This window comes from Methylocapsa palsarum (genome assembly GCF_900114285.1).
GTDB classification, from domain to species: domain Bacteria; phylum Pseudomonadota; class Alphaproteobacteria; order Rhizobiales; family Beijerinckiaceae; genus Methylocapsa; species Methylocapsa palsarum.
Genome location: NZ_FOSN01000003.1, coordinates 1 through 115343 on the forward strand (window position 1 = coordinate 1; position 115343 = coordinate 115343).

The following is a 115343-nucleotide window of genomic DNA, read 5'->3' on the forward strand; positions in this document are numbered from 1 at the left end:
CGAATATCTTTCACAAGCTGTTCTGCCGGGGCTTTCGCCGGCACGGATTTCTGTCTCATCTGCGCTCCTGAATGGGCTAAGATGAACCAGAAATCTCCCTTCAGAAAATACCCCGATTTGTCTCATGGGCGCTGACGCCGGACAGTTACAAGCCACCTGGGATGCGGGATCGCATGGTCACGCTATTCCTTGGCCTCTTTGAGGCGGCGGGTATAGCGCCCGAACGAAAGAGGAGGGCTTCGCCAAAAGCCGTAAATGGAGGTATTCCCCGCGCCGCAAGACAACCGCGTTCGGCGCTGCCAGCGCCGCCGCCGCAGCCCGTATCGTCGCCGAATCCACCACCACCTCGGCATGACCACCGCGTAACCGGGTTGCATCCGGCAATTGCAGGACTTCTTTCAAGTTTACCGCCGGCCGGCGAAGCCTGGGGCCAAAACGAGCGCGAAAGGTTTTTGCATACGTTCGAGGCGGTCATTGACTTCTGCTACCCGGTTATGCCCGGGAAAATGCAGAATACCGTAACGCAGCATGAGGATGAAGATGACGACAGATGAGAAGCGCCCTCGTCAAGCCACCGGCGCCTCGGGGGATACTAACGAAGAAGGCCGACCCTGTTAGCGCAGAGCCGGCCTTCGTGGTGGCAACGCAACCGGACGGGTGAACCGACAGATTCGAAACGCAAACACACCGCTAGAATCCCACGTTCCCCGTCCACCCGCAACTCCTTTCTGGAGGTCGGTGAATCATGGCTAATCGCGCATGTCACCGGGTCCGCGCTTATGTGCGGACTCGGTTCGGGCGCCTTGAGCATGTCTGCGCGCATTCGCGCTGCTGCGGCTAAGGCTTCTTCCCTGACGGACGCTTAGGGCGTTCCTGCCGCTGGACGAGAACATCGCCCAGCGGTTTTTCTCCGGCAATTAGGTAAAGTTGCCGAACACACGGCCCAACACAGACAAAGACCAACGCCAAGAACGAGGGCGACGGCCAGACCTCGGCGCGGCCGTCCTCGCGCGCGAGGGCGAGGCTTGGCACTAGGGGTGGTGTGTGGTAAAGACGCAACAGATGTGCGAAATGTCACACATACTAGATGTTGTCGCTACCGGACCCCCCCGTTCCCCCAATCCGGTCAATGAGCGATTCATAGCGGTCGCGTTCCTTTTCCACACGCGGCGCAAGCGCTTTGGCCCTGAGGTCATCGAGTTCATACGCCGCCAGCCTGATGCGTAAATCGGCGTACCATACGGCGCGGGTGCGGCTGTAGGACCAGCCAAGCCGGCGGCGCGCCCGCACGATCGCCGCCTTCACCGAATCGCCGGGAGGGCAGGGCTCCGCGACGGCGCGCACGAGCGCGGAGGCTTCTTCGATTGCATTCAACTTTCTGACTTCGGACGACGGGTTATCGTTCATTTACGACGGCCTTCGTGGTGATCTCGCCTTGACGCGATCAGCAGCGGGGCGAATGAGATTTCGCTCATCTCAATTGACGGAGGAGGATGCATGAGAGCGGGACCAGGGTGCGGCGCTTCCCTGCCGGTAATGGCCGCCCATGAACCTCACCGGTCCGCAAACCGGTTTCGGACGAGGGCCGAACGCGATGACAGCCGCGAGAGAAAAGGCGAACAACTCGCCGGAAATCGCGATCAGAAATTGAACCATGTCACTATTCCAAACAGGAGAAGACCAATGGCGGAGTGGGAGATCGTGTTGAACTTGGTTGGCGACTTGATAGAGGCGCTGGCGGTCAAGGGCGTTGTGAGCGAGGACATCGCGGCGATTTTGCAAGGCAGCGTCGCCGCCGCCGATCTCGACAACCGCTCCGACTTGCTCGACGAACTGGCCTGCATCCGGCACGTCACGATCAATTCCCTCCGCGAAAAGTCTGTTGCCGCTCCGGCCTTAATTTGATAGTAGCGAATATCGCTACAATTGACAATCCGGCTGTAGCGATTTTAGCTACGATTTTTGCGGATGGGTTACGAATAGGTTAATTGAAATCGCATGACTCCAGATTGGGTGGCGCAAGCGCTGGCTTACGCTGGCATGACGCAAGCGGAACTGGCCCGCAGGCTCACGGCCGAGGTCGGTCAGTCGATCGACCGCGCCGCGGTCAACAAGATGACGACCGGCGCCCGCAAGGTGTCGGGCGTGGAGCTTGCCGCGATTTCGCGCGTCACCGGCTATGCGGTGCCGGACGAATGGTTCCAGAAGGACGTTGATTTCGCCGGCGAGGCGGTCGACGCCATTTCGGTGCCGGTCTTGTCCTGGGTCGCCGCGTCGAGTTTCGATTCGGAAGCCGGGTTCGAGGCGCAGGACGCCGAGGAGTTCATCGCGCTGTCGGGGCTGAAGCCCGGCGTTTACGTCGGGCTGCGGGTCCGCGGCGACAGTATGGACCGCATCGCTCCACCAGGCTCCCTGATCGTGTTCAATCGAACCGACCGGGTCCTTGTCGACCGCGCCTTCTATGTCTTCCGGGATGAAGAATATGGCGCGACTTTCAAGCGCTACGCCACGAAGCCGCCCAGACTTGAGCCTTATTCGACCAACGATACACACTTGCCGATTTTTCCGGTCGGCCCGCCGAAAGTGGTCGGCCGCGTTCACCGGATCATCATCGAGGTCTGAGACGGAGCCTGTGTCGACCGTATCGCCTGTCGCGCGCTTCAGGCGGCGCCTTTGCGGGCTTCGAGATTTCGCACCGACACTCTGGCCGCCGCGCCTGCGAAATGATCCCTCTTCCGGCGCTGGAGGAGATCGGTCGGAACCTTCGGCTGGTTGCGCGCGTCTATTTGCAGCGTCTGTCGTCGGGAGTTCCCTTGCAGGCGCGCAACGGCGCATGCCAGAAAAGAGCCTTCCATGAGCGCAGATTCTCCGAGCGGTCCCGACTTCAGCCTCGGGATTGAGGCCAATGCCGTCGCCGACGGCGGCATGATTCTCGGCCGCGTTGGCGATGATCCCGTGCTGCTTGCGCGGCGCGGCGACGAAGTGTTCGCGATCGGGGCCGTCTGCTCGCATTACAGCGGGCCGCTGGCCGAAGGTCTGCTGGTCGGGGAGACTGTTCGTTGCCCGTGGCATCACGCCTGCTTCAGCCTGCGCACCGGCGAGGCGCTCCGCGCGCCGGCGCTCAGTCCGGTTTCGTGCTGGCGCGTCGAGAGGCGCGACGGGAAACTGTTCGTTGGCGAGAAGCTCGAAAGGCCGACGCGCCCGCCCGCCCGGCTTGCGCCCGGGGGGCCGGAAAGGGTTGTGATCATTGGAGGCGGAGCGGCTGGAAACAGCGCCGCCGAAACGCTGCGCAAGGAAGGTTTTTCCGGCGCCATCACGATGTTCAGCGCAGACGATTCGCTTCCCTACGATCGGCCAAATCTTTCCAAGGGTTTCTTGTCAGGCGCCGCGCCGCAGGAGTGGATCCCGCTCCGCTCGCGAGAATTTTACGAAGCTCAGGGGATCGACATCAAGCTTGATGCGCGCGTCGTCGCCCTTGACGCCGCAGCGCGTCTGGTGTCGCTCGCCGACGGCGGCCGGCATCCGTATGACGCGCTCCTCCTCGCCACCGGAGCCGAACCGGTCCGGCTCGATATTCCAGGCGCCGATCTCCCTCATGTGCGCACTCTTCGCACGTTCGCCGACAGTCAAGCCCTTGTAGCGGACGCCCTTGTCGCCCAAACGCTTGGCTCCGGAACGCCGGCGCCGAAGCGGGCTGTCGTGATCGGCGCGAGCTTTATCGGCCTTGAGGCGGCGGCGGCGCTCCGGGCCCGCAATGTGGAGGTTCATGTGGTCGGGCGCGAGGCCGTTCCGATGGAGCGTATTCTGGGCGCCGAGGCGGGCGCATTCATCCGCAAACTCCACGAAGAGCACGGGGTGAAATTTCATCTCGGCGACTCGCCTGCCTCGATCGATCAGCAAGGGGTGCTGCTGCAAAGCGGCGAACGCATCGGCGCCGATTTCGTCCTTGCGGGAATAGGGGTCCGACCCTGCGTCGCTTTGGCCAAGAAAGCCGGCCTCACCATCGACCGTGGAATTGTGGTGGACGAGTATCTTGAAACTAGCGCGCCCGGCGTGTTCGCCGCCGGGGACATTGCGCGTTGGCCGGATCGTCTCAGCGGTTCATCCATCCGCGTCGAACATTGGGTCGTTGCGGAACGGCAGGGCCAGACGGCCGCCCGGAATATTCTCGGGCTTCATGAAAAATTTGACGCCGTCCCCTTCTTCTGGACCGAGCAATACGACCTCGCCATCGCGTATGTGGGACATGCCGAGCGCTGGGACGAAATCGAGATCAAGGGCGCGGTCGAAGCGCGCGATTGCGAGATCGTCTATCGGCTGGAGGGGCGAAAACTTGCGGTGGCGACGATCTTCCGCGATGTAGACAGTTTACGCGCGGAACTGGAATTCGAAGAGTTGATCGCTTCGACCGTGACTCGCGCGAAGACCTGACTGCTGTAGGCGCGCAAGAGTCCCGTACGCGCCATGTAGGCGACTGGGTTTGAACCTCAGGGCCGGGTATTTGGCCGGAGCGAAACATTCGCTCCGGCCTTGTTTCAGTGGCGCCAGAAGAGCAGCAGTAGAAGGATGATGGGCAAAGGCACCCCGATCAGCCAGAGCAAAGCTCCTCGTCCAAGTCCCATGGTGAACTCCTTTCCGGGTCACGTTCGCTGCGTGGTGCGCACACAACCGGCGAATTCGGCGAGGGTTCCAACACTTTGGGTCAAGGGGCTGCGGAGGCGATGGCGAAAGCCGGCTTGGTTCGCGACAAACAGCGCCTGTTCCAAGTGCGAAACCGCTCGCGCCGGGAAGCGCGATGCGGGAGTCTGCGCAATGGACAAGACCACCATGGCGCCGGAACGTTTCGCCGCGTTTTTTGCCGGCATGCGCCGAATGGAGCGCTCGGACAGCGCATCTTGGCGCAGGCCCGCTGGAACAGAGGTGGCGGCTCTGTTCATTCCATTTTGAATGCCTCCGAGCGGCCGCTGGCTTCACGGCGCTCTCGGGCGACCTACAGATTGTAGAGGCGATGTGTAGCGCGGGTCAGCCTTCGGCTTCCGCCGCGATCTCGACGGGCTCCACGATGGGCTCCGGGACAGGCTCCGCGACAGGTTTGGCGGCGAGCGCTTCCGTCGGCCTCTCTTTGCGCTTCTCGCCAGCAGTCTCCGCCGTCTTTTCGACCGCCTTTAAAGTCGGTCTGGCCTTTGGCGCGTTGACGGAAATGTTGACGCACATCGGCGTCGGGATTTCGACCTCGACTTCGAGCGTCGAAACGGCGTTGCCGCGTTCCATCTTGATCTTGATGCTATCGGATTCCACAGGGAAATGCTTGGCGATGACGGCCATGATTTCTTCTTGAAGAATGGCGATGAGATCAGATTTTCCGGTGACGGCCCGCTCATGCTGGAGCAGAATCTGCAGGCGCTCCCTGGCGACGGGCGCGGACCCGGTTCTTCTGAAGAAACTGATCAGGTTCATGCGGCCCTCCTGCCGAAGATCTTGCCAAACAGGCTTTTTCTGTCGTTCGGAATGATCATCTCCAGGGCTTCGCCGTTCAGGCGCCGTGCGGCGTCGAAATAGGCTCGTGCCGGCGCGCTGAGGGCGTTGTTCAGCGTGACCGGGGAGCCGACGTTCGAGGCGCGGAGCACCTCGTCGCTCTCGGGGATGATGCCGAGCAGGGGAATCGAGAGAATCTCCAGAACGTCGTCGACCTTCAGCATTTCGCCCCGTTCGGCCCGCCCTGCGTCGTAGCGCGTCAGCAGCAGGTGCTTTTCGAGCTGCTCGCCGCGTTCGGCGAGTTCGGTCTTCGAATCGAGCAGACCGATGATGCGGTCCGAATCGCGGACGGAGGAGACCTCAGGATTGGTGACCACGATGGCGACGTCGGCGTGGCGCATCGCGAGCGTCGCTCCCCGTTCGATGCCGGCCGGGCTGTCGCAGATGATCCAGTCGAACTTGTCTCTCAGGTCGGCGATGACGCTCGCGACGCCTTCGTCGGTCAAGGCGTCCTTGTCGCGGGTCTGCGAGGCGGGGAGGAGCGAAAGGGTCGGGACGCGCTTGTCGCGGATGAGAGCCTGCGCCAGCTTGGCGTCGCCCTGAACGACATTGATCAGATCGTAGACGACACGGCGCTCGGCGCCCATGACGAGGTCGAGATTGCGCAGCCCGACGTCGAAATCGATCAGGACGACCTTCTTCCCGTTCTGCGCCAGTGCGGCGCCGAGGGCTGCGGTGGACGTTGTCTTGCCGACGCCGCCCTTGCCGGACGTGACGACCAAAACTTTGGCCATGTTCCTATCTCCCGTTAATCCTGAGCAGTCATCAGCAGTGAATCGCTATCCAGCCAGACCTGAACGCCCTTGCCGCGCAGGTGCGGCTCCATGTCGTCGGCGGTCATGTAGAGGCCGTTGATGGCGAGCAGTTCGGCTTCGAGCTTGCGGCAGAAGATCCTGGCGCTCGGATCGCTGGCGCCGGCGATGGCGCGGCCGCGGAGCGTACCGTAGATGTGAATGGAGCCGCCGGCGACGACTTCCGCGCCCGAGGCGACCGAGCCGATGATGATCACGTCGCCGTCAAGATGCTCGATATATTGGCCGGAGCGGACCGGGCTGTCGATCAGGAGCGAATTGAGGCGCTCGCGGGGGGCGGGCGGAGCTGCGTCTTTATCGCGGGAATCGTCCGAACCCTCGATGACGTCGGCGAGCGCGTTCGCAATTACGCTCGCCTGCCGGCCTCCGCTCGAGAGGAGCGGCGGCATGCCGGGCTCGCTCCATTCAGGATCGGCGCCTTCGAGGCCGAGGACCTGAATGTTGCGGGCGAGAAGATCTTTCGTCAATTCGGCGACTTCGGCCCGGTCGAGCGATCGCGCGGTGAGGTCCAGCACGATGGGACGGCCGGCGAAAAATCCCGGCGAACGTTCGAGCCATGCGTCGAGGTCCGTCAGCCAATCCGCGACTGGCGTTTCGGGGGCGAGGGTCATCGCATGATAGGAGCGGCTGTGAAACCGGATGGACGGGCGGGGGCGGGCTTCGACTGTCACGAGGGCGCCTCAAGATTCTGGTTCGCCCATTTACGCAGCGTATGGTTAACGGCTGGTTAAGCATCGTTAAGGAAACGGACTTTTTCGCCCGGCGTCCGGGACAGGCCATTTTCTCATGCTGCCAAAAAAGAAGCGGGCCCTGAATGACAGGACCCGCGTTCCGGGACGACAAAGATGAAGAGCCTCGCCTCAGCTCCAGGGGGTCACCGGCGGGACGGCGCACGGGCCTTCGACCTCGACCGTCCCGAAGTCGGCGGGACCGGCGATTTCCAGATATTCCATGTCCTTCGAATAATCGAACAGATAATGGGTGATGCCGGGCCGCTGATGGACGCAGTCGCCCGCCTCGACGAGGGTCAGCTTGTCCTCGTACATGAATTTCGCCCAGCCCTTGAGCATGATGACGATATGGAAGTCGGCGATATGCCTATGCCAGCCGGTGCCGGTTTCCGGAGGCCGGGACGCTCGCACCACCTGCGCGATCACCTTGCCGCCCGTGGCTTTCGCGATCCCAAGATCGCGATAGGCGAAAAAATCGCGCAGGCCCTCATTGACGAACGACGTGTCGCCCTCTTTGACATGCGAGAAATCCGTGGCGGTGGTTTTTTCCAGATCTGCTGCTTCCATCGTCTTCATCCTTAACAATCAGGTCGGTTAATACTGGTGGCGCGGGCGCCGGAGAGCGGCCCTGTCGGTCAGACTGGCGGCCGATCTCAGGGGCTGATCAGGAGTTATTGGGGCCGCGCCCCGGGGATCGATTGAGCCAGGAACGGCCCAAGTCGAATCAGACGTCAGGCTGCTCAAAATTCAACCTCAAGCTCCTCCATGTCCTCGGGTTCGAGCCGCGCCGCGCCGATCCATTCGATCATTTCGGGCATACCCATGATCCTGTCGCAATAGGCCGAGCAGACCCTGTCCAGTTCGACATGGTAGGTGCGGAAACGGGTGACGACCGGCGCATACATCGCATCGGCCATCGAGCGCTCGCCCAGGAGAAACGGGCCGCCGTAATCGTCAAGGCAGCTTCGCCAGATCGAAGTGATGTGATCGATATCGGCTTGCGCCCGCGCCCACACCTTGAATTTGGGAAAATCGCCCTTGAGGTTCATGGGCAGCGCGGAGCGCATCGGTCCGAAGCCTGAATGCATTTCCCCGCAGATCGAGCGGCAGCGGGTGCGTTTTTTGAGATCCTTCGGCAGCAAAGCGGCTTCGGGTCTGATTTCATTCAGATATTCGCCGATCGCCAGCGTGTCCCACACGCTGACGCCATTATGATTGAGGCAAGGCACCAGAAAAGACGAAGACAGCAGAAGGAGTTCGGCCCGCATCGCTGGATCGTCCGGAGGTATGACCTTTTCCGAAAACGGCAAACCCGAGAATTTCGTCATCAGCCAGCCGCGAAGCGACCATGAGGAATAGTTCTTGCTGCTGATCGTGAGCGTGGCGTCGTCCAATGAAACTCCTCCAACAATCCGGGTCCCGCATGCGAAACGAACAATGATCGCGCAGCTAACGGGCTAATACGAGCATTTTGCGTGCCGTTCGCGGCTCTCGCCAGCGGCGGCCGGAAAAATTTCTTCCCTCGAGGTTTGGCATTTATGATGTATGCAGCATATGGAACTCAGGCGAACATCCTTGACATCGTCCGGCCGCTTGCCGCTGCGGCGGGGACGACCATGCGGCTGCCTTGGCCTTTGCTGCAGCCTGACGAATCCGTGCGAAAGCTGGCGGCCTCTCTCGAAACCTTCGCCACTCTGGCCGTGACGCATGTGCGCCCCGAATTCGGGATCAAATCGGTCAACGTCGGGAACAGGCTCGCGCCGGTGACGGAGGAAATCGTCACGTCGACGCCCTTCGCGAACCTTCTGCATTTCAAAAAGGAGGTCGATGCGCCGCAGCCGAAGGTTCTGGTTGTGGCCCCGATGTCGGGGCATTTCGCGACGCTCCTGCGCGCCACAGTGACCACGATTCTGGCGGATCATGACGTTTACGTCACCGATTGGCGGAATGTTCGCGATATCCCGGGTTCGGAAGGCCGGTTCGACCTCAGCGCTTTTGTCAATCACATCATCAAGTTCGTGCGGGTCATGGGGCCTCAGACCCACCTTGTCGCCGTATGTCAGCCCTGCGTGCCCGTGCTCGCCGCCGCCGCCCTGATGGCGGAGGATCAGGACGAAGCGCAGCCGCGCAGCATGACGTTGATGGCCGGGCCCATCGATACCCGCGCCAATCCGACCAAGGTCAATGAACTGGCCACCAGCAAGCCGATCTCCTGGTTCGAACAAAAGCTGACAGCCAAAGTCCCCTTCGGCTATGCCGGCAAGGGCCGCTACGTCTATCCTGGCTTTGTGCAACTCGCCGCTTTTATGAGCATGAATCTGGAGCGCCATGTACGCGCGTTCAAGGATATGGCCGCCGCCCGCGCCGACGGCGACATGGACAAGCTCAAGACCATGCATTCCTTTTATGAAGAATATCTCGCGGTCATGGATCTGCCGGCGGAGTTCTATCTGGAATGCGTGAAAACGGTCTTCCAGGACCATTTTCTTCCCCTCGGCAAGCTCGAGGTGGACGGACGGAAAGTGAACCCCGCGGCGATCAAGCGGACCGCCTTGCTCACCGTGGAGGGCGAGCGGGACGACATTTGCGGTCTCGGCCAAACCCTTGCGGCCCAGGATCTTTGCTCCGGGCTGAAGCAATTCATGAAATCCCACCACGTGCAAACTGGCGTCGGCCATTACGGCGTCTTCAGCGGACGCCGCTGGAACAGCGAAATTTACCCGAAAGTCCGGGACATGATTCAGATGACGAACTGATCCATGGGCTGATTTCCTATGATCCGCCCGATGAGACTGAAATCGAGTCTTTCGAACCCTCGCCGCCGGCCGCTGCGGGGGGAGGGGGGGAGTCCATCCCATTTACACCCGCGCACTAGCGGGCTATGGATATGAAACAATCCTAAATTTGGGCAGTTGCGACGCCAGACGGCGATTTGCCCCCTTCGTCGGTTTCACCTTCGTCAGTTTCCCCGTTACGCGTACGTATCGCCGCCAAGCGTTGGACAAACCTCACACTGGCGCATTTCGTCATTTGGACGCCTTTTCTCCTACCGGAACCATAATGACAAGCCACATTTTCGCGATTGGACAATGCGTGAACCTCAGACGGATCGGAGGCTTCGCCACGAGGCCCGTTGAGGTTTTTGTCATTAAGGCGCTGCTTCCGCCGCTCGGCGGCGGGGCGACGGGTCTCGAATTTCAATATCGTATCAAAAGCGAAAAAGAGAGCTACGAACGCGTCGCGGTCGAGCACCAGCTCGAGGGCGCGGCGCCGATCGAGGCGGTCAGGGGAGCAGCGCCAATCTCTCCTGGTCTCAAACCGTCAACACGAAAGCCTTCCTCGAGGACTTCATCTCACGCCACAGACGGAGAGGGTGTATTCGCGGTTCGCTCCTAGGCGCGTCTGCGATCTGGTTGCGGGCCTGGAGCATATTCCGATCGTATTGAATCAATCCAATCGACAAGACTATGCTCAAGCTTTTGACTCTGGAGCGATTTCTGATCGATCGCATGACTTCATGCGATCGGAAAGCGCTCTAGACGTCGGAGGCTGAAAGCCGGTAATGGCTTTTCCGCTTTTTTGAGTAAGCGGCGCTGGCCGCGGCTTCGATTCGATTACGGTTGACGTCAAACACGCGCAGCATCGACGCCTCGTCACGATCCGCGAAACGGCTGATTCGGTGAAGAGCCTCCTCCTCGAGGTGGAAGGACACTTCGGTGGACGCGTCGTGACCCCAGAAGCAAACGCAATGGCGTGAGGCGTCATAGGTTCGGCTAGCGTTGGGAAAATGAAGGGCCATCGGTTTTTCCAGTTCTACACGCGCCGCGGCGCTTGAAATCTTGTTACGCGTCTATCCTTGCACGGCCGCCGGCTAATGGCGACAGATCAGACATAAGCGCGAATCGTAAAATTTCGAGCGCCTCCCCTGTGACGGCGGCGTTCTGCGCGCCGCGGACAGAAGCAGCTTCGGACCAAGTCTTGAGCCCAACGGCGGAATTCAGGGTTCCAGCACGGAATCCCAATAAAGGTAATCCATCCAGCTGTCGTGCAGGTAATTAGGCGGAAATTGCCGTCCGTTCTGATGCAGGTCGCTGACGGTCGGCTGATAGGGCGTTGTCGCAGGCCACATCCGCGCTTCGCTCGGAAGCCGGTCGCTCTTTCGCAGATTACAGGTGGAGCAGGCGGCGACCACATTTTCCCAGGTGGTCGTCCCGCCCTTGGAGCGGGGGATGACGTGATCGAAGGTCAAGTCGTGGCGGGAGCCGCAATATTGGCAGCTGAAGCGGTCTCGGAGGAAAACGTTGAATCGGGTGAAGGCGGGATGGCGGGACGGTTTTACGTAATTCTTGAGCGACACCACAGAGGGAAGCCGCATCTCGAAACTCGGACTTCGAACCGTTTTATCGTAATTGGAGACGATGTTCACGCGGTCGAGAAACACCGCCTTGATCGCGTCCTGCCACGACCACAAGGACAAAGGATAATAGCTCAAGGGCCGGAAGTCGGCGTTGAGGACGAGTGCCGGACAGGCCTCCGGCGGAACCGTGGGGTGGAAGTGAACCGTCAAATCGGGCACCTCGCTTCAGCGGTTCCGGATTAAAGACTCCGCCCTAATCCGTCAAATTGTTTCGATTAAGCGGCGAATCAGCCTGACAGAGGCACATTTCCTCATCTCGATGACAAAGATGTGAAGTCGCGGTCCGGTCTTCCGAGGCGCAAACCGATTCGCGCTTTTTCACCGGCGAGGCGCACAAGTGAGGGGCGCAAAAGTGAGGCGGGCCCATGGGACGGGCGCGCATTCATCGCGTCGGAATCGGCGTTCCGCTCCGATAATCGTAGAAACCGCGCTGGGTTTTCCGGCCAAGCCAACCCGCTTCGACATATTTCACGAGCAGCGGGCAGGGGCGGTATTTCGAGTCCGCGAGCCCTTCGTGCAGCACCTGCATGACCGACAGCACAGTGTCGAGACCGATGAAATCGGCGAGTTGCAACGGACCCATCGGATGATTCGCGCCAAGCTTCATGGCGGTGTCGATCGCCTCGACCGAGCCGACACCCTCGTACAAGGTGTAGATCGCTTCGTTAATCATCGGCAGCAGAATGCGATTGACGATGAAGGCGGGAAAGTCCTCCGAGACTGTGACTGTCTTCCCGAGCCGGGCGACGAGCGCCTTCGCGGCTTCGAAGGTCGTATTTTCAGTCACGATGCCTCGAATGACCTCAACAAGCTGCATTCGCGGCACGGGATTCATGAAATGGATGCCGATGAAGCGCTCCGGACGGTCCGTCACCGAGCCGAGCCGGGTGATCGAAATCGAGGACGTGTTGGAAGCGAGCATGGCGTCGGGCTTCAGCGACGCGCACACGCCGGCGAAAATCTTGCGCTTGATGTCCTCGTTTTCGGAGGCGCTTTCGATGACGAGGTCGCTGTCGCCGAACGCGGCGTAATCTTGCGCCGGCTTGATCAGCGCTAAAGCCGCCTCGCGCGCGGCGGGTTCGATCTGCTTTTTTTCGACGAGCCGCGCAAGGTTCGCGTTGATGGCGGCGACGCCGGCCTTGATCCGCTCCTCCGAGATGTCGTTCAGCGCGACTTCGATCCCGGCCATAGCGCAGACCTGGGCGATCCCGGAGCCCATTTGCCCGGCGCCGATCACTCCGATTTTGTTAATATCCATCTCAAGCGTCCATAACCGAAACGATGAGCCTGCCCGGTTGATTGAGGGCGAGGCAAACGCGGGATTTCATCCGATTGTCTGACCGGACCGCGGCGGATTCGACGCATCCGCCCTTCGTTCTAGACCAGACTTCGAATAATTCCAATCGGGCCGAAGCATTTCCCGCTGGCTGATCCGGTTCAGCGCATCTCCGGCGCGCCCGCTATGGGAGACGAACGGCAAATGGGGCGGTTCGGGCCTATCGCCCGAGCTTCTCCAACTCCTGGTCAAGCGCCGGCAGCACTGAAAACAGATCGCCGACAAGGCCAAAATCGGCAACCTGAAAGATCGGCGCGTCTTCGTCCTTGTTGATGGCGACGATGACTTTCGAATCCTTCATGCCGGCGAGATGCTGGATCGCGCCGGAAATCCCCACGGCGATGTAAAGATCAGGCGCGACAATTTTGCCGGTCTGCCCCACCTGCCAGTCGTTGGGCGCATAACCCGCATCGACGGCGGCCCGGGACGCGCCCATTGCTGCGCCAAGGCGATCCGCCACGGGCTCGATCAACGAGGAAAAATTCTCCGCGCCCTGCATGCCCCGGCCGCCGGAAATGATGATTTTGGCGGCGCCGAGTTCAGGCCGGTCGGATTTCGCGAGCGCCTCCGCCTTGAACGCCGAAACCTCAGGACCTGGAACAGCGCCGATCTGCTCGATCGCGGCTGATCCGCCTGCGCCCGCAGCCGGAAACGAAGCGGTTCGCACGGTGATGACCTTGATCGGGTCGCTGGACCGCACGGTTTGAAGGGCGTTGCCCGCGTAAATTGGCCGTTCAAACGTGTCGGGCCCGACAACCTTGACGATGTCTGAAATCTGCATCACGTCGAGCAAGGCGGCGACCCTTGGCGTCACGTTCTTCGCCGTCGACGTCGAGGCCGCGACGATCGCCGAATAATGACGCGCCAGATCGACGATGAGGGCGGCGAGCGGCTCGGCCAACCCGTGAGCGTAAAGGGGGGCGTCGGCGACCAGAACTTTCGCGACGCCCTGAAGGTTGGCCGCCGCTTCCGCCGCCGCGGCGACATTCTCGCCCGCGACGAGAACATGGATGGGTTCGCCAAGCGCGGCGGCCGCCGTCAACGCCTTCGCGGTCGCCTCGTTCAGGGCGCCGTTTTGCGTCTCGGCGAGGAGCAGCACACTCATCAGATGACCCCGGCGTCTTTGAGCTTGGCGACAAGTTCGGCCGCGGAAGCGACCTTGACGCCGGCCGCGCGGGCCGGCGGCTCGACGGTTTTCAAAATGGTGAGGCGCGGCGCGATGTCGACGCCGAAATCAGCGGGCGTTTTTTCCTCGATCGGCTTCTTCTTGGCTTTCATGATGTTGGGAAGCGATGCATAACGCGGTTCATTGAGGCGGAGGTCGGTCGTGACGATGGCGGGCAGGCCGAGAGTCACGGTTTGCGACCCGCCGTCGACCTCGCGCGTCACATCGACCTTGCCGTCTCCGACTTCGACCTTGGAGGCGAAGGTTCCCTGACCCCAGCCGAGCAGCGCGGCCAGCATCTGGCCGGTCTGGTTGCAATCGTCGTCGATCGCCTGCTTGCCGAGAATGATCAGACCGGGCTGCTCCGAGTCCGCCACGGCCCGCAACAGCTTGGCGACGGAGAGCGGCTCGACGACCTGGTCGGTCTTGACGAGAACGCCGCGATCCGCGCCCATCGCCAGCGCGCTTCGGATGGAATCGGCCGCCGCCGCGGGGCCGATCGAGACCACGACGACCTCGGCCGCCTTGCCCGCTTCCTTGATTCGCAACGCCTCCTCGACAGCGATTTCGTCGAAGGGGTTCATCGACATTTTGACGTTGGCGAGGTCAACGCCGGACCCGTCGGGCTTGACCCGGATCTTGACGTTGTAATCGACGACACGCTTCACGGCGACGAGAATCTTCATCCAAGAGCTCTCTCATTCTTCATCCAAGAGCTTTCTTATAAAGAGATCCGCAAAACTGACGATCCGCAAATCCTGGAGGTTCAACCCGGCGGACGGAAAAATTAGGTAGTCGCGCCGATCCGTCAAGTCAACCGAACTTGAGCTTGAGGTTGAGCCGCGCTCAAGGGTTTTCCGACCGTCGGCCACTCTGATGGCCTTCAGGCGGCGCTGGCCGGAAACGGAGTCGTTGGCTTCGTGACGGCCGCGCCGTATCGGGAGTGAGGCGCGCCCTGGAAATTGTAGGCCCCGACATGCGTGAGTTTGCCTTCGGTGTCGAGCCAGATCTTGCCGCCGATGTCCCGCCATTTCTGGCAGAATCCGAAATCCTCGCTGACGTAGGTGTTGGTGTCTTTGTCGATCATACAGTCGAAGAGAGCGTAGTTCGCTTCGCCTTTTGCGTTGGAATAGGCATGCGCGCCTTTGTAGCGGCTTTCCGGATAGGCCGCGATCATCCGTTCGACCACATGGCGCTTGATCAACATGAAGCCGCCGCCGCAGTAGATCGCGGTGGCGAAGCGTCCCCTGCGCTCCTGCTGATCAGCGGGGCAAAGGGTTCCAACATAAAGCAGCGGCGCGCTCGCGAAGCTCTCGGCGGAATTCGCCGCGCGCAGCATCGCGGCGTTGCTCCAGTCGATCACCTTCAGGGGGTAGATTCCGGCGACGAAATCCTCGTCGAAGTTCAGCATGTCCTGAACCTGGCTGGCGTCGAAGGCGATGTCGGCGTCGATGAAAAGAAGATGCGTCGCCTCCGGCGTGTTCAGAAACTGGGTGACGAGCGTGTTGCGGCTGCGGGTGATGAGGGAATCGTGGCCAAGCAAAGCGAGCGCGACGTCAAATCCGCCGCCGCCCGAAAATTGGAGAAGTGCGAGGATCGATTGCATGTAGTGCTGGGAAACGAGCCCGCCGAAGCAGGGCGTTGCGATAAAAATCATCGGCCGTCGTCCGGTTTGCGTCATGTCCGTCCCTTGTTGACCATCTGGGCGTCCTGCGACCCGAAAGTTCGGACCGTCCGGGATCAGCTTTAGTCTTCTGAACCTGCGCCAGGCATGCTCGTTTCGTCGGACAAGGGCAAACGCAAGGCCGGATAAAAGGCCGGATATTAAGCTTAACGGAAGGTGAATCACCACCCGGACCGGATCGGGGCTATGATGTCTTTGTGCCGCTCGCAACTTCCTCTGCGCGGCGTTTTGAAGGCGAAGGCGCGCGATGGTTCAAATGGCGGTTTCCAGTAAAGACAAGATGGTGTCCTTCGGCGAAAGGCTCGCGGCCTCGGAGCAATTTCTGGCGCTGTTCCGGGAAGGCATGGATCTCGTCGCGGCGGCGGCGGCCTATCTTGACGGAGAGGGCCGCGAACAGGCCAAGCTGCTGCCGCGCGAGGCGGCGCTGTCCTACGCTGTCGAAAGCATGCGCCTGACCACGCGGCTGATGCAGGTCGCGTCCTGGCTGCTGCTGCAACGGGCGGTCAACGAAGGGGAATTGAGCCGGGCCGAGGCGTTCGCCGAAAAGCGCCGCGTGCGGTTGACGAGACAGAACGCCGCGGTGGCGGGCGCGGCGTCGGCGGATCTGCCGGAGCGGCTCAGCGAACTTGTCGAGCTTTCGCTGCGCGTGCAGGCGCGCATTATCCATCTCGACCGTTTATTCTACAAATCGCGCGAGAGCCGCGCCGCGGCGATTCTGGCGGCAAGTCCGGTTCAGGGCCAGATCGCTCTGTTGCGCGAAGCCTTCGCGGAGGTCCGTTCCTCCGCCATGTAATATGTTCGTCGCCCGGTGTGGTTCGGTTCCCGGCGACCTTCGTCCCTGCCTCTTTCACGGAGTGCTGAGGACGCGGCCTTTCAAGGCCGGCGATAACTTTCCAAGGCGGCGCTATTTTTCCCAGGCGTTGATGACCGGTGCGGCCGGCGGCTTGCGGAGACGCCGCAGCCGGGCCGCCATGCAACCGCCCTCGTTCCGACCGACGCCGAACGGAAAAACCTATTTCTTGCCGAACGAAAGTCCGCTGAAGCGCGAATTGAATCGCGACAGGCGTCCGCCCCGGTCCAGCAATTGCTGAGAGCCGCCCGTCCAGGCCGGATGGGTTTTCGGATCGATGTCGAGATTAAGGGTCGTCCCCTCCGAACCGTAGGTCGAACGGGTCTGAAACTCGGTCCCATCCGTCATAACGACCTTGATGAGATGGTATTGCGGATGAATATCGGGCTTCATCGTCAAATCCTTTTAGCGAACGCTTCGGCGCCGCGCCGCCGTCTCCGGCAGCGCCAAGGCTCGAACATCGTCAAAGAGCTGGAGTTGAACGCTTCATATCCCAGCCCATGATGAGACACAAGACCGGACGCGACACAAGACCGGGGCGGAACTCCGCGCCCGCAGAGGCGCGGCGCTTTGCTCCAGCGGAGCTTTACTCCAGCGGAGCTTTACTCCATGAGCGCGAACGTGTACCCGTGCGGTTTTGGCACCCGGCGCTTGCGCCGGGATTATTTTTGCCCCAAGCGGATAGCGCGGTGGGGCGTGCAATCAAGCGACGGGCCGATGGCGAACGTAGTTGTGATCGGCGCTCAATGGGGCGACGAAGGAAAAGGCAAGATCGTTGATTGGCTTTCGATCGAGGCCGACGTCGTGGTCCGCTTTCAGGGCGGACACAATGCCGGGCATACGCTCGTCATCGGCAATGAGGTCTACAAGCTCGCCTTGCTTCCCTCAGGGATCGTGCGGCCAGGAAAGCTTTCGGTCATCGGCAACGGCGTCGTGCTCGACCCGTATCACCTCGTTGAGGAAATCGCCAAGCTCGGCGGTCAGGGCGTCCAGATTTCTCCGGCCAATCTGAAGATCGCCGAGAACGTCACGCTCATCCTGGGTCTGCACCGCGAACTTGACGCTCATCGGGAGTCCTCGAGCTCCGACGCGTTGAAGATCGGCACGACGAAACGCGGCATCGGCCCAGCTTATGAAGATAAAGTCGGCCGCCGTGCGATCCGCCTCATGGACCTTGCCGAACCAGCGCTGCTCGACCAGAAAATCGCCCGCCTTCTCGCCCATCATGAGCCCTTGCGGCGCGGCCTTGGTCTTGAACCCGTTTCGGCCCGCGCCATACGCGACGAACTTGATTGCATCGCACCGAAGGTGCTGCCTTACATGGCGGCGACCTGGGAATTGCTCGAGGAGGCCCGGCGCGCTGGAAAACGCATCTTGTTCGAGGGCGCGCAAGGCGCGCTTCTCGATGTCGACCACGGCACCTATCCCTTCGTGACCTCGTCGAACACCGTCGCGGCCAGCGCCGCGACCGGGTCGGGCCTTGGCCCCAAGGCGATCGGTTACGTACTCGGCATCGCCAAGGCCTATACCACGCGGGTCGGCGGCGGTCCCTTTCCCACCGAATTACTCGACGCCATCGGCGAAAAGATCGGCGACCGGGGGCGCGAGTTCGGAACGAACACGGGACGGCGGCGCCGGTGCGGCTGGTTCGACGCCGTCCTGGTGCGCCAGACTGTCAAAACCTCCGGCATCGACGGGATTGCGCTGACCAAGCTCGATATTCTCGACGGTTTCGAGGAGGTCAAGGTCTGCACCAGCTACCAGCTCGACGGCCAGCGCATCGACAGGCTTCCGGCCAGCCAGGCCGCGCAGGCGAGGGTTGAGCCGGTGTATGAAACAATCGCCGGCTGGGACGGCGTCACCGCAGGCGCCCGTTCCTGGGCGGACCTTCCGGCGCAGGCTATCAAATACGTGCGGCGCATCGAGGAGCTGATCGAAGCTCCGGTGACGCTTCTCTCGACAAGTCCGGAGCGGGCCGATACGATTCTCGTGCATAATCCTTTCCGGGACTGATTGCGCCGGACGGACGGATGGTCAGGCAATGATTTGGACGCGCGATGGCTGACTATTACCCGCTGCTCGCCAGGGCTGTAGCCGCTTTATCGGATTCCACCCCGGAGTCGCGCGCCGCCATCTATGCCCGCGCCCGGAACGCCTTGCTGGGTCAGCTCAGAAGTCTCGATCCGCCCGTGCCGGAAGCCGACGTCGAACGGGAAAGCCGCGCCCTGCAGGACGCGATCGCGCGCCTCGAGATCGAATTCGCGCCTCCGTTCGCGAGCGATCCGGCCGTTGAAGACGCGCAACCGATTGCGCCAGAGCCGGGACCGGGTGAGGAGCGTCCGGGACAAATGGGCGGTCCCGAGCCGGAGAGGCAAGAGCAGGGCCGGACCATTCCGGGCCCGATGACGCCGACGCCGACGCCGACGGAACAAGGCGAGCGTCCTTCGCTGCTCTTCAAGGTCCGGCGGGATGCGCCGAGGCCCTCTCCTGAGACGCCGGAGAGCGCGGCCGGGCTTTTGGCGACGTCCGCCAAACAGCCGAGATGGCCTCGCGGACGAGACGCATTGGCGCCGAAACCGGCCGCACCAGGCGAAGCCGGACCGGGCGGGATTTTCCCTCGCGAGCCGGTTTCGAACGACATTCCCCCCGAGCCAGATGCTTCCGAGCGCGAAAAGTCGCCCTCCGCACCGGGAGCCTTCGCGCCAGGAGAGGCGCCGCTGCGGTCCGGGGCGGACGAGGCTGAACCGATCGAGCCCGGTTTGGAGGGAGCGGGTCGCGAACCTCCCGAGGTTTCGCCCGAAGGATCAGCCGCCGACGCCGCCGAGAGGAGCCGTCCCGAAGCGCAGCGCCCCGTCGCGCCGCAACCCCCGCAGGATTCTCCCGCGCCGAAACGCGGCTGGATTGTCGCGGCGATCGTCGCCGTCGTCGTCGCTCTTGTCGCGATCGCGGCCATCAAGCTCAAGGATCACCGCGAGGATCTTATCGCCAGAAGTCTCGCCCCGGCGCCCGCGATTGAATCGGGGTCGAGCGGAAAGATAGCCGATCGCATCGGGGCTGGCGACGCGAGTCCCGAGGGCCAGTCGCCGGCCGAGCCTTCCGATGCGGACGCCGGCGGCGCTGAATCGTCCGTCCCTCCGTTCGTCGCGCCTCGGGCGGCCCTGCTTGTGCGCGCTCCCCAGGACAACGCCGAGGTCAAAACCTATCAGGGCACCGTGGTCTGGAAGGTCGACAACGTCAGCAGCGGTCCCGGCGCGCCCCTTTCCACCGCGGTCCGCGCCGAGATCGACATTCCCGAGCAAAAGGTCGAGGCGGTGATGACGCTGCAGAAAAACGATGACGCCACCTTGCCCGCCTCGCACACGATGAAGCTTCAGTTCGTGTTGCCGCGCGGGAGCGAGTGGCGAGGCGTTCAGCAGATCAAGGTGCCGCAAATGCGGCGCGAGGGCGCCTCGACAGGCGAGTCCCTGAAGGGAGTTCCGGTTCCGATCGTTGAGAATTCGTTTCTGGTCGGCCTCAATGGCGGCGCCTCGGAGGCGGCGAACCTTGATTTGCTGCGTTCGCGCGAATGGCTCGATATCCCGATTCTGCTCGGCAACGGCTTCATCGCCAAGCTGACGTTCGAAAAAGGCAAGACCGGGCAGCGCGCGATCGATGACGCCATCGCGGCCTGGCGGGCGCAGTAGAGCGCTTTCCGATCGGAATATGCTCTAAAGGGACGGAACGTCGTTTCTTGAAGGTTGAGCGGCTTATTCCAGACGCACCAGAACGCTGTCGGTCGCGCCCGCGGCGTCGATAATGGACACCCGGGCGAAGCCTGCTCCATCCGGGATCCAGCTCGTCTGCCGGCGCGGGTCCGGTTGGCCAAGGGGCGCGCCATTGACGATCCAGGTCAGGGGGGGCACCCCGCCCTCGGCCTTGAGGGCGAGTCGCGCGTCTCCGGACGCCGGGCGGCTGAGGCCGAGATCGACGCGGGCGCCGTCGGGCGGAAACACGATTTTCAGGGGCGCCCCCACCGATCCCCGCGCGTTTCCCGCCGCATTCGCGCTGAAACGCCGCAGCGGAGGCGGCAGGGCCGAGGTCCGGCTGATCAGCACATTGGCGGGCGGCGGCGGAAAGTCATGTCCGCCGCCAAGCCGCGCGAACGCGTCGAACAAAACCGGCGCGGCGACCTGGCGCCCGACAAGCCCCGGCACCGCGCCGTTGTCCGGACGGCCAATCCACACAGCGATCGTGTGCGCCTTGTCGAAGCCGATCGCAAACGCGTCCCTGTATCCGTAGGACGTCCCGGTCTTGTACGCGATCTGCCCGGCCGGCGCATTGAGCGGAGGCGCCGCGCCGCGGAGAATGTCGGCGACATACCAGCTTGCCACCGGCTCGCTAATCCGGCGGGGCTCGGGTTTTGGAAGAGCGGCGTCGGATTGCAGTTCGATGAGCGCAGGCACACTCCCGCCGCGGGCGAGACCGGCGTAAAGCGCCGCCAGATCGCGGAGTTTCACCCCAAGCCCGCCGAGGCCGACCGCAAGGCCAGGCGCCGCCTCATCGGAAAGGGCGATCGCGGCGCCTGCGTTGCGCAGCCTCGCCAGCAGCCGCGCGGGTCCGATCTCAGCGAGCAGTTCGATGGCGGGCAGGTTCAGCGACAGCTGCAAGGCTTTTCGAGCGGTCACGGCGCCCTGAAACGAAAGGTCGAAGTCTTGCGGCGCATAGGCGCCGTAGTGAGTCGGCCGGTCGTCCAGCAGCGTTTCGGGATGGGCGGCGCCCGTTTCGAACGCCAGCGCGTAGATGAAGGGCTTAAGCGTCGATCCGGGGGAGCGGATGGCCGCGGTCATGTCGATCGACCCGGCGCCTTCCTGAGAAAAATAATCGGCCGAGCCGACATGGGCGAGCACCTCGCCGCTGGCGTTGTCGATTGCGAGGATCGCGGCCGAAAGCTTTGGTCCGACCCGCTGCGCGCTTTCTTTCGCCAGCGTCTCGAAGGAGGCTTGCAGCCTCGCGTCGAGCGTCAGGCGGTGGATCTGCTGGCCGGGCGCGCGCCGGATCGCGGCCTCGCTCGCATGAGGAGCCAGCGTGGGAAAGGCCCTGCGCAGCGTCGAAACCGCGTCGAGCTTGGCCAGCTCGCATTCGGCGGCGCTGATCAGTCCGTGCGCGCGGACGCGATCCAGCACGAGGTTGCGGGCGGCTCGGGCCGCCCCGGGGAAACGGTCGGGACGCCGTGTTTCGGGGGATTGGGGCAGCGCGACGAGCAGCGCCGCCTCCGAAATCGAAAGACGTTTCGGCTCCTTGCCGAAATAGGCGAGGCTGGCGGCCCTGATCCCTTCGAGATTGCCGCCGTAAGGCGCCAGGGACAGATAGAGATCGATCACCCCGGCCTTGCCGACGCGCTGTTCGATTTCGACGGCGCGCACAATCTGGCCGAGCTTGGCGCCGAGCGATCGCTCCTCGCGCGGCTCGAGGAGTCTTGCGACCTGCATCGTCAGGGTCGAGCCGCCCGACACGATGCGGCCATGCCCGATCCATTGCGCCGCCGCGCGGTGGAGCGCGAGAACATCGACTCCGTGATGCTCGGTGAACCGCTGGTCTTCATAGGCGATCAGCATGGCGATGAAGCGCGGATCAACCTCGGCTCTTAACGCCGGAAGCCGCCAGCGGCCTTCGTTCGTGGTGAAGGCGCGCAACAGCCGTCCGTTGCGGTCGACGACGACCGCCGACCCATGGCGCGGCGCGCTGAGGTCGAGCGGGCCGAGCGAACGCCTATAGTTGAGCCACGCGGCGGGAACGGCGAGCCCGGCGAGAGCCAGCGCCAGGGCCGCGAGCGCGAAGCGGCGATGCGATCTCACTTTCATCCGCCCTCGTTCATCGGTGACGGCCTGATCATGGGTCATTGAGGGGCCGCGATATCTGCCGAGCCGAACGCGGTCCGGCCGAACCGGTCCGGGCGGTACATGTCCTCGATGGTCGCCGGCGGCAGAACGTAATGTCCCGGCGTTACGGCGCGCACGATATAGGCGACGCTGAACGTCGCCTTGTCATGCCCGTCGCGGGCGAATGCGGCGACGAAGCGGTCGTCGCGATATTCCGTGTGCGCGGGCGCGACGGACGGCTTGACCCAGGCGAGCGACTCGATCGAGCCGCCCTCGAAAAGCGCCGGATTGTCGATTTCGAGCCCCGCCGGCAAGCGGTCCACCAGCATCAGCCGGGCGAAGGCGGCCTCGTTCTCGGTGACGGTCAAGGCGACGACGAGACGCTGGTTCTGCCTGAGCGCGGCCGGATCGATCTTCTTTCCGTCCATCGTGTAATAGGTCCGCTCAATCGAATAGCCCCGGCTCGCCGCAGGCTCGGGGGCGAGCGGATTGCCCGACACGGTGACGCTGATCTGGGCGGGCGCCTGGCCCGCGTTGCCGATGGTCACGGTTTTCTTGTCGAGCGCGGCCGCGCGCCAGGATTTGTAATATGAGCCCTGACGCGCCTCGCCGTTGATGGTCAGCGCCGTGGTTCCGGCCTCCCTCGCGAGCGCCTCGGCGGCGAGCACCATGAAGGCGTTCTCCTGCGTGCTGGTGAGGGCGGTCTTGGCCCGCGCGTCCTCGACGACTTTCGACGCCTGGAAGATTTCCGCCGCCGGCATTCCGGTTTCCGCGGCGAGCGCGAGCAGTCCCGCGCCGTCGCGAAGCCGCGATCCGTAATCCGGGCTGGAATAGAGCGGATTGCCCATCGCGCTCAAACGCTCCGTCGCCTTGTTGAAGACGGTTGCGGCCCGCCCGCGGTCCCCCAGCATCGCGAGCGCGGCGGCGAGCTGGGCGCGGGAGAGGGCTGAATCGAGCCGGTCGATCTTGGTGTCGGCGAGGTAGCGCAAGTCGCCCATCACCGGGCGTCCGTTTCTGGCGAGGACATAGGCGGCATAGGCCACCGGCGCGCCCTCGCCGGCGCCGATCTCGCTGCTGTTGGCGAGCAGATTGCGCAGCCGCTCCAGCGCGGCGTCGAACCGTTTTTGCGGCACGGCGAAATTGTTCTCGCGCGCGCGGGTCAGAAAGTCGGTGACGAAGGCGTGAAGCCACATATCCTCGCCGTCGCTTGACGACCAGAGCCCGAAGGCGCCGCTCGAATCCTGCCGGGTCAGCACGCGCTCGATCGCGTCGCGGACGCGGGCGTCGGCGTCGGGATCAAGGCCAAGCGACTCGGCCTTGGCGAGCTTGTTCACATAAAGCAGCGGCAGGGCGCGGCTGACGATCTGCTCCGTACATCCGTAAGGGTAGCGGTCAAGCGCCTGGAGAAGGGCGGGGACGTCGACGCCGGCGAGCGGAGAGGCGGCGACAAAGACCGCTCCGGTCTCCGCTACGAAATCGGTCAGGAGATCGCTAGAAATCGTCAGGCTTGTTCCGGGAGCCAAAGTCCGCACCGAGCGGCGGTACAGTTCGGACGTTCCCGGGCTCACGTTGAGCGCCAGGGTCTGCGGAGCGTCGAGGCTCGGCCCCGTCAGAGTGACATCGATCGAGCCCGGGCCGACGGATGCGGCCTTGATCGGGATCGCCGCCGATTGCCGCGCGCCCGCCGCCAGCTTGAACTTGCGATGAGCCGCGTCCGGCGCGATGGAAACGGCGCCCTTCGCCGCAACATCGAGCGCATATTCGCCGGGCTTGCCTTCGACATTGTCGATCTGGACAAAAAATTGTGAAGCGTCGCCGAGGGAGAGAAAGCGCGGCGCGCTCGTCTGCACGACGACCGGATCGCGCACGATCACGTCGGCGCTCGCGCCGCCGACCTTGGCCCTGGTCCAGGCGGTCGCCATCAATCTCAGGGTTCCATTGAACGCCGGCAGATCGAAGGTCACTTTCGCCTTGCCGTCTGGTCCGGCCTTGACGAGTCCGGAAAAGCGCGCCAGCGGCTCCTGCGTCGGCTTCTCGGCGCTAAGGTCGGCTCCCGCGTCGCCGCCGGACCGGATCGCGCCGCGCGCGCCCTGCATCCCATCGATCAAAAGACCATAGAGATCGCGGATCTCGGCGCTCAGCTGCCTCTGGCCGAAGAAATAGGCGCTGGCGTCGGGCGCTTCGTAACGGGTGAGATTGAGAATGCCCGCATCGACCCCCGCGAGGGTGACGAAGGCCTCCTCGCCCGCCGCGAGGCCTTTGATCTCGAGCGGGATCGTCAGGGGTTCGCGCGGGCGAGTCTTGGCCGGAGCGTCGATCCTGACGTCGAGTTTGTGGGCGGCGGCGTCGATCGAGAACCAGGCGAGCCCGATGGCCCGGCCGGGCATCCGGTTGGCCGCCTTGTCGAGCGGGCGGTGGACGATGGCGACCGCATAGGCGCCGGCCCCCCAGTCCGCCGAGATCGGGATGGATTTCAGCGTGTCGCCCTCTTTCACATCCACCGTCGTCAGAACGTTCAGCGCCTGGCCGAGGATGGCGATGGTTCCCGCTCCCTTGAACCGCGAGGCGATGCGCAGACGAAGGTCCTCGCCCGGCTTGTAGTTCGCCTTGTCGATGCTGACGTCGAGAAGATCCGGCGTCTCGGCGCTGGCCTCTCCGGACCAGCCGCTTTCGAAGCTGATGCTGGTCGGCAGATCCGCGCCCGTATCGCTCGAAAGATCGAGCCGGTACTGGCCGAGGCCGACCAGCGCCGAGATCTTCGCCGGCGCGTCGGGGACAAGGTCGATCTTGCCTTCGGCGACGCGTTTGGACGATTTGATCCGCTCGAATCCCCAGCGCCCGTCCTGCTTGTACCATTGGTAATCGTTGCTGATCCGGTACAGCGACCAGGAGACGCCCTTGCGCGTGGCGCGCGCGCCATTGGCGTCGACGGCGATGACGTCGAAACTCGCCGCGGCGCCCTCGCTGAGACTGGAGAAGTTTTTCTTGACGCCGATAAGGCCGCCCCTGGGCAGGATGGGCAGTGTCAGGGCGCGCTCAACGGCGCGCCCGCCAGGTTCGCCCGCGCGCAGGATGATCTTGGCGTCGAGCGGGCGGGAGGCGGCGGCCTCGGGAATGGGCGCGAGGAGTGTCGCCGCGCCCTTGCCGTCGGTCGTGACGCTCTCCTCGATCTCGTTGCTGAGGGTCTCGAAGGATTCGTCCTGCAGACCGGCGGAATAGCCTTTCAGCGCCGGCAGAAGCGACTCGTCCGCGCTGCGGACCTCGACCGTCCCGGTGACGTCGAGGTTCGCTCCGGGCGCTCCGTAGAGATAGCGCGCAAGCGCCGAAATCTCGACCGACGAGCCAGCCCTCACGGCCGGGGCGGCGGGCGTCAGCGTCAGTTCGAGGCGTTCTGGGACGTAATCCTCGACGAGAAAGCTGGTCTCGCCCACGGGAGCGTCTTTTGGATCGGCATAGGCGGCGATGCGCCAGGAGCCGGTCATGATTCCGGGCGCCAAAGGCATCGCCAGCGAGCGGCCGCCTTCGCCCTGGTCCTCGATCTGGACCCGCTTGTATTCCACCCCGTCGGGACGTTTGGCGACGAGCGTCAGCGGCAGGGCGCCGCGCGCAATCCCCGCACCGTCCCGCAGCAGCGCGGTGACATAGACGGTTTCGCCGGAGCGATAGACGCCGCGTTCGGTGAAGACGAGGGCGTCGAGCGCCGCGGCCGCCGGACGCCCCTTGACGCCCCTGTCGGTCAGGTCGAAGGGCGTCTGTCCAAGATCGAGGAAGCCGTAGTCGCCCTTGCCGTCTTCGGCGACGACCATGCCGGGCGCGAGACCCCCCGTCCCGCGAGAGAGGCCTGGATCGAAACGCGCGTGTCCCGCGTCGTCCGCATTCACCGTCGCCAGAACTTCATTGTTGCGGGCGAGAAGGCGGACCGAGGTTCCCTTGAGCGGCGCGGCGCTCGCCAGCGAACGCACGAAAACATTAACGCCGTCCCTGGCGTTGATCGCGGTGAGGCCGAGATCGGAGACGATGAACCATTGCGTCGCGACCGGCTGACCGCCGCCGTCGTCATCGCCGATCACCGGCGCGCCATCGACCGGCTTCGCAGTCATGACATAGACGCCGGGCTCCAGCTGGCCGACGGCTTCGCCGACTGCGAAGGCGGTGGTCACGTCGCGATTGAGTTCGGGGCTGGCGTCGAGCGTGCCGGTCCAGACCCGCGATCCGTCCGTGTCGATATATTGCTTGATCCGTTCGGACGAGAGCTGGCCGAGGAAATCGTCGGAGCGGACGGTCGGCAGAAGGTTCCGGTCGCCGATCCGCAGAATATCCACGGCGATCTTTTGCGTATTGACCGAGACGACGGGAACGCCTTCCTGGCCGACGCGGGGAAGCACATAATTCTTGCCGGTGAAATGAACCTGCGGAGAGCGGTCCCGCACATAGATTTCGTAATCGGCCGATTTCAGCAGCGCTTCTCCGACCGAGGACGGCAGGCCCTGGCGCAGGACGATCGCGTAGCTTGCGCCATGTTTGAGGCCTTCCACGCAAAGCTGCTGGTCCTCGGTCGAAACCGCGCCATTGGCCGCGCCGGAGACCGCGACGAAGGGCGCAAAATCCGCCTTGCCGCGCGCCAGGGGCTCCGAAAACTGGAAACAGACCCGCGGGGCGGCGGATTCGTTGTCCACCGTGTAGTTAAGAATCCGGAATCCGTGCTTCTCGCGCTCGTCGTCATAGACCTTCCGCACCGCGGCGGAATCGGCCAGATCGAGGCTGGCGCGGTAGGCGTTGAGCGAGGGCCGCCACATTTCGCGCGCGGCGTAGACTTCCCCGAGCCGCGCGAGGGCGATCGCCTGGTCCGGTTTCGAGGTCGAGCGTTGATAGGCGATATAGGCCGCCGTCGTCCCGGTTTGCTGGAGTTCGTAGCGATTGTTGTCGTTGTCGTTGGCGAGCGCCAGCGCCGCGCGCGAATAGGCGAGCCAACCGCCGGGGTCCTTTGGATTGACGGCGACGGCCGCGCCCAGCGCCGACAGCGCCGTCTTGGCGTCCGAGCGCGCGAGCGCCTGCTGCCCTTCCTTGCGCAATTGGGCGATGGGACGCTTTGCGGCGCCGCCCGCTTCCCGGATCAGCCGGTCTTCGAGGCGGATCGCTTCGCTGGCGAGATCCGCATCAACGAAAGTTGATGGCGGGCTTGACTGGGCCGTCGCCGGGCCGATCAGGGGAAAAAGCGCAAGACCAAGGACCAGGATCAGTCGGCGCATGTGTTTCCTCCCGGGACCCGATCGAAACCCGAGACGGTTGACCGGCCATTGGTCCGGAAGGTTCTCCAAAGCCATGTTTTGGTCAAGATCAATCCGCCCCTGCCGCCCTCTCGGCAAACAAAAGGGCGTGAGCGCGCCCGCAGGCGACGCCTGCCGGTTGCATCGCCGCGGCGTCTCCCGTCATTCGACGCGGCGCGGGAGGAGGCGGCAAGACCCTGAAGGCTCCGCATGACCACGCGCCGTTCCTCTCCCGGGCTCCTCGCGGCTTCATCCGGGGGTCTTGCTACCGTCGTGATAGCGCCGCATAACCGTTTCCAAGCTATCGAGCGCGAAACTGCGCCCCAGAGGGAGAGACCGCATTACGCTCGGCTGGGCGGCATGCGAGCAAGGATCGAGCATTGGATCAACGAACCTTCCATAATGACGCCCAGCCGGGGCGGGACGTCGGCGGCTTAAGCGCATTTGGACGGAAGAAGCTCATGATCGCGCGCAGTCTGGGACTCGAACATTCTTCGAGTCTCGACCACGCCGCGGTGGCGAGGCGGCGCTCGATTGCAAAGAAGCTCGCGACCGCGTTCAGCTTGGCCATAGCCGCCTTTTCGATCTATATTCTCGGGCGGACCTTTTCGGCGGTCAATTTCGCGGACCTCGCCGGAGCGATCGAGGCGACCAGCGCCGACCAGATCGCCGGCGCGGCGCTGATGACCGTCCTCTCGTACCTCGCCCTGACCGGTTATGACGCTCTCGCGCTGCGCCAGCTTCACGCCCGCGTCCCTTACAAGACCACGGCGCTCGCCTCGTTCACGAGCTATGCGATTTCCTTCACGCTGGGGTTTCCGCTCATCACCGCGGGGACGGTGCGGTACTGGATCTATTCGCAGGTCGGCCTGACGGCGAGCAAGGTCGCGAGCCTCACCGTCATCGCCGGGGTGACCTTCTGGTTCGGCATGATCTTCGTGATCGGCGTCGGCCTCGCGTTTCATGGCGAGGCGCTGAGCGAAATCAACCATCTGAAGCCCGCACTCAACGTGTTGATGGGCGTTGGGCTGATCGCCGCGATCATCGCCTATCTGGTCTGGGTCACGATCCGGCGCCGTCACGTGCGAATTCAGGGCTTTCGTCTCGAATTGCCAGGACTTGGCTTGACCGTCGGCCAGATCCTCCTTGGCGTCATCGACCAGTGCGCGGCGGCCGGCGCGCTGTATATTTTGCTTCCGCATCACAGCGAAATCGATTTTTTCACTTTTGCGCCGACCTATGTCTTCGCCTGCATCCTCGGCGTCGCCAGCAACGCTCCAGGCGGAATCGGCGTTTTTGAAGCGGCGATGCTGAAAGCGTTGCCGATGTCGCAGGAATCCCTGCTGGCCTCGCTGCTGCTGTTTCGCTTCATTTATTACCTTGCGCCGTTCGTCATCGCGCTGGCGTTTCTCGGAGCCCACGAAAGTTTCCGGCGCTGGAAGAGCCTGCGCGAGGCGATGCGCCAGAGCGAGGAGGAAGCCGCGGCTCTGCCGGACGAGATCGACTGACGGCGGCGCTGCGTCCAGCGAATTCAAGCGGTTCGCCTGGATGAAGCATGACCTGTCCGTAAGGGTTTTAAGTCATCGTACATTCATTTGTCGCGTCCATGCTTCATCTGACGAATCTTTTCATGGATATTCCGGGGCGATGAGCGAAGCGGCCCATCGCCGGTTACGACGCGCTTGAAAATCGGCGCTTGGAATCCGTTTGACGGAAGTCATTTTATGCATCGCTCTGGAAAGCATTGATTTGACCGATTCGGCCGCCCTGATCCCAGGTTTCCGAATCTTCGATCCCGGCGAGGAGGGTCATGAAGGACATTCAACTCACTCGCGACCGCGTCATTATTGGCAGGCTGATCGACGCGCTGCCTGAAGCGGTGATCGTGATCGGCGACGCCGACCGCATTCTCGCCGTCAACGCGCCGGCGCAGTCGCTTTTCCCGGCTTTGCGGCCGGATGATCTGCTGACGCGGGGCTTGCGCGCGCCCGATGTCCTCGACGCCGTGGCGCGGGCCCGCGCCTCAGGTCAGCCGGAACGGGCGACCTGGCTCGAACGCGTGCCGGTCGAGAGATATTTCGAGCTCAACGTCAATCCGATGGAGGCGCCGGAGGCGGAGCCGACCATGATCTTGACCCTGCATGACCTCAGCGAGGCGCGCCGGGTTGAGCGGATGCGGGTGGATTTCATCGCCAACGCCAGCCATGAATTGCGCACGCCCCTCGCCTCGCTTCTGGGGTTCGTCGAGACGCTGCAAGGCCCGGCGCGCGACGACACGAACGCCCGCGTGAGGTTTCTCGGCATCATGCGCGAACAGGCGCAACGGATGACGCGTCTTGTCGACGATTTGCTCTCTCTCTCGAGGATCGAGCAGAACCTGCATCTTCGGCCGCAAACGCCTGTCGATATGGTGTCGATCGTGCGCCACATCGCCGACACACTGGCGCCGATGGCGCGCGACAACGCCGTGACGCTCAATGTCGATGTGCCCGCTTCGCTCATGGTGGAGGGAGACCGTGACGAATTGCTGCGCGTCGTCGAAAACCTTGTCGAGAATGCAATCAAATACGGCGCCTGCGACCAGATGGGCGAAAACAGGTGCGTCGATATCGGGCTGCGGCCGCAAAAGCGCCATTGCGTGTTGACCGTCCGCGACTATGGTCCGGGGATCGCGCCCGAACATCTGCCTCGCTTGACCGAACGCTTCTACCGGGTCGACGCCGGTCAAAGCCGGGCCAAGGGCGGCACGGGCCTTGGCCTCGCCATCGTCAAACATATCGTCGCCCGTCACCGCGGCCGCCTCGGCATCGAATCCCTTCCCGGATTCGGCGCGACCTTCAGCGTCACGCTCCCTTTGCAGGGCGCCTGAGAGCCGCCCTCCGCCGTCATCAAACCGTCATTTCATTGACATAAGGCTCTCGTGACGAGAGCCTAAATTTCGGAGCGCAAAGCGGGACTTCGGCGAGGCTCCCTGTCCTTTGTTGAAGTCCGCTCCGCCAGAAGGCGATGTCCGGCCACAGGCTTGATTAAAGCCACGGTGAGGTCCGCTATGAACATGCCACGGACAGTTTGAAGGCCGCTGGTCCGTCCTCTTCCGCAGGCTGGCGGCGGCTCTGTATATCAAGCATGGTCGCGATCCAGCCGGGTGCCATTCTGCTCGACGAATGTTAGTGACGGAAGCGCGGACGCAAAATCACATGACCGACCGCCCCGGCTGACCGGGACGGCCTTCGAGGAAAATGAAATGTCGAACCATTCCGTCGCAGACTACGACAAGGAACTTGAAACTCTCGGCCAGAAGATCGCTGAGATGGGCGGCCTTGCGGAAAAAATGCTGTCGGACGCCATGGATGCGCTGGTCGATTTCGACACCAATCTCGCCCAGGCCACGATCAACCGCGATCCGCGTCTCGACCTGCTTCAGCGGGACATCGAAGAAAATGCGATTTTGGCGATCGCCCGCCGGGCGCCGATGGCCCTCGACCTGCGCGAGATCATCTCGGCCATCCGTATTTCCGGCGATCTCGAACGCATCGGCGACCTCGCCAAGAACATCGCCAAGCGGGCGATCAAGATCTCGACCGACGTGCGGATTCCGCGCGCGATCATCGGCCTGAAATCGATGCATGAATCCGCCGCGATTTTGTTGAAGGACGTGCTCGACGCCTATGCGCAGCGCGACGTCGAACGCGCGCGTTCGGTGTGGATGTTCGACGCCGAACTGGACGCGCTCGAAGATTCCATTTTTCGCGACCTTCTCACCTTCATGATGGAGGACCCGCGCCACATCTCGTTCTGCGCGCATCTCCTGTTTTGCGCAAAGAACATCGAAAGAATCGGCGATCACGCGACCAACATCGCCGAGACCGTCGTCTACCTCGTCACCGGCGAGTCGCTGCCGATCGATCGTCCAAAAGGCAAGACCCTGCTGTCCGATTCACCTTCAACCGTTGAATGACCATGACCATTGAAGCATCAGAGGCAAAAACAATGCGCTCCAACTCGGCGCCGCGCATCCTCGTCGTCGAGGACGAAGCGGCCCTGAGCCTGCTCCTTGCCTATAATCTGGAGGCCGAGGGTTTCACGGTCGACAGGGTGGAACGCGGCGATGACGCCGAAGTCAGATTGACCGAAACGATCCCGGACCTTGTCATCCTCGACTGGATGCTGCCGGGCGTCTCCGGCCTCGAAATCTGCCGCAGGATGCGCGCCAAGGAAGAGACGCGCACCCTGCCGGTCATCATGCTGACCGCACGGGGCGAAGAGAGCGAGCGCGTGCGCGGCCTCTCGATCGGAGCCGATGATTACGTCGTCAAGCCGTTCTCCGTTCCCGAGCTCATGGCGCGGGTCCACGCGCTGATGCGGCGTTCGCGCCCGGAACGCGCGGCCGGCGTGTTTTCAGCCGGCGATCTTGAACTTGATCGTCAGAACTGGCGGGTTCATCGCGCCGGACGCGACGTTCATCTCGGACCGACCGAGTTCCGGCTGCTGGAGCATCTGATGGGAAAGCCCGGCCGGGTGTTCTCGCGGAGCCAATTGCTTGACAGCGTGTGGGGCCTGTCGGCGGAAATCGACGAGCGCACGGTCGACGTCCATGTCGGTCGCTTGCGCAAGGCGCTGTCGAAAGAAGACGAAAGAGATCCGATCCGCACCGTGCGCGGGGCCGGCTACGCTTTCGACGAAACCTTCGGCAAATCCTCTTGAGGGCCGCCTGTTTCCTCTTCTAGAGCGCTTTCCGATCGCATGCAGTCATGCGATCGATCAGAAATCGCTCCAGAGTCAAAAGCTTGAGCATAGTCTTCTCGATTGGATTGATTCAATCCCATCGGAATATGCTCTAACGGCGGGGCGCCGCCCCGACCGTCGGGCCTGTCAGCCGGTTTTCTGGACGGGGCGCTGGCGTCGCCGATCTAGTTGAGGCTGATAGGCCACTCCCGCGTGGCACGCGCAATAAGGCCCGACGCCGGGGATCTTCTTGGCGCCGCAGAAGCGGAATTCCGACGCCGTCGGATCGCCGATTGGCCAACGGCACATCGACTCGCGCAAGTCCATGATAGTGACGGGTTCCGCCATCGCGACGACGACCTCCTTGTTGGGGGCGGGCGCGGGCGCCGCGCTCGCCATCGGCTGCATCGCCAGAGCCGTATTGCCTTGCACCATCGGACTCGATGGTCTCGGCGCCGAGGGGCGAGGCGTGGATTTGTGCTGGGGCCGGGGATGAGAATGAGCCGCGACCGTGGCCGAAGGGGTCTTCGCTCGGCCGGACAGGCCAAGCCTGTAGACTTTGCCGATCACCGCATTGCGGGTCAGACCATTGGCGAGTTCCTTGGCGATCCGGCTGGCGCTCATCCCTTGCAGCCACATGCTTTGCAGCAAATCTATTCGTTCGTCGGTCCAAGACATCGAGATCTCCTAGAATTCGCCGGAATTAAAATCATCGGTTCGGCGCTTCGCCCTCGTCCCGCGCCTTTATGGGCGGCTTTTGGCGCTCAACATCAACCCGTCAAATAAACCGGCCCGCTTCGCGGCGTTTCTGCTGCCGTTTCAAAAATCATTTCACCGTAAGTGCGGCCTTCGCCTCATCCAGTCTAGAGCGGTTTCCGATCGCATGAAGTCATGCGATCGCTCAGAAATCGCTCTAGAATCAAAGGCTTGAGCATATTCTTGTCGATTGAATTGATTCAATCGATCGGAATATGCTCTAGAACGCCACGCCGCCCCACCTTACGAGATCTCGTGGCCCACTTTCAAAAGGCTACACTAGCTGTTGAATCACGCGCAAGCCTCGCCGGGCCCTTCGGAAGGTTTTCAACAGAAGCTTGCTTCGAACTCATCTTTGGAGCGCCGGATATGCTTAAGTAACCTGTCTCAACCGGCTTGCTTGCGCTGGGCTGGAGCGTGACGGAAACGCGCCGGCCGTCATCAGCTTCTGTTTGATTTGACCGGAAGGGCATTGGCGCCTAAATTGATTTTGGACAGAGTTGCCGCCCCCTTGGGCGGCAATTTGATTTTTGAAGACCCGGCGGACAGCGCCTGCTCCAGGGAGGTTCAACGGTGGCATCCTCGCTGCTTCCCACCTATGCCCGGTACGACCTCGCCTTTGAACGTGGCGACGGCGCGTGGCTGACGGCGACGACCGGCGAGCGTTATCTCGATTTCGGCGGCGGAATCGCGGTTTCTTCGCTGGGCTACAGCCATCCTCATCTTGTCGCGGCTTTGGTCGAGCAGGGCGGAAAGCTCTGGCATACCTCCAACCTGTTTCAAATCCCTCAGGCCGAACGTCTGGCCGCGCGGCTGACTGCGGCGAGCTTCGCCGACTACGTCTTTTTCACGAATTCGGGTGCCGAAGCGATCGAGGGCGCCATTAAAACGGCGCGCAAATACCAATCCGCCTGCGGCCATCCGGAAAAGTTCAAGATCGTAACCTTCGCCGGGGCCTTCCATGGCCGCACTCTCGCGACCATCGCCGCCGCGGGCAACGCGAAATATCTTGAAGGCTTCGGTCCGAGGATGGAAGGCTTCGACAATGTTCCCTTTGGCGATCTCGACGCCGTCAAGGCCGCGATCGGGCCGCAGGCCGGCGCGATCATGATCGAGCCCATACAGGGGGAGGGCGGCATCCGCGTCGCGGCGCCAAAGTTCCTGCGGTCGCTTCGCGAACTTTGCGACGAGCATGGCCTGCTTTTGATATTCGATGAGGTCCAGACGGGCGTCGGCCGCGTCGGCAAGCTTTTCGCTTATGAGCTGTCGGGAGCAGTTCCCGACATCATGGCGATCGCCAAGGGAATCGGCGGAGGATTTCCGCTCGGCGCGTTCCTTGCGAGGCGCGAGGCGGCCAAAGGAATGACGCTTGGAACCCATGGGACGACCTATGGCGGCAATCCTCTCGCCACCAGCATCGGCGGCGCGGTGCTCGACGTCGTCCTCGCGGAGGGTTTTCTCGATCATGTCGTCTCGATGGGACTGAAATTGAAACAAGGTCTCGAGCGTCTGAAAGACTCCTATCCGAATGTGATCGCCGGCGTTCGCGGCGAGGGCCTGATGCTGGGCGTCGAGGCGCGGGGTCCGGTGGCCGACTTCGCCGCCGCCGCCCGGGCTGAAAGACTCATCATCATCCCGGCGAGCGATAACGTCGCGCGGCTGCTGCCGCCGCTGATCGTCAACGACGACGACGTCGCCGAAGGCCTCGAGCGGCTCGAGGCGGCTTGCCGGCGCATCGGGCGCGGCGATCTCGAGGCCACGGCGCTAAGCCGTAGCGGAGCTGCAGGGTGATGCTTGTCGAGGCGAAATGCGCGGTCCAGAAACGGCGGAGTTTTCTAGATCTTTCCGAAGTTCCGGCCGCCGATCTGCGCCGGATCCTTGATCTCGCCGCGGCTCTGAAAAGCAACCGGAGACAGGATCGCAAGGCGCCGCAGAAGCCTCTCGCCGGAAAGGTTCTGGCGATGATCCTCGACAAGCCGTCGACGCGCACGCGAGTGTCCTTTGACCTCGCGATGCGCGAACTCGGGGGCGACACCATCGTCCTGACCGGGCAGGAGATGCAGCTTGGCCGGGGCGAGACGATCGCCGACACCGCCCGGGTTCTGTCGCGTTTTGTCGACGCCATCATGATCCGCATTCTGGAGCACTCCGATCTCGTCGAGCTCGAAAGTAACGCCGCGGTGCCGGTCATCAACGGACTGACCAAGCGCTCGCACCCGTGTCAGGTCCTCGCCGACGTGATGACGTTCGAGGAGCATATCGGACCGATCAAGGGGCGGACGGTGGCCTGGACGGGCGATTCCAACAATGTGCTCACAAGCTGGATCCACGCGGCCGAGCGCTTCGACGTCCGGTTGAACGTCGCGACGCCTGCCGAATTCAGTCCGGCGCCGGAGCTCATCGACTGGGCCGACCGGTCAGGCGCGCGGGTCAATCTCTTTCGCGATCCGCGGGACGCGGTGCGGGGCGCCGACGCCGTGATTTCCGACTGCTGGGTCTCGATGGGAGACGAGGACGAATTGTTCCGGCAAAGCCGTCTCGCGCCGTATCAGGTGAACGCCAAGCTGATGGCGCTCGCGGCGAAGGACGCGATCTTCATGCATTGCCTGCCGGCCCATCGCGGCGAGGAGGTCACCGACGAGGTGATCGACGGACCGCAATCGGTGGTGTTCGACGAGGCCGAGAACCGTCTCCATGCGCAAAAGGGCATTCTCGCCTGGTGCCTTGAAGACGAGCCCGGCGCATGAACGATCCGGCGCCTCCGAGCCCTTTCGAACAAGGCGGCGCGCCGCAAACCCCCGCGTCGCGCCTCGTCTCCGACCAGAGCCCTGACGATACGGTGCTTCCTTTCGCGGTGGAGCCTCTCGACGTGCGCGGCCGCGTCGTCCGGCTGGGCGTCTCGATTGATCGTATTCTCGCCCAGCATAATTATCCGCCTCCCGTTGCGCGGCTCGTCGGCGAGGCGGTGACGCTCACCGTGCTTTTGGGATCGGCGCTGAAGATCGAAGGCCGGTTTCAGCTTCAGACCCGCAGCGACGGCGCGGTCGACATGCTGGTCGTCGATTTCGACGCGCCTGACCGGCTGCGCGCCTTCGCTCGGTTCAACCAGAAGAAGCTCGCCACAGCGGCCGGCGCCGAATTGCTTGGCAAAGGCCACCTCGCGTTCACCGTCGATTCCGGCGCCGAAGCCGCGCGCTATCAAGGGATCGTCGCCCTTGAAGGGCAGGGGTTCGAGGAAGCCGCGCATCAATATTTCCAGCAATCGGAGCAGATCCCGACGCGCGTTCGCCTCGCGGTCGCCGAAAACATGACGGGCTCCGGGACACATTGGCGCGCTGGCGGATTGCTTGTTCAGTTTCTGCCGAAGTCGCACGAGCGGCGGGGCCGGATCGATCTTGATCCGGGCGACGCTCCGGACGGGCTCCGGGTCGAACCTCCCCCCGAGGACGAGGCCTGGACGGAAGCCAAGGCGCTCGCCGCCACGATCGAGGATCACGAACTCGTCGATCCCACCTTGTCGAGCGAACGGCTGCTCTACCGGTTGTTCCACGAGCAGGGCGTCAAGGTGTTTGACTCCCGCGCCGTGCGCAATTCCTGCCGCTGCTCAAATGAACGCATCACCGGCATGCTGCGGGGATTCACGCCCCAGGAGCGCAAGGACATGATCGGAGACAACGGCAAGATCGGCGTCACCTGCGAGTTCTGCTCGACCTATCGTGAATACGACCCCGCTGATTTTGATTGATCTCTGATTGAAGAAGCACGCGATCAAAGTTTCTTTTCGAACGGCCTTCGTGGGGAGCCGAGGGGCAGCCATTGGACATTCCCGTCGCTATCCCGGGTCATAGCGAATCCAAAATCCTTAATAACTTCCCAAGGCCAAAACATAATTGGCGTGTAATGCAGGTCTATAGTCAGGTCGAGTCCGACCAAAGACGTTAAGATCTCTGTTGGAAATCCTTCCTTGTGATGCCCTTGGACTACGCTTCCGCAGTAAATGCTTTGCGGAATTTTTGACCTTATTTCTGTTATTTGATTGGTTATTGGCCAACTACTGAGACGGTAACGTCAGGCCAAAAAAGAAAATAAGAAATTGAAGCAGGTATAATTATGAATAATAATTTATACATACTATGTATCACTGATTTTAAAAATGGTACTTTTGAATTATGTCGGTCCTTTGAGGCGTTAGGTTGTGGTGGCGAGGAGACCGGCCGTCTTCGTGAAGTGTTCTTTTTCATTAATGGCTTTCTGATCATTAGGGGCCGCCGAAGAATTAAGTTCTCTACGGCGGCGACGTTATGATTTGTTGATTTGCGCCGCTTTCGCCGCGTCGAGAGCGGCTTTCAGCTTTTCGAGCTGTTCGCCGCGGCGATAGAACCAGTCGGTGCTCCAGATCCGGTAGATGCGCCAGCCCATCCCTTCGAGAACCTGCTGGCGCAGGCGGTCGCGTTCGCGCGCCCAGAGCGCTGAATGATAGGTCGCGCCGTCGCACTCGACGGCGAGCATGTAACGGCCGGGGTCGGACGGATCGCGCACGGCGAGGTCGATCTTGAAGCCGGCCGAACCGACCTGCGGGTCGACCTTATATCCCATATTCTCGATCGCGGCGGCGACCGTCGCCTCGAAGGGCGAGTCGAATTCCTGCGTGGCGCTGACCGGCTGCTCCAAAATGCCGGTCTCGGCGAAATGAAGAAACCGCTTGAGAACGCGCGGACCTTCGCCCGTCGCTCGCTCGAGGTTGATGTCGCCGGAGCCGAAGGAGACGAAAACCTCGCAGCGGGTGCGGGCGCGGGTGAACAGCACATTGACGCGGCGCTCGCCGCCTTCCGTCGAGATCGGGCCGAAGGCCATGCTGTCGAGCGGCTGGCCCGCGTCGCGCGGTCCATAGCAAATCGAAATCAGAATCACCTCGCGCTCGTCGCCTTGAACGTTCTCGAGATTTTTGACGAACGCCTCCTCGCGGCCGCCGTCGCGCAGGAAGGCGTCGAGGACAGGATCGCCGCGCCGTCTCGCCTCGATGCGGTCGGCGATCAGATTGCGCTGAACCGTGGAGAACGTGATGATTCCCAGCGATTGCCGCGGACGGGTGCGGGCATGTTCGGCGGCCGCGTCGGCGATCGCCTCCGCTTCGATGACGTTCGTGCGCAGACCGCCGCGATCGTAGGCTCCGGCCACGCGGCGCGCGACGAGGCCTTCCGTCTTGCTCCGCGGGGCGGGAGCGGGCGGCATGATCAGGCGATGATAGAATTCGGCGTTCGAGACTTCGATGAGGGAGGGGTGCCTTGATCGGTAGTGCCATCGAAGCATCCGGGTTTCGAGACCCCTTGCCTCGCACAGGGTCAGAATGCTTTCGAGATCGGCGGCGGGAGCGACTCCGGACGCGCGGCTGGCCTTGGGTTCGTCGTCTTCCGCCGGCTCGACGTCATCGTCGACGAGGCGGTCGAAGAATCGCGTCGGCGGAAGCTGTTTGGCGTCTCCCACGACGACGATCTGGCGGCTGCGCGCGATCAGGCCGAGGGCGTCGACCGGACGCATCTGGCTGGCTTCGTCGATCACCAGCAGATCGAACTCAACGGATCCCGGCGGCAGGAACTCCGCGACCGAAAGCGGACTCATGAGAAAGACGGGTTTGATTTTCTGAATGACGTCGCCCGCCGACCGCATCAGTTTTCGCAACGGCATGTGATTGCGCTTGCGGCCGATTTCATCGCGGATCACGCCCATCGCGCCGACGGCGCCGCGCGGGATCGCGGCCTGATGTTTGGCCTTGATGTTTCGCATGGTGTGATCGCGCCGGAGATTTTCGAGCGCGGCGAAACGGTCGATCAGCGCGCGATGCTGAGCGCCCTCGAACGCGCCGAGATCGGGGTCCGCCTCGACCGCCCGCTTCCAGCAGGCTTCGGCGAATGCGGTTTCGATTTGCCTGGAGGCGAGGGCGGGATCAAGCCGCTCGCATCCGAGGGCGTCGGCGATCGCCGCCGGTCCCGCCGCGCGCAACTGGCCGTCGGCGTTGGCCAGCCGGACCCATCCCGCGAAACGGTCCGGATGGGCCGCCCAGAGAGCGGCGCGGCGAGCGAGAGCGCCGAGGTCGACTTTTTCGATGCAATTCGTGTGGAAGACCAGGCCGACGTCGAGGTCGAGGGCGTGTATCGCGTCGTTAAGGGCGTCGAGCAATCCGCTTAATTCGGAGGCGAGATCTTCCGCAACGGTTTCGGCCCCCCCGATCCGCGCGAGCAGAGTGATGCGTTCGAAGCTCACTTTGGGCTCCGTGGCTCGAAGCGCTTCGATCGTTCGCGCGACCGCATGGATCAGCACGAAGTCGGTGCGTTTTCCCCGCCAGGCATCGCCGAGGACGTCCGCGAGGAGCCTTGCCTCGGCGACGAGTTCGGTGGAAAGCGCCTGACCCTTGATAAGGGCTTCGACGAGGACCATTCGGGCCGCAGGCGAGCGCGGCAAGGGAACGGCGAGGAGGCTCGCCAGCGTCCGCGCCGCTTCTCGGTAGCCGCGGCCGAGCCGCGTCAGCGGCCATTCGGCGCCTCTGGCGATCGGACCGCGCAGATGCTCGACGGGCGTCGTCCACGCGGCCGGGTGAAAGATGCGATGGTAAGGCGCCTTATGCTTGCGCCACCTGACCCCGGCGGCGGCGGCCTTTGCGATACGGCGCAGCGACGGCGCCGTCGCGATCGCGGCCGCAATTGTCTCCCCGCCCTGGGGCAATCGGCCGATCAGTTCGAAAATTCTGATCAGGGTCTCGAGCGCGGCCACGGTCGGCGCCTGTTCGTAGCCAAGGCAGCCCGCCATCTTGACGGCGGCGTTCGCGGCCGCCTCGGCCGTCGCGGCCAGCGCCTTGAGCTTTGGAACCAGCCGGTTGAAATCGTTTGGCTGCAGTTTGACGTTCCGAACGCCGAAATAGACGTGATCCTCAAGAGGACCCGCGCTGGAGGTCACATCGGCGAGACGCAGGGTCAGCGCGCGCCTCTCTTCGTAAGCGGGTTCGTCCCAGCCGAGGGCTTCCTCGACGATCCGAATGTCCGGCGACACGCCCTCGCCGGCGCTGGCGATCTGGATCGCCAGCGATTGATAAGGCGTCATGCCCGTGTCGCCGATGGGAGAATGGAGACGCTCGGCGACGTGGTTCAGGCGATCGCGCGCAATGGTCAGCTGCTCCGCCGCGTCGTCGTCCGCGGGCGGGTGCGTCAGCGTTTGCAGCGTCCGGTTCAGCCGGTCGGCGACCAGGCGTTTGTTCAGGGTGCGGCTATGAAGCTCCAGGCAGATGTCTTCGAGGCCGGCTTTAGCGAGCCGGTCGTGAACGACATTGAGCGCGGCCATTTTTTCCGCGACGAAGAGCACGGATTTGCCCGAGTGAACGGCGCCGGCGATGATATTGGTGATGGTTTGCGACTTGCCTGTTCCGGGCGGCCCCTGAACGACAAGGTTGCGGCCTGCGCGGACGGTCTCGACGATGCAGGTTTGCGAGGAGTCGGCTTCGACGACGTGAATGATGTCCCTGGGCTTGAGGATCTCGTCAAGTCTGGCGGTTTCGGGCAATGCGGGCGGATCGCACGGAAATCCCTCGCACAGAACGCCGCGCAGGAGCGGATGCTCGATCAGCGTATTCCCCGGCCAGTTGGCGGGATCGAGATCCCGCATCATCATCATCATTTTCGAAAATGAATAAAAGCCGAGTTCGAGTCCGTCGAAATCGACGGACCATCTGCGCTTCAGGGCCACCGCATTGACGATGTCGGCGAAGTAATCGCGCGGAAGCCAATCCTCGCCCTCCGGCAGTCCCGGAAGCATCACGCCGAAATTGCTCCGCAAGCGCTCCTGAATGGCTCTGTTGGTCGTGATTTCGTCGTCGCGGAACTTCAGTTCGAACGTTTCGCGTTTTGCGTCACGCAGGAGATTGACCGGAACAAGGACAAGCGGCGCATGCCGCGCCACGTCCGAATTTTCATCCTCGAACCAGCGCAGGAAGCCGATCGCCAGAAACAGAATGTTGACGCCGCGCTCTTCCTCGGCGGTGATGGCGTCGTGGTGAATGGCCCGCAGGCAATTTTGCAGACTGTCCTGCGACAGCGCCGTCTGCAACACGGCGCCGTTCGAGAACATCGCTCTTTGAGCCGGCGCTCGCGCCGCTTTCAATTTGACGATGGGTTGTTCGGCTTCGCTTTTCTTTTCGGCCGACGCGAAGCGGAGCGGCTTCATGTCCCGAACGAGGGTCGCGAATATTGCGTCAGACGAGGCCGCGGCGATCGACAAGGATCTTGTCCGCCGGGCGCCGCGCGGCGTATGGATCAGCCGGTTTCTGGTGCCGGTTTCGATGAGTTTATGGCGGGCTTCGGCGAGCGACTTTTCAAGATGACCCTCGGCTGCTTCGGATTGGTTGGTTTTGCGGGCCGCCTTAATCGATGTGATTTGCCCCATTTGAATTCCTGTTTCGCCGTAATGTCGTCGTAATCCCTCTTTCAAAATGACATATTTCGTAAAATGACGATCAACAAATGTGTTATAAACATACGCAATAGTTAATTTGTATTCGACAGTAATTCGCTCGCCCCGCCGCGAGCGCAAACCGAACGCCGTTGGGCTTTGCGCGCAGGAGCGAGCCGGAACGCCTGCCGGAAAATAAGTTGTTATCCTGGCGCGTTGGATTTAGGCATTTGTGCCCGGCCTGTCCGGGTCTTGGAGTGACATGAAATGGAAAAGACCTCCCTTCCGGAAGATCAAAATGCCGCCGAACCAGTCACTGTGGGAAAAATCGAAGGGGCCGACGTCTACAGCCTGGATGGAGAGCCGATCGGCGCGATCGAAAGCCTCATGATCGACAAGCGCAGCGGAAAAATCGCCTACGCGGTCATGAGTTTCGGCGGCTTTTTCGGGATTGGCGAAGAGTTTTTCCCGATCCCCTGGGAAAAACTCCACTATGATTCAGACCACGACGCCTTCAAGATAGACATCAACAAGGACGACCTCCAGAACGCGCCCAAATATCGCGATGAAGCCGCCTATGATTGGTCGCGCGCCGAAGGCCGGAAGATCCATGAACATTATGGTCTGCCATTTCTGCTCTAGCGGGCTTTCCAGTCGGATGGACTCATCCGGTCGATAACACACCGCTCCCAAGTCAAAGCTTGAGCATAGTCTGATCGATCCGGTCGGAATGTTTTCTAGCGCGGATGGAGACTCCTGGGGCGGGAGCGCCGCCGGCCTGTAACCGGGCCGCGGGATCCTGGACCAGCGCCGCGGGATATAAATTCACGCGGGCGCAAAAAATCCTGTCGGATTCCGCAAGGGTGGAACGTCTAACTTTTAATGGAGCCCGCAACGCGAGTCGGGTCAAGCTCGCGCGCCGTTTCGATCTTTCCAAAGATCAAGCTGCGGTTGCGTTGATGAAGTTGCGTTGACCGGTCCCTGTGCTTACGCTTGCGGCGGTTTCATAGTTCCGGGACGGGGATAGGGACGCGGTTCAGCAGGATCGAATGAATTGGCCGACGCCAAGGAGAAATGCGTATGAAGAGTTCGGCGCGGGATTTGACAGGTAGGCCGCCTCACCTGGTGCGGCTTGCGGTCCTGGTTTTGACCCTTGCGCTCGGAGCGTCCCCGGCGTTCGCCGAAATCGCCGCCAAAGCCTCCGGCGATACGGCGCGCCCGGCCATGGCTCAAGCTGCGACTCCGAGCCCGGTCGCTGCGATGGACGGCGAGTCGGCGCCGAATCCGGCGGTTGGATCGCCCGCTCAAGCCACGGAGTCCGCGGCGTCCCCGTCGGCTCCATCGCCCGATCAGCCGCGCCATCAGGCGCTGGAGCCGCCGACCGGGAATTTCCTCCCCGCGGCGCTGCCGCAGGATCTTTCGCCTTGGGGAATGTTCCGCAACGCCGTGATGACGGTCAAGGTCGTCATGGTGGGGCTGGCTCTGGCGTCGCTTGTGACCTGGACGGTCTGGCTGGCGAAGAGCGTCGAGCTTTATTCGGCCAGCAAGGCCGCCGCGCGGGATCTTGAAATCCTGTCGAACGCGGAGACCTTGCGCGCGGCGCAAAAGGAGTTCGGCGCATCGGTTTCTCCTGTCGCGCGCCTCGTCTCGGCTGCGGCCGGCGAAGCGGAGAGGTCCGACCGGCTGCACCCCGAAGGGGTGAAGGACCGGGCGGCCGCCCTGCTGTCGCGGATCGAGGCCCAGGCCGGCCGGACAATGACCAAGGGAACCGGCGTTCTTGCGACGATCGGCTCGACCGCGCCCTTTGTTGGTCTGTTCGGGACGGTCTGGGGCATCATGGACAGTTTCATCGGCATCGCGAAGAGCCACACGACCAATCTGGCAGTCGTCGCGCCCGGGATCGCCGAAGCCCTGCTGGCGACCGCGATGGGCCTCGTCGCGGCGATTCCCGCCGTCGTGATCTACAATGTGTTCGCGCGCTCCATCGCCTCGTATCGCGCGCAGCTTGGCGACGCCTCGGCGGAAGTGCTGCGTCATCTGTCCCGCGATCTTGACCGCGATCTCGCGGATATCAAGACCGGCGATGGCCGCCTCATCCCGCTGCGCCAATCGGCGGAGTGAGGCCATGGCGGTCCGGCTATCCTCTGGCGAGGACGATCTCGAGATCAATCACGAAATCAACGTGACGCCGTTCATCGACGTCATTCTGGTTTTGCTGATCATTTTCATGGTCGCCGCGCCCCTTTCGACCGTCGACGTCAATGTCGATCTTCCGGCCTCGACGGCGCAGCCTGCGCAGCGGCCGGACAAGCCCCTGTTCCTGACCGTCAAATCCGATCTCTCGCTGACGCTCGGCGAAGATCCGGTCCGGCGCGAGGCGCTCGCCGCCGCCCTCGACGCGGCGACGCAGGCTGACAAGGACCAGCGCGTCTTCGTTCGCGCCGACAAGGCCGTCACCTATGGCGACGTCATGGAAACGATGAATCTGCTCCGGGCGGCGGGATATTTGAAGATTGGGCTGGTCGGACTGGAGCTTGGCCAGGACGGCGGCGCGCCGGCCGGCGACAAAAACAAACAGCCGGCTCAGGCCGCGCCCGGTCCGGCGGAGCAAGGCTCCCCGAGATGACGATGCTGACGGAATCGTTCTTCGAACCGGGCGATGATCGATCCACGCGGCGCTGGATTTTCGCGGGCGCTCTCGTTCTTGCCGTTCACGCGGGATTTCTTAGCTGGCTGGTCTGGAGATCGCAAACGGGAGCCGAAGGGGCGCCGCCCGAAGCGATCATGCTTGAACTTGATCCGGTGGCGGCGTCGCCGCCTTCTGAAACCCAGGTCGAGGCTCCGCCGGGGCCGCTGATGACGGAATCGCAGCCCGAAGTCGTCGAAGAACCGGAGCATTTGGACATTCCCGACCTGCCGCCGGTTCCGAAGGCCGCCGCGGTCCTGACGCCGGCGCCAAAGGTGAAACCGGTCAAAAAGCCGATAAAAATTCCGGAGCGCCACGTGGTGACGCCGACCCATGAGAAACCGGCCCCCCGAACCACGGCTCCGGCGCATGCCGCCGCTTCGTCCCGCGCCGCCGCGGCGGGGCGGAAAGGCTCGGCTGGATCTTCCGTCTCGCCATCCGCCTGGATGAGCGAGGTCCACGCCCGTATCCAGGCGCATCACAGCTGCGCGGCGGGCGCGAGAGGAACCGCCAAGGTCGCCTTCTCCATCGATCGGGGAGGGCATATTCTCGGGGTCAGTCTGATCGCCAGCTCGGGTTCGGCGGCGCTGGATCAGGCGGCGGTCTCGACGGTCCGCCGCTCGAACCCGCTGCCGGCGCCGCCGCCACAAGTCGGCGGCTCCATTTCAATTCCCGTCAGCTGCCATTAGAGCGCTTTCCGATCGCATGAGGTCATGCGATCGATCAGAAATCGCCCCAGAGTCAAAAGCTTGAGCATAGTCTTCTCGATTGAATTGATTCAATCCAATCGGAATTTGCTCTAAGTCTCGAGCGCTGGCTGCGAAAGCCGCTTCTGCAACCTGCGGACCCGTGCCGTTTCAACCGCGAGACCGGCCGGCTGCGCCTTGCGCGCCGCCTGCCGAACCGAAGCCGGCACATTCATTAAATTTTTCAGCCTTTGACGAGGAGAATAGCAAATCCTCGCCCGCACAGTTTGTTGACCGGCCATGTGGCGGCAACCAAACTCGGGAGGCGTCATGTCAGACGCAATGATCGCGTTCACGGATAAATTGGGCGTCGCGAGCGCTCTGGGCGGTATTTGTGCGGCAGGGGCGGTCTTCGCCTGTCTTGCTCTCGCCGCGAGCGCCCTTGTCGCTTTTTCGCGCGCGGAGCCGATTTCGGCCGAGCGGCTGTTTTTTGATGACGACCTCGAAGCTTTCGGCGACGAGCCTTTGGCGCTGGGGCCGCCGGTCCGGGCGACGGCCAGATCGAGGTGAGGCCGGCTCAACCGGATACGGTCTTGAACGTTTCACGATCGTAGGTATGTATCTCGATACAGAGCTCATGCGCCTGACAGATGCGCTAAGGGGCCGGGATCGGATCGCGGGTGGATCGCCATGGCTAGCAAACTTGAACAACTCAAAACGATGACCACGGTTGTCGCGGACACGGGAGATATGGAGTCGATCCGTATCTTCGAGCCGGTGGACGCCACGACCAATCCAACGCTGATCCTCAAAGCCGCGCAGATGCCGGGCTATGCCAAGCTGCTTGAAGAGGCGGTCGTCTGGGGCCGGAGTCACAACCGCGTCACGAGCGAGGTCGCCGATCGCCTGACCGTGAACTTCGGCGCGGAATTGACGAAAATCGTCCCCGGCCGCGTTTCGACCGAAGTGGACGCCGATCTGTCGTTCGACACGGACGGGACAGTCGCCAGGGCGCGCGAGATCATTGAGGACTATGCAAGGCTCGGCGTCGGCCGGGAGCGCATCCTGATCAAGATCGCCGCGACGTGGGAGGGCGTCCGCGCCGCCCAGCGCCTTCAGTCGGAAGGCGTCGATTGCAATATGACCCTGGTGTTTTCGCTTGCGCAGGCTGCGGCTTGCGCCGACGCCGGGGCGTTTCTGATTTCCCCGTTTGTCGGACGCATCCTCGATTGGCACGTCAAGAACGAGGGCAAGACCTATACGCCCGAGACCGATCCCGGCGTGATCTCGGTCCGCCAGATTTACGAATATTATAAATCCTACGACATCAAGACGATAATCATGGGCGCGTCGTTCCGCAACACGGGCGAGATCGAGGCGCTGGCGGGATGCGATCGGCTGACGATATCGCCGCAACTTTTGGAGGAACTCGCCAGGGACGAGGGCGAACTTCGGCGCCGGCTTGACCCGAAATCCGCCGCTATGCGCCCGCCGGCGAAGCTTTCGCTGGACGAAAAGACCTTCCGGCTGCTGCTGAACGATGACGCGATGGCGACTGAAAAGCTCGCAGAGGGCATCCGGGTCTTCGCGAGGGACGCCCGCGCGCTGCGCGAACTGGTGTCGAAGAGACTGCAGGCCGCCGCGTGAACGCGGCGGTGAACTGATCCTCGCGCCTTTCGCAATTGCTGGAAGCGCGATTGCTGGAATCAGCCGAATTCAGGCTTCCTCTTGGACTTTAGGAGCCTTTAGAGCGCTTTCCGATCGCATGAAGTCATGCGATAGATCAGAAATCGCTCCAGAGTCAAAGGCTTGAGCATAGTCTTGTCGATTGGATTGATTCAATCCGATCGGAATATGCTCTCGTTTCAGGCTTCGTCTTTGGGCTTCTGGGTGAAGACCTGACGGCCGCGATACATGCCGGTCTTCAGATCGACATGGTGGGGGCGGCGCAATTCGCCGGAATCCTTGTCCTCGATATAGGTCGGCGCCTTGATCGCGTCCGCCGAGCGGCGGAATCCACGCTTCATGGGGGAGGTTTTGCGTTTCGGAACAGCCATTTATCTTCTCGATCAGGGTTTTGCGCAGCCGGAGCCTGGCGCGAATTCAAACTCGAACGGGCCTGATACAGGAGAATGCCAGTCCTGGCTATAGGGAAATGAAAGCGGCGGGACGCCGAGATCGTTTGACGTCCAAATTCCGCAGCTATTTAACGCAGGCTCCCGCAAATTCCGCCGCGCGCAGCCGCGCGACGAGGCGCTGGACGAGAGCGGCGTGGCCTCGGCCCGGATGCGCCGGATTTCGCTTCAGCGGGTTAGGAAGCGCGGTCGCGAGCAGCGCCGCTTCCCATGCGTCGAGGTTGGCGGCGCTTTTGTGAAAATAAAGCCGAGCCGCCGCTTCGGCGCCGAATACTCCCTCGCCCCATTCCGCGATGTTGAGATAGACCTCCAGCACGCGCCGCTTCGGCCATGCCAGATCGAGAACAAGAGCAAGAGGGATCTCCAGCCCCTTGCGGATGAACGACCTGGATGGCCAAAGAAACAGATTCTTCACCGTCTGCATCGTGATCGTCGAGGCCCCGCGCGAGGGACCGTCCGCGTCGGCTTCGTCCACCACTTCGCGGAGTGCGCCCCAATCCACGCCATTGTTCCGGCAAAATCCCGCATCTTCCGAAATGATCACGGCGGCCCGCAACGCGGCGGAGATCTGGCCAAGCGGGACATAATCGCGGGTGACGGGCTCGCCCTGCGCAAAGCGGGCGATCATCAGCGTGGAAACGGGTTCGACGAAGCGGTAGGCGATGATCAACGCCGCCAACGCCGCCGCCAGGAACAAGGCCGTGTATTTGAGAAAGCCCAGGAATTTGACCAACAAACTCATCCGGCGCGTTCAAGCTGAGGGACGCCGAGCCTTGACCGATCCCATCCGATCGGGCAAGCCGGGCCTCAACTTTAATTCCGGGTTTTTTCCGGTTTGGTCGTGACAAAGGCCAACTTGATCGAGGGCGACGAACGATGGGGGACGGGGTGACGTCGGCGGAATTCGAAGCCAGATTGAAGGCCGCCGCCGATGCGACAGAGACCATGCTGGACGGGCTTCTTCACCGCGCGCCTCTGCCGGGGGAAACGGCGCGGCCGCCGCGTTTTCTCGAAGCGGTCCGCTATTCGTCGCTTGGGGGCGGCAAGCGCCTCCGGCCGTTTCTGCTGATCGAGACCGCGCGCCTGTTCGGAATCGAGGGCGACGGCGTCGCTCGCGCGGCCGCCGCCGTCGAAATGATCCATTGCTATTCGCTGGTTCACGACGATCTGCCCGCCCTCGACAACGACGATCTGCGCCGCGGCCGGCCGACGACGCATCGGGCCTATGACGAAGCCACGGCGATCCTCGTCGGCGACGCTCTCCTGACCTACGCCTTCGATGTGACGTCGGACCCTGCGACCGATCCCGACCCCGCGGTGCGGATCGAACTCGTTCAAGCTCTCGCGCGGGCGGCGGGCCTTGGCGGCATGATCGGCGGCCAGGTTCTGGATCTCGAAGCCGAAACAGCCAGCGAGCCTCATAAGGCCGAGTTCGTGATTCAGCTCCAGGCCATGAAGACCGGCGCCCTGTTGAGCTATTCCGTCAACGCCGGCGCGATTCTCGGCCGGGCGGACGGCCCGGCGCGAGCGGCCCTCGCCAAATACGGTCAGGCGCTTGGCGCGGCCTTTCAGGTCGCCGACGATATTCTCGACGTGGAGGCGGACGAAGCAGCGCTCGGCAAGCGCGCGGGAAAGGACGCCGATCGCAACAAAGCCACTCTTGTCGCGGCTCTCGGCCTTGAGGGGGCTCGCGAAAGACGAGACAGGCTCGCCGCCGCGGCGATCGCGGCGCTGGATTTGGCGCCCAACCGCGAGGCGGCCGAAATCCTGAAAGAGGCCGCGCGTTTCGTTGCGATCCGCAAGAGCTGAGAGCCGCCCGATCGGGCGATCAGGAGTTCAGGTCATGGCGCTTGTCGATCGAATCTTTCCGGTGATGCGCGCCCATCCGAGATTGTTCCTTGGTATCGGCGTCGGGATCGCGGTTTACGTCCTGATTCCGCATTCGCTGAAATTGACGACGCGGCTGCTGCTGGGCTGGAACGCCGGCACATGGTTTTATTTTCTCACGACGGGATGGCTGATCGTCCGCGCCACTCCGGAATCAATCAGGTGGCACGCCAAGTCCAGCGACGAAGGCCGTTTTTTCATCCTTATTCTCGCCAGCGTGGCCGCAATTGCGTCGATCGGGGCGATCATCGCGCAACTCGCCATCGTCAAGGATTTGTCCGGCGTATCGAAAGCCCTCCATATCGGACTCGCCGCGGCGACGATCGTCAGCGCCTGGTTCTTCATTCATCTGACCTACGCGCTCCATTACGCACACGAATATTTCGATGAATATTTCGAACGTCCGGATCGCCCTCCATCCGATCGCGGCGGATTGAAATTTCCCGGTGGGGACGATCCCGACTATTTCGATTTCCTCTATTTCTCCTATGTCATCGGCGTCGCCTCGCAGACCGCCGACGTAGAGCTGTGTTCGCGCGAAATGCGGCGCGTCGCGCTCGGCCATTGCGTGCTGGCGTTCTTTTTCAACAGCGCGGTTCTGGCGTTGACCATCAACATCGCCGCCGGGCTGATCTGAGAGTCCCGTGCTACCCGCTAAGATGACGCGCAAAGACGACCCGCGTCAGGCCATAGCGCCGCTCTTCGATAAGACTGAACCCTTCAGGCAGATCGGCCGCGGCCTTGTCCGATTCCTCGACGATGACCAGCGCGTTTTTTTCGAGCCACCCGCCGTCGCGCAGCGCCATGAGCGCCGGCGGAGCGAAGCCCTTGCCGTAAGGCGGATCCAGAAACGCGAGGCCGAAGCGGCCTCCGGCAGGGGCCTCGCCGAGTTTGCGGGCGTCCCGCCGAAGGATCTGCGCCGACCCGGATAATCCTAAAGCTTCGGCATTCGCCCTGATGAGCGCGTTGGCCGCGGCGCTCTGATCAACCATCAGCGCGAAACTGGCCCCCCGGGACAGGGCTTCGAACCCGACCGCGCCCGTCCCCGCAAAAAGATCGATCACCCGCGCGTCCGTGAAAGGTTCGTCGTAGGCGTGAACAAGAATATTGAAGATCGTCTCACGCAGGCGATCCGAAGTCGGCCGGATCGCGTCCGTCGCCGGACATTTCAAGACGCGGCCCTTCAGCCTGCCTCCAATGATCCGCATCGCGCTTAACGCTTGCCGCGAGGGTTCCCCGGTCCTGGCTTCGCCTTGCGCCCGGGGGCCTTCGAGCGGCCGGAATCGTTCGAGTCGCGAGGGCCGGCGAAGCGGCCGGGTTTTCCAGCGCCTCCGGACTCCTTCGATCCGAATTTTCCTTTCGCCGGCAAAGGCCGCTTCGGCGGGCCGCCCGGCCCCGATCGTTTGCGCGCGCGCTCGCCTTCCGGCTTTGGCTCAAAGCCGGTTTCGCCGCGCTGCATTGCAAAAGCCCGCGCCGCCGGCTTGCGGAAGGGCTTTCCGGCAAATTCCGGCCGGGCCGATTTGCCTTCGGCGAATCCTGGAGCCGCCGCCTGATGCTGCGCCGATCGTCTTCGTTCGGGGGCGGCGCCGTCGCGGCGTCCGGGGGCGCCGTCCCTGCGTCCGGGTGATTCCGCGCGGGCGCGGCCCTTAACCGGTTTATCGCGGAAGCGCGGCGCCGCGGCCGGGTCTCGATCCTGAGCTTTGCGTTCCGCCTCAAACCGCCGTCCGTTGCGCGTCGCCGGCCTGTCGCGTCCCTTGCCTTGCGGCGCCGCCGGCACGAGCCGCTCAACGTGAACCATCCGCCCGCTGCGATCGGCGGTTTCGGCGCGTTCGATGCGCTTGCGCCCTCCGGTCAGACGTTCGCCCTCTCCCGCGCGCAAGACGGACACATGTTTGCGGGGGCCGGGGGCTGGCCTCCCTCTCGTCTCGGCGTTCGCGCCACGCTCAGCCTGCGGCGAGGGTCGACCCCGCTCCTTGGCCGGACGGTGCTCGCCAGGCTCTTCGCGGGGGCGATCCCGCCCGGGCGGGCGCGTCTCCCTGTCGGGCGAGGAATGGCTGTGCGCGCCGCCCGCGCGTCCTTTCGCCAAATGTTTTTTTGCCAAATGTTCTTTTGCAAACGGCGACCCCGGGTGCGCCTGCAAGACGAGTCTGGAAGGCTCAACGTCTGCATCCTCGCGGGAAAAATCGGCTCCGGCTTTCGCGGCCAAAGGTCCGAGCTGGTCGCGCAGAACCCTCGTTCGCACCTCTTCGACCACGCCTTCGACAATTTCACCAAGCTGAAATGGCCCAAAGGAGACCCGAATCAGGCGATTGACCTGCAAGCCGATATGTTCGAGCACCCGTTTGATCTCGCGGTTCTTGCCCTCGCGCAGCGCGATGGTGAGCCAGGAATTCGCCCCCTGCTCGCGATCGAGCGTCGCCTCGAGTCCGGCGTAATCGACGCCCTCGATCGTGAGGCCGCCGCGCAGACCGTCCAGCACGCTCTGGTCGGTCCCGCCCTTGGCGCGGACCCGGTAACGCCGGAGCCAGCCGGTGGACGGCAGCTCGAGCAGCCGGGCGAGACCGCCATCATTGGTCAGCAGCAGAAGACCTTCGGTGTTGATGTCGAGCCTGCCCACGCTGATCACGCGCGGGCCTTCCGGCCAGGACTCGCGAAGATGATCGAAAATCGTCGGGCGACCCTCGGGATCGTGTTCCGTGGTCACAAGTCCGCGAGGCTTGTGAAACAGAAAAAGACGCGTCGGCGCCCGGCGCGCGAGGGGTTCGCCATCGACCGTGATTTCGTCGGCGCCGCTGACGTTGATCGCCGGATCGATGAGAATGGCGCCGTTGAGCGTGACCCGACCCTCGGCGATCCAGACCTCCGCGTCGCGGCGCGAGCAGGCGCCGGCGCGCGCCATGACCTTGGCGATCCTCTGCGGCGCGGCGGGGGCGTCGCCGCCGGCTTGAGCGGTCAGCGTCAGAACGGGCTTGCGCGGATTGGCGGGGCGGTCCTCGCCTTTATCCAGGTTCTGCCGCTCATCCCCGCCGGACCTGGGCGTCGGCCGCCGTTTGTCCGCCGCGTCGCGCCTGTCCTTTTTTGGAAATGCAGGTTTTGAAAACGAAGGCTTTGGAAACGGAGATTTCTTGCCGAGAGGCGGGCGCGGCCGGGCGCCCGCCTCTCGAGACGGTTCCGGCCCGGTTTCGCGGCCCTTCGCGCGAGCACCGGTCGACGAGGACAAACTGCCGGGCTCAGGGTCGCCAGAGCGAGGCGGACGGGCCGTCCGCCGGGAAGGAGGCCGTTTTTTGGTTGGATCGTAGCGCATGACTCCTGTTAACAGCATTCGAGGCGAAAAGGGAACTCGACTCAAAGCTCCACCGCGCCAGGCGCGCGACGAAAAGCTTTCGCAACGTAGAAATAGGGGAGGGAAGTCGTGCGCCGGACCCTGAGGCTTTGACCCAAAATCGGAGCGATCCCCTTTCCCTTGCTTTTTTCGAAGCTCGCGCCGCCATGGAGCGAAGCGAAGTGCCTGTCGGCGCCGTCATCGTCCGGGAGGGCGCGATCGTGGCGAGCGCCGGCAATCGCACCCTGCGCGACCGTGATCCGACCGCGCACGCCGAACTGCTTGCGATTCGCGCCGCCTGCCGGACGTTGGACACCGAACGGCTCACCGGATGCGATCTCTATGTGACGCTCGAGCCCTGCGCGATGTGCGCCGCGGCGATTTCCTTCGCGCGCCTGCGGCGTCTCTACTGGGCCGCCGGCGATCCCAAGGGCGGGGCGGTTGAACATGGTCCGCGCTTCTTCGCGCAGCCGACTTGCCATCACAGGCCAGAACTCTACGGCGGCATAAGGGAAAGCGAGGCTGCTGAAATGCTACGCGCGTTTTTCGCCACACGGCGATAAGTCCTGAAGCCGGCGAGGCCCCTCTTGTCTTCGGAAGCAAGCCCGAAAATCATTTTTTAAATTTGTGCCGAAGCAAGAATGCTTCATTCATGCGCGAGGCGTAACCGGCTTCGGGGGGCATGGGGCGGACTTGACAGTCAAAGCGCCAAACTCCTAAACGTGGTCGTCCTCGAGCCAAGCGCCGCATGTCCGTCAAGCCGAAACTCACCGTTTACCTCTGCGCTCCGCGCGGTTTTTGCGCGGGGGTCGTGCGCGCGATCGACGCCGTCGAGGAAGCGCTCCGGATTTACGGCGCTCCGGTCTATGTCCGCCACGAGATCGTTCACAACAAATATGTGGTGGAGGGGCTCAAGGCGAAGGGCGCGATTTTCGTCGAAGAGCTTGACGAAGTTCCGAACACGGCGCAGCCCGTCATCTTTTCCGCGCATGGCGTTCCAAAGGATATCCCCGCGGAGGCCGAGTCACGGAACATTTTCGCCATCGACGCCACCTGTCCGCTGGTGACGAAAGTGCATCGCGAGGCGGAACTGCATCACCGGCAGGGACGGCAGGTTCTTCTCGTCGGGCATGCCGGTCATCCGGAGGTGGTCGGCACCCTTGGTCAATTGCCGCCCGGCTCCATCGTGCTCGTCCAGACGCTGGCCGATATCGCCGATCTGGAATTGGCGGACGAGGGCAAGCTGGCCTATGTCACGCAAACGACTTTGTCGATCGACGACACGCGCTGCATGGTCGACGCGCTGAAGCGCCGTTTTCCGAAAATCGTCGGTCCGCATCGCGAGGATATCTGCTACGCGACCACCAATCGCCAGGAGGCGGTGAAACGCGTCGCGCCGACCGTCGACGCGATGCTGGTCGTCGGCTCGGCGAATTCGTCGAATTCGCAACGGCTCAAGGAAGTCGCCGAGCGCTCCGGCTGCAAGCTGGCCCGGCTCGTGCTGAGGGCCTCCGACGTCGAGTGGGAGCTGTTCGACGACATTACGTCACTCGCGATCACCGCCGGCGCCTCCGCGCCCGAAATTCTCGTCGAAGAGATCATGGACGCCTTCGCCCTGCGTTTCGATCTTTCCATCGAGACGGTTTCCACGGCGGACGAAGGCGTTTTCTTTCCGCTGCCGCGCGAATTGCGCTCTCCCGCGGGATCGGCCGCCTGAGGCGGATCCAGACCGGATCCTTTCCCGTGAAAGCCATTTCAGCAATTTTGCTCGCCGGGCCGACGGCGAGCGGCAAGTCGGCTCTGGCGCTGCGGCTCGCCTGCGCTTTCAACGGCGTGCTGATCAACGCGGATTCCATGCAGGTCTATCGCGACCTGCGGCTGCTGACGGCGCGCCCCAGCGAGGCGGAAGAGGCGCAGGCGCCGCACGCTCTTTTCGGCCATATCGACGGGGCGCTGAATTATTCGGTCGGGCTTTGGCTGAAAGACGCGGCCGGCGCCCTTGAAGACGCCAGGCGGCGAGGGCTTTTGCCGATTTTCGTGGGCGGGACGGGACTTTATTTCAAGGCCCTGACGCAGGGGCTCTCCGACATTCCACAGGTGCCCGAAGACGTCCGCGCAAGGGTGCGCGCGCGGGCGCAAAATGTTCCTGTCGAGGTTTTGCATGCGGAGCTTGGAAGGCGCGATCCGGACATGGCCGCGCGCCTGCGGCCGACCGATCCTCAGCGGATCTTGCGCGCGCTCGAAATTCTCGAGACGACCGGAAAAAGCCTCGCCTCGTTCCAGATCGAACGCGAGCCGCCTGTTCTTGACGCATCGGGCGCGCTCGCGCTGTTTCTAGCGCCCGGCCGGGAGATCCTCGCGCAAAGGATCGACGCGCGTTTCGACGCCATGCTGCAGGCCGGCGCTCTTGAGGAGGCGAGGGCGCTGCGCCGGCGCGGCCTCGACCCGGCGCTCCCGGTAATGCGCGCCCATGGAGCACCCCGCCTGATCGCATATCTCAATGGCGAATTGTCCCTGGCGGAGGCGGCGGCGAGCGCCAAGCTTGAAACCCGCCAGTACGCCAAGCGGCAATTCACCTTCGCGCGAAGGCAATTGCCATTGTTTCGTTGGGTCACGGAGCAGGAGGCCGAAGCGCAGGCGCGAGCCGCGCTTGTTAGAGCGCTTTCCGATCGCATGACGTCATGCGATCGATCAGAAATCGCTCCAGAGTCAAAAGCTTGAGCATAGTCTTCTCGATTGGATTGATTCAATCCGATCGGAATATGCTCTAATGTCGGCCGGTGAGGATCTGACCGATGGTGATGACGATTTCAGCGACGATCAGCACCACGATCGTCGCCTCAAGCCGGGTCGCGCGATCGGCGTCGATCATATCGGTGAGGATGCGGGCGGTCTCGACGATGGTGTCGAGTTTGCGTTTGAGGGTTTCGGCGCGCTCCTTCAATTCATATTCGTCTTCGAGCCGCGCGTAGAGGCGCTCAAGGTCCGGGCGATCCCAGAGCACGTCCGGTTTTTCCTCGACGGCGACGCGGCCGGACACCCGATGCTGCACGAGGAGGGTCTGGCCGATCAATTTCAGCATCGAGCGCCGGTTCCAGGGCGGGCGGCCGTTGCGCGCGAGATTGGCGGCGAAGGGTTCGATCGTATCGAAGACCGAATTGACTTCCCGTTCGTCGCGACCGAGGGACACCGTCTTGGCGAGGGCGTCGGCGACGACGAGGAGACGCTGCTCGGAAAGGTCTTTCATCGCGATGGCGCCGCCGGGCGGTATCCTGTCGTCGAAATCGGGCGAGATCTCGAGCATCGCGGATTCGTCGTCGACGTGCTCATGCGGTCCGGAGACCCGCAATTTCACCTGTTCGAGCACATTGTCTTCTTCCAGCGGCGAAAGGCCGATCATCACCGCGACGCCGAACCGGTACAGCGCGACGAAACCGTTGGCGCCCGCGTGAAAGGCGAGCGGCGTCGCCGAAATCATATCCGAGCGCTCAAGCCCCGCGGCGTCGATGCGGTCGCCAAGCAGCAGCGCCCGGGCGGTGACGCGGCGAACCGCGATCTGAGCTGGAGCCGAAGACATTGAATTTGGCATAGGGCTGTTCTAACCGACGACCCGAAGGTTTGGAAGCGCGTCCGCCGTCTCGTTCAAGCCGCGTTCAACGGATCTATTGACCCGGAAACCCGTATCCCTTAAGAAACAATCTTCCCAATATGAGCGTGATCCGTGAAAGAATTGGTTATCGTACCTTTTGCGCCGGAGGCGGGACGGAGCTAGGCTCCGGAACCCCGATCCTGGCGCTCGTCCGAAGGCCCTCCGGGGCCTTTTTTTGTTGCCCGATTGTCCCAAGCCGAACGTTAAAGGCCGGAGCGAAGACATGTCCAATCTGATGACAGGCGCGGAAATGGTGGTCCGGGCGTTGCAAGACCAGGGCGTCGACACGATTTTCGGCTATCCGGGCGGCGCGGTTCTGCCGATCTACGACGCCCTGTTTCATCAGGATCAGATCAAGCACGTGCTCGTGCGCCATGAGCAGGGAGCGGCGCATGCCGCCGAGGGCTATGCGCGCTCCAGCGGAAAGGTCGGCGTTCTCCTCGTGACGTCGGGGCCAGGGGCCACCAACACGATCACCGGCCTCACCGACGCCTTGATGGATTCGATCCCGCTCATCTGCATCACCGGACAGGTGCCGACCCATCTCATCGGATCGGACGCCTTCCAGGAATGCGACACGGTCGGCATCACCCGGCATTGCACCAAGCACAATTATCTCGTCCGCCAGGTCGAGGATCTCGCGCGCATCCTGCACGAGGCGTTCTACGTCGCGCAGAATGGCCGTCCGGGGCCGGTCGTCATCGACATCCCGAAGGACGTCCAGTTCGCGCTCGGAGCCTACCTGCTGCCCGACAGGATCGAACACAAGACCTACAAGCCGAAGCTCGACGGCGACGCCGACAAGATCGCGCAGGCAGTCGCCATGATGGCGACGGCGAGGCGCCCGATTTTCTATACGGGAGGCGGCGTCGTCAATTCCGGCCTGGAGGCGTCTTCCTTGCTCCGCGAACTCGCGGGACTGACCGGCTTTCCGGTGACCTCCACCCTGATGGGGCTTGGCGCGTTTCCGGCCAGCGACAAGCAATGGATCGGCATGCTCGGCATGCATGGGACGTTTGAGGCCAACAACGCGATGCACGACTGCGATCTGATGATCGCCGTCGGCGCCCGCTTCGACGATCGCATCACCGGACGGCTCGACGCGTTTTCGCCGGGGTCGAAGAAAATTCACATCGACATCGATCCGTCCTCGATCAACAAGAACGTCAAGATCGATCTCGGCATCGTCGGCGATTGCTCCCACGTGCTGAGGCAGCTGGTCGACGCCTACCGGGCGCAGGGCAAACAGCCGGACGCCGGGGCGCTCGCCAGATGGTGGGCGCAGATCGACAAGTGGCGCGCCCGCCGCTCGCTCTCGTTCAAGGCCTCCGACACGGTGATCAAGCCGCAATACGCGGTCCAGCGCCTTTACGAACTGACCAAGAGCCGCGACGTCTACATCACGACCGAAGTCGGACAGCATCAGATGTGGGCGGCCCAGCATTATCATTTCGATGAGCCGAACCGCTGGATGACCAGCGGTGGATTGGGAACGATGGGCTACGGCCTTCCGGCCGCGATAGGCGCGCAAATGGCGCATCCTCAGGCGCTCGTCATCGACATCGCGGGGGAAGCGTCGATTTTGATGAACATCCAGGAAATGTCGACCGCCCTGCAATATCGCCTGCCGGTCAAGATCTTCATTCTCAACAATGAATACATGGGGATGGTGCGGCAATGGCAGGAGTTGTTGCACGGCGGCCGCTATTCGGAAAGCTACTCGGAGGCGTTGCCGGATTTCGTCAAGCTCGCCGAAGCCTATGGCGCGCACGGAATTCGCTGTTCTGATCCAGCCGACCTCGACGCCGCGATCATGGAGATGATCGACATTCCGCGCCCGGTGATTTTTGACTGCATCGTCGACAAGACCGAAAATTGCCTGCCCATGATACCGTCGGGCAAGGCGCACAACGAAATGATCATGCCCGACGAAGACGCCGATATGGGGACCATGATCGACGCCCCCGGCAAGATGCTGGTGTAACGACATGAACGCGCCTTCCGCTCCCTCCGCTCCGCTCTCGCCCTATTCGTCCGCGCTCGGCAAATCGAACATCGAGGTGCATACGTTGTCGGTGCTCGTCGACAACGAACCCGGCGTTCTCGCCCGCGTCGTCGGACTTTTTTCCGGGCGTGGATACAACATCGAAAGCCTCACCGTCGCTGAGGTCGCGCACGCCGAACATCTTTCGCGGATCACCATTGTGACGTCCGGAACGCCCGAGGCCATCGAGCAGATCGGCCATCAGCTGGAGCGCCTCGTGCCGATCCACAAGGTGACTGATCTGACCCTGCGCGGCGGCGCTGTCGAGCGCGAACTCGCAATGATCAAGGTCGCCGGAAAAGGCGCCTGCCGTGATGAAGCCTTGCGGCTCGCCGACGCCTTCCGGGCGAGGGTGATCGACGCCTCGATCGAAAGCTTCGTCTTCGAACTCACCGGCAATGTGGGCAAAATCGATCAGTTCATCGACCTCATGCGCCCGATCGGCCTCGTCGAGGTGGCGCGCACCGGCGTCGCCGCGATCTCGCGCGGGCCAAATCCGATCTAGCTTTCGCGCCGAACTCGCGCGTACGCGCCGCGCGCTTTGACCGCGGCGCGGCCGCGGTGTAGAGCGTCACGAAATTCACGCTGCCTAGAGTCATCAAGGGGAAACGTCACGCCATGCGCGTCTATTACGATCGGGATGCCGACATCAATCTTATCAAGAGCAAGAAAGTCGCGATCATCGGCTTTGGAAGCCAGGGTCATGCGCACGCTCTGAACCTCAGGGATTCCGGCGTCAAGGACGTCTGCGTCGCCCTGCGCGAGGATTCGGCGACCGCAAAGAAAGCCGAAAAGGAAGGCCTTGACGTGAAGAGCGTCGCCGACGCCGCCAAATGGGCCGACGCCGTCATGATGCTCGCCCCCGACGAATTGCAGCGCGACATCTACCGCGATCATCTCAGCAAAAACCTCAAAGAGGGCGCGGCGCTGTTGTTCGCCCATGGCCTGAATATTCATTTCAATCTCATCGAGCCGCGCGGCGACCTCGACATCCTGATGGTCGCGCCGAAGGGCCCCGGCCACACGGTGCGGTCGGAGTACAAGCGCGGCGGCGGCGTGCCCTGCCTCATCGCCGTCGAGCGCAACCCGTCCGGCAACGCGCTTGATCTTGGCCTATCCTACGCCTCGGCGATCGGCGGCGGCCGCGCGGGCATTATCGAGACGACCTTCCGCGAGGAATGCGAAACCGATCTTTTCGGCGAGCAGGCGGTGCTCTGCGGCGGTCTCGTCGAACTGATCCGCAACGGATTCGAGACGCTCGTCGAGGCCGGCTATGCGCCCGAGATGGCCTATTTCGAATGCCTTCATGAAGTGAAGCTCATCGTCGACCTCATCTACGAGGGCGGCATCGCCAACATGAATTATTCCGTGTCGAATACCGCGGAATACGGCGAATACGTCACCGGCCCGCGCATTGTGACGCCGCAGACCAAGGCCGAGATGAAGCGCGTGCTGACCGATATTCAGTCCGGCCGTTTCACCCGGGACTGGATGCTCGAAAACGAGGTCAGCCAGACTTCGTTCAAGGCGATGCGGGCCAAGGCTGCTGCGCATCCGATCGAGGAAGTCGGGGCGCGGCTTCGGGCGATGATGCCCTGGATCGGCGCGAACAAGCTTGTGGACAAGGATAAGAATTAAGCGCTCTTCCACTCCGCCGCCTGACTGGCGGCTTTTGACCCGGCGCGTCGTAGCGCCGGGCTTGGCGATGGTCGAACCCGATCCAGGGGAGGGCCGCCGCTTTTTGGCGGGTGGAATAGCGTCCTCGCCTCAATGATCGCCGCCGTCTCCGACGCCCGCTTCCATGTCCGCCTCAAGGCGAACGTGACGGCGCCGACATCGACGAGCAGGGTCAAGACGTTGCGCATGCCGTCCGGACCGACGCCCGCAACCCTTGCGTGTTCATGATATTGCCTGCTTGCGTGATTATTTGATCGTCTCCACCATTTCGTCGCCGCTTTTCTCCAATGAGAGGAGATCAGGCGAGGGAAGGAGTTTCTGGATGCTGATTGCGCGCCATGCGATTGCGTATCTGGCGATTGGGTGTCTGGCGATTGCCTGTCTAGCGTTGCAGCCCGTCGCCGCCTCGGCCCAGGAAAAAGACGCGAGGCCTTCGCCCGGCGTTCCGAAGGCCGACGTCTATGTCAGTCCTTCCGGCAGCGACGCCTGCAACGGTTCGCGCGCGGGGCCCGGAAAAGACGGGTTTCCGAACTGTCCGGTCGCCACGCTAGACAAGGCGCGAGCCATCATTCGCGCTAAGATCTCGGCGAATCCAGCGGCGAGCTATCTGGTTCTGTTGCGCGGCGGTCATTATTTCCAGACCGGTCCGGTGGTGTTTAATACGCTGGACAAGGTCGCGGACGCTGGCGCGAACGGCGCGCCTCAAACAAATTACGTCACCTACGCGCAATACCTGTCCGAGGTTCCAGTGATCGACGGCGGCCGTCTCGTGACCGGCTGGACGGTCCGGCCGGATGGCGTATGGACGGCCAAGGCCCCCGGAACATTTCCGGCGACCGGGGCGAACGCGGCCAATTATTTCGCCTACATGTGGGCCGAGGGGCCGGCGGGCGAACATCGCATTTGGCATCCGGTGCGGCCGCAGCGCGGCGACCACGACTGGTTTCATGTTGAGTCCGCGCAGCCAGCGACCTATGGCGCCGGCGTCCAGGTTTCGCAGTCGGCGGCATTCAACGCTTTCAGCCCGAATATCACGGTCGAGAACGGTTTTGCGTTTTGTGGCGGCACTCGGGTGCGGTTTGGCGGCGCGCCGCCCGCTCCTTTCGTGGCTGGAAAACCTTACCTCTCGATGAACTGTCCGACCAACAACACGCTGCAACTGCGCGAGGAAGGGAGCTCCGCGCGGATAATTCCGCAGGCGAGCGGATCCGCGCCGATCTATTATGACGAGGTGCGCGCGCTCTATTACGGCGACGAAAGCAATCCCATTCCGCGCGTCAATGTTTTCGGCGTCAACGCGGGCGGCAATTGCGCCGCGATCTCGGGATCCGCCGACACCGTAAGCAGCCCTGCTTTTACGGTTTCCAGAATGTCCGGCGCCGCCCCTTTCGACGCGAAAATGACCCAGATTACAATCGCGGGCGTCAGCTACACGATTGCCTCGGTCCTTGACGACTCGCATCTCGTCGTGACGTCAGACCCCGGCGTACAGAAGGGCGCGGCCTTTTCCTCGGCGCCATCGGCCGAAGCTTGCGCGAGCTGGCCGCTGACGGGCGACGAAAAGATCGAGCTTGGAAATATCGGACGGCATGTCTATCCCGTCGCGCATATCTCAGGGCAGGCGGTGACATTGACGAGCCATTCCTTCGCCGCCGTCGACTCGTCGCAGCACAATGTCTTGATCGCGGGTTCGCCGTGGCGCCGGATGAATTTCGAAACGGATTGCTGCGCGCCGGGAGAGATGTATCTCAACCGGAAGACGGGCGCGCTGACCTATCGTCCGCTCGCTGGCGAAACGCCGGCCAACACGACGATCTACGCTCCATACGCCAAGTCGCTCGTTCGGATAAGCAATTCGAGGAACGACGGTTCGCCCGTAAGCGCCTCGGCGCTGGCCGGAAACCTCAGGTTTTCAGGCCTTCAATTCAAACATACCAACACAAGCGTATTCACGCGCGAAGTCTCTCCGATGGGAGCGACAGGCGGCATGTCGGACGGGATGGCGGCCGCCTACATCGGATATCCGGCCTTCGCGCTGCTCGGATCGCATAACGTCGTCGTCGATCACGCCGTTTTTTCCGGTCTCAGCGAAGGCGCTTTCGCCGGCGTTCTTGGATCCAACTACTGGACAATCAGCAATTCGACGTTCCGCGACATAGGAACCTACGGCGTCCTCGGCGGCGGCGGATATTCCCAGTATGTTGATGGAACGTTCCGGGGAGGCGATCTGCCGCAGACGCCTTTCTGGAAGCATTATGCCGAGCAGGCCTATGGCGCCAACAACGTCAACGACGGTCATTTTACGATCTCGAACAATCGATTCGAGCAGACCGGCGTCCTGCAAAGCGGACCGGCTTCGATCGCGCTGCTCGCCTGGGATCATGCGACGGTCACGCATAATTCCGTCATCGATGCTGCGAGATGGGCGTATGTTCTGGGAATAAGCGTCATCGACAATTCGATGGCCCGGATCGAAACCAGGAGCGGCGTTTTCACCTACAATCGCGCGGATGATTGCGGAACCGAACGCACGATCTACGGCCTTCGCGTCCCCGGCGCGGGCTTGTCGTCCGATTTCGGCTGCTGGTATAGCGCGGGAAGCCTCGGCGGCGACAATGTCACGCCCTCGCATCGGACAGTGGAGCATCACAACGTCATCAACGGAGCCTGGTCGTCGAAATGGCCGACCACGCAGAGCGGATCGTTGACGCCGACGGGGTTCGACGGAGTTTCATGCTATTTCGATTTGAACACATCGTTCGGGATCGATTTCTATCAGAACATTTGTTCCGGCAGCCAAAATCGGATGCTGCAATGGACCGGGATGTGGAACGACAGTTTTCACGACAACATTTTCTATGCGAATTACACGCGCGGACTGCAGGCCACAGGCCGCGAGCCGCGGGTCGGAAACCTGATCATGTTGCCGGCAAAGCAGTTTACGACCGCCGGAACCTATTCGGGCGTTCAGCCCTGGGCGGTTTTTCAGAAGAACATCGTCTCGTTCAACATGAATGATCCCGCGAAACCCGCTTGGGTGGACGGATGGGGCGCCATTGCGGGGAACCCGGCGAACCTTGGGAAAAACTGGAGCCCTCGCGAGATTTCAACCGCAAGCAATCTCTACTACCGGGCCGACGCGCCGCTCACGCATTTCGGGCAGTCGACGCCGTTCGAGGCGTGGCAGGCCGCGCCCGATGAACATACCGGCGCGACCCAGGATATCGGCTCAATCGTGCAGAAGGATCCGAATTTCGCCGATACGAGCTGGCGCAGCCATCAGCTTTTCAAATCCAGCCCGAGCGAGGGATCCGTTTTGTGCGCCGATCGGACCCATGGCGAGCAGTATAGTCCCGCCTGCGCGCTGCCGGGCGCCTCGGCGTCGCCGGAGACGGGGTTCATGCTCTGGGATCCGACGACAGCGGGCGCGCATTAAGGCTCGAGCGCTTTCCGATCGCATGAAATCATGCGATCGATCAGACATCGCTCCAGCGTCAAAGGCTTGCGCATATTCTTATCGATTGGATTGATTCAATCCGATCGGACTATGCTCTAAGGCGTCTTCGCCAACAGGTGGGCGTGCGTGGGAGATTCGAGGCCTGTAGCGCCCACCGAAGACTTTTTCTCCGTTCGGATGGGCGAAGCATGGAGCGGCAATCTATCGGCGGAGTCGATACTCGCGTGGAGCGCAGCCGAAGTGTTGTTTGAACGAGCGGCAGAAGTGTGAGGAATCGTTAAACCCCCACCGGAACGCGATATCCGAAATGCGGTCGCCGGCATGTCTTGGGTCGGTCATTTCTTTCGCGCAATGTTCGAGCCGGCGCCGCCACACATAACGCATGAGCGACGTTCCCTCCTCGCCAAACAGGTCGTTGAGATAGCGCGCCGAGAGGCCTGCCTGCCGTGCGATCATGGAGGTGTTGAGGCCGCATTCGGCAAGGCGCTGTTCAAGCAACGCCTTGATGCGAAACATTGACGCCGACCGACTTCGCGACAAGGTGAAATTCGTCGGCCGAACCGAAGCCAGGGCCAGCGTCACCAGATCGAGCGCCGGATCGGCGATCGCCGCGGACTCTTGCGGCGTGAACGCGCCGGCGCGCAGGCCAGAGGCGCGCATGAAATTCGACGCGACCGCTCCGACGCCCTTGGAGCCGGAAATGCTGAGCGCGGCGCAATGTTCGACCCCCGCCATCCGGGTTTTGAGCACCGGCCGGGGTATCGACAAAAGGAGCTTGGAATAATCTCCGACAATGGATTCGATGCGGCCGCGTCATGTCATAAAAGGTCATGTCGCCGGGCAGAAGGACCGCCTCTTTCCCATCCTGCTCCAGAACATAATGACCGGACAGCAGGACAACGGCCAGATAGACGTCATGGCTGGGAAGCTGTGGCTCCACGCCGCGGCGCTCAAGCTCGACGCCGTTCGAATGAACGATCGACAAACGCAGATTATCCCATGAATGGATCGTTATCTCCTGGGACAGAAACTGTCTTGTCGGCGAGACGACTTCGATATCGGCGTATTCCCGGCAGATGACGTCGCGCAGCCAGCCGGCGCGATCGGCGACGGGTACGTCGTTTGTGGAGAACCGCAAAGGCGCCGCCGACTCCCGAGGCGCTGTCTTAAGGGGGAGGGGAGCGTTCATGAGCGGCTTCCTTGCGAACGGACGGCTTCGGGTATGTTGCTCTGACAGCCGCGCTCCCGCAACAGCCGCCACAGTCAAGTTTTTGTTCCGCCCCGCGCATGTGGCGCCGGGCGAAGAGAGCTAGACTGAGGTCGTTCGCGAGGGTCCGAAGCGGCCGCGCGCAAAGCTTTGTTCGATAAAACATCGGGAGCGAAAATGCCTCAAGACTCCAGACATGCCGGCAATGTGACGCTGTTGCGCGGCGCCTGCCTCTGGCTATTGGCCGCGCTGGTCCTCGCATGGTGCCTTGTTGGATTGGCTTTTGGTCTGCCGGTCTTGAAGGAGATCTTCCCCGGTAAATTCTCGCGCGTGCTTCAGGCGCATCTCGACTTTCTGGTCATGACCGCGCTGATCCTTGGTTTTTATGCAGCGAAGACGCCGCTGCCCTGGCATGTGCGCTGGGCGATGGTTGTCGGGGCTTTCACAAATTCCAGTCTGTTTCTTTTGCAGGCCGTCTTTCCGGTCGTGGACAGTCCGGCGCCTCCGAGCGGCGCGATCTACACGGTCTTTTTTCTTTATCTCATGGCCAGCCTTCTGCTCACAAGCTACGGCTTCGGCAAGGCGGCGGTCATCGTCTTCCGCTCGACGTTCGAGGCGTCGCCGGGAGTGGCCTCAAACGAGGACTCGCGTGAGCGTTCACATTCCGCTTCCGAAGCTTGAAAACTGGTTTCGTCCTTGAGCGGCTGGAGCTCTTGCTCCCGACAACCGCCCGCGTCTTCGCGAGCCGGGATTGGCGGCGTCAGCCCTTCTTGTCCTCTTTCATGTCGCCCTTTTTCTTGTCGCCCTTGGTGAACAGGAAGGGCGCGACATCGGCGACGCCCGGCGCCCGCACGATGACGAAAGGCGTCGGACGGCAAACCGCCATTGCCGAGAGTCCGACGCGCGCCGTCAAGAGCCCGTTCAGGACGCCTTCGCCGAGCCGCGCCGAAATTCTCGCGGCGATGCCATGGCCGAGGAATTGTTGCAGGATGCTGTCGCCGGCCGCCATGCCGCCGGTGATCGCGATATGGGCGCCGATCGAGCGGAGCACCTTGAGGAAGCCGAGAAATCCGGGCTTTCCGCCGTAGATCACCGAGATGCGGCGAATCAGCTGGATCGCCTGCGCGATCACGAAAATCACGTCGATGATCGCGCGCGGGGCGAGCGCCGTCACGACCGAGACGCGTTTGGCCGCCGACGCGATCTCCTGGCGCACCTGGCGGTCGAGCGGTTCGACGAGGGTGCGCTCGGCGATGTCGATGAGGTCGCTGCCGTCGACGATATCCCGGCTGAGTTCGCGCAACTGCGCACGGGCGACGGACGCGTCGGGACGCTCGGCGTAGAGATCCGATAATTCGCGGACCAGCCGGCGCGCGTCCTCGAAATCGTCGGCCTCCCGCGCTCGTGCGAGGCCGATGTGAAGCTCGGCGATACGGCGTTGCCGGTTGACCGCGCTAAATTCGCGGGCGGCGAGAACGAAGCAGGCGAGCGCCGCGATCCCCGCCAGCACAAGGCCGATGAGTCCGAGAGCCGGCGCGCGCGCGAAAAGATCGTCGATCAGGTGAGTGATCCAAAGCCCGGCGGCGAGGGAGACGAGGCCTCCGATCGCAGACCAGAAGGCGCCGCTCCAGGACATCGCCATACGAGCGAAGACGCCCTTTTTCTGCGCCTTCTCGATCGCCGCCTCGTCCAGATCGAGGGCGGTGATGGCCTCGATTTCGGCCTCGAAAGGGTCGTGCGTGGATTCGATCACCACCGGCTGGCGAGGCGTCGCCTCGCCCTGGTTGAGGTTGAGCTCGTCGAGGCGGAATGCGCGCGGCGGGCGTTTCTGGTCAGGCGTCACAGGAAAAGCCCTTTCCAAGTTCGGGTAGGTTTGTCGCCCAAGGAGTCAGGTCAGTTTGTCGCCAAGGAGGTACTGCAGCGCGCGGTCCATCCGAATATGGGGTGGGGGCAGCAAGGTTCCATCCGGAGCTCTCCTTGGCGGCGGCGGACGAAAGCGGACGAACCGGTAGTCGATTTCGTTGGCCATGATTGCGAGGGGTTCGCCGAGAAGGATCGCTTGCGGATCGCGTGGCAATTCGCCTGGAAAAATCGCGGCTTCCGACTTTCCGTCGAAAACTTCATCGCCGATACGCTCCTGATCGAGAGGCGTGCCGATGACGGCTTCCATGGGGGCTTGGCCGAAGCCGTTGACTTTTGCTTCGCGGGTCGCGCGAACCGCGGCGAGCGCGATGACGTCCACCTCCGCGCCGATCGTCTCGACGCGGGCGATCGCGCGGGCGGTGATGAGCCGCAAGATCGCCTCGAGCCTGTCGTGGCTGGTGTGGTGCAAATGATCCGCCTTGGTCGCGGCGAAAAGGATTTTGTCGATCCTTGGGCGGAACAGGTTCATCAGGAAACCGCCTCGCCCGACCCGGAAGGCCGTCAGCACATCTGTGATTGCGACTTCGAGATCGCGGATCGCGGCCGGCCCGGCATTCAGCGCGGACAGCGCGTCGACGAGAACGATCTGGCGGTCCAGTCTGGCGAAATGATCCTGAAAAAACGGCCTGATCACGTGCGTCTTGTAGGCCTCGAAGCGTCGCTCCATCATCCCCGCGAGGGAATCGGGGGCGTAGACGGCGCCCTCGTCGACGGCGAGCGGCGCGAAGGTGAGCGCCGGGGATCCTTCGAGGTCGCCTGGCATGAGGAAACGGCCCGGCGGCAGACTGGAGAAACTATATTCGTCGGCGCGGCAGGCGCGAAGGTATTGCGTGAAGAGTTCGGCCGCGCGGCGGGCGTCTTCCTCGCTTGCCTTGGCGATCGGCGTCGAGGCTCCGGCGAACTCGCGCCATTTCGTCGACAGCGGGGCCCGCGCGGCGGTGGCCGATGCTATAAAGGTTTCGCGCGACCATTGAGCGAAGGACTTATTGAGCAGCGGCAGATCGAGCAGCCATTCCCCCGGGTAATCGACAATGTCGATCGCCAGCGATTGGGGCCCCGGACGAAAGCCGCCTCTTGATTCGAAATCGAGGCGCAGACGGAGTTCGGATATCCGGCGCGTCGATTGCGGCCAATGCCGCCCTTCCGGGCCGCTGCTTCCGCCGCTGAGCGCGGCGGCATGCTCTTCATAGGCGAAGCGAGGGACGGCGTCGTCGGGTTGCGGCTCCAGGGAGCCTGCGCTGAGGCGTCCTTCCGCCCGCACCCTGAACACCGGCAAAGCATTGCGCTGCGCCCCTCGCGCCGCGGCCTTGGTTAAATGTTCGATCAGCGCCGTGATGAAAACGGTCTTGCCTGCGCGCGACAGCCCGGTGACGCCCAGCCGGACATGCGGACCGACGGCGTATTCAAGCAGGTTCTGCGCTGCGGCGCGGGCTTCAAAGAAAAGGTCGGAAATGAGCGCCAAGTGTCGGTCCCGGTGGTTTTCGAAAAGGAGAGTTTGGGTTGTCTAGAGCATATTCCGATGGGATTGAATCAATCCGATCGACAAGAATATGCTTAAGCTTTCGACTCTGGAGCGATTTCTGATCGATCGCATGACTGCATGTATCGGAAAGCGCTCGAGCGCAAATTTGGTTCAGATTGAATCGATCCGACGGGAGAACGCTCTGATCCGCGCGGCTTTGGACTGAGATCGCGTCGCGGCGTCGTGGCGGCATTATAAATTCATTTATGATCAATAACTTGAGAGTTTTTTGGCGCTATTGAGCAATCATAGGGAGATCAAAAACGAGCCGCGTAAGCGCCGGTCGTGAAAAAGCCGCCGCCGCCGCGGGCGCGCCGGCTTTCAGGGAGGAGGCGGCGCGGGGGCCTGAAGGGCTGCGGTTCGAGCCGCCTCCAGCGCCACGGCCTGATCGATGAGGTCTTTGCGAACCGACAATGGTCCGATTTCCACTCCGGCCATATTGCGCATTAGAAGCGGAAGGTTCGTTCCCGGCGTTCCATCTCGGGAAAAGAGATTCAAATCTTCGTCTGGACTGGACGCCAGCCCTTCGATCGCCCTTATGGCGTAGTTCAGGAGCCTTTGACCTTCGCTCGGGCAGGGAGCGCCGCGCGTCTCCGGAGGCCCGGGCGAATCAAAAAGTTCGATCTTGATGGGCGCGTGGTCCAGCGCGCGTTCCCCCATGCCGACCGCTATTTCGGGCGCGCGCATCAAGCTGACCGTCCGGGTCGGCACTCTGGAACGGTAGAAGGTTGACGCCGTCTTGTTGGCGGGCTTCTCCGCGCTTGCGGCCCGGCTGCCGGTGAAGCCCGGCCGGTGCGAGGCCAGCCATCGCGCGCGGAGCGTGTTGCCGATCCCGCGCGTTGCGATCCAGGTGAGGGAGGCGGTCTTCGAGACGTTTCGTTGAGCTTTGGCGCGATTGCCGAGGAAGACAGCTGATTCGCATTGCGCTGGGGCCCAACGGGAAAGGATCGCCTTCGCCGAATGCAGCCCGTAGTTGAGATAATAGCGGCGCAGCAGCATGGCCGCGACAATCGCGCCTTCCGAGGCTGAGGCGAAAGCGACGTGCCCTTCGGCGTCGGCCGCGAGTTCTCCCGTCCAGCCGGCCCGCTTCACGCACCAGTAATTGTTGAGCTTGACGCATCGCGGGACATTGGGGACATCGTCGGCAAGGGCCGCATCATGAGGAAACGTCAGATTGTCCGCCGACTGAGCTTTCCAGTTGCTCACCGAGCGGTCGGCTGGCCGGAACACCGGGAGAGCCGCCGCGGGAGGCGGCTGTTGCAAGACCTCCCCCGCAACGGCGCCGATGCCGCTGGCGCCGCCCGGCGCGCCGGCCTCGGACAAGCCGGGCCATTCGGCCGGGCCGCCGCTTATCGCCGCGAGCGCCAGGGCGAAGATCTCGGGACTCATCCACCTGCCTCTTTGAAGGGAGGGCTAAGCAACATCTGTTTCGCTTTCGATGTTCAGGAATTGGACAATGTCGCGAGCGTCACGAAACGGTCAAGCCATCCAGGACATGACGCCGCGTCGCTCCAATCCTCGCAGGCGAAATCGATGACCGCAAGGCAGGGCGCGGGAAAATGTCTGCGAATGGCGGCGAGGCTCCCGGCGTCGCCGTCGCTCGCCCTGGCGCTGGCGAACTCGCCAAGGGCGGGATTGTGCGCCACAATCAGCAGGCTTTTTACGCCGCTGGGCGTTTTGGCGAGGACGCCGTCGATGGCGCTCACGGCCGCATTGTAGAGCGAGGGTTCGGACCAGCGGGCGACGGGCTTCGGAATCTGCTGTTCGACGATGTCGAGCGTCTCACGCGTGCGGAAGGCCGGCGAGAATAAAATGCGGTCTGGCGAAAGTCTCGACGTGCGCAAATATTCCCCCATCCGGGCGGCGCCAGCGCGTCCGGACGGCGTCAGAGGCCGCAGAAGATCTCCGCCGGTGGCGTAGGTCGCAGCCTCGGCGTGTCGCAGAAGAAGGAGCCGAAGCATGGACAAATCGGGGCAAGATTTCGGGATCGCCGTCTCAAGGCTTGCGTCCTTTTTCATACTTTTGGCGCATTAAACAAGGGCTTCACCCTTTTCACGCGCTTTCACCACCCAGATGCGTCGAAACGAGGCGAGCGGAGCGCCAGGATTTCGACATTCAGGGTTTCAGAAGAAAGCGCACAGCGCCGGCAATGTAAATCGGACCAGCCTGGACGGCGTATGCCGAGGCGGCGGGCTGGGCATAGTCCGATTGGGTTGAATCAATCCAATCGAGAAGACTATGATCAAGCTTTTGACTCTGGAGCGATTTCTGATCAATCGCATGACTTCATGCGATCGGAAAGCGCTCTAGACTTTTCTCACCGAATCGGAAAATCGTTCGACATTAGAGACTGCCGATTGGCCGACTTCCTCAGCCGAGCGAATGGCCGTGCTCACGGATTTCAACCAGGCTTCCTGATAGGATTTCGTTATTTCCAAAGGCAAGGTTGACATCAATTCGCCCAGGCGGCGGGTGTATTGACCTGCGTGCTCGAAGGCTTCCTTGACGAAATTGGTCTGTATTGTGACTATTTCCTCGACGCCGTGAGCGCCGCGGAGTTTTTCCAGGGTCTGAGTGGCGTGTTCAAACGATTCTTTTGACATCTGCGCCACTTCGCCGGCAAACGCCTGTAAGTTTTTCGTTGTTGCAGCCATTCCGGAAACGGCTTCTTCCATCCCGGTTTTTCCGGCCGATAGCCGTTCGTCTTGCTGGGTCATCAGGCGTTACTCCGTTGCAATCAACCCGGATACGTTGCCACTCCCCTTATTGAACGAACAAGTTGCTCTTCAGTTCCTTCGCTCTTGCGAGATCCTTTGCTGTCCCAAGGATCCTTTGTCGTCCCAAGATCCCTTTGCCGGAGGAGATCCTTTACCGTCCCGAGCGGCTTTAAAGCTTGTCGAACTTAAGGGTTTGGATCCTGGCTTTGCGCGAGCCTCCGCTACGCCCCCTGGCCGCTCAGACCTTCGCAGACCGCCGCAAGCGCAGCTTCGGACGCGGCGCTGTCCGGGCCGCCGGCTTGCGCGAGATCACGGCGGCCTCCGCCGCCCTTTCCGCCAAGTTTGAGCGCCGCGGCCCGAACCAGTTCGACGGCGTCGAAGCGCCCAGTCAAATCCGGGGTGACGCCGACGACGATCCCGGCCCTGCCGTCAGCATCGACGCCAACGATGGCGACGACGCCGGAGCCGATTCCCTGCTTTGCTTCGTCGGCAAGCGATTTCAAATCTTTCATCTCGATTCCGGTCACGGTGCGCGCGGCGAACTTGACGCCGCCGACCTCGCGCGTCTGTCGGGCCCCCGCGTCGTCGCCGCCCATGGCCAGTTTTTTGCGCGCGTCACTTAACTCCCGCTCGAGTTTCCGGCGCTCATCGATCAAGCCGGCGAGTTTCGCCGCGGCGTCTTCGTCCGGCGTCTTCAGCAGCGCCGCCACCTCGTGAAGACGGCGCGTCTGGAGGTTCAGATGGCGCCGCGCCTCGACCGCGGTCTTGGCCTCGATGCGCCGCACGCCTGCTCCGACGGCCGATTCCGAGACGATCGTGATGAGACCGATATCGCCGGTGCGCGCGACATGCGTCCCGCCGCAGAGCTCGATCGAGAAGGGGACGGGTGCGGCGTCGCCGTTCTCGGGGGTCTGCGCAAAGCCCATTGAAACGACCCGGACCTCGTCTGCGTATTTTTCGCCAAAAAGGGCTCTTGCGCCTGCATTGATCGCGTCTTCGACGGCCATCAGGCGCGTAGCGACCGGCGCGTTCTCGAGGATCGTTTTGTTGGCGATGTCCTCGACCCGCGCGAGTTCCTCCGCCGAAATCGGTTTGGGATGAGCGAAGTCGAACCGTAGCCGGTCGTCGGAGACAAGCGATCCCTTCTGGGCGACGTGGTCGCCGAGGACGAGACGGAGAGACTCGTGCAGCAGATGAGTCGCTGAATGGTTGGCGCGGACGGCGGTTCTGCGCGCGTGATCGACGATCAATTCGACGGCGAGTCCCGCCTTGACTTCGCCGGCCTCGACAAAGGCGTCATGCACGAAAAGGTCGCCGAGCTTTTTGCGCGTGTCGCCAATCCGCACCCGCAGGTCTTTGGTCTGAAGAATGCCGGCGTCGCCGATCTGTCCGCCGGATTCGCCATAGAAAGGCGTTTGATTGAGAATGACCGAGCCGCTTTCGCCAGCGCGCAAGGCGTCGACCTCGACGCCGTCCTTGACCAAGGCGAGCACGACGCCTTCCGCCCGTTCGGCGTCATAGCCCAGAAAATCGGTGGCCCCGGTTTTCTCCTTGAGAGCGAACCAGATTCTTTCCGTTCCGGTCTCGCCGGAGCCTGACCATGATTTGCGGGCCTCGGCCCGCTGGCGCGCCATGGCGGTCTCGAAACCCTCGACGTCGACGTCAATGGCGCGCGCCCGCAAGGCGTCCTTGGTAAGGTCGAGCGGAAAGCCGTAAGTGTCGTAGAGCTTGAACGCGACATCGCCCGGCAATGCATCTCCCTGCGAGAGATCGCGGACGGCCTCGTCGAGGATCGACAGGCCGCGCGCGAGCGTTTCGCGAAAGCGGGTTTCTTCGAGGCGAAGGGTTTCGATGATAAGGGGTTCGGCCCGCAAAAGCTCGGGGTAGGCCTGACCCATCTGTTGCGAAAGCACCGGAACGAGCTTCCACATCAAAGGATCGGGGGCGCCCAGCATTTGCGCGTGCCGCATAGCCCGGCGCATGATGCGGCGAAGCACGTAGCCGCGCCCCTCGTTCGACGGCGAGACGCCATCGGCGACGAGAAAGGCGGAGGCGCGAAGGTGGTCGGCGATGACCCGGTGGCTCGCCTTTTGCGGGCCGTCGGGATCAACCCCGGTCGCGGCGCCGACCGCGATGATCAGCGCGCGCATCAGGTCGATGTCGAAATTGGATTGCACCCCCTGAAGGAGCGCAGCGATCCGTTCAAGCCCCATGCCCGTGTCGATCGACGGCTTTGGAAGGGCCACCCGTTCGCCGGGCGAGACCTGTTCAAACTGCATGAAGACGAGATTCCAGAATTCAAGGAATCGGTCGCCGTCTTCGTCGGCGCTCCCGGGCGGGCCGCCTTGCAGCTTGTCGCCCTGATCGTAGAAAATCTCCGAACAGGGGCCGCAGGGGCCGGTGTCGCCCATCGACCAGAAGTTGTCGGAAGTCGCTATCCGGATGATCCTCGAATCCGGAAAGCCCGCGATCTTCCGCCAGAGTTCGAAGGCCTCATCGTCATCATGATAGACGGTGACGAGCAGGCGGTCCTTCGAGAGCCCGAACTCTTGCGTGATCAGCTTCCAGGCGAGTTCGATCGCGAGCGGCTTGAAATAGTCGCCAAACGAAAAATTGCCGAGCATTTCGAAGAAAGTATTATGCCGTGCGGTGTAGCCGACATTGTCGAGATCATTATGTTTGCCCCCCGCGCGCACGCATTTTTGCGCCGTCGCCGCGCGGGAATAGGGCCGCTTTTCCTGGCCGGTGAACAGGTTCTTGAATTGAACCATGCCCGCGTTGGTGAACATCAACGTCGGGTCGTTCCGGGGAACCAACGACGACGATTGTACGATCTCATGGCCGTTTTTGGCAAAAAAGCTGAGAAACGCGGACCGGATCTCGTTGACGCCGTTCATTCATGATGTCCAGTTTTTGCCGATGTCCAGATTTTTGGCGGCGGCGCGATTGTCCATCTCGCAGGCGAATTCTAGAGCTGCGGCGTGCGCCCCGCGCCTTCACGTCTGAGTTAGCAGGTCTATTTCAAAAAACTTCCCGGTCAAGGCAAGATTAGTTTTGGGGCGCGAAAAGACCGATGTCGCAGCCATCCCGATCGGGGCCGCGACGCGCGTTTTCGTTCACTTGAGATTTCATTTGGGATTTCGCACGCGGGAGTCACGCGGACATGGACTTCAGGCGCCGAATTTCAAGCGCCTGACGCGTCATCGGACTCCTCGGCCTGGTCGAGGATCCGGTCCGCGATCAGGCCCGAGTTCTCCCGGATCGCCTGTTCGATGCGATCGGCGATCAACGGATTGGCCCGAAGGAAAGCCTTGGAGTTTTCGCGGCCCTGTCCAAGGCGTTGACTATCGTAGGAAAACCATGCGCCTGATTTCTCGACGATGCCCGCCTTCACGCCGAGATCGATGAGCTCGCCGGTCTTCGAGACGCCTTCTCCGTACATGATGTCGAATTCGACCTGCTTGAAGGGCGGCGCGACCTTGTTCTTGACGACCTTGACGCGGGTCTGGTTGCCGATGACTTCATCGTGGTCCTTGATCGAGCCGATCCTGCGGATATCGAGGCGGACGGACGCGTAAAACTTCAGCGCGTTGCCGCCGGTCGTCGTTTCGGGGCTGCCGTACATGACGCCGATCTTCATCCGGATCTGATTGATGAAAATGACCATCGTATGGGATCGCGAGATCGAAGCCGTAAGCTTGCGGAGCGCCTGGCTCATGAGCCGCGCCTGAAGCCCGGGCTGGCTGTCGCCCATCTCGCCTTCGATCTCCGCGCGGGGGGTCAGCGCCGCGACCGAATCGATGACGAGCACGTCGATGGCGCCGGAGCGAACCAGCGTGTCGGTGATTTCGAGCGCCTGTTCGCCGGTGTCGGGCTGAGAAACCAGAAGGTCTTCAAGGTTGACCCCGAGTTTTCGCGCGTAGACCGTGTCGAGCGCGTGCTCGGCGTCGACAAAGGCGCAAACCCCGCCTTTTTTCTGCGCTTCGGCGATCACATGCAACGTCATCGTGGTCTTGCCGGACGATTCGGGGCCATAAATCTCGATGACCCGGCCGCGCGGCAGGCCGCCGACTCCAAGGGCGATGTCGAGCCCGAGCGAGCCGGTCGGCACGGTTTCGATTTCGACGGCCTTCTGGTTCTTGCCAAGGCGCATGATCGAGCCTTTCCCAAAGGCTCTTTCGATCTGCGACAGGGCGGCGTCGAGCGCCTTGGTCTTGTCCACGGAAGTCCCTTCAACAAGGCGAAGCTTCGCTTGAGTCATTGATGTCATTCTTTCTGGCATGAGCGGGGCTGGTGCGCAACGGGAGCTGCGATGACGTTAAATGTACATGATTTGTTCTCATCCGCAAGCCGTTTCCGATCAAAAAATCCCGTTTGCGATCAAGCGGCGACAGTCCGCAACGGCGCGGCGCGCGACGCGCGGAACAGGCCGATCTGGCGCGGCAATTGCGACCAGGGGTCTCATCGCAATTCCCGGCAAGGCGCGGATTGAATGAAGTTTTACATGACGCCAGGGTCCTGCTCGACGGGCATTCACATCCTGCTTGAGGAAATCGGCCTCATCTTCGAGGCCTATGTCGTCAATCTGGTCAAAGGGGACCATCTCAAGCCCGACTATCTCGCCATCAACCCGCGCGGAACGATTCCGACATTGGTGCGGGACGACGGCGTGGCGCTGACCGATTTTGTCTCGATTGCGACATGGCTGGCGGAGGCTCATCCGCGCCGGAAGCTGTTGCCGCAGACTCCGGCCGCCGCCGAGGACGCAATGGCGAGTTTGAGGTTTTGCGCCGAGCATATTCACGGCGACGGCTTCCGTCGCGTCTTCACGCCCGAGCGCTACGCGTCAGACAAGGTCCCGCCCGACGCCGTCAAGGCGCAAGGCAGGGAGATCGTCGGCAAGGCGTTCGAAACCGTGAACGCGGACCTGACGGGCAAGGATTACATAGCGGGCGATTTCTCGATTGCGGACGCGGCGTTGTTTTACGTCGAGTTCTGGGCCGACAAGACCGGGTTGGCGCTGCCGCCGAACTGCCTCGCTCACTATCAGCTCATGCGGACGCGCCCCGCCGTGCGGCAGGTTCTGGCCGAGGAAGGCTATCGATGAGTCCGGCGTTTGCCGGAGGGATCCTGCCGGGGCGACAATGAACTTCCAGCATGACGACAGTCTGCCCAAAGATATTCGCGGCTATCATCGGCGCACGAAACATGCGCCGATGCGCTATGCGCTGGGACCGGCGTTTTTAGATTGGACATCGCAGCCCTCGCCCTATCGCCTGTTCGCGGGAAGCCGGCAGATCTCGCTGCCGCTTCTGCGCGCGGAGGGTACGCCGCACTTTCCCGAGGCGGCGCCGCGACCCGCGCCGCTTGATCTCGACGCGCTCGGGCTCTTCCTTGAACTCGCTTTCGGGATCAGCGCATGGAAGAGCGCGGAAGGATCGACCTGGGCGCTGCGCAACAATCCCTCGAGCGGAAACCTGCATCCGACGGAGGCCTATCTCGTTCTCGACGCGCTCGCCGGTCTGGGCGATCATGCAGGGCTCTACCATTACGCCCCGCTCGCCCACGCGCTGGAGGAACGGGCGAGTTACGCCGTCGCGGGTGTTTTGCCCCCTGGCGGCTTTTTGCTGGGACTGAGTTCGATTCCCTGGAGGGAGGCGTGGAAATACGGCGAGCGGGCCTTTCGCTATTGCCAGCTCGACGCAGGGCACGCGATCGGCGCGGCCGCACAGGCCGCCGCGGCGCTCGGCTGGCGAGCGAGCGTTCTGCCGGAACCCTCCGACGATGACGTCGCGGACCTCCTTGGCCTGAACCGGCCGGACGCCGCTCACCGGCGCGAAGCGGAGCATCCCGATCTCCTGCTTTGGATCTCGGCCGCGGACGCGCCGCCGGGCGCGCTTGACTGGCGAGCGCTGACCGCCGCGCCGCCCGTCTGGCGCGGGGCCGCTAATCAATTGAGCGAGGATCATGACGGCTGGCCGCTGGTTGATCTCGCGGTCCGGTTTTGCCGGAAATCGCGGGGCGGCGGAGAGGTTGAGAAGAACCCTTCTTCGGCGGCTCCACCCCTGCCGCCGCCTCCGGAGTTCGCGGGCGTGACCGCCGCCGCGGCGGCGCGGAGGCGGCGCAGCGCGCAACGATTCGACGGCAAGGCGGTCATGCCGCTTTGTCCCTTCCTTGGAATGCTGGGCGCCGTCATGCCGGGCGCCGGGCCGCTCATGAACGCTTTTCCCTGGACCGCCGGCCTGACCCTTGTCCTGTTCGTTCATCGCGTCGAGGGCGTCGAGCCCGGACTTTATGCATTGGAGCGCGGCGCGGAGGCCTCGGCAAGATTTCGCGCCGCCGCATCGTCCGATTTCGAGTGGACGCCCGCGGGTTTCGAAGCGCCGTTGTTCCGTTTGCGCGGGGGCTCGTTCGAAAAGGAAGCGACGCGCCTCTCGTGTCTCCAGGCCATCGCGGGCAAGGGCTGCTTCAGCCTCGCCATGATCGCCGATTTCGACAGGATTCTCGATCTTTGCGGCGATTTCGGCTACCGGCGCCTGCATTGGGAGGCGGGACTCATCGGGCAGGCGCTCTACCTCTGGGCGGCCGCCGCCGGTCTCGCTGGAACCGGCATCGGCTGCTTCTTCGACGACGAAGTTCACGCCTTGCTCGGCCTGCCTGAAACGAACGCGCCATTTCAGGACGTCTATCATTTTACCGTTGGCGCGCCGGTCGAGGACGCGCGCATTCTGACGCTTCCGCCCTATCCTGAAGAACGATGGCGATAAAAGCGCCCGCCGCGCGGCCGGAAGGCGGGGACGCAAGCAATTCTCGATACTTCAGGCGAGCAATTTCTCGATACTTCAGAACCGAAGCAGGGATCGCGAACGCGCGTCGAAGCCTGCGTTTCCTCGCTGGATCATATTCTACTCGATCGGATGACTTCATGCGATCGGAAAGGGCTCTCTCCGCATCGCCGGGAAGTCCCGGATCGCCGGCGCGCGAAGGGCGCATCGGAGACCGCCGCAAGACCAGCGGCCTTTCCTTTCAGCCGCTCCACTTGCCCGCCGCGGCCTCGTCTTTCGCTTCCGCCTCGACCCAACCGGATAAAAGTTTGTGATCCGACTCTTTTTTTGAATCGGCCGCACCGGCGCGAATCACGGCGAATTCGCCCGAGGGATCGTCGGTCAGATGCTGTTTTTTCCAGAAGGGCGCCCGAGTTTTCAAATAATCCATCAGGAAGGACGCAGCCGAGAAGGCCGCGTCGCGATGCGCGCTGGCCGTAGCGACAAGGACGATCGGCTCGCCCGCTTTGATGAGGCCGTGCCGGTGGACGACGATCGCGCCGGCGATGGGCCAGCGCGCGATCGCTTCATCGACAATGCGGCTGATTTCGGCTTCAGCCATGCCGGGGTAATATTCGATCTCGAGCGCGGCCAGCGCGCCGCCTTCGTCGCGGCAAAGGCCGGTGAAGGTCACGACGGCGCCAAGATCTGTGCGGCCGCTGATGAGCGCGGCGCTTTCAGCCGCCGCGTCGAAACTCTCCTGCTGGACCTTGACGATGGAGACGGCCGCCAAGCGCTATCCTCCCGTCATCGGCGGAAAGAACGCGATTTCGCGTGCCGAATCGAGAGCGGTCTCGTGATTGACGTGGGTTTTATCGACCGCCGCCCGGATGGTTTTGCGATGCTCGAAGGCGGCCGCGTAGGATTCGTTTCTTTCGCTGAGCCAGCCCATCAGATCGGCGACGGTGGCGACGCGCTCGGGAAGAGTGACGTCTTCTTCGGCTTTGCCGACCTTTTCGCGAACCGAGGCGAAATAGAGGATTTTCATGAATTTGTTCCGCTTCGTCAGGGGCGTGAGGCGTCACTCGTCGATGACGTGCCGCAACGCGGCCCGGAGATAATCCCATCCGGTGTAAATCGTCAGCAGTGCGGAAAGCCAGAACAGGGCGAGGCCGATGTTCGTCGTCCAGGGGAGCACGGCGTCGCCCGCGGGCCCCGCGATCAAAAAGCCCAGCGCGATGAGTTGCAGCGTCGTTTTCCATTTCGCGATCCGGCTGACCGGGAGCGAGACCTTGACCTCCGCCAGTTGCTCGCGCAATCCCGAGACAAGGATTTCCCGGCACAAGATGACGATCGCGGCGACCAGCGAGTAGCTCATGATCGTATGATCCGCCACGAGCATCAGCAGCACCGAGGAGACCAGCAGCTTGTCGGCGATCGGGTCGAGCATCTTGCCGAGGGCCGATTGCTGGGACAGCGCGCGGGCAAGATACCCGTCGAGAAAATCAGTGATTCCCGCGACGATGAAAAGGCCGAGCGCGACCCACCTCATCGACGGAAGTTCCGGCCAGAACAGGCAGCCGACCACGACAGGCACCGCGGCGACCCGGCCGTAAGTCAGGATATTGGGTACGCTCCAGGTCTGGCCCGAGCTCCTCGAAGTCGTCGTGATCGCCATGATTCGAGGGAACAGTCTCTGTGAGTTTGCGTCAAGTCTATAACGAAGTCCCTCGCCTAAAGCGATGGGGGAGGCCGAATTTGCCGGGACCGTCATTCATTCGCGGCCCTCATGGAAGAAATCATAGACAAGGCGCGCCACTGCGGCGTTAACTCCCGGAACCTTTTCCAGATCCGGCAGGGCCGCCCGGGAAATCGCTTTGGCGGTGCCGAAGGCGTGCAGAAGGGCGCGTTTGCGCGCCGGGCCAACGCCGGCGATCTCGTCGAGGGGGCTTTTGGTGAAATCTTTCTTGCGCCGGGCGCGGTGCGTTCCGATGGCGAACCGGTGCGCCTCGTCGCGAAGGCGCTGCACAAAATAAAGTGCCGGATCGCGCGGCGGAAGCCGAAATGGTTCGCGCCCGACGACGAAAAACGTCTCGCGGCCGGCGTTGCGGTCCGCGCCCTTGGCGATTGCGGCGACGGTGACCCCGCTCACGCCGAGTTCCGCGAGGATCGCGCGGGCGGCGTCGAATTGACCTTGGCCGCCGTCGATCAGGATGAGGTCCGGCCGTTGCGGAAACGCCTCCTGGCGTTCGTCGGGGTCGTCCTGCGGCTCGGATTCAAGATCCAGATCGGCGACGACCGGATGATCGGGCGGCGAGTCCAGACTCGTCGAAGCCTGACTTGTCAGAATCTGGCTCGTCAAAATCTGGCCGGCCTCGTCCTTGACCAGTCGCGCGAAGCGCCGCCGCAGCACCTCGCTCATCATTCCGTAATCGTCGCCGGGCGTCAGCGTCTCGCTCTTGATGTTGAAGGTGCGGTAATGGGATTTCATGAATCCCTCGGCGCCGGCGACGATCATCGCGCCCACGGCGTTTGTCCCCATGATATGCGAATTGTCGTAGACTTCGATCCGTCGCGGGGGCGCGCTCAAGCCGAAGGTCGAAGCGAGCGCGCCGAGAAGCTGCTCCTGCGACGCGGATTCCGAAAGCCTGCGGCTGAGCGCCTCGCGTCCGTTTTGCGCCGCATGTTCCACAAGCTCTTTTTTTTCGCCTCTCCGGGGCGCGGCGATTTCGATTTTCTCGCCGCACCGCTCCCTCAGCGCCTGTTCGAGCACGGCCCGGTTTTCGATGTCGTGAGACGTCAGGATCAAATGAGGCGGTGGTTTATCGGCGTAGAACTGCGCAAGAAAAGCGTCGAGCACCTCCGCTGGCGAAAGGCTTTTGTCGGCGCGCGGGAAATAGGCCCTGTTTCCCCAGTTCTGATAGGCGCGAAAAAAGAACGCCTCGATACAGAATTGCCCCGCCTGCTCGACGACGGCGAATACGTCGGCCTCGTCCACCGTCTTTGGATTGACGCCCTGGGCCCCCTGGATCGCCGACAGCGCGGCGATGCGATCGCGCAGCCGCGCGGCGCGTTCGAACTCCATCAGATCGGCGGCGTGCGTCATTTCCTGCGCCAGGCGTTCGCGCACGGCGCGGCTCTTGCCCGTCAGGAAATCGTGCGTCTCGCGCACGAGCGCGGCATAATCGGGCTCGCTGATTTCTCCGGTGCAGGGCGCCGAGCAGCGCTTGATCTGATAGAGCAGGCAAGGCCTTGTGCGGTTGTCGTAAAAACTGTCCGAGCAGGAGCGCAGGAGGAATGCGCGCTGCAGCGCGTTGAGAGTGCGGTTGACCGCCCAGACGCTTGCGAACGGGCCGAAATAATCGCCGTTCCGGTTGCGCGCGCCGCGATGCTTGGTGATCTGAGGCGCGGAATGATCCTTGGTGACGAGGATATAGGGAAACGACTTGTCGTCCCGCATCAGCACGTTGAAGCGGGGCTTCATCTGCTTGATGAAATTGGTTTCGAGCAGCAGCGCTTCCGTCTCGGTTGCGGTCGAGACGAACACCATCGACGCCGTCAGTCCGATCATCCGGGCGATGCGGTTGGTATGGCCGGACAGCCGCACGTAGCTCGCGATGCGCTTGCGGACGCTTTTCGCCTTGCCGACGTAAAGGACTTCGCCGTCGGCGGCGATCATGCGATAGACCCCCGGCCCCGCCGGGGCGTGGCGCAATTGGGCTCGGATGACGGAGGCGCCGCGGCGCAGGGAGGCGGGCGCAGCCCCGTCCTCGGGACCGATGTCCAGATCGGGACCGCCTTCGGCCTCATCCAGGCTTGCCTCCAGACATTCGTCTGCGCGATCGTCTGGGGCAGGGGCAGGGGCAGGCGCAGGCCGGGCGGCGTGTCCGGTCGTTTCGGGAGCATTGTCCGGGGGACGGGTCATGACGCAGATTTAGGCTGTCCGTCTTCCGGTGAAAAGTCTCTTTGACGCGAGGCTCGTCCTGACTTCTTGACGCGAGGCTTCTTGGCTTCGGCCGTGCGTCCAGTCCCCGCGCGGCCCGGCGACTTTTCCATTATAGCAATTGCAATTGTTCCCCCGCGCGCGGGGGAGGCATGAAGAGATCCGTGCGCAACGGCGTCCGGCTTTTCGCCAGTCCCAATCGAGAGGCGGCGATTTCGAAGCGGCGTCCGACCGTCCACGCATAGGGGCCGGCTCCGGTCATGCGTTTGCCGAAGGCGGGATCGTAGTCCTTGCCGCCCCGCGTCGAACGCACGAGAGACATGACATGCGAGAGCTTGCCGGGGAAATGCGCCAGAAGCCATTGCTTGAAAATGTCGCGCACCTCCAGCGGCAGACGCAGCATGACATAACCTGCCCCGCTTGCTCCCATCGCCTGGGCGCGGGTCAGGATGGCCTCGATTTCGGCGTCGTTGAGCGCCGGAATGATCGGCGCGACCATGACAGCCGTCGGAACGCCCGCCTGCGCCAGCCGCCTGATCGCTTCAAGGCGGCGCTCCGGAGCGCTCGCCCTTGGCTCCATCTTCCGCGCAAGCTCCTTGTCGAGAGTCGTGACCGAGAGGGCGACCTTGACCAGACCTTTTTCCGCCATCGGGCCGAGCAGATCGAGGTCGCGCAGGATGAGCGCGGATTTTGTGACGATGCCGACCGGATGGTTGGTCCTCGCCAGAACCTCGAGGATCCGCCGCATCACCTTGCGCGTGCGTTCGATCGGCTGGTAGGGATCGGTGTTCGTGCCGATGGCGATGGTCTTTGGCCGATAGTTTCGCGCCGACAATTCACGCTCCAGAAGCTCGGCGGCGTTGGTCTTGGCGAACAGGCGGGTTTCAAAATCGAGGCCCGGGGAGAGGCCCAGAAACGCGTGTATCGGCCGCGCGAAGCAATAACTGCAACCATGTTCGCATCCGCGATACGGATTGATCGAACGATCGAAGGAAATGTCGGGCGATTCGTTGCGGGTGATGATGGATTTGGCGCGTTCTTCGCTGACATGGGTTCGTAGCGGCGGCAGATCATCGGCTTCGCCCCAGCCATCGTCTTCGCGAAACCGCGCCTCGCTTTCAAAACGGCCGCTGGCGTTGGTGACGGCGCCGCGACCATGCAAAACTCTAAGGTCCGGCAAAACCGCAAGGTCCGGCAAAGCCGTAAGGTCCGGCAAAGCCGTAAGCTCCGCGAAAGCCGCCAGATCTGGCAAAGCTCGCGCGCCCGGAGATTCAGCAAAGGCGGCGGAGCTGAAATGCGCCTCTTTCGCGAATGTCGGCACGAAAAACTCCGCATAAGGGGTCATCGACTTATTAGAACAAATAGAGAACGTTACGAATTCGGTCAAGGAGTTTTTCATCCGATGGAGCTTAGACTTGCGTCGGGATATTGGCCGGAGCCTCGAAATCCTGCGATAAGGGGCGGTCTGGCCGATCGAAGCGGGGGGGTGAGAGACAATGGATGCAAGGATCGAAGCGTCTCCCGGCGTCGAGGCTGGTTCATCCGGCGCAGGGGCGCTCGACGAGGCGGCCGGCATACGGGCGCGCATTCTCGACAAGCTGACCTATTCCGTCGGCAAGGATCCGCTCGCCGCCAGCGCGCGCGACTGGTTCGTCGCGACGGCGCTCACCGTGCGCGACAAGATGGTGGAGCGCTGGATCGCGGGCGTCAACGAGACCAAGCGGACTGGGCGCAAGCGCGTCTATTATCTCAGCCTTGAGTTCCTGATCGGCCGTCTTCTGCTCGATGCGTTGACCAACATGGAGATGGTCGAACCAACGCGCGCCGCGCTCGCCGGGCTCGGCGTGGACCTCGAGGACTTGCGCGACGTCGAGCCTGACGCCGCGCTCGGCAACGGAGGTCTTGGGCGCCTCGCCGCCTGTTTCATGGAGAGCATGGCGACCCTCTCGATCGCCGCCTATGGCTATGGCATCCGTTACGATCATGGCCTGTTCCGCCAACGCATCAAGAACGGGCGTCAGCAGGAATATCCCGAGGACTGGCTGTCCTTCGGCAACCCTTGGGAATTCCAGCGGCCGGAAATCTATTACGAGATCGGCTTTGGCGGCCGTATCGAAGCAGAGCATCGGCAAGACGGAACGCTCAAGCATACCTGGCGCCCGGCCGAAACGGTGGAAGCGCTTGCCTATGACACTCCGATCCCGGGCTGGCGCGGCCGTCAGATCAACACTTTGCGGCTCTGGTCGGCGCGTTCGCCCGACCCGCTGCGCCTCGATAAATTCAACAGCGGCGATCATTTCGGCGCGCTGATGGATCAGGTGCGCGCCGAATCGATTTCGAAGGTGCTCTATCCAAGCGACTCGACGCCCGCCGGGGAAGAACTCCGGCTCCGCCAGGAATATTTTTTCGCGTCCGCCTCGCTGCAGGATCTCGTCAATCGGCACCTGCGCCAGAACGGGGATCTGCATTCGCTGCCGGACAAGGTCGCGATCCAGCTGAACGACACCCATCCGGCCATCGCGATCACAGAGTTGATGCGCATTCTCGTCGACTGGCGCAACCTTGGGTGGGCGGAGGCCTGGAACATCACAAGGGCGACGTTCAGCTACACCAATCATACGCTGCTGCCCGAAGCCCTCGAGACCTGGCCGGTGCCGTTGATGGAGCGGCTTTTGCCGCGCCACATGCAGATCATCTACCTCATCAACGCAATTCATCTCGATCAGTCGAGCAAGCTGCCCGGGTCTACCGGCGAGCGGCTCGCGGCGATTTCCCTCATCGAGGAGGGGCATGGCCGGCGCGTCCGCATGGGGCATCTCGCGTTTTTGGGATCGCATAAAATCAACGGCGTCTCAAAGCTCCATACGGACCTGATGAAAGAGACGGTGTTCCGCGAACTGGACCTGGTCTTGCCGGGAAAGATCACCAACAAGACGAATGGAATCACCTTCCGGCGCTGGCTGAAGGAGGCCAATCCCGGCCTGACCGCGCTCCTTATGGAGGTCGCCGGCGACCGCCTTCTCGACGACCCGATGCTGCTTGAGAAAGTGGCGCATGTCGCGGGCGACGCTTCGTTTCAGGAGCGCTATGCGGCGATACGCCTCGTCAACAAGGCCGCGCTCGCAAAGCTCGTGCGTCGCCAACTCGGAATCGACATCGATCCCGGCGCGTTGTTCGACGTCCAGATCAAGCGCATCCATGAGTACAAGCGGCAGATCCTCAATCTTCTGGAGACGATCGCAGTCTATGACGCGATCCGCGCCGAGCCCATGCGGGATTGGATTCCAAGGGTCAAGATTTTCGCCGGCAAGGCGGCCGCGAGCTATACGACGGCGAAACTGACCATTCAACTCGCCAACGACGTCGCAAGGATCGTCAATTCGGACCCCACGGTGAGGGATCTCCTGAAGGTTGTGTTCCTGCCGAACTACAATGTCAGTCTCGCCGAAAAGATCATTCCGGCGGCGGACCTGTCCGAGCAGATTTCAACGGCCGGCATGGAGGCCTCCGGCACCGGCAACATGAAATTCGCGTTGAACGGCGCGCTCACCATCGGCACGCTCGATGGCGCCAATGTCGAAATCCGCGACAGGGTCGGAGCTGAGAATATTTTTATATTCGGCCTCACCGCCGATGAAGTCGAGGCGCGCCGGCGTCACCAGGGCATCGACGGGCGCGAGGCGATCGCGCGTTCGCCAAAGCTCGCGGAAGTGCTGGAAGCCGTCGCCTCGGGCGTCTTCTCGCCGGAAGAGCCAGACCGCTACCGGGGACTGGCGGACGCTTTGACCCATCACGACTACTTCATGGTCACGGCTGATTTCGAGAGCTATTTCGAGACGCAGCGCGCGGTGTTCCGACGGTGGCGGGATAAGCCGGCCTGGTGGAGATCGGCGGCGCTCAACACAGCGAATATGGGCTGGTTCTCCTCCGACCGGACGATCGCGGAATACGCGCAGGACATCTGGAATGTTCCGGTCCGGCAGCCGGGAAACGGCTGAAATGGGCGCAACCGGCGTCGATGCCGGACCCTCCGCCAATACGACCTGGCGCGTCGGCGCCGTCGACGCCGAAGCCCTGCTGAGCGGCCGGCATCCAGATCCCTTTTCGGTGCTTGGCCCGCATCAGACGCCGGCGGGCGTCGCCATCCGCGCGTTCGCGCCTTATGCCGAACGCCTCAGCGCGCTCGTCGAGGATGGAGCGACGATTATTCTGACCGGGAGTGGCGGCGGTTTTTTCGAGGGCCTCGCCCCTGGCCGAACGGGCCGTTTCCGCTATCGATTGAGGGCGGAGAACGCGGGCGGAACCTGGGATTATGAAGACCCCTATGCATTAGGCGCCGTGCTCGGGGAAATCGACGACTATCTTTTTGTGCAAGGCGCTCATCGCGAGATCTACAACAGGCTTGGCGCCCACCCTATGCGTTTCGAGGGGATCGAGGGGACGCATTTCGCCGTCTGGGCGCCGCGTGCGCTGCGGGTCTGGGTGGTCGGCTCCTTCAACGGCTGGGACGGCCGTTCGCATCAGATGCGCAAACGAATCGATTCCGGGCTCTGGGAAATTTTCGCCCCCGGAGTCGGCGAAGGCGCCGTCTACAAATATGAAATCGTCTCGCGCGACGGGCGCCTCCTGCCGCTCAAGGCCGACCCTGTCGGATTCGCCGGCGAAATGCGCCCCTCCACGGGTTCCATCGTCGCGCAAACCGAACATTTCGTCTGGTCGGATCTGGCATTTTCCGAACGCGCGAAAGCGTCCGATCCGCGGCGCTCGCCGATGAGCATCTACGAGGTCCATCTCGGCTCCTGGCGGCGGTGCCCGGGCGGCCGCTTTTTGTCCTACGACGAACTCGCCGTACAGCTTGTCCCCTACGCGGCCGACCTTGGCTTCACGCATCTGGAGCTTCTTCCCGTTTCAGAACATCCTCTCGACGAATCGTGGGGCTACCAGCCGATCGGGCTGTTCGCGCCGACGAGCCGGTTTGGCGATCCGTCCGGTTTCGCCCGTTTTGTGGACCGGGCTCATGCGGCTGGACTTGGCGTGATTCTCGACTGGGTTCCGGCGCATTTTCCGACCGACGCGCACGGCCTCGCCAAGTTCGACGGCGAGACGCTCTACGAGCATTCGGATCCGCGCCGGGGCTACCACCCGGACTGGAACACCGCGGTCTATGATTTCGGTCGCCCCGAGGTGATGTCGACTCTGGCCGCGAACGCGCTGTTCTGGTTCGATCGCTATCATATCGATGGGTTGCGCGTCGACGCGGTGGCTTCCATGCTCTATCTCGACTATTCCCGCAAAGAGGGCGAATGGGCGCCAAACCCCGACGGGAGCAACGACAACAAGGACGCCGTCGCCTTTCTTAGAAGAGTCAATGAACTCGTCTATGGCTTGCATCCAGGCGCGTTCACCGTTGCGGAAGAGTCGACGGCCTGGTCGGGGGTCTCGGCGCCGACCAGCGCGGGCGGCCTCGGCTTCGGGTTCAAATGGAACATGGGGTTCATGCACGATACTCTGGAGTATATGGCGCTCGACCCCGTGCATCGCCGCTGGCGTCACGACAAGCTGACGTTCGGCCTGCTTTACGCTTTTTCGGAAAACTTCGTGCTGCCGCTCAGCCACGATGAGGTCGTGCACGGCAAAGGCTCGCTTTGGCAAAAAATGTCGGGCGACGACTGGCGAAAGTTCGCCAACCTGCGCGCCTATTACGGGTTCATGTGGGCGCATCCCGGCAAGAAGCTTTTGTTCATGGGGCAGGAATTCGCGCAGCGCCGCGAATGGAGCGAGGCGCGCGAACTCGACTGGGATCTTTTGCAATCGCCTGCGCATCGGGGCGTGCAGAGATTGATCCGCGACTTGAATCATCTGCATCGAACGCAGCCCGCGCTCCACGCCCGCGATTGCGAGCCCGAAGGCTTCCGCTGGATCGTCGCGGATGATCAGGAGCAGTCGGTCGCGGCCTTTGTCCGGTTTGGCGCGGCGGGCGACCCGCCTGTCGTCATGGTCGCCAATTTCACGCCGGAGCCTCGCCGCGCCTACAGGCTTGGACTGCCGCGGCCGGGAGGATGGCGCGAGATCCTCAACACGGACGCGGATGTTTACGGGGGATCGGGAATGGGAAATCTTGGCGGTGTCACCGCGGCCTCTGACGCGTTGCATGGCTTTCCGGCATCGGCCGAACTGACCCTGCCGCCACTATCGACGCTGTATTTCACGCCTGCGGACGAGCCGTCCGCAGAGACGACGATCCTTGCTCGAGGGATGCCGGCATGAGGCTCAGCGCTCCGATCGGCCGGCAAGCGATGGCCTTTGTTCTTGCGGGCGGACGCGGCAGCCGCCTGATGGAGCTCACGGACCGCCGCGCGAAGCCCGCGGTCTATTTTGGCGGCAAGTCCCGGATCATCGACTTCGCGCTTTCGAATGCGTTGAATTCGGGGATCCGCCGCATCGGCGTCGCGACTCAATACAAGGCCCACAGCCTCATCGGCCACCTGCATCGCGGCTGGAATTTTTTCCGGCCCGGCAGCAATGAGAGTTTCGATATCCTGCCCGCGAGCCAGAGGGTTTCGGAAACCCAATGGTACGCCGGCACCGCCGACGCGGTCTATCAGAACATCGACATCATCCGCGACCATGCGCCAAAATACATGGTGATTCTCGCGGGCGACCACATCTACAAGATGGACTACGAGATGATGCTGCAACAGCATGTCGACACGGGCGCCGACGCGACGATCGGATGCCTCGAGGCGCCGCGCTCCGAGGCCAGCGGCTTTGGCGTCATGCATGTCGACGAGAAAGACCGGATCATCGCCTTCGTCGAGAAGCCGAAGGATCCGCCGCCGATGCCGGGCTTTCCAGACCTGTCTCTGGTCTCGATGGGCATTTATGTGTTCGAGACGAAATTCCTGTTCGATCAGCTCGAACGCGACGCCGCCGATCCTCATTCAAGCCGCGATTTCGGCAAGGACATCATCCCGCATGTGGTCCAGAACGGCATTGCGGTCGCGCATCATTTCGCGCGATCCTGCGTGCGCTCGGCAAACGACGGCGAGGCCGTCTACTGGCGCGATGTTGGCACTGTCGACGCCTATTGGGAAGCCAATATCGACTTGACCGACGTCGTTCCCGATCTCGATCTCTTCGATCGCGAATGGCCGATCTGGACCGACGGGGCGGTGACGCCGCCCGCGAAATTCGTGCACGACGAAGATGGCAGACGCGGCATGGCGATCTCGTCTCTGGTCTCCGGCGGGTGCATCATTTCCGGCGCGAAGGTCAGGCGCTCGCTCCTGTTCACCGGCGTGCGGGCCAATTCCTATTGCGACATCGAGAACGCCGTCATTCTGCCCTATGTCGATATCGGCCGCTCCGCGCGCCTCAAGAATGTCGTCATCGACCGCGGCGTCAAGATCCCGGAAGGGCTCGTCGTCGGCGAGGATCCAAAGCTCGACGCCGCGCGATTCCGGCTGACCGAAAAGGGGATCTGCCTGATCACGCAACAGATGATAGATCGGCTCGGCGCATGAGCGCGATCAAGGTTCTCTCCGTCGCTCCGGAAATATTTCCGCTGGTGAAAACCGGCGGATTGGCGGATGTCGCGGGCGCGCTCCCGCGCGCGCTGGAAGCGGAAGACGTTCATGTCGCGACCCTCGTTCCGGGTTATCCGGCCGTCATGGCGGCGATTGATCGCGCGGAGCCCGTCCTCAAGGCGCCAAAGCTTTTTGGCGGCGAGGCGCGCGTGCTTCGGGCCTATGCCGGCGAGCTTGATCTGTTCGTGCTCGACGCGCCGCATCTCTTCAAGCGGCAGGGCGGACCCTACGTCGGGCCAGACGGGCGTGACTGGCCCGACAATGCGCAACGTTTCGCCGCTCTGGGACAAACCGCGGCGCAAATCGGCCTCGGCCTCGCGGGAAATTTTCAGCCGGACGTCGTTCATGCGCATGACTGGCAGGCGGGGCTGGCCGCCGCCTATCTCAACTATGAGTCCAGGTCGCGTCCGGGAACGGTGATCACGATCCACAATCTCGCGTTCCAGGGTCAGTTCCCGGCCGATGTTTTTCCTTCGCTCGGTCTGCCGCCGCAGGCCTTCCATATCGACGGCGTCGAATATTACGGGATGGTTGGTTATCTGAAGGCGGGGCTGTTGCTGTCTGACAGGATCACCACCGTATCGCCAACCTACGCCATGGAGATCAGGGCGCCGGAAGCCGGGATGGGGCTCGATGGCCTGCTGCGCGCCAGGTCCGGGGCGATCACCGGCATTTTGAACGGGATCGACGTTGACGTGTGGAACCCGGAAACCGACCCGTTGATCGCAAAAAACTACACGCTGGAGACACTGGCGCAACGGCGCGTCAACAAGGTCGCCCTGCAGGAAGATTTCGGCCTCGAAACCGATTCTGACGCCCTGCTCATCGGCGTCGTCAGCCGCCTCTCGTGGCAGAAAGGCCTCGATCTTCTCCTCGCCAACCTCGACGTCCTGCCGCGCATCGGCGCGCAGCTTGTGTTGCTGGCGTCGGGCGACCCGGCGCTCGAGGAAGGCTTTCGCGCCGCCGCTGCCGCGCAGCCGGGAAGGGTCGGCGCCGTCATCGGCTACAACGAGCGCGTCGCGCATCAGACCCAGGCGGGCGCCGACGCGCTCGTGATCCCTTCGCGGTTCGAGCCCTGCGGCCTGACCCAACTCTGCGCGATGCGCTATGGCGCGATCCCCATCGCGGCCCGCGCCGGCGGCCTCGCCGACACGATCATCGACGCCAACGAGATGGCGCTGGCTTCGGGGGTCGGCTCCGGGCTTCTGTTTTCGCCTGTCACCGGCGAAATGCTGTGCGCCGCGCTGGAACGCGCCGCGCGGCTCTGGGTGCAGCCCGAGGCGTGGGCGCGGCTCATCGAAAACAGCATGACGACCGATGTCTCGTGGCGCAGGCCCGCGGCGGCCTATGCGAAATTATACAGGGATCTTATCGCCGAACGTTGAAGGTAATTTGGGAAACGCCATGATCGCCGCCATCGCAACGACGCCCTTTGAGGGCCAGAAGCCCGGCACCTCCGGACTGCGCAAGAAGACGCCCGTATTTCAGCAGCCGCGCTATCTTGAAAACTTTGTGCAGGCGATCATGGATTGCCTTGAAGGTTTCGAGGGCGCGACCCTGGTCGTCGGCGGCGACGGCCGCTACTTCAACCGCGAGGCGATCCAGATCGTTCTGAAGATCGCGCTGGCGAACGGGTTCGGCCGCATTCTCGTCGGGCAGGGCGGCGTCCTTTCGACTCCGGCCGCCTCGAACCTCATCCGCAAAAATCGCGCGTTCGGGGGAATCGTGCTGAGCGCCAGCCATAATCCAGGCGGACCGGATGGCGATTTCGGCATCAAATACAATGTCGGCAACGGCGGCCCGGCGCCGGAAAAACTGACCGACGCGATCTACGAGCGGACCAAGACCATCGCGCATTACAAGATCCTGGAGGCGCCCGACGTCGATGTCGACACATTGGGAACCGTCCGGCTTGGCGGCGGCGAGATCGAAGTGATCGACCCTGTTTCCGACTACGCGGAACTGATGCGGGGGCTGTTCGACTTCGAGCGCATCGCCGCGTTGTTCAGAAGCGGCTTCCGCCTCAGGTTCGACGCCATGTCCGCCGTCACCGGCCCCTATGCGATTCGCATCTTCGAGGAGCTTCTGGGAGCGGGCGCCGGCACGGTGATGAACGGAACGCCGCTGCCTGATTTCGGCGGCCATCATCCGGACCCCAATCTCGTCCATTGCAAACATCTCCTTGACCTTGCGATGACGCCGGACGGACCCGATCTTTGCGCCGCCTCGGACGGCGACGGCGACCGCAATCTCATCATCGGGCGCGGCCAGTTCGCCACCCCCTCGGACAGCCTCGCCATCCTCGCCGCAAACGCGCGCCTTGCGCCCGGCTACGCTGGCGGAATCGCCGGAATCGCCCGCTCGATGCCGACGAGCCGGGCCGCCGACCGGGTGGCGCAAGGGCTCGGGGTCAAGCTCTACGAGACGCCGACGGGCTGGAAGTTTTTCGGCAATCTGCTCGACGCGGGCCTCGCCACGATCTGCGGCGAGGAAAGCGCCGGCACCGGCTCCAATCATGTGCGCGAGAAGGACGGGCTGTGGGCGGTCCTGTTGTGGCTCAACATTCTTGCGGCGCGAGGCGAGAGCGTCAAAGCCGTCGTCGTGAGCCATTGGGCGCGCTACGGGCGCAATTATTATTCGCGGCACGATTACGAGGAGGTGGCGTCGGACGGCGCCAATGCGCTCGTCAAGGCGTTGCGTGAGGGCCTGCCGGCTTTCAAGGGAAAGCGCTTCGGCGGGCTCGCGATCGCGAGCGCCGATGATTTTTCCTACCACGATCCGGTGGACGGCTCGGACTCGACGCATCAGGGCGTGCGGCTGCATTTCGAAGACGGCGCCCGCATCGTCTACCGGCTTTCGGGCACCGGAACGGAGGGCGCGACATTGCGGGTCTATATCGAGCGCTTCGAGCCTGATCCGGCGGGCCAAAATCTGGAGACCCAGGAGGCGCTCGCCGAGCTCATCGCGCTGTCGCGCGAGATCGCGCAGATCGAACGCTACACCGGCCGCGCGGCCCCCTCGGTGATCACCTGAGCAACGCCGGCGCGCAAGGATCGCGGCGCCTGACGCCGGGACGGCCGGAGCCGCTTGGCGCAGTCGTCGAGGGCGACGGAATCAACGTCGCCGTCGCGTCAGGCTCGGCGCAGGCGATTTTCGTTTGCCTGTTCGACGCGGACGATCAGGAAGTTGAGCGGTTTCGACTGCCGGGCCGCACGGGCGACGTCTTCCATGGCCATGTCGCGGGCGTCGGCGTCGGGGCGCGCTACGGATTGCGCGCCCAGGGCGTTTTCGATCCGGCGGCGGGACAGCGGTTTAATCCGGCCAAACTGCTTGTCGATCCGCTCGCAACCCGTCTCGACCGGCCGTTCAGGCTCGACGCCAGCCTCTTCGATGCGCGCATTCATGGCGCCGCCGAGGATCATGTGGACAGCGCGGCCGTCGCGCCCAAGGCGATCGTCGAGGCGGCGCCCCCGTTCCGCGCGCCCCGGCGCGCCAGCGTCGAATGGCGCGACCTCGTCATCTATGAGATGCAGGTGCGCGGCTTCACCGCGCTCTGCGATGATGTCCCGGCCGGCCTCCGCGGTACGTTCGCCGGGCTCGGGCATCCTGCGTCCATCGCCCACCTGACGAGGCTCGGAATCACGGCTGTCGAACTGCTTCCGGCCGCGGCCTGGATCGACGAACGGCATTTGCCGCCGCTCGGTCTGGCGAACTCCTGGGGCTACAATCCCATCGCTCTGCTTGCGCCCGATCCGAGACTGGCGCCGGGCGGATTTGACGAGGTCCGCGCCGCCGTCGAGGCTCTGCAGGGCGCGGGAATCGCGGTTCTCCTCGACGTGGTCCTGAACCATACCGGCGAAAGCGATGAGCTTGGTCCCACATTGTCGCTGCGCGGCCTCGACAATTCCGGATATTACCGGCTCCAGGACAACGACAAAGCCCGTTATGTCAATGACGCCGGATGCGGCGACGTGCTGGCGCTGGAGCGTCCACAGGCGCTCCGGCTGGCGCTCGACGCGCTGCGGGCATGGGCCTGCCGCGCAGGCGTCGACGGATTTCGCTACGATCTCGCAACCGTGCTGGCCCGGCGCGGCGACGGCTTTGATCCAGACCATCCGCTGCTCGCCGCGATCGCGCAGGATCCCTGGCTGCGCGATCTGATCCACATCGCGGAGCCCTGGGACATGGGTCCTGGCGGCTATCAGCTTGGCGCATTCCCGTCCGCGTGGGGCGAGTGGAATGATCGCGCGCGGGACACATTCCGCCGCTTCTGGCGCGGCGACGAGGGGCTGCGCGGCGATCTCGCCTCCCGGCTTGCCGGGTCCGCGGATATCTTCGCGGGCCGCAACCGCAAGCTGTCGCGCTCGATCAATTTCATCACCGCGCACGACGGCTTCACCCTTGCCGATCTTGTCGCCTACACGCGAAAGCGCAACGAAGCGAACGGGGAGTTCAACCGCGATGGGACCGACGACAACCTGTCCTGGAACTGCGGCGCGGAAGGCGAGACCCCGGACGCCGCCGTCAACGCGAGGCGGCAAGCCGATGCGCGGTCGCTTCTGACGACGCTGCTCGCCGCGCGCGGGACGCCCATGCTCGGAATGGGGGACGAACTTGGCCGCACGCAGAAGGGCAACAACAACGCCTATGCCCAGGACAATCCTCTCTCGTGGATCGACTGGTCCAGCGTCGACGAACAGCTGATCGAATTTTCCGCGCGGCTGATCCGGCTGCGCCGCGCGACAGGCGCCTTGAGCGCGGAGACGCCTCTCACCGGCGCGCCGGTCGATGCGACGGGGATCCCCGATGTCGAATGGCTGAACGCCGACGGCGAACCGCTCCGCATCGAGGATTGGGGGGATCGCGGCGCGAGGACGTTGGCGGCGGTCTTCTACGATGAAGGCGCCGGGGATTTGCGCGCGCCGGGCCGGGCGGCGGTTTTTATCAACGGGAGCGGCGTCCCGGCGCTGTGGCGGGTTCCTCATCCGCGGGACCAGCATGTCTGGTGTCTCGAGATCGATTCATCGCAACCGGCCAGAGTCGCGACTGAACTGGAAGAAGATCGGCTGATTGTGGCCGCGAGAGCTGTCGTGATTCTCGCCGAGCGTTTCAGCCCTTCTCCAGCGCGCCGCGCAGAAGTCCCGGACCATGTGCTTGACGCGCTCGCCTCCGCAGCGGGCGTCGCCCTCGACTGGTTCGACGTGGACGGGAAGCGTCACCTCGTTCCGGCGGACGCGAAACGCGCAATTTTGTCGGGCCTCGGCCTGCCAGCGTTCTCGGTCTCGGACGCGCGCGCGAGCCTTGTCGTTTTGGCCGAAGAAAGGGAGCTGCGGCCGCTCCCGGTCGCGCTCGCTCTCATCGAGGGGAGACGCCAGGCGATCCGGCTTGGCGGGCGTCTCGCCGATCTTGAAAAGCCGGCCGTGCTGACGATCGAGCTTGACGACGGATCGTCTCGCCGGATCGTGATTGCGCCGGGCGACGGGCGTCATCTCGAAATCGCCGCGGCTGACGGACGTAAGGCGAACGTTCGCGATGTCGTTCTCCCCATGCTGCCGGCCGGCCGCCATCGCATCCGTTCCGACGAGGCGCCGGACTCCCTGTCCCATGTCGCAGTGTCGCCGGAAACGGCGCACCTTCCGGACATTCTGCACCATGAAAAAGTCTTCGGACTGACCGCGCAGCTCTACAGTCTGAGAAGGGACGGGGATCAGGGGATTGGCGACTTCACCACCTTGAAGATCCTCGCCGGAGCAGCGGCGGGCGCCGGCGCGGCGATGGTCGGGATCAACCCGCTTCATGCGCTTTTCCCAAGAGAGCCTGATCGGGCGAGTCCTTATCATCCATCAGACCGGCGGTTCCTGAATCCGCTCGCCATCGATCTCTTTGACCTTCCAGATGAGCTTTTGCCGGATCCTGTTCGCGCCGACCTCCGCCGCGCGGAGCCCGAGGCCGCCCGGCTCTCGGCGCTGGGCTGCGTCGATTACAGGGCCGTCAACGCGCTCAAAGATGCAATTTTACGGCGGCTCCATTCGGTCTTCCGCGAACGCGCCGGAAACGCTCCCTCCGACCGGCTTGTGGAAGATTATCGCCGATTTGTGGAGGCCGGAGGAGACCGGCTTCGGCGCTTTGCGATTTTTTCTGCGATCGAGGACTTCGTCGGCGGCCCGCTCGATAAGTTTCCCTCCGCGCTGAAATCGCCCGATGCTCCGGCTGTCGCGGCTTTCGCGGCGGCGCACGAGGACGCTGTCGACCGGGCGATGTTCGCTCAATGGCTCGCTGACCGCCAATTCGCCGCCGCGGCGCAATCCGCCCGTTTTGCAGGACTTGCTCTGACTTTTTTCAGGGACCTGGCGGTCGGCTGCGCGCCCGATGGCGCCGAGGCCTGGGCGCAGGCGCATCTGCTGATGCGCGGGCTGTCGATCGGCGCTCCGCCCGATCCGCTGGGTCCGAATGGCCAGGTCTGGAATCTGCCGCCAGCAAATCCGCGGATGCTCTTGCGGGACGGTTTCGACTCGTTCGGCGCGCTCATTCGCGCCAACATGACTTACGCGGGGGTCTTGCGCATCGATCATGTACTGGGTCTGAAGCGCCTGTTTCTGGTTCCCGACGGCGCGGAGGGAAAGGACGGTGCGTATTTAAGCTATCCGTTCGAGAATCTTCTGGGTCAGGTTGCGCTTGAGAGCACGCGCGCGCAAACGGCGGTCGTCGGCGAGGATCTCGGGACGGTTCCTGAAGGATTGCGTGACCAACTCGCGCGGGCCAATATCCTGTCCTATCGGGTGATGCGTTTCGAGCGCGAAGGAAAGTCGTATATTCCGCCCGACCGCTATCCGCATCTCGCCGCCGCCTGCGTCGCGACGCACGACCTTCCGCCGCTCGCCGGCTGGTGGGCGGGCGTTGACCTTGCCGAGTCAAACGACCTCGGGCTGCTGTCCGAGCCTTTAGCGGCGCAGGCAAGCCGGCGCGTCGAAAAAACAGAATTGCTGGAAGCGCTCGCCGATGTCGCGCCGCCGGGGAATATCGCGGATCCCGACGCCCCGTTGAGCGTCCCGGCGGCATGCGCGGTCCACGACTATATCGCCAGATCGAACGCGCTGATCGCTCTCGTCCAGGTCGACGATCTTGCCTTCGAAACCCGCCCCGTCAATCTTCCGGGAACCGACAGGGAACGGCCCAACTGGCGCCGCAAACTCATGGCGCCGCTGAAAACCCTGCTTTCATCGGAACGGGCGCTTGCGATATTAGAGGTGGTGCGGAATGCGCGACGAGGCCGCAATGATTGAACGAGCCTTGATTTTCACGCGCCCGATGCGAACTCCGGCTTGCTCCCCATTCGGCTTTTCTGCGAGCGATCGTCGTCATCAGCGGCGGCGTCGGCGACCTCGTGCAACGTATCCTGCGCCGCGCTTTTGACGCGGCCATATTGCTGGATCGCGATGTCCGAGGCGGCGCGTCTTGCGCTGTCGCTTACGCCGCCAAGATAATCGCTTTCGGTCCGTGTGACCGGCAGCGCCGCTCCGATCGCGGCGCCGGCTGCGACGCCAAGAGCCGCGATGACGAACGGCTGCTCCTCGATGATGTCCGACAACGAGCGCTTCACGTCAGCGAAAGACGAGCGGGCCCCGCCGATCTGATCCTTGGCGTAACGCGCGCCCGACGACAGATAATCGCGCGTCGTCTCGGTCGCCTGTTCCGCGGCGCCGCTGATGTGGTCGGCGACATCGCCGGCCCGGTCCTTGATATCCACGGCCCTGTCGCCAAGCGACGAGACGAGATCCGAAACTTTTTCGGCGGCCTTCTCCATCGGTTTGACGAGTTTCTCCTTGAAATCGCCGACGCCTGATCCGGCGGATGTTCGTCCGCCATGGGATTTGCGATGGCGTTCGCCGGCAGGCAATAACAACATCGCCGCGCCGAATCCGATCAATGCTACGGCGACAGGATTTTCCCGCGCTGCTTGTAGAATGCCATTCATGAGAGCCTCGCCGCCTTTTCCGCTATTCCACATCAGTTCGCTGACAAGTGGTCCAGGTGAGAGATTGTCTTTGAGTTTATCGACAGAAGATTGGAGGCGCGCACGCGCGCGTTCCGCGTCACGTTCGCTCTGCGCGACGACGTCGCTGATGTCCGTCATCACAACTGCCCCTTCACGACAACTGCCCCTTGACGACGTTTGCATCCTTGACGACCTGCCTGATCGTTCGTTCTGGCGCCAGTGTCACGGCTTTGCCAGCACGCCAGGCCGCTGAGAAAACAGCACCGCCGATTAAAGCTGCGCCAAGACCCACCGCCAGCTCCGCAAAATCGGCGCGAAACTTCAGGACGACGAGCCAGTCGACAAGAGCCTGCAGCAACAGAAACAACGCGACGGCCATCAGTACGGCGGAAACGACAAAGCTCGCGACGATACGGATGAGCTTATCGACCATCTCCCGCACTTCGCTTCGCGCCAGCCGGAACTCGCTCTGCACCAGATCCGCCGCATGGGTCGCAACCTCGACAAAAAGCTCCGGCGTCGAGGGACGGCGAACCCTCTCATCCATGATTCAAATCCCGCGCATGGTTCAAATCCCGCGGCCGGGAATTTGCCGTCGCGCGGCTAAAATCGCCGGAGCCTGACTTGAGAAGGCGCGACAACATAAAGCCGACGATAACGCTTCCTCCGAAGAAAGCGACCGGCTCGGTCCGGGCCAGAGAACTCACCGAAGCGACGATGTCTTCGATTTTCTGATCCTCAAGGTCCTTCGACATTTGCTCGACCTTGGTCGCCGCGTTGCGGATGACGTTGGCGAGACTAGGGCTTTCGCCGCCAAGGCGGTCGGCAGCTTCCTGCGCCGCCTGCGCCGCGCTTCCGACGCTTCGCAAGCCATAGGTCTTTTGCTGCTCCGCGAAATTCATCAACCCCTCTCGCATCCTGGATCCGCTCTGAGGCAATACATGCTTTCGCGAATCCGGAGCGGCTCCAGCAGTTTTGCGGCTCGCTTGCGGAAAATCGGTTGAAGGCTTGCCGAAAGCTGCCGACCGACCGGACGACGCCGATGGACGAGACATGGAAGGCGATTGAGACATTTGGGCTCCTGCCGCTACGCGTATTAAACAGGTTCAGCCGGGTTTTGTTCCTAAGCAAGTCGCCATCAAAGCTTAAGCAAACTCGCAGGACCGCTGCGCCGACTGTGAATTCGCCGCTTTAGTCGCTGCGCGGCGCCAGTCCGCGGCTCAGCATTCCCATGAACAGGCCGAAGGAAAACGCGATCGTTACGGCGACGAGAGGGTTACGCTCGATTGTAGACTCGAGTTCAGCGCCGATGCCGTTGATACGATCTTGAGCATCCTCTGTTGTGTCAGACAATTTCCGGCGGGCGTTGCCGACGGTGCCCATGACAGTATCGGTCGTCTCCGCCGCCTGCTTGCTGACGAGATCAGTCACGGTGATGGTAAGTTTTGCGATCTCATCGCGGAGAGAGGCAAGATCGCCCGGGACTTCTTGGATGGCTTCGTTGATCGACTTTATCGCGGACATGTGCGCTCCAATGAGGTTATATCTGAAGCGGCGACAGGGGCCTCGCTTCTTCTACTGGGCTTAGCAACGCCGCAATATTGGACAAGTTCCTCATTCGACGGCGCCGCGCTCGCGGCTGGGAAGACAGGAGCGGCTGGGAAGACAGGATAGGAAGGCGCGCAATGCCCGACGCTTGGTGGAAGACGGCTGTCGTTTACCAGATCTATCCACGGTCGTTTCAGGACTCGAACGGCGATGGAATCGGGGATCTTGAAGGAATCCGGTCACGGCTCGACTACCTCGTCTGGCTCGGCGTCGACGCCATCTGGATTTCGCCGTTCTACCCCTCGCCAATGCACGATTTCGGATATGACGTCGCGGATTATTGCGATGTCGATCCGATCTTCGGATCGCTCGCCGCCTTTGACCGGCTCGCGGCGGACGCCCATGGGCGGGGGATCAAGATCATTCTCGATCTCGTCCCCAATCATACGTCTTCGTCGCACGCCTGGTTCATGGAGAGCCGCGGCTCCCGCGATAATCCAAGGCGGGGCTGGTATATCTGGCGCGACCCTGGGCCAAATGGAGGGCCGCCGAACAATTGGATCAGCAATTTTGGCGGGCCGGCGTGGACCTTCGATGACGCGACAGGGCAATATTATTATCACGCCTATCTGCCGACGCAGCCGGATCTCAACTGGCGAAACCCGCAGGTGCGGGAGGCCATGCATGAGGTGATGCGGTTCTGGCTGAAGCGCGGGGTCGATGGTTTTAGAGTCGACGTCATCTGGCATCTGATGAAGGACGAACTCCTGCGCGACAATCCGCCCAATCCCGCCTGGACGCCCAAGGATCCCGCCATCGAGCGGCTCTTGCCGGTTTACTCGGCCGATCAGCCTGAAGTTCACGACGTGATCGCAGGGCTGCGGCGCGTCCTTGACGAGTTTGACGCTCGCGTGCTGATCGGCGAAATCTACCTTCCGCTCGAACGCTTGGCGGCCTATTACGGCAAGGATCTCGCCGGCGCCCATCTCCCGTTCAACTTTCAGCTTCTGGAAGTGCGCTGGTCGGCGAAGGCGATCGCCCGCCTCGCTGAAACCTACGAAGCTTCAATCCCAGAAGGCGGCTGGCCGAACTGGGTTCTCAGCAATCATGATCGGCCGAGGATCGCCGCGCGGGTCGGCGCCGCGCAGGCCCGGATCGCAATCATGCTGCTGTTGACTTTAAGAGGAACGCCCACCCTTTATTATGGCGATGAAATTGGCCTCAGCGAGGTCGAGGTTCCGCCCGAGCGGATTCGGGATCCATGGGCGCTGCGGGAACCGGACATCGGCGTGGGGCGCGATCCAGCGCGCTCGCCGATGCAATGGGACGCCGGCGCCTTCGCCGGCTTTTCGACGCACGAGCCGTGGCTGCCTCTGACCGACGATTGGCTGACGCGAAATGTCGAGACGATGCGCGTCGCGCCGGGGTCGGTGCTGCGGCTTTTCCGGACTCTCCTCTGGTTCCGGCGCAGCCGCAGTTCCTTACGCAGTGGAGATTGGCGCCTGTTGTCCGCGGAGGACGACATTTTGGCTTACGAGCGCGCCGACAGCCGCGAGCGCACGATCGTCGCGCTCAATTTCGCCGCCGCTCCAAGGCAATGGCGGCATCCGGACGACCTGCGCGATGGTCTGATTGCACTTTCGACGCAGGGCGATCGCGGTAGCGATCCCATTGGGCCCATTCTGAATTTGCGCGCGGACGAAGGCGTCGTGATCGCCGCCGCCAGAAAGACGGCGCCGCTCTGATCGAAGGCGCTCGCCTGACGCTTCGCAGAAGCAGGCGGCTGAACCGCCGCCCCTTCAGATCGTGGGTTTCAACATAACGGCGGTCCTCAGGGATTGGCGCCGGCGTCATGGCGCCGCCAGTCGAACATCTTGACCGCGTTGTTGACCGAATTCACGGCCATCTGCATGATCGACGACACGCCCGTCACTGCCGGATTGGCCGCTTGAACCGGGGCGGACGCGGTTTGCTCGGGCAGCGCCTCGGCTGTCTGTGTCGGACGCTCGGCGGCCGCATGCGCGACGGGCTTTGGCTTGATCGCAGCATGCGCAGTCTGAGCGTTGGCGTTGGCCTTGGCCCGATCGGCCGCCGCCTGCTTCGGCGCGGGCGCCGGATGAGCCGGCTTTGCGGCCGCCGCTTTTACGATCGGCGCCGCGGCGGATTTGGCGGGAGCTGCGGGTTTAGCCTGCGCGTTGCTCAGCGCCGGTGCGGGCGTTGCGAGAGGCGCGGGAGCGGCGGCAGGCGTGTCGATCAAGGCGGCGGCGGGTTTGGCCGCGGAGAACGAATGCGGCGTGTCCGTCATCGATTGAGACGAAAGGGAAGACTCGGACTGAGACGAAAGAGAGGATACGTCGGCGTTCGCCGGAGCCAGAGCGGCGACGCTTGGGGCCGTTTCAGCGAGAGGCGCGGCGACGACGGCGGGCGTGACGGCCGCCTCGGCGCCGCTCGCCACCCGCACCGCGTCCGCAGCCACAGTGGCGCCTGCTTCGTCGGAACTCGCGAGCGCGGCGTCCGGAGCGTGTTTTTCGGTCATCGCCTCGTGCGTCTGCTGTGAATCGGGCGAGATCTCGGCTTTCAGCTGCGCCGGTTGCGCGCCGCCCGCAAATCCGCTTTCGAACTTCGCAATGATGCCGCCCAAACCCACGACGACGATCGCGGCCATGATGTAGAGGGTGCGGCGCGATCGGGTTTCTTCGTCGGCTCCCGCGCGATCCGAAACCCCGCCGGCGATCATGTAGCGTTCCGATGGATCGAGACCGGAGAGGGGTTTTACGGCTTCGTCTCCGGCCAGTTCAGATTCGTCTGATCTTTTCAGCGCAAAGACCGGCTCGTTCGCGCCGCCGAGCAAGGCGGCCTCGATTTCCGAAAAGTTGTCGCGGACGGCGCGAAGCGGAGAAAGCGCCTCGGAGCGGGCGGCTCCGATCCTCGCATCGGGCGAGGGCTCGATCGAGCCGAGCAATCCAGCCTCGATCGCGGCGAAATCGCCGCCGATTCGAAAATCCCGCGGGGAAATGTCCTTGGTGGAAATGTTCTGGGCGGAAATGTTCTGGAACGACGCCATAGGCGACGCCTTTGGCTCCGCGGAGCCGCGGCCATAAAGATTCTGTCCGTCGGCGAGGCCGGAAAATTCCGCCACAGGAGCTTCGTTGACCGGATCCGCATTGAACTGAAGCCGCAGCCGGCGCTCAAACTCGTCCAAATCGATCATAGGGCGCCGTTTTTCAACAGGCTCACTCATGGTTCAGATCTCCTGTTCCGATCGAGTCCCCGCGTGCTTGGCCGCTGGACGTCGTCGCAGTGCCGGAATAAATATCCGGCGAAATATCGATTGGGAATTTCACTCCCAACACGTTAAGCAAGGCCTTATCGACTATCCGCATCAGGCGCGACCAGCTGAGCCGATCTATCCAAAATGCGGAAAGATATTAAGAAAGCGTAATTGTGGCTGTTCTTTGCTGCTGACCCAGAATCTTGCCCGTCGGCGTCAAGGCCAGCGCGATAAGCTTAACCTCTGCTGAAATGACGGCGCGGGAGTTTCGAAGCGCCCTTGTTCGTCGCCTTATCCCTTCGATTTGCTTTCTCCCCAGCCGGAGGCAACGTGCCGCCCATAATATCCATCTGCAATCTGACCAAGACCTACGCCTCCGGTTTTCAGGCCCTGAAAGGGATCAATCTGGAAATTCATTCGGGAGAAATTTTTGCGCTGCTTGGCCCCAACGGCGCCGGCAAGACGACGCTGATCAATATTGTTTGCGGCATCGTGAACCCGACGGGCGGCTTTGTGCTGGCCGACGGTCATGATGTCGTTCGCGATTACCGGGCCGCGCGGTCGCGCATCGGCCTTGTGCCGCAAGAGCTGTCTTCGAACGCATTCGATACGGTCTGGGCGGGCGTGACCTTCAGCCGCGGCCTTTTCGGCAAGCCCGCGGACAAGCCCTATCTTGAAAAGGTGCTGAAAGACCTCTCGTTATGGGACAAGAAGAATAGCCCGATGATGACGCTCTCAGGCGGCATGAAGCGGCGCGTGATGATCGCCAAGGCGCTTTCGCACGAACCTCAGATTTTGTTTCTCGACGAGCCTACGGCGGGCGTCGACGTCGAACTGCGGCGCGATATGTGGGAAATGGTCCGATCGTTGCGGGCGAGAGGCGTCACCATCATCTTGACCACGCATTATATCGAGGAGGCCGAACAGATGGCCGACCGGATCGGCGTCATCAACAAAGGCGAACTGATCCTCGTCGAGGAAAAATCGGCGCTGATGAAAAAGCTCGGCAAGAAACAATTGACCGTACAGCTGCAACATGCGTTGACGTCTGTGCCGGCCGGACTTGCCGGTCATCAGGTCGAACTTTCGGCTGACGGCGAGGAGCTCATCTACACGTTCGATCCGAGAAGCGGCGAGAAGGGGATCGCCTCGCTGATGAAGCAATTGAGCGAACTCGGGATCGAGTTCAAGGATTTGCAGACCAACCAAAGCTCGCTGGAAGAGATTTTCGTCAGCCTGGTAAGAGCCGCCCCATGAGCGCGCAAGAGAAGAGAAACGTCGTCGCGTTCGAGGCGATTCGCGCAATTTATTTTTTCGAAATGGCCCGGTTCCGGCGAACGCTGCTGCAGAGCATCGTCTCCCCGGTGCTTTCGACCTCGCTTTATTTCGTCGTCTTCGGCGCGGCCATAGGCTCGCGCATCGCGGCGATCGACGGAGTGAGCTATGGGGCCTTTATCGTGCCAGGCCTCATCATGCTCTCGGTGCTGACGCAAAGCATTTCCAACGCTTCATTCGCGATCTTCTTTCCGAAATTCTCGGGCACGATTTACGAAATTCTTTCCGCTCCTGTGTCCTATATCGAAGTCGTCGTTGGCTATGTCGGAGCGGCCGCCAGCAAATCGATCCTGCTCGGGCTCATTATCCTGGCGACCGCGCGCTTGTTTGTAACGTTCGACATCGCGCATCCGGTGTGGATGTTGTCGTTTCTTGTGCTCACGGCGGCGACGTTCAGCCTATTCGGATTCATCATCGGAATCTGGGCCGATGGATTCGAAAAGCTTCAGCTCGTGCCGCTGTTGATTATCACGCCGCTCACCTTCCTCGGGGGAAGCTTCTACTCGATCGACATGCTTCCGCCTTTCTGGAGAACGGTCACGCTGTTCAATCCCGTGGTTTATCTCGTCAGCGGATTCAGGTGGAGCTTTTTCGGGCGTTCCGACGTGAGCGTTGGACTCAGTCTGGCGATGACCGGCGTCTTTCTCTTCATATGTCTCGCCGTCATCTGGTGGATTTTCAGGACCGGCTACCGCCTGCGGACGTGACCAGCATCACGACAATGATCCGCGACTGCGTCCGCGTTTCCCGCTCAGTAGGTGCGGCCGGGACTGGTCTGGTCGGGTGAGTCGCGCCGGGAGTTCTCCTCCCGTTGCTGCTTCGCCTTGTGGCTCTGATGCACGCCGTAGGCGCATCCGGTGGCGGCCCCGACGGCGCCGTGCCCCATCATATGGCCGACGATTCCGCCCACAATCGCGTCCTTGACGCAGCCTGCTTTTGTCGGGCTGGCGGTGATGGCGAAGGCTAATCCGGCAATGGCCGCCGTAAAGATGAATTTGTTCATTTGATCCTCCTTCGCAGGGCTAACGGACAAGCGCAGGTTTGGTTCAAAGCCAACAGTCGGGACATCCTCAAAAAAAAGCGAGAGCCGCCGTTCCTCAGAGGGCTTTCATGCGCGCCGCCGTGACGCGCAGACGCGCCACAGCCAGACTGCGCATCCCGGCGACGTCAGCGCTCAACACGACGAAGGCGTAGACCGTGACCCCGGCCGCGACCTGCCCCGCGAGCGTGAAAAATCCTGGATCCTGGTCACGCATGGGCAGAAGCGCCGCGGCCATGATCGCGTTCCCCACGACGATCGTGGCGAGATCGCGGATGCGCGGCCATTGCGGCTTCGTCGCGCTGGCGCACGCGAGAAGCGTGACGAGAGCCGCGACGAGGGCGCCCGCCTGCGCGATCGCGAGGCTCGAAGCGTCGGAAGCTCGCGGCAGCAGGAAAATAAGCAGCGGATCGACCACGCAGGCGACCAACGCCGCGGTGATGAGAGGGCCGGTTTTCTTTTCGATCTGAAAGATCGGATAAATTCCGAATTGGATGATGGCCGTGCAGAACAGACCCGTCATCATCAAGGGGAGCAGCATGCTGAATGGGCCGCGGAACTGCGGAGGCACGATCAAGAGCTCCACCGACGGCAGGGTCAGCCACAATCCCGTGCAGGCGGGAAGGACCACGGCGATGACGATCGTCATATTGCGGGCGATCTGGCGTCTCGCCTGTGTCGCGCCGCGAAGCTCATGGGTCGCGACCGCGATCTGAAACAGGACGATGTCCAGCGCCGATCCAATCGCCTGAATCGCCTTGGTTCCGAAATCGAAGGCGAGCGAGAATTGGCCGGTTTCCGAAAATCCGTAAAAAATCGCGACAATCGAGCGATTGGCGAGCGGGATCAACAGGTACAAGAAATTGGCCCCGACGATCGGCACGCTGTAGCGCATGAGCGACTCGGCGATCGAAAATTTGGCGAGGATCGCCTTCGAGCCCGGATCGTTCAGCGCGGCCCGCGCCGTGATCACGGCGCCGCTGAGACTGACGATCCCTCCGACCAGCGTCATTTTCGCCGAGCCGAACCAGAACGCTCCGCCGCCCATCAGGGCGAAGGCCACAAGGTTTTTTACAAGGATAAGCCGTGTGAACAGGCGGTCGTGGAAGCGGGCGCGAACGAGGGCCGTATGATAGTCGAAAAGCCCGTTGGCGACAGCGACGCCGAGCGCGAGGGCGATCAAGCCGTTTGAAAGCGTGAAGCGGACGCCGGACAGCATGAGCGCGGACGCCCCGAGAGCCAGCCCCACGGAAATGATCGCGAAACTGAAATCGAGCGTCGCGCGCAACGCCGGCTGCTCGCTCCTGATCCTTTCGGAATAGAAACGCGTCGCGCCGAGCCGGATCCAATCGAAAAAGGCGGTCTGCACGGCGATCGCGGTCGCATGGGCGAGGGCGAAACGTCCGTATTCCTCGGGACCGAGGAATCGCGCGACCAGCAGGCCGATCGCGAAATTGAACAGGATATTGAAGAAAAACGCGACGAAAACGGTCATCGCGGAGCGTCGGCCGTCCGCCGCCCGAGAAGGTCTCGAAGAGGCGCGCGCTGGCGATGAGAGAGCGTTATTTCTCCAACCGGCGTCAACGTGGAAAATTCTCCCCCAGAACGATTCATTCGTATTTCATGCTAAGTTTAACCTGACGCGTCAAATTTACGCGAACAAGGCGCAGCGGCTTTGCGGCGGAAGACAGACCGGGTACAAGCCCGCATGACCCACGACGTTTCTCTCTCCGCCGCCGCGCTCGCCGGACTTTTGTCATTCCTCAGCCCCTGCGTTCTGCCGCTGGTGCCGCCCTATCTCACCTTCATCGCCGGCACGACGATCGAAGAGGTCGCGACCCAGCGCGAAAGCCAGGCGCGCAAGGATATTCTTGTCGCGGCGGCGCTGTTCATCTTGGGGTTTTCAACGGTGTTCGTCGGCCTTGGCGCGACGGCATCCGCGTTCGGTCAGGCGCTTCGCGAGCATCTTTCCACTTTGTCGCTTCTGGCCGGCGTCGCCATCATGCTGATGGGCTTCCATTTTCTTGGCGTTTTCCGGCTGGCTTTCCTCTATCGCGAAGCGCGCGTTTCGGTGGAAAAGCCGGTCGGGGTCTGGGGCGCCTATGTCATGGGGCTGGCTTTCGCCTTCGGCTGGACCCCCTGCATCGGCCCCATTCTCGCCGCCATCCTTGCCGTGGCCGCCTCCGAGGAGACCGTCGGCAAGGGCGCGACGCTGCTGGCCGCCTATTCGCTCGGGCTCGGCGTTCCGTTTTTCCTGGCGGCGCTGGCGATCGAACCCTTCATCCGCTGGATCAAGCGCTTCAAACGCTATTTCGGCGTTCTCGAACGCGTCGTCGGGGTTTTGCTGGTCGCCACCGGAATAGCCTTCCTGACCGGATCGGTTCAGGATCTCTCGTCCTGGCTGCTGCAGACGTTTCCGGGCCTCGCCAACCTCGGATGATCCTTGGCCGCCGGATGCGGGGCGTCAGCCCCAGTAACCCGGCAGATCCTGCGCCTCGGGCAGGCGCGCGAGCTTCGTCGCCACCTCGGCCGCGAGATCGAACTCCAGCTCGATCAGGCGCCGGCTCATGAAGGTGCGGAAGTAATCGCCCCACATGAATTCCTGGTAGGGCGTGCCGTGGTCGTCGAACGCCTTGCCGCGCAGGCGCCGCCCGAGCGTCCGCCAGATATTGTCGGTGAGGTCGGCGATGGAGGCCGGAATCGCGGCGAACGGTCTGCGATTTCCGTCGGCGTCTATTGGCCAGCAATAATGATGCGCCTCCATCGTGCGCCAGAAATCCCCGGTTTCCTTCTCGGACCAGTCGGCGAGCCGATCGCCGAGAATAGCCTCGGGAATTTTCAAGGACCAGAGCGCGCGCACGAGGTGGTGATGGTCGACGATGTAGATCCGCTGGCCTGGGCCCAGAACGTGAGGAATAGCCTTTTTCTCGAGAAGGGTCTCGAGATCGGAGGGCTTCATATCCGCGATCTTCGCCGCGCGGCCAGCGACCTCGTCGAGCCCGAGCGTCATCTGCGTCGGCCGCAGTTCGTCGATCGATATTCTTTTGGCTTTCATGCGCCCCGCCTTTGCCTTGAAGCCCAACGGCGACTGGAAATACTGAGAATGAACTTCAAAGAAAAATTATTGATAAAATCACTTGATCCCGAAACAGGAAATGCGCCGACGCAGGCCTCTTTGCGCCATGCGATCGGAAAGCGATCTAAACGAAGAGGTTTCACTCGGGACGAGGGGCGGGGCGGCCCAGCCTTTGCTGCTCGAACCTATGTTTGGGCCGGGCGCCCTAATGTCAAGCTTGCGCCAATGCTGAAGCTGCCTATGTTACAGGCTCCTTTTCATGTCTAGGATCGGGTTCCGTCGCCGCGGCGCCCCGGCGCCGAACGATTGGACCTGGAGCGCGGCGGATCATATGAGCGAATTGCACGACGGGGATGTTCTTTCGGCCGATCTGGAGGCGCGCGTGGACCCAGCCCGGTTTCGCGAGGCGATGAGCCGGGCGCCCGCCGCGGTTCATATCGTCACGACCGACGGTCCCGCGGGACCAGGCGGCATCACGGCGACGGCCGTGACCTCGATCTCAGCCGAGCCGCCGCTCGTTCTCTTCTGCATCTACAGGGCGTCTCCCACGGCGGAGAGGATGATCGCCAACAACGTTTTCTGCATCAACACGCTGGCTTCCCCTGACGAAGCGCTGGCGGACGTCTTTGCCGGGCGCACCCATCAACACCTTGAGGAGCGGTTCGCCAACGGGACATGGACCAAGCTCGAAACCGGCTCGCCCGTCCTCGCCAGCGCCGCCGCCGTGTTCGATTGCCGGATCGTCGAGGTGAAGCCGGCCGCGACGCATTACATCGTCATCGGAGCTGTCGAGGCGGTCAGCTTTGGCCCCGAGCAGGAAAGCCTCGTCTATCTCCATCGCAAATACAGAACTCTTTGAGGTCAGGCCTCGAGAACGAGGCGCGACGCTTCTCTTCGGCGCCCCTTGAGCGGGACAGACTTTCCTGACGCCGTTGGGCCTTCGCCGTTTGCGAAGTCGATCCCTTGGCAGGCGCAGCTTTCTTGCGGCTGATTTCTTGACGCCGCCCTTAGAGCGCTTTCCGATCGCATGAAATCATGCGATCGATCAGAAATCGCTCCAGGGTCAAAGGCTTGAGCATATTCTTGTCGATTGGATTGATTCAATCCAATCGGAATATGCACTAGCGGCCGGCGCCAATACAGGCGCGGCTTTCATGGCTGAGACCTTCTCTTTCATTCGCCACCAATCTTTCATTCGCCGCCAAGGGTTTTGAACGAATTGCCGGCCGACGCATTCAGCGGTCCTGGTCCGATGGCGCCGGGCAGATGGCGAAGGAAGGCATTTGTTCAGGATTTCAAGCGACGATTTTGTGTCGCGCGCGTCGAAAGCGCGCCTCAAGCTCAAGTCGGCATGCGGTTTGCTCGTTGTTTGCGGAGGACTCTGATTGTGCGGAGGACTCTGATGGTCTCCGCTCCAACGCGGAGGCCGACCGCGCGTTGAGACAGCAGGCGAGGACTTTCATCGCGAGATCAGCGATGAACCGGGTCGCCTTGCGTTACTGGCGAGGAGAATGTGAAATGACCAACGCCAATGACACGGGATCTCCGAAGGTTCTGGGATCTCCGAAGGTTTTGGGAAGCCCGAAGGTGCTGGGAACCCCGAAGGTGTCCGCCGACTTTCTCAAGCAGCTTGCGGGCTACGGACTGGCGACTGCCGAGATCCTCTACAGGCTGCCGGATCATCCCAAGCTTTTGCAGACATACATCTGGCAGGATTACGATATTGCGCCGGATTTTCCGACCTTGATCAAGTTTTTGACGTTCTGGCGCGAGAAACTCGAAGGTCCGCTCCACAGCGTGCGCGTCGGCCATAGCAAGCTGATCAAGCCTGCCGAATTCAGGACAATCGACGGGGAGTTCCGGCTGAACTGAAGCGCGTTCGGTCACTCTGCCTCTTCGCAAAAGCTGGAGACGGCGGCCTTTGTTAGCCGGCCCCCTGAGTCTCCGGCCGCGCCGGCTTGTCGAACGCCATCACTTTCGAGACGAACGCTTTTGTCGTCCCGGCGTTCGTCAGGCCGCACTCGTTGCAGAGGGTGGTGAAGTCTTCGCCGATGTAGCTCTTGTAATAGGGTTCGTGAAAACTCTGCGGGAAAAGGTCGAGCAGGCCGTCGTAATCCGGCTCGTCGCCGCATTGTAGCGAATCAACAAGGACAAGCCGGCCGCCCGGTTTCAGCACCCGCGCGAACTCTCGCAACACGGTTCGGCGCACCTTGGGCGGGAGTTCGTGAAACACAAAGATGCTGGTCACAGCGTCCTGGCTTTCGTCCGGCAGCGGGATCAATTCCATATTGCCCACGATCAGGCCGGCGCGGGGCCAGCGCGCGAGATGCCGCCTCGCCTCGTCGAGATAAGGTTCGGACAGATCGAGGCCGGTCACGCGGAGCCGGGGCCATGCCTGCTTGACGAAATCCAGAAAGCGGCCGGTTCCGCAGCCGGCGTCGAGCAGGCGCAGCTGGCGCTGGTCCCGGCCTTTGAAGGCCTCGCTCAGAAACGGCAGCGCCTGGCGACGGATGGCGTTGGCCGCGCCATTGAACAAAACCTCGACCTGGGTATCGTATCGCTTCGCAGAATCCTCCGTCATCCAGCCGCCGGACTGGAAATGAAAATTCTGCAGGTAGTAGCGCGGCCGCTTGCCGCGATTTTCCTCGGTCAGGACTTCGCTGTGCTCGCCGTTCTCCCGACGCCGGTGCACGACGGGCAGATCCTCGAAGAAAAGCCTTGAGCGTTCGATCAGCGCCGCGAAGGATCCGTCGTGGTCCGCCGGAACCGGATAGATCCCTGCTTCGACGTTGGCGAGGTCCTGGCGCCAGAGCGCGCCGAGATCGGCAAGGAAGCGCTTGCGGTCCGGCGTCGGCCCGTCGGTATGGGGCCGCGGCCGCGCGCTCTCCCTGTCTTGCTCGCGCTGTCGTTGCGCCGCCCGGCTCATGGCGATCCCGTGTCCGAGATACCAGGCGATGCGGGGCAATTGCCGGGCGCCGTAGGCGGCGCGCGTGGCGAAGCGGGACAAAGACGAGGTCATGCCTGTACTCTCGGAGATCGACGCGACGCCGCCAAGGTTGCTGCAAAAACATCCAGCGAACAATGATTTTGCGCTCTTAGGGGGCGTTCTTCCCAGATAGGAGGCGGTTCGGGCGACGTCCAGAACTCCCTGTCGGCGGACTTCGCGATTTCCCGCGCATGTCAGGCATCAAAAGAATTTGACCGTCGGCGGCGATGAGCCCCGGTTCGCTCGAAGCGGTTTGGACTTTACAACCCCGAGGGCTATCGTTGTCCCTCAATGAAAACAATTGCCGGGAGGAAGAAAATGACCTTACTCGATCGACGTTCATTGCTGCGGAACCTGCTGGGCGGCGTGGTCGCCTCTGCAGTGGTCAGCGGGACGTTCGCGCCCGGCCTCATCATCGCGTCGCCCATGCCGGTGAGCAGGCTTCCCACCGCGCCGGCCGAAAACCTCGTCGAGGAAGCCCGGGTCGTCGTGCATCACCACCACCATCATCACCGGCACTCGCGCCATTGGCACCACCATCGCCGGCATGTGTGCTGGTGGCATCAGGGGCGGCACGTCTGCGGTTGGCGGTAGGTGGCGAGCTTCAGATCAGCCGTAGCCCTTTCAGACTCGCGTGGCCGTGACGGCCGATGATCAGGTGGTCGTGGACCTCGACCTTCAGCGGCTTTCCTACAGCGATGATCTGATGGGTCATGTAGATATCGTCCGTCGAAGGCTCGGGGTCGCCGGACGGATGGTTATGTACGAGGATGATCGCCGAGGCGCTGAGTTCGAGCGCCCGGCGCATGATCTCTCGCGGATAGACGGGGGCATGGTCGATGGTGCCGACGCCCTGGACCTCGTCGGCGATAAGGTGGTTCTTCTTGTCCAGAAAGAGAATCCGGAATTCCTCGCGGTCGAGGAAGGCCATCGCCGTGCGGCAATAATCCACCACCGCGCTGAAGCTCGAGAGAGACGGCCGGTTCTCGATGGAGGATCGGGCGAGCCGGCGCGCGGCGGCCTCGACGATCTTTAATTCGCAGACGGCGGCCTCGCCGAGGCCATCGATTTCCTGAAGCCGCTCCGGCCGCGCCGACACGACCTGCGCGAACGAGCCGAAACGCGAGATCAGGCTCTTCGCGAGCGGCTTGACGTCTCGCCTCGGCATCGCCCGGAACAGGACCAGCTCAAGAAGTTCGTAGTCGGCGAGGGCGTCCGCTCCCGCCTTGCGGAAACGGTCGCGCAGCCGTTCGCGATGGCCGGTGTAATGGGGCTCGGCGGCGTCTTCGGGGCCGGGAGCCGCCGCCCTTGTCACGAACCGCCCGGGGCGTCGAAGGGCGGGTGATGGAGCCCCTTGGGGGACATTGTGAAGGTCTCGAACCCGGTTTCGGTGACGGCGATCGAATGTTCGAACTGCGCCGACAGCGAACGGTCTCGGGTGACGGCGGTCCAGCCGTCGGAGAGGATCTTCACCTGCGGGCGGCCGAGGTTGATCATCGGCTCGATGGTGAAGAACATGCCCGGCTTCAGGATCACGCCTTCGCCGCGCCGGCCGTAATGCAGGATGTTCGGCTCGTCGTGAAACAGGCGGCCGAGGCCATGGCCGCAGAAATCGCGCACGACGGAGCAGCGCTCCGACTCGGCGTATTCCTGGATGGTGGCGCCGATGTCTCCCGTGGTGGCTCCGGGGCGCACGGCGGCCATGCCGCGCATCAGCGCCTCATAGGTCACTTCGATCAGGCGCTGGGCGCGGCGCGAGGTCTCGCCGACGATATACATCCGGCTCGAATCGCCGTGCCATTCGTCGAGGATCAGGGTGACGTCGATGTTGACGATGTCGCCGTCCTTGAGCGGCTTTGCGTCAGGCATCCCGTGGCAAACGACATGATTGATCGAGGTGCAGATCGATTTGCGGTAGCCGCGATAGTCGAGCGGGGCGGGGTAGGCCCCGTGGTCCATGGCGAACTCGAAGACCAGCTTGTCGAGGAACTCCGTGGTCACGCCGGGGCGGACCAGTTCGGTCAGCATGTCGAGCGCTTCCGCGGCGAGGCGGCCCACGCGGCGCATTCCGGCGTATCCTTCCTCTCCATGCAGTCTGATATGTCCGCTCTTGCGGCTTGCAACCTCTAGCGCGTCGACGAAAGTCATCGATATTAATCTCGAAGGCGGAACCAATGGTTCAGGATCGCCCCCAATCTAAGCTTTTGTCGCGCCGACGCAAGTTTGACTTAAGAAAACAAGGGCGCTTCGACGCGATTGCGGCGGGATTTTCCGCGAGCCCGCGATCGAAACGCCAAGCTGCGTCTAAGCTTTGCCTGGGATCGTCGCCCGCCACGCTCGGTTGATCGCCGGCGGAAAATAAGGCACAAGGTCCGCCGTCGCCCGCGCTTCGCGGTTGCGGCCCGTCCCGCACTCTCTTTCGGCTGGCGCCGCATCTCATGCTGCCTCCCTTGCGCATCGGCCTTGCTGGCCTTGGCACCGTCGGCGCGTCCGTCATCGCTTTGCTTGACCGGCAGGCGGCGGCGCTGACGGCGCGCATCGGGCGCGAGGTCCGCGTCGTCGCGGTCAGTGCGCGCGATCCCGGCAAGGAGCGGGGCGTCGACCTTCAGCGTTTCGCGTGGGTCGCCGATCCGGTGGCGCTCGCAAAATCGTCCGATATCGACCTTTTCGTCGAATTGATCGGCGGCGAGGAGGGCGTCGCGCTGGCGGCCGCGGAAGCGGCGCTCCGAGCCGGCAAATCCGTCGTCACCGCCAACAAGGCGCTGCTCGCCAGGCATGGCATGCGCCTCTCCCGGCTGGCCGAGGAACATTTCGTCGCGCTCGCCTTCGAGGCCTCGGTCGCCGGCGGCATCCCGATCGTCAAGACCTTGCGCGAGGGCCTCGCCGGCAATTCGATCGAGCGGGTCTATGGAATCCTCAACGGCACCTGCAATTACATCCTGTCGCGCATGGAGCTTGAAGGTCTGTCGTTCGCCCGCTGCCTCAGCGAAGCGCAAGGGCTGGGTTACGCGGAGGCCGACCCCACCTTCGACATCGGCGGCTTCGACACGGCCCACAAGCTCGCCATCCTCACGTCTCTCGCCTTCGGAACCGTGATCGACGCCGATTCGATCGCGATCGAGGGCATTCAGTCGATCAGCCTCGCCGACCTCGAAGCGGCGGCCGAACTCGGCTACCGGGTGAAGCTCCTTGGCGTCGCAAGGCGGACGGCGGATGGGATCGAGCAGCGCGTGCATCCGACGATGGTGCCGAAGTCCTCGTCCATCGCGCAGGTCATGGGCGTCACCAACGCGGTCACGATCGACGCCGACGCCGTGCACGAACTGACCCTCGTCGGCCCCGGCGCCGGCGGAGAGGCGACGGCCTCGGCGATCGTCGCCGACATCGCCGACATTGCGCGGGGCGTGCGGACGCCTCCCTTCGGCCTGCCCGCGGCGTCGCTTGCGGCGATGCCGCACGCGCCGATGCAGCTTCACAGGGGCGGCTATTACATCCGCCTCTCCGTTCACGATCGTCCGGGCGCTGCGGCGGCGATCGCCACGCGCATGGCCGAGCGCGACATTTCGCTGGAGAGTATCGTGCAGCGCCGACGTCCGGGCGCGCATGAGGGACCGGCCGGAGCGGTGCCGGTCATTCTCATCACCTATGCGACGCATGAGAAGACCATCCGGGAAGCGCTGCAGGCGGCTGTCGCGGACGGATTTCTGGCGGAACGGCCGCAAGTGATCCGCATCGAGCGGGAGTAGGGCGCCCTCGCCGCCGGGCCGATAAACGCGCGCTGGCATTCTTCTTGCGGAATTTCCTCCGAACCCGCTCCGGTCGTTCGTCCTTTTGCGACGCTTTTGTCCGGCGTGCTGACCATCCGGCCTGTCAGAGGATGTTTCGTGACCGATCTGGAAGAAATGAAAAAGCGCAAGATGCCGCTCAATCTGGCGATTGTGCATGTCGATCCTGACGCTTTCCTCGCGAATTTCATGGGCTGGCTCGAAATTACCGCGTTCATCAAGGCCCAGAGGGAAGGCGAAGCCGAAATTCCCGCCGACGGGATCACGCCGAAACTGTCGCCGGAGAAGCTGCGGACGGGCGGGGTGCACGATGTCGGAAATGACGCGATCTTCGCATTTTGTATGACCGCGGCGCTGAAAGCCGACAAAGCCGCCGTGGACAAGGTGGAGGCCGCCCTCATCGAGAGCATGGGGAAGGAATTTCCAGGCTCCTTCGGCCTCTGGCATTTCCGCGCCACGATCGACGCTCCGGTGACGCTGGAGGATTTTGTCGGTCAGGCGGGCAAGAAATTATTGGCTGAGGATCTGCCGCCGCCGCCGCTCCGGGCCAAGGAAAACTGGAACACCGGGCTGCGTTTCTTTGAAAAAGCCCGGAAAACCAATTTCGTCCGCGAGGTCATGTACCCCCTCGCCTTATGGACTCGCGCGCGCTGGACAGAGACCCAGGAAAAGGGCGTGGCGTTCCTGCAGCACATCGAGGACAACCTGCCGATCCTGCGCGAGGCGCTCGAAGACGGCCGCAACGACGAACCCTTTATCGCCAATGTCCTTTTGAAAATGGCTCCCGGCGTCGACATGGAGCTGAACGAGGAATACCAGGGCTATCTGCGCTCCCTCGCCCGACGCTGAGAGAGCAGGGCCTTTTCACCGCCTGTTTGCGCTGGTCCGCTCGAGGGCGAAGCGCTGTTGATCTGCGCCCCGAGGCCGCTAGGGATCGCGCCGCCTCCATGATAACCTGACTGCGTTCCGGGCCTTTTCTTCGTCCATGCCCGCGCGGACCAGCAATGGGATTTTCGCTCACCCGCAGCCTGCCGAATCTGATCTCGCTCGCGCGGCTGGTGCTGGTTCCGGCCATCATTTCGATGATCTCCGCGCAGCGGTGGAAAGAGGCCAGCGTCGTCTTTGTCGTGGCCGGGGTTTCCGATGCGCTCGATGGCTGGATCGCCAGAAGCTTCAATCTGCGCAGCGAACTTGGCGCCTACCTCGATCCGCTGGCCGACAAAGCGCTGATCGTTTCGATTTACGTGACGCTGGCGATCGTCGGCGTCCTGCCCGCGACCATCGCCATCATCGTCGTCGCCCGCGATGCGATGATCGTCGGCGCCTTCATGATTTCATGGTTTTTGGACAAGCCGGTCGAGGTCCGGCCGCTTTTGATTTCGAAGCTCAACACTTTGGTGCAGTTGACCTGCGCGGCTCTCGTGCTCGGAGCCAAGGCGTTTGACGTTGCGACCGGCGCCTGGCTCGGGCCGCTGATCTACCTTGTGGCGGCGCTCAGCCTCGCGTCTCTGGGGGCTTATTTTAACGGAT

Annotated in this window: 96 protein-coding genes and 2 pseudogenes (1 of these 98 running past the window's edge); 51 read left to right on the forward strand and 47 right to left on the reverse strand. The window is 62.8% G+C overall.

Translation table 11 applies throughout. The features are described 5' to 3' along the window. Nucleotides 1-1083 precede the first annotated feature (1083 nt). A complete protein-coding gene (locus BM177_RS04685; RefSeq protein WP_091678906.1) occupies nucleotides 1084-1407 on the reverse strand; it encodes a hypothetical protein in 324 nt (107 codons plus the stop codon). Between the two features lie 276 nt (nucleotides 1408-1683). Between BM177_RS04685 and BM177_RS04695 the strand changes: the two genes are divergently transcribed. The 4 genes from BM177_RS04695 to BM177_RS20900 all read left to right on the forward strand — a co-directional run bounded on the left by BM177_RS04695 (nucleotide 1684) and on the right by BM177_RS20900 (nucleotide 4947). Next, the gene (locus tag BM177_RS04695; RefSeq protein WP_091678912.1) at nucleotides 1684-1905 is read left to right on the forward strand and encodes a hypothetical protein; all 222 of its coding nucleotides are present in this window, start codon (nucleotides 1684-1686) and stop codon (nucleotides 1903-1905) included. 93 nt (nucleotides 1906-1998) lie between these two features. Beyond that, nucleotides 1999-2622: a LexA family transcriptional regulator gene (locus BM177_RS04700; protein ID WP_139223512.1), complete on the forward strand. Its 624-nt coding sequence runs from the start codon at nucleotides 1999-2001 to the stop codon at nucleotides 2620-2622. Between the two features lie 231 nt (nucleotides 2623-2853). Then, on the forward strand, nucleotides 2854-4431 hold the full coding sequence (locus BM177_RS04710; RefSeq protein ID WP_091678924.1) for an FAD-dependent oxidoreductase: 1578 nt from the start codon (nucleotides 2854-2856) through the stop codon (nucleotides 4429-4431). A 381-nt stretch (nucleotides 4432-4812) separates the two neighbouring features. After that, nucleotides 4813-4947 carry a hypothetical protein gene (locus BM177_RS20900; protein WP_280140526.1) on the forward strand — a complete coding sequence of 45 codons (135 nt, stop codon included), beginning with the start codon at nucleotides 4813-4815 and terminating at the stop codon, nucleotides 4945-4947. 273 nt (nucleotides 4948-5220) lie between these two features. On the opposite strand, the pseudogene minE reads toward BM177_RS20900, so the two are convergent. From minE to BM177_RS04740, 5 genes and pseudogenes are all read right to left on the reverse strand, one after another. Further along, nucleotides 5221-5457 (reverse strand): annotated as a pseudogene (minE, locus tag BM177_RS20480) (cell division topological specificity factor MinE); the annotation flags it as partial. Next, on the reverse strand, nucleotides 5454-6269 hold the full coding sequence (gene minD / locus BM177_RS04725; RefSeq protein ID WP_091678935.1) for a septum site-determining protein MinD: 816 nt from the start codon (nucleotides 6267-6269) through the stop codon (nucleotides 5454-5456). The pseudogene minE and the gene minD, both read right to left, overlap by 4 nt. Before the next feature lie 14 nt (nucleotides 6270-6283). Continuing rightward, nucleotides 6284-6958 carry a septum site-determining protein MinC gene (minC, locus tag BM177_RS04730; protein ID WP_244532139.1) on the reverse strand — a complete coding sequence of 225 codons (675 nt, stop codon included), beginning with the start codon at nucleotides 6956-6958 and terminating at the stop codon, nucleotides 6284-6286. 249 nt (nucleotides 6959-7207) lie between these two features. Next, nucleotides 7208-7645 (reverse strand): cupin domain-containing protein, encoded by a 438-nt coding sequence (locus tag BM177_RS04735; protein WP_210185884.1) that lies wholly within the window; start codon nucleotides 7643-7645, stop codon nucleotides 7208-7210. 173 nt (nucleotides 7646-7818) lie between these two features. Then, a complete protein-coding gene (locus BM177_RS04740; RefSeq protein WP_091678942.1) occupies nucleotides 7819-8472 on the reverse strand; it encodes a glutathione S-transferase family protein in 654 nt (217 codons plus the stop codon). Nucleotides 8473-8616: 144 nt separating this feature from the next. Between BM177_RS04740 and BM177_RS04745 the strand changes: the two genes are divergently transcribed. Together BM177_RS04745 and BM177_RS04750 are read left to right on the forward strand one after the other, a co-directional pair. Continuing rightward, entirely contained in the window at nucleotides 8617-9834 is a 1218-nt protein-coding gene (locus BM177_RS04745; RefSeq protein WP_091679547.1) for a polyhydroxyalkanoate depolymerase, read from the forward strand. 304 nt (nucleotides 9835-10138) lie between these two features. Then, nucleotides 10139-10474, forward strand: a complete 336-nt coding sequence (locus BM177_RS04750; protein WP_091678947.1) for a hypothetical protein — start codon at nucleotides 10139-10141, stop codon at nucleotides 10472-10474. A 139-nt stretch (nucleotides 10475-10613) separates the two neighbouring features. Here the strand turns inward: BM177_RS04750 and BM177_RS04755 are convergent, their stop codons facing one another. The 6 genes from BM177_RS04755 to BM177_RS04780 all read right to left on the reverse strand — a co-directional run bounded on the left by BM177_RS04755 (nucleotide 10614) and on the right by BM177_RS04780 (nucleotide 15653). Further along, entirely contained in the window at nucleotides 10614-10877 is a 264-nt protein-coding gene (locus tag BM177_RS04755) for a DUF1488 family protein (RefSeq protein ID WP_091678952.1), read from the reverse strand. Between the two features lie 198 nt (nucleotides 10878-11075). Beyond that, nucleotides 11076-11645 carry an HNH endonuclease gene (locus BM177_RS04760; RefSeq protein WP_091679552.1) on the reverse strand — a complete coding sequence of 190 codons (570 nt, stop codon included), beginning with the start codon at nucleotides 11643-11645 and terminating at the stop codon, nucleotides 11076-11078. A 232-nt stretch (nucleotides 11646-11877) separates the two neighbouring features. Beyond that, nucleotides 11878-12753 (reverse strand): 3-hydroxybutyryl-CoA dehydrogenase, encoded by an 876-nt coding sequence (locus BM177_RS04765; RefSeq protein ID WP_091678955.1) that lies wholly within the window; start codon nucleotides 12751-12753, stop codon nucleotides 11878-11880. Nucleotides 12754-12991: 238 nt separating this feature from the next. Continuing rightward, entirely contained in the window at nucleotides 12992-13936 is a 945-nt protein-coding gene (locus BM177_RS04770) for an electron transfer flavoprotein subunit alpha/FixB family protein (protein ID WP_091678958.1), read from the reverse strand. Then, nucleotides 13936-14682: an electron transfer flavoprotein subunit beta/FixA family protein gene (locus BM177_RS04775; protein WP_091678963.1), complete on the reverse strand. Its 747-nt coding sequence runs from the start codon at nucleotides 14680-14682 to the stop codon at nucleotides 13936-13938. Before BM177_RS04775 ends, BM177_RS04770 begins: the two co-directional genes overlap by 1 nt. Before the next feature lie 197 nt (nucleotides 14683-14879). Next, the gene (locus tag BM177_RS04780; RefSeq protein WP_091678968.1) at nucleotides 14880-15653 is read right to left on the reverse strand and encodes a hypothetical protein; all 774 of its coding nucleotides are present in this window, start codon (nucleotides 15651-15653) and stop codon (nucleotides 14880-14882) included. A 283-nt stretch (nucleotides 15654-15936) separates the two neighbouring features. Here BM177_RS04780 and rcdA point away from each other — a divergent pair, with 283 nt between their 5' ends. Further along, on the forward strand, nucleotides 15937-16473 hold the full coding sequence (gene rcdA / locus BM177_RS04785) for a protease adaptor protein RcdA (protein ID WP_342028890.1): 537 nt from the start codon (nucleotides 15937-15939) through the stop codon (nucleotides 16471-16473). 219 nt (nucleotides 16474-16692) lie between these two features. Here rcdA and rpmE read toward each other — a convergent pair whose 3' ends face one another. Then, complete coding sequence (rpmE, locus tag BM177_RS04790; protein WP_091678974.1) at nucleotides 16693-16923, reverse strand: 50S ribosomal protein L31; 231 nt, start codon at nucleotides 16921-16923, stop codon at nucleotides 16693-16695. Nucleotides 16924-17247: 324 nt separating this feature from the next. On the opposite strand from rpmE, the gene BM177_RS04795 reads away from it, so the two are divergent. Both BM177_RS04795 and BM177_RS04800 read left to right on the forward strand, forming a co-directional pair. Continuing rightward, the gene (locus tag BM177_RS04795) at nucleotides 17248-18543 is read left to right on the forward strand and encodes an adenylosuccinate synthase (protein WP_091679557.1); all 1296 of its coding nucleotides are present in this window, start codon (nucleotides 17248-17250) and stop codon (nucleotides 18541-18543) included. A gap of 44 nt (nucleotides 18544-18587) precedes the next feature. Beyond that, nucleotides 18588-20213 carry a hypothetical protein gene (locus tag BM177_RS04800; protein ID WP_091678979.1) on the forward strand — a complete coding sequence of 542 codons (1626 nt, stop codon included), beginning with the start codon at nucleotides 18588-18590 and terminating at the stop codon, nucleotides 20211-20213. Between the two features lie 63 nt (nucleotides 20214-20276). On the opposite strand, the gene pbpC is transcribed toward BM177_RS04800, so the two are convergent. Both pbpC and BM177_RS04810 read right to left on the reverse strand, forming a co-directional pair. Continuing rightward, the gene (gene pbpC / locus BM177_RS04805) at nucleotides 20277-22370 is read right to left on the reverse strand and encodes a penicillin-binding protein 1C (RefSeq protein WP_175492499.1); all 2094 of its coding nucleotides are present in this window, start codon (nucleotides 22368-22370) and stop codon (nucleotides 20277-20279) included. 35 nt (nucleotides 22371-22405) lie between these two features. Continuing rightward, nucleotides 22406-27637, reverse strand: coding sequence for an alpha-2-macroglobulin family protein (locus tag BM177_RS04810; RefSeq protein ID WP_091679562.1), 5232 nt, complete (start codon nucleotides 27635-27637; stop codon nucleotides 22406-22408). Between the two features lie 479 nt (nucleotides 27638-28116). Between BM177_RS04810 and BM177_RS04815 the strand changes: the two genes are divergently transcribed. The 4 genes from BM177_RS04815 (at nucleotide 28117) to phoB (ending at nucleotide 32359) form a co-directional block, all read left to right on the forward strand. Beyond that, nucleotides 28117-29163, forward strand: a complete 1047-nt coding sequence (locus BM177_RS04815) for a lysylphosphatidylglycerol synthase domain-containing protein (protein ID WP_091678987.1) — start codon at nucleotides 28117-28119, stop codon at nucleotides 29161-29163. 302 nt (nucleotides 29164-29465) lie between these two features. Next, nucleotides 29466-30524 carry an ATP-binding protein gene (locus BM177_RS04820; protein ID WP_091678990.1) on the forward strand — a complete coding sequence of 353 codons (1059 nt, stop codon included), beginning with the start codon at nucleotides 29466-29468 and terminating at the stop codon, nucleotides 30522-30524. 375 nt (nucleotides 30525-30899) lie between these two features. Beyond that, the gene (gene phoU / locus BM177_RS04825; protein ID WP_091678994.1) at nucleotides 30900-31613 is read left to right on the forward strand and encodes a phosphate signaling complex protein PhoU; all 714 of its coding nucleotides are present in this window, start codon (nucleotides 30900-30902) and stop codon (nucleotides 31611-31613) included. A 32-nt stretch (nucleotides 31614-31645) separates the two neighbouring features. Continuing rightward, the gene (gene phoB / locus BM177_RS04830) at nucleotides 31646-32359 is read left to right on the forward strand and encodes a phosphate regulon transcriptional regulator PhoB (RefSeq protein WP_244532118.1); all 714 of its coding nucleotides are present in this window, start codon (nucleotides 31646-31648) and stop codon (nucleotides 32357-32359) included. Nucleotides 32360-32527: 168 nt separating this feature from the next. On the opposite strand, the gene BM177_RS04835 is transcribed toward phoB, so the two are convergent. Next, entirely contained in the window at nucleotides 32528-33058 is a 531-nt protein-coding gene (locus tag BM177_RS04835; RefSeq protein ID WP_091679000.1) for a GcrA family cell cycle regulator, read from the reverse strand. Nucleotides 33059-33709: 651 nt separating this feature from the next. Between BM177_RS04835 and BM177_RS04840 the strand changes: the two genes are divergently transcribed. From BM177_RS04840 to BM177_RS04850, 3 genes are read left to right on the forward strand one after another with little or no spacing between them, the layout of a single operon-like run. Beyond that, the gene (locus tag BM177_RS04840; protein ID WP_091679003.1) at nucleotides 33710-34927 is read left to right on the forward strand and encodes an aspartate aminotransferase family protein; all 1218 of its coding nucleotides are present in this window, start codon (nucleotides 33710-33712) and stop codon (nucleotides 34925-34927) included. After that, nucleotides 34927-35883, forward strand: coding sequence for an ornithine carbamoyltransferase (argF, locus tag BM177_RS04845; RefSeq protein ID WP_091679007.1), 957 nt, complete (start codon nucleotides 34927-34929; stop codon nucleotides 35881-35883). The genes BM177_RS04840 and argF overlap by 1 nt, the downstream gene beginning before the upstream one ends. Beyond that, nucleotides 35880-36881, forward strand: a complete 1002-nt coding sequence (locus BM177_RS04850) for an Hsp33 family molecular chaperone (protein ID WP_091679011.1) — start codon at nucleotides 35880-35882, stop codon at nucleotides 36879-36881. Before argF ends, BM177_RS04850 begins: the two co-directional genes overlap by 4 nt. A gap of 554 nt (nucleotides 36882-37435) precedes the next feature. Here the strand turns inward: BM177_RS04850 and BM177_RS04855 are convergent. Further along, entirely contained in the window at nucleotides 37436-41566 is a 4131-nt protein-coding gene (locus BM177_RS04855; protein WP_091679016.1) for a DUF4011 domain-containing protein, read from the reverse strand. A 273-nt stretch (nucleotides 41567-41839) separates the two neighbouring features. Between BM177_RS04855 and BM177_RS04860 the strand changes: the two genes are divergently transcribed. From BM177_RS04860 to tal, 6 genes are all read left to right on the forward strand, one after another. Further along, a complete protein-coding gene (locus BM177_RS04860; protein WP_091679019.1) occupies nucleotides 41840-42214 on the forward strand; it encodes a PRC-barrel domain-containing protein in 375 nt (124 codons plus the stop codon). Nucleotides 42215-42652: 438 nt separating this feature from the next. Next, complete coding sequence (gene exbB / locus BM177_RS04870) at nucleotides 42653-43693, forward strand: tonB-system energizer ExbB (protein ID WP_091679027.1); 1041 nt, start codon at nucleotides 42653-42655, stop codon at nucleotides 43691-43693. Between the two features lie 4 nt (nucleotides 43694-43697). Next, nucleotides 43698-44198, forward strand: coding sequence for a TonB system transport protein ExbD (exbD, locus tag BM177_RS04875; protein WP_091679567.1), 501 nt, complete (start codon nucleotides 43698-43700; stop codon nucleotides 44196-44198). Beyond that, a complete protein-coding gene (locus BM177_RS04880) occupies nucleotides 44195-44947 on the forward strand; it encodes an energy transducer TonB family protein (RefSeq protein ID WP_091679031.1) in 753 nt (250 codons plus the stop codon). Before exbD ends, BM177_RS04880 begins: the two co-directional genes overlap by 4 nt. A gap of 327 nt (nucleotides 44948-45274) precedes the next feature. Then, on the forward strand, nucleotides 45275-45514 hold the full coding sequence (locus BM177_RS04885; protein ID WP_139223513.1) for a hypothetical protein: 240 nt from the start codon (nucleotides 45275-45277) through the stop codon (nucleotides 45512-45514). 120 nt (nucleotides 45515-45634) lie between these two features. Beyond that, nucleotides 45635-46591: a transaldolase gene (gene tal / locus BM177_RS04890; RefSeq protein WP_091679038.1), complete on the forward strand. Its 957-nt coding sequence runs from the start codon at nucleotides 45635-45637 to the stop codon at nucleotides 46589-46591. Nucleotides 46592-46809: 218 nt separating this feature from the next. Here the strand turns inward: tal and rpmF are convergent, their stop codons facing one another. Both rpmF and mtgA read right to left on the reverse strand, forming a co-directional pair. Further along, nucleotides 46810-47001, reverse strand: a complete 192-nt coding sequence (gene rpmF / locus BM177_RS04895; protein ID WP_091679044.1) for a 50S ribosomal protein L32 — start codon at nucleotides 46999-47001, stop codon at nucleotides 46810-46812. Nucleotides 47002-47146: 145 nt separating this feature from the next. Continuing rightward, nucleotides 47147-47821 carry a monofunctional biosynthetic peptidoglycan transglycosylase gene (mtgA, locus tag BM177_RS04900; protein ID WP_091679047.1) on the reverse strand — a complete coding sequence of 225 codons (675 nt, stop codon included), beginning with the start codon at nucleotides 47819-47821 and terminating at the stop codon, nucleotides 47147-47149. Between the two features lie 134 nt (nucleotides 47822-47955). Here mtgA and BM177_RS04905 point away from each other — a divergent pair, with 134 nt between their 5' ends. Both BM177_RS04905 and BM177_RS04910 read left to right on the forward strand, forming a co-directional pair. Next, nucleotides 47956-48888, forward strand: coding sequence for a polyprenyl synthetase family protein (locus tag BM177_RS04905; RefSeq protein ID WP_091679051.1), 933 nt, complete (start codon nucleotides 47956-47958; stop codon nucleotides 48886-48888). Nucleotides 48889-48922: 34 nt separating this feature from the next. Further along, on the forward strand, nucleotides 48923-49603 hold the full coding sequence (locus tag BM177_RS04910) for a DUF1345 domain-containing protein (protein ID WP_091679054.1): 681 nt from the start codon (nucleotides 48923-48925) through the stop codon (nucleotides 49601-49603). Between the two features lie 10 nt (nucleotides 49604-49613). On the opposite strand, the gene rsmD is transcribed toward BM177_RS04910, so the two are convergent. After that, nucleotides 49614-50174, reverse strand: a complete 561-nt coding sequence (gene rsmD / locus BM177_RS04915; protein WP_091679057.1) for a 16S rRNA (guanine(966)-N(2))-methyltransferase RsmD — start codon at nucleotides 50172-50174, stop codon at nucleotides 49614-49616. Between the two features lie 5 nt (nucleotides 50175-50179). Then, on the reverse strand, nucleotides 50180-52186 hold the full coding sequence (locus tag BM177_RS04920) for a pseudouridine synthase (protein WP_244532119.1): 2007 nt from the start codon (nucleotides 52184-52186) through the stop codon (nucleotides 50180-50182). Nucleotides 52187-52362: 176 nt separating this feature from the next. Here BM177_RS04920 and BM177_RS04925 point away from each other — a divergent pair, with 176 nt between their 5' ends. The 3 genes from BM177_RS04925 (at nucleotide 52363) to miaA (ending at nucleotide 55009) form a co-directional block, all read left to right on the forward strand. Beyond that, entirely contained in the window at nucleotides 52363-52851 is a 489-nt protein-coding gene (locus tag BM177_RS04925; protein ID WP_425284369.1) for a nucleoside deaminase, read from the forward strand. A 185-nt stretch (nucleotides 52852-53036) separates the two neighbouring features. Continuing rightward, nucleotides 53037-54005: a 4-hydroxy-3-methylbut-2-enyl diphosphate reductase gene (gene ispH, locus BM177_RS04930; RefSeq protein ID WP_091679066.1), complete on the forward strand. Its 969-nt coding sequence runs from the start codon at nucleotides 53037-53039 to the stop codon at nucleotides 54003-54005. A gap of 26 nt (nucleotides 54006-54031) precedes the next feature. Continuing rightward, the gene (miaA, locus tag BM177_RS04935) at nucleotides 54032-55009 is read left to right on the forward strand and encodes a tRNA (adenosine(37)-N6)-dimethylallyltransferase MiaA (RefSeq protein ID WP_091679070.1); all 978 of its coding nucleotides are present in this window, start codon (nucleotides 54032-54034) and stop codon (nucleotides 55007-55009) included. 46 nt (nucleotides 55010-55055) lie between these two features. Here miaA and BM177_RS04940 read toward each other — a convergent pair whose 3' ends face one another. After that, nucleotides 55056-55877: an RMD1 family protein gene (locus BM177_RS04940; protein WP_091679073.1), complete on the reverse strand. Its 822-nt coding sequence runs from the start codon at nucleotides 55875-55877 to the stop codon at nucleotides 55056-55058. 283 nt (nucleotides 55878-56160) lie between these two features. Here BM177_RS04940 and BM177_RS04945 point away from each other — a divergent pair, with 283 nt between their 5' ends. From BM177_RS04945 to BM177_RS04960, 4 genes are all read left to right on the forward strand, one after another. After that, nucleotides 56161-57921 (forward strand): acetolactate synthase 3 large subunit, encoded by a 1761-nt coding sequence (locus BM177_RS04945; protein WP_091679076.1) that lies wholly within the window; start codon nucleotides 56161-56163, stop codon nucleotides 57919-57921. Nucleotides 57922-57925: 4 nt separating this feature from the next. Continuing rightward, complete coding sequence (gene ilvN, locus BM177_RS04950; RefSeq protein WP_091679079.1) at nucleotides 57926-58486, forward strand: acetolactate synthase small subunit; 561 nt, start codon at nucleotides 57926-57928, stop codon at nucleotides 58484-58486. A gap of 113 nt (nucleotides 58487-58599) precedes the next feature. Next, a complete protein-coding gene (ilvC, locus tag BM177_RS04955; protein ID WP_091679082.1) occupies nucleotides 58600-59619 on the forward strand; it encodes a ketol-acid reductoisomerase in 1020 nt (339 codons plus the stop codon). A 361-nt stretch (nucleotides 59620-59980) separates the two neighbouring features. Continuing rightward, nucleotides 59981-63094: a right-handed parallel beta-helix repeat-containing protein gene (locus tag BM177_RS04960; RefSeq protein ID WP_139223514.1), complete on the forward strand. Its 3114-nt coding sequence runs from the start codon at nucleotides 59981-59983 to the stop codon at nucleotides 63092-63094. 222 nt (nucleotides 63095-63316) lie between these two features. Here BM177_RS04960 and BM177_RS20485 read toward each other — a convergent pair whose 3' ends face one another. Together BM177_RS20485 and BM177_RS21090 are read right to left on the reverse strand one after the other, a co-directional pair. After that, complete coding sequence (locus BM177_RS20485; protein ID WP_244532121.1) at nucleotides 63317-63865, reverse strand: helix-turn-helix domain-containing protein; 549 nt, start codon at nucleotides 63863-63865, stop codon at nucleotides 63317-63319. A gap of 19 nt (nucleotides 63866-63884) precedes the next feature. Further along, nucleotides 63885-64304: pseudogene (locus BM177_RS21090) on the reverse strand (AraC-like ligand-binding domain-containing protein); the annotation flags it as partial. Between the two features lie 195 nt (nucleotides 64305-64499). On the opposite strand from BM177_RS21090, the gene BM177_RS04970 reads away from it, so the two are divergent. Next, entirely contained in the window at nucleotides 64500-65003 is a 504-nt protein-coding gene (locus BM177_RS04970; protein WP_091679091.1) for a hypothetical protein, read from the forward strand. Nucleotides 65004-65082: 79 nt separating this feature from the next. Here BM177_RS04970 and BM177_RS04975 read toward each other — a convergent pair whose 3' ends face one another. The 7 genes from BM177_RS04975 to recA all read right to left on the reverse strand — a co-directional run bounded on the left by BM177_RS04975 (nucleotide 65083) and on the right by recA (nucleotide 74745). Next, nucleotides 65083-66165, reverse strand: coding sequence for a YcjF family protein (locus BM177_RS04975; RefSeq protein ID WP_091679095.1), 1083 nt, complete (start codon nucleotides 66163-66165; stop codon nucleotides 65083-65085). Nucleotides 66166-66210: 45 nt separating this feature from the next. Next, entirely contained in the window at nucleotides 66211-67707 is a 1497-nt protein-coding gene (locus BM177_RS04980; protein ID WP_091679099.1) for a YcjX family GTP-binding protein, read from the reverse strand. 381 nt (nucleotides 67708-68088) lie between these two features. Further along, complete coding sequence (locus BM177_RS04985; RefSeq protein ID WP_091679105.1) at nucleotides 68089-69156, reverse strand: hypothetical protein; 1068 nt, start codon at nucleotides 69154-69156, stop codon at nucleotides 68089-68091. Nucleotides 69157-69209: 53 nt separating this feature from the next. Continuing rightward, complete coding sequence (locus tag BM177_RS04990; RefSeq protein WP_175492502.1) at nucleotides 69210-69728, reverse strand: SixA phosphatase family protein; 519 nt, start codon at nucleotides 69726-69728, stop codon at nucleotides 69210-69212. A 345-nt stretch (nucleotides 69729-70073) separates the two neighbouring features. Then, the gene (locus tag BM177_RS04995) at nucleotides 70074-70484 is read right to left on the reverse strand and encodes a phasin family protein (RefSeq protein ID WP_091679114.1); all 411 of its coding nucleotides are present in this window, start codon (nucleotides 70482-70484) and stop codon (nucleotides 70074-70076) included. A 221-nt stretch (nucleotides 70485-70705) separates the two neighbouring features. Further along, complete coding sequence (gene alaS, locus BM177_RS05000) at nucleotides 70706-73381, reverse strand: alanine--tRNA ligase (protein ID WP_091679117.1); 2676 nt, start codon at nucleotides 73379-73381, stop codon at nucleotides 70706-70708. A gap of 287 nt (nucleotides 73382-73668) precedes the next feature. Further along, on the reverse strand, nucleotides 73669-74745 hold the full coding sequence (gene recA, locus BM177_RS05005; protein ID WP_091679119.1) for a recombinase RecA: 1077 nt from the start codon (nucleotides 74743-74745) through the stop codon (nucleotides 73669-73671). Nucleotides 74746-74976: 231 nt separating this feature from the next. Between recA and BM177_RS05010 the strand changes: the two genes are divergently transcribed. After that, a complete protein-coding gene (locus BM177_RS05010) occupies nucleotides 74977-75591 on the forward strand; it encodes a glutathione S-transferase family protein (RefSeq protein ID WP_091679121.1) in 615 nt (204 codons plus the stop codon). A gap of 37 nt (nucleotides 75592-75628) precedes the next feature. Further along, nucleotides 75629-77251, forward strand: a complete 1623-nt coding sequence (locus BM177_RS05015; RefSeq protein ID WP_091679125.1) for a nitroreductase family protein — start codon at nucleotides 75629-75631, stop codon at nucleotides 77249-77251. A gap of 259 nt (nucleotides 77252-77510) precedes the next feature. Here the strand turns inward: BM177_RS05015 and BM177_RS05020 are convergent, their stop codons facing one another. From BM177_RS05020 to BM177_RS05040, 5 genes are all read right to left on the reverse strand, one after another. Then, the gene (locus BM177_RS05020; protein ID WP_091679127.1) at nucleotides 77511-78041 is read right to left on the reverse strand and encodes a molybdenum cofactor biosynthesis protein MoaE; all 531 of its coding nucleotides are present in this window, start codon (nucleotides 78039-78041) and stop codon (nucleotides 77511-77513) included. 3 nt (nucleotides 78042-78044) lie between these two features. Continuing rightward, complete coding sequence (gene moaD, locus BM177_RS05025; protein ID WP_091679130.1) at nucleotides 78045-78296, reverse strand: molybdopterin converting factor subunit 1; 252 nt, start codon at nucleotides 78294-78296, stop codon at nucleotides 78045-78047. 33 nt (nucleotides 78297-78329) lie between these two features. Further along, nucleotides 78330-78926, reverse strand: coding sequence for a CDP-diacylglycerol--glycerol-3-phosphate 3-phosphatidyltransferase (gene pgsA / locus BM177_RS05030; RefSeq protein WP_091679135.1), 597 nt, complete (start codon nucleotides 78924-78926; stop codon nucleotides 78330-78332). Between the two features lie 96 nt (nucleotides 78927-79022). Then, nucleotides 79023-81173, reverse strand: a complete 2151-nt coding sequence (gene uvrC / locus BM177_RS05035) for an excinuclease ABC subunit UvrC (RefSeq protein ID WP_175492503.1) — start codon at nucleotides 81171-81173, stop codon at nucleotides 79023-79025. 130 nt (nucleotides 81174-81303) lie between these two features. After that, nucleotides 81304-82407 carry a PA0069 family radical SAM protein gene (locus BM177_RS05040; RefSeq protein WP_244532141.1) on the reverse strand — a complete coding sequence of 368 codons (1104 nt, stop codon included), beginning with the start codon at nucleotides 82405-82407 and terminating at the stop codon, nucleotides 81304-81306. A 280-nt stretch (nucleotides 82408-82687) separates the two neighbouring features. Here BM177_RS05040 and BM177_RS05045 point away from each other — a divergent pair, with 280 nt between their 5' ends. The 6 genes from BM177_RS05045 to glgX are packed head-to-tail and all read left to right on the forward strand — an operon-like array spanning nucleotide 82688 to nucleotide 96060. After that, a complete protein-coding gene (locus tag BM177_RS05045) occupies nucleotides 82688-85189 on the forward strand; it encodes a glycogen/starch/alpha-glucan phosphorylase (protein ID WP_091679142.1) in 2502 nt (833 codons plus the stop codon). 1 nt (nucleotide 85190) lies between these two features. After that, the gene (gene glgB, locus BM177_RS05050) at nucleotides 85191-87458 is read left to right on the forward strand and encodes a 1,4-alpha-glucan branching protein GlgB (RefSeq protein ID WP_091679578.1); all 2268 of its coding nucleotides are present in this window, start codon (nucleotides 85191-85193) and stop codon (nucleotides 87456-87458) included. After that, nucleotides 87455-88714 (forward strand): glucose-1-phosphate adenylyltransferase, encoded by a 1260-nt coding sequence (gene glgC / locus BM177_RS05055; protein ID WP_091679145.1) that lies wholly within the window; start codon nucleotides 87455-87457, stop codon nucleotides 88712-88714. Before glgB ends, glgC begins: the two co-directional genes overlap by 4 nt. Beyond that, the gene (glgA, locus tag BM177_RS05060) at nucleotides 88711-90162 is read left to right on the forward strand and encodes a glycogen synthase GlgA (RefSeq protein WP_091679148.1); all 1452 of its coding nucleotides are present in this window, start codon (nucleotides 88711-88713) and stop codon (nucleotides 90160-90162) included. The genes glgC and glgA overlap by 4 nt, the downstream gene beginning before the upstream one ends. Before the next feature lie 19 nt (nucleotides 90163-90181). Next, nucleotides 90182-91810 carry an alpha-D-glucose phosphate-specific phosphoglucomutase gene (locus tag BM177_RS05065; RefSeq protein WP_091679152.1) on the forward strand — a complete coding sequence of 543 codons (1629 nt, stop codon included), beginning with the start codon at nucleotides 90182-90184 and terminating at the stop codon, nucleotides 91808-91810. Between the two features lie 29 nt (nucleotides 91811-91839). Then, a complete protein-coding gene (gene glgX / locus BM177_RS05070; RefSeq protein WP_091679157.1) occupies nucleotides 91840-96060 on the forward strand; it encodes a glycogen debranching protein GlgX in 4221 nt (1406 codons plus the stop codon). Nucleotides 96061-96074: 14 nt separating this feature from the next. On the opposite strand, the gene BM177_RS05075 is transcribed toward glgX, so the two are convergent. The 4 genes from BM177_RS05075 to BM177_RS05090 form a co-directional block, all read right to left on the reverse strand. Beyond that, nucleotides 96075-96911, reverse strand: coding sequence for a hypothetical protein (locus tag BM177_RS05075; protein ID WP_091679161.1), 837 nt, complete (start codon nucleotides 96909-96911; stop codon nucleotides 96075-96077). Between the two features lie 13 nt (nucleotides 96912-96924). After that, nucleotides 96925-97320, reverse strand: coding sequence for a phage holin family protein (locus BM177_RS05080; RefSeq protein WP_091679166.1), 396 nt, complete (start codon nucleotides 97318-97320; stop codon nucleotides 96925-96927). Next, nucleotides 97313-97675, reverse strand: a complete 363-nt coding sequence (locus BM177_RS05085) for a hypothetical protein (protein ID WP_139223515.1) — start codon at nucleotides 97673-97675, stop codon at nucleotides 97313-97315. Before BM177_RS05085 ends, BM177_RS05080 begins: the two co-directional genes overlap by 8 nt. Before the next feature lie 289 nt (nucleotides 97676-97964). Continuing rightward, nucleotides 97965-98297, reverse strand: a complete 333-nt coding sequence (locus BM177_RS05090; protein ID WP_091679174.1) for an ElaB/YgaM/YqjD family protein — start codon at nucleotides 98295-98297, stop codon at nucleotides 97965-97967. A gap of 161 nt (nucleotides 98298-98458) precedes the next feature. On the opposite strand from BM177_RS05090, the gene BM177_RS05095 reads away from it, so the two are divergent. After that, nucleotides 98459-100066: an alpha-amylase family glycosyl hydrolase gene (locus BM177_RS05095; protein WP_091679583.1), complete on the forward strand. Its 1608-nt coding sequence runs from the start codon at nucleotides 98459-98461 to the stop codon at nucleotides 100064-100066. A gap of 86 nt (nucleotides 100067-100152) precedes the next feature. Here BM177_RS05095 and BM177_RS05100 read toward each other — a convergent pair whose 3' ends face one another. Then, entirely contained in the window at nucleotides 100153-101562 is a 1410-nt protein-coding gene (locus BM177_RS05100) for a hypothetical protein (protein WP_139223516.1), read from the reverse strand. A 360-nt stretch (nucleotides 101563-101922) separates the two neighbouring features. Between BM177_RS05100 and BM177_RS05105 the strand changes: the two genes are divergently transcribed. Continuing rightward, nucleotides 101923-102849: an ABC transporter ATP-binding protein gene (locus BM177_RS05105; RefSeq protein ID WP_091679181.1), complete on the forward strand. Its 927-nt coding sequence runs from the start codon at nucleotides 101923-101925 to the stop codon at nucleotides 102847-102849. Then, nucleotides 102846-103634: an ABC transporter permease gene (locus BM177_RS05110; RefSeq protein WP_091679185.1), complete on the forward strand. Its 789-nt coding sequence runs from the start codon at nucleotides 102846-102848 to the stop codon at nucleotides 103632-103634. The genes BM177_RS05105 and BM177_RS05110 overlap by 4 nt, the downstream gene beginning before the upstream one ends. Nucleotides 103635-103678: 44 nt before the next feature. Here BM177_RS05110 and BM177_RS05115 read toward each other — a convergent pair whose 3' ends face one another. Next, on the reverse strand, nucleotides 103679-103930 hold the full coding sequence (locus tag BM177_RS05115; RefSeq protein ID WP_091679188.1) for a hypothetical protein: 252 nt from the start codon (nucleotides 103928-103930) through the stop codon (nucleotides 103679-103681). Nucleotides 103931-104024: 94 nt separating this feature from the next. Beyond that, nucleotides 104025-105461, reverse strand: coding sequence for a lipopolysaccharide biosynthesis protein (locus tag BM177_RS05120; RefSeq protein ID WP_091679191.1), 1437 nt, complete (start codon nucleotides 105459-105461; stop codon nucleotides 104025-104027). A gap of 213 nt (nucleotides 105462-105674) precedes the next feature. Here BM177_RS05120 and BM177_RS05125 point away from each other — a divergent pair, with 213 nt between their 5' ends. Further along, entirely contained in the window at nucleotides 105675-106406 is a 732-nt protein-coding gene (locus BM177_RS05125) for a cytochrome c biogenesis CcdA family protein (protein WP_091679195.1), read from the forward strand. A gap of 24 nt (nucleotides 106407-106430) precedes the next feature. On the opposite strand, the gene BM177_RS05130 is transcribed toward BM177_RS05125, so the two are convergent. Continuing rightward, complete coding sequence (locus BM177_RS05130) at nucleotides 106431-107021, reverse strand: ParB-like protein (RefSeq protein ID WP_139223517.1); 591 nt, start codon at nucleotides 107019-107021, stop codon at nucleotides 106431-106433. Between the two features lie 48 nt (nucleotides 107022-107069). Here BM177_RS05130 and BM177_RS19435 point away from each other — a divergent pair, with 48 nt between their 5' ends. From BM177_RS19435 to BM177_RS05140, 3 genes are all read left to right on the forward strand, one after another. Then, the gene (locus tag BM177_RS19435) at nucleotides 107070-107309 is read left to right on the forward strand and encodes a hypothetical protein (RefSeq protein ID WP_139223518.1); all 240 of its coding nucleotides are present in this window, start codon (nucleotides 107070-107072) and stop codon (nucleotides 107307-107309) included. After that, on the forward strand, nucleotides 107302-107901 hold the full coding sequence (locus BM177_RS05135; RefSeq protein ID WP_244532124.1) for a flavin reductase family protein: 600 nt from the start codon (nucleotides 107302-107304) through the stop codon (nucleotides 107899-107901). Before BM177_RS19435 ends, BM177_RS05135 begins: the two co-directional genes overlap by 8 nt. Nucleotides 107902-108560: 659 nt before the next feature. Continuing rightward, on the forward strand, nucleotides 108561-108914 hold the full coding sequence (locus BM177_RS05140) for an usg protein (RefSeq protein ID WP_091679591.1): 354 nt from the start codon (nucleotides 108561-108563) through the stop codon (nucleotides 108912-108914). A gap of 52 nt (nucleotides 108915-108966) precedes the next feature. Here the strand turns inward: BM177_RS05140 and BM177_RS05145 are convergent, their stop codons facing one another. Next, on the reverse strand, nucleotides 108967-110061 hold the full coding sequence (locus tag BM177_RS05145; protein ID WP_091679203.1) for a class I SAM-dependent methyltransferase: 1095 nt from the start codon (nucleotides 110059-110061) through the stop codon (nucleotides 108967-108969). A 285-nt stretch (nucleotides 110062-110346) separates the two neighbouring features. Here BM177_RS05145 and BM177_RS05150 point away from each other — a divergent pair, with 285 nt between their 5' ends. Continuing rightward, nucleotides 110347-110622, forward strand: coding sequence for a hypothetical protein (locus BM177_RS05150; protein WP_139223519.1), 276 nt, complete (start codon nucleotides 110347-110349; stop codon nucleotides 110620-110622). 10 nt (nucleotides 110623-110632) lie between these two features. Here BM177_RS05150 and radC read toward each other — a convergent pair whose 3' ends face one another. Together radC and map are read right to left on the reverse strand one after the other, a co-directional pair. After that, nucleotides 110633-111343, reverse strand: coding sequence for a RadC family protein (gene radC / locus BM177_RS05155; RefSeq protein WP_091679211.1), 711 nt, complete (start codon nucleotides 111341-111343; stop codon nucleotides 110633-110635). Beyond that, entirely contained in the window at nucleotides 111340-112176 is an 837-nt protein-coding gene (map, locus tag BM177_RS05160; RefSeq protein ID WP_091679214.1) for a type I methionyl aminopeptidase, read from the reverse strand. Before map ends, radC begins: the two co-directional genes overlap by 4 nt. 290 nt (nucleotides 112177-112466) lie before the next feature. Between map and BM177_RS05165 the strand changes: the two genes are divergently transcribed. From BM177_RS05165 to BM177_RS05175, 3 genes are all read left to right on the forward strand, one after another. Continuing rightward, entirely contained in the window at nucleotides 112467-113774 is a 1308-nt protein-coding gene (locus BM177_RS05165) for a homoserine dehydrogenase (protein ID WP_091679217.1), read from the forward strand. A 156-nt stretch (nucleotides 113775-113930) separates the two neighbouring features. Continuing rightward, on the forward strand, nucleotides 113931-114662 hold the full coding sequence (locus BM177_RS05170) for a hypothetical protein (protein ID WP_425284370.1): 732 nt from the start codon (nucleotides 113931-113933) through the stop codon (nucleotides 114660-114662). A gap of 155 nt (nucleotides 114663-114817) precedes the next feature. Next, nucleotides 114818-115343, forward strand: the 5' portion of a protein-coding gene (locus BM177_RS05175; RefSeq protein ID WP_091679222.1) for a CDP-alcohol phosphatidyltransferase family protein. 23 nt of this gene lie beyond the right edge of the window; 526 of the gene's 549 nt are visible here — the first part of the coding sequence; it begins with the start codon at nucleotides 114818-114820; its stop codon lies off the right edge, out of view.

Bases quoted from the DNA above. Each gene is read 5' to 3' on its own strand.
- BM177_RS04685 (WP_091678906.1), bottom strand. From the start codon at position 1,407: ATGAACGATAACCCGTCGTCCGAAGTCAGAAAGTTGAATGCAATCGAA.
- BM177_RS04695 (WP_091678912.1), top strand. From the start codon at position 1,684: ATGGCGGAGTGGGAGATCGTGTTGAACTTGGTTGGCGACTTGATAGAG.
- BM177_RS04700 (WP_139223512.1), top strand. From the start codon at position 1,999: ATGACTCCAGATTGGGTGGCGCAAGCGCTGGCTTACGCTGGCATGACG.
- BM177_RS04710 (WP_091678924.1), top strand. From the start codon at position 2,854: ATGAGCGCAGATTCTCCGAGCGGTCCCGACTTCAGCCTCGGGATTGAG.
- BM177_RS20900 (WP_280140526.1), top strand. From the start codon at position 4,813: ATGGACAAGACCACCATGGCGCCGGAACGTTTCGCCGCGTTTTTTGCC.
- minD (WP_091678935.1), bottom strand. From the start codon at position 6,269: ATGGCCAAAGTTTTGGTCGTCACGTCCGGCAAGGGCGGCGTCGGCAAG.
- minC (WP_244532139.1), bottom strand. From the start codon at position 6,958: ATGACCCTCGCCCCCGAAACGCCAGTCGCGGATTGGCTGACGGACCTC.
- BM177_RS04735 (WP_210185884.1), bottom strand. From the start codon at position 7,645: ATGGAAGCAGCAGATCTGGAAAAAACCACCGCCACGGATTTCTCGCAT.
- BM177_RS04745 (WP_091679547.1), top strand. From the start codon at position 8,617: ATGATGTATGCAGCATATGGAACTCAGGCGAACATCCTTGACATCGTC.
- BM177_RS04750 (WP_091678947.1), top strand. From the start codon at position 10,139: ATGACAAGCCACATTTTCGCGATTGGACAATGCGTGAACCTCAGACGG.
- BM177_RS04755 (WP_091678952.1), bottom strand. From the start codon at position 10,877: ATGGCCCTTCATTTTCCCAACGCTAGCCGAACCTATGACGCCTCACGC.
- BM177_RS04765 (WP_091678955.1), bottom strand. From the start codon at position 12,753: ATGGATATTAACAAAATCGGAGTGATCGGCGCCGGGCAAATGGGCTCC.
- BM177_RS04770 (WP_091678958.1), bottom strand. From the start codon at position 13,936: ATGAGTGTGCTGCTCCTCGCCGAGACGCAAAACGGCGCCCTGAACGAG.
- BM177_RS04775 (WP_091678963.1), bottom strand. From the start codon at position 14,682: ATGAAGATTCTCGTCGCCGTGAAGCGTGTCGTCGATTACAACGTCAAG.
- BM177_RS04780 (WP_091678968.1), bottom strand. From the start codon at position 15,653: ATGATTTTTATCGCAACGCCCTGCTTCGGCGGGCTCGTTTCCCAGCAC.
- rcdA (WP_342028890.1), top strand. From the start codon at position 15,937: ATGGCGGTTTCCAGTAAAGACAAGATGGTGTCCTTCGGCGAAAGGCTC.
- rpmE (WP_091678974.1), bottom strand. From the start codon at position 16,923: ATGAAGCCCGATATTCATCCGCAATACCATCTCATCAAGGTCGTTATG.
- BM177_RS04795 (WP_091679557.1), top strand. From the start codon at position 17,248: ATGGCGAACGTAGTTGTGATCGGCGCTCAATGGGGCGACGAAGGAAAA.
- BM177_RS04800 (WP_091678979.1), top strand. From the start codon at position 18,588: ATGGCTGACTATTACCCGCTGCTCGCCAGGGCTGTAGCCGCTTTATCG.
- pbpC (WP_175492499.1), bottom strand. From the start codon at position 22,370: ATGAAAGTGAGATCGCATCGCCGCTTCGCGCTCGCGGCCCTGGCGCTG.
- BM177_RS04810 (WP_091679562.1), bottom strand. From the start codon at position 27,637: ATGCGCCGACTGATCCTGGTCCTTGGTCTTGCGCTTTTTCCCCTGATC.
- BM177_RS04815 (WP_091678987.1), top strand. From the start codon at position 28,117: ATGATCGCGCGCAGTCTGGGACTCGAACATTCTTCGAGTCTCGACCAC.
- BM177_RS04820 (WP_091678990.1), top strand. From the start codon at position 29,466: ATGAAGGACATTCAACTCACTCGCGACCGCGTCATTATTGGCAGGCTG.
- phoU (WP_091678994.1), top strand. From the start codon at position 30,900: ATGTCGAACCATTCCGTCGCAGACTACGACAAGGAACTTGAAACTCTC.
- phoB (WP_244532118.1), top strand. From the start codon at position 31,646: ATGCGCTCCAACTCGGCGCCGCGCATCCTCGTCGTCGAGGACGAAGCG.
- BM177_RS04835 (WP_091679000.1), bottom strand. From the start codon at position 33,058: ATGTCTTGGACCGACGAACGAATAGATTTGCTGCAAAGCATGTGGCTG.
- argF (WP_091679007.1), top strand. From the start codon at position 34,927: ATGCTTGTCGAGGCGAAATGCGCGGTCCAGAAACGGCGGAGTTTTCTA.
- BM177_RS04850 (WP_091679011.1), top strand. From the start codon at position 35,880: ATGAACGATCCGGCGCCTCCGAGCCCTTTCGAACAAGGCGGCGCGCCG.
- BM177_RS04855 (WP_091679016.1), bottom strand. From the start codon at position 41,566: ATGGGGCAAATCACATCGATTAAGGCGGCCCGCAAAACCAACCAATCC.
- BM177_RS04860 (WP_091679019.1), top strand. From the start codon at position 41,840: ATGGAAAAGACCTCCCTTCCGGAAGATCAAAATGCCGCCGAACCAGTC.
- exbB (WP_091679027.1), top strand. From the start codon at position 42,653: ATGAAGAGTTCGGCGCGGGATTTGACAGGTAGGCCGCCTCACCTGGTG.
- exbD (WP_091679567.1), top strand. From the start codon at position 43,698: ATGGCGGTCCGGCTATCCTCTGGCGAGGACGATCTCGAGATCAATCAC.
- BM177_RS04880 (WP_091679031.1), top strand. From the start codon at position 44,195: ATGACGATGCTGACGGAATCGTTCTTCGAACCGGGCGATGATCGATCC.
- BM177_RS04885 (WP_139223513.1), top strand. From the start codon at position 45,275: ATGTCAGACGCAATGATCGCGTTCACGGATAAATTGGGCGTCGCGAGC.
- tal (WP_091679038.1), top strand. From the start codon at position 45,635: ATGGCTAGCAAACTTGAACAACTCAAAACGATGACCACGGTTGTCGCG.
- rpmF (WP_091679044.1), bottom strand. From the start codon at position 47,001: ATGGCTGTTCCGAAACGCAAAACCTCCCCCATGAAGCGTGGATTCCGC.
- mtgA (WP_091679047.1), bottom strand. From the start codon at position 47,821: ATGAGTTTGTTGGTCAAATTCCTGGGCTTTCTCAAATACACGGCCTTG.
- BM177_RS04905 (WP_091679051.1), top strand. From the start codon at position 47,956: ATGGGGGACGGGGTGACGTCGGCGGAATTCGAAGCCAGATTGAAGGCC.
- BM177_RS04910 (WP_091679054.1), top strand. From the start codon at position 48,923: ATGGCGCTTGTCGATCGAATCTTTCCGGTGATGCGCGCCCATCCGAGA.
- rsmD (WP_091679057.1), bottom strand. From the start codon at position 50,174: ATGCGGATCATTGGAGGCAGGCTGAAGGGCCGCGTCTTGAAATGTCCG.
- ispH (WP_091679066.1), top strand. From the start codon at position 53,037: ATGTCCGTCAAGCCGAAACTCACCGTTTACCTCTGCGCTCCGCGCGGT.
- BM177_RS04940 (WP_091679073.1), bottom strand. From the start codon at position 55,877: ATGCCAAATTCAATGTCTTCGGCTCCAGCTCAGATCGCGGTTCGCCGC.
- BM177_RS04945 (WP_091679076.1), top strand. From the start codon at position 56,161: ATGTCCAATCTGATGACAGGCGCGGAAATGGTGGTCCGGGCGTTGCAA.
- ilvN (WP_091679079.1), top strand. From the start codon at position 57,926: ATGAACGCGCCTTCCGCTCCCTCCGCTCCGCTCTCGCCCTATTCGTCC.
- ilvC (WP_091679082.1), top strand. From the start codon at position 58,600: ATGCGCGTCTATTACGATCGGGATGCCGACATCAATCTTATCAAGAGC.
- BM177_RS04960 (WP_139223514.1), top strand. From the start codon at position 59,981: ATGCTGATTGCGCGCCATGCGATTGCGTATCTGGCGATTGGGTGTCTG.
- BM177_RS04970 (WP_091679091.1), top strand. From the start codon at position 64,500: ATGCCTCAAGACTCCAGACATGCCGGCAATGTGACGCTGTTGCGCGGC.
- BM177_RS04985 (WP_091679105.1), bottom strand. From the start codon at position 69,156: ATGAGTCCCGAGATCTTCGCCCTGGCGCTCGCGGCGATAAGCGGCGGC.
- BM177_RS04990 (WP_175492502.1), bottom strand. From the start codon at position 69,728: ATGCTTCGGCTCCTTCTTCTGCGACACGCCGAGGCTGCGACCTACGCC.
- BM177_RS04995 (WP_091679114.1), bottom strand. From the start codon at position 70,484: ATGACCCAGCAAGACGAACGGCTATCGGCCGGAAAAACCGGGATGGAA.
- alaS (WP_091679117.1), bottom strand. From the start codon at position 73,381: ATGAACGGCGTCAACGAGATCCGGTCCGCGTTTCTCAGCTTTTTTGCC.
- recA (WP_091679119.1), bottom strand. From the start codon at position 74,745: ATGACTCAAGCGAAGCTTCGCCTTGTTGAAGGGACTTCCGTGGACAAG.
- BM177_RS05010 (WP_091679121.1), top strand. From the start codon at position 74,977: ATGAAGTTTTACATGACGCCAGGGTCCTGCTCGACGGGCATTCACATC.
- BM177_RS05015 (WP_091679125.1), top strand. From the start codon at position 75,629: ATGAACTTCCAGCATGACGACAGTCTGCCCAAAGATATTCGCGGCTAT.
- moaD (WP_091679130.1), bottom strand. From the start codon at position 78,296: ATGAAAATCCTCTATTTCGCCTCGGTTCGCGAAAAGGTCGGCAAAGCC.
- pgsA (WP_091679135.1), bottom strand. From the start codon at position 78,926: ATGGCGATCACGACGACTTCGAGGAGCTCGGGCCAGACCTGGAGCGTA.
- uvrC (WP_175492503.1), bottom strand. From the start codon at position 81,173: ATGACCCGTCCCCCGGACAATGCTCCCGAAACGACCGGACACGCCGCC.
- BM177_RS05045 (WP_091679142.1), top strand. From the start codon at position 82,688: ATGGATGCAAGGATCGAAGCGTCTCCCGGCGTCGAGGCTGGTTCATCC.
- glgB (WP_091679578.1), top strand. From the start codon at position 85,191: ATGGGCGCAACCGGCGTCGATGCCGGACCCTCCGCCAATACGACCTGG.
- glgC (WP_091679145.1), top strand. From the start codon at position 87,455: ATGAGGCTCAGCGCTCCGATCGGCCGGCAAGCGATGGCCTTTGTTCTT.
- glgA (WP_091679148.1), top strand. From the start codon at position 88,711: ATGAGCGCGATCAAGGTTCTCTCCGTCGCTCCGGAAATATTTCCGCTG.
- BM177_RS05065 (WP_091679152.1), top strand. From the start codon at position 90,182: ATGATCGCCGCCATCGCAACGACGCCCTTTGAGGGCCAGAAGCCCGGC.
- BM177_RS05075 (WP_091679161.1), bottom strand. From the start codon at position 96,911: ATGACGGACATCAGCGACGTCGTCGCGCAGAGCGAACGTGACGCGGAA.
- BM177_RS05080 (WP_091679166.1), bottom strand. From the start codon at position 97,320: ATGGATGAGAGGGTTCGCCGTCCCTCGACGCCGGAGCTTTTTGTCGAG.
- BM177_RS05085 (WP_139223515.1), bottom strand. From the start codon at position 97,675: ATGAATTTCGCGGAGCAGCAAAAGACCTATGGCTTGCGAAGCGTCGGA.
- BM177_RS05090 (WP_091679174.1), bottom strand. From the start codon at position 98,297: ATGTCCGCGATAAAGTCGATCAACGAAGCCATCCAAGAAGTCCCGGGC.
- BM177_RS05095 (WP_091679583.1), top strand. From the start codon at position 98,459: ATGCCCGACGCTTGGTGGAAGACGGCTGTCGTTTACCAGATCTATCCA.
- BM177_RS05100 (WP_139223516.1), bottom strand. From the start codon at position 101,562: ATGAGTGAGCCTGTTGAAAAACGGCGCCCTATGATCGATTTGGACGAG.
- BM177_RS05110 (WP_091679185.1), top strand. From the start codon at position 102,846: ATGAGCGCGCAAGAGAAGAGAAACGTCGTCGCGTTCGAGGCGATTCGC.
- BM177_RS05115 (WP_091679188.1), bottom strand. From the start codon at position 103,930: ATGAACAAATTCATCTTTACGGCGGCCATTGCCGGATTAGCCTTCGCC.
- BM177_RS05120 (WP_091679191.1), bottom strand. From the start codon at position 105,461: ATGACCGTTTTCGTCGCGTTTTTCTTCAATATCCTGTTCAATTTCGCG.
- BM177_RS05125 (WP_091679195.1), top strand. From the start codon at position 105,675: ATGACCCACGACGTTTCTCTCTCCGCCGCCGCGCTCGCCGGACTTTTG.
- BM177_RS05130 (WP_139223517.1), bottom strand. From the start codon at position 107,021: ATGAAAGCCAAAAGAATATCGATCGACGAACTGCGGCCGACGCAGATG.
- BM177_RS19435 (WP_139223518.1), top strand. From the start codon at position 107,070: ATGAACTTCAAAGAAAAATTATTGATAAAATCACTTGATCCCGAAACA.
- BM177_RS05135 (WP_244532124.1), top strand. From the start codon at position 107,302: ATGTCTAGGATCGGGTTCCGTCGCCGCGGCGCCCCGGCGCCGAACGAT.
- BM177_RS05140 (WP_091679591.1), top strand. From the start codon at position 108,561: ATGACCAACGCCAATGACACGGGATCTCCGAAGGTTCTGGGATCTCCG.
- BM177_RS05145 (WP_091679203.1), bottom strand. From the start codon at position 110,061: ATGACCTCGTCTTTGTCCCGCTTCGCCACGCGCGCCGCCTACGGCGCC.
- BM177_RS05150 (WP_139223519.1), top strand. From the start codon at position 110,347: ATGACCTTACTCGATCGACGTTCATTGCTGCGGAACCTGCTGGGCGGC.
- map (WP_091679214.1), bottom strand. From the start codon at position 112,176: ATGACTTTCGTCGACGCGCTAGAGGTTGCAAGCCGCAAGAGCGGACAT.
- BM177_RS05165 (WP_091679217.1), top strand. From the start codon at position 112,467: ATGCTGCCTCCCTTGCGCATCGGCCTTGCTGGCCTTGGCACCGTCGGC.
- BM177_RS05170 (WP_425284370.1), top strand. From the start codon at position 113,931: ATGAAAAAGCGCAAGATGCCGCTCAATCTGGCGATTGTGCATGTCGAT.